Raw genomic sequence first — 115,343 nt, 5'->3', positions numbered from 1 at the left:
GTTAAGCTTACACCAGAAGAAATTTCATTATTAGAAGAACCATATGTGCCACATGCAGTAACCTTTGTCAAATAAATTGTATTGATGGTGCTATAGAAATGTTTTTATAGCACCTCTTTATTTTAAAATATTTATGGAAAAAATATACGGAGATTTTAATATGGAAATAAGGGTATTAAAGTATTTTTTGACAGTAGCAAGGGTAGAGAATATTACTAAAGCAGCAGAGTTATTGCATATTACTCAGCCAACATTATCACGTCAATTAATGCAATTAGAAGAAGAGCTAAGAACGCAGTTGTTTTTAAGAGGGAAGAATAAGATAACTCTTACTGAAGATGGAATGCTCCTTAAGAGAAGGGCAGAAGAGATTATTGATTTAGCTGATAAAACAGAAAGAGAGTTTAATGAACAAGATGATTTAATTGGCGGCGAGGTATTTATAGGTGCTGCTGAAATAAATTCAATGCATATATTTGCAGAAATGATTCAAGGATTCAGAGCGAAATATCCAAGGGTTAAATATAATCTTCATAGTGGTAATGCTGATGATGTAAAAGAACGAATTGATAAAGGCTTAATTGATATAGGTCTGCTTCTAGAGCCTGTAAATATTGAAAAATATGATTTTATAAGGCTTCCTCAGAAAGAAACTTGGGGACTTTTGATGAGTAAAGATAGTACTTTAGCACAAAAAGAATATATAGAAAAACAAGATTTGATTGGAATACCAATAATAAATACAAAACGTGTAATTGTTCAAAATGAGATAGAAAACTGGTTAGGAGTAGATTTTGAAAAACTAGATATAGTTGCCACATATAATCTTGTTTATAATGCAGCTATTTTGGTGGAAAAGGGGTTTGGGTATGCAATATGTCTAAAAAAATTAGTGAATATGAACGATGAAACAAAAACTTGCTTTAAACCTTTCTATCCTGAATTACAAACGGGCTGCGTTATAGCATGGAAAAAACATCAGGTTTTTTCTAAATCTACAACTAAATTTATAGAATATATTAAGAATGCTTTTAAGGCATAATTAGCAAAAGAATATATTGGTAATTCAATTAATGATAAAAGCTGTACGTGTATTTATGTACAGCTTTTATCATGCCTTTTAAGCATTGAGGGTGATGAGATATAAGCATTAGACCCTAAGCAAATAAGATGTTAAATTGTAAATTAGATATATAATTAAAAAGTTTGGGGGGAGATTTATGTTTTCAAATAAAGATCTTAAAAATTTGGTTATTCCTCTATTTATGGATCAGATTTTAATCATAACTGTTGGGATAATTGGGACTATGATGGTTTCTTATGCTGGTGTAGCAGCAGTTTCAGGTGTTTCACTAGTTGATATGATAAATATGCTATTAATTAATGTACTTGCTGCTTTAGCGACAGGTGGAGCTGTGATTGTTTCTCAGTATATTGGCAAAAAAGAAAAAGATAATGCACGTAACGCTGCTAGTCAGTTAATTACTATTACTGTAGTTATTTCTACAGGAATAATGTTATTAGTAGTTTTGTTTAATAAACCATTACTAAGCGTTCTTTTTGGAAATATAGAAGCTGATGTTATGGAGGCTGCAATTATATATTTTATTATTTCTGGATTATCCTATCCGTTTCTAGCAATTTATAATTCATGTGCTGCTTTATTTAGATCTATGGGGAATTCTCGTGTTCCTATGATTGTTTCTATAATAATGAATGTAATTAATGTTATTGGAAATGCTGTTGGAATATTTGTGTTTCATGGTGGAGTTATTGCTATAGCAGTTGCAGCATTAATTGCTCGTGGAATTGCAGCATCAATTATGATGTACAAGTCTCTAAATAAGAAAAATGATATATTTGTAAGTTTTCCTGAGATTTTTTCATGGCAAGGAAGTATGATAAAAAGAATTTTAAATATTGCAGTTCCGAATGGATTAGAGAATGGGATTGTTCAATTAGGGCGTGTTCTTTTAGTTAGTATTATTTCATTATTTGGTACAGCTCAGATTGCAGCAAATGGAATTACTAATAGTTTAGTTGGAATTTCTATAAGTTTTGCAAGTGCTATGAATTTAGCTATAGTTACAGTAGTTGGACAATGTGTTGGTGCAGGGGATTATAATCAGGCTAGTTATTATACTAAGAAACTTACAAAGGTTACTTATATTGCAACCTTAATTATAAGTTTAGCAGAGATTGCTTTACTTCCATGGATATTAAACTTATATACTTTATCCGATGAAGTAAGCAGACTGACCTATATACTTGTAATAATTCATAATGTATTTGCTATATTCTTATGGCCTCTTTCATTTACTTTTTCAAATTCTTTACGTGCAGCAGGGGATGTTCGTTACACCATGATGGTTTCAATTGGCTCTATGTTTATATTGCGTATAGCTCTTGGGTATATATTAGGAGTTGTATTTAGTATGGGGGTTATTGGTATATGGGTTGCTATGGGATTTGACTGGATGCTTCGTGCAATCATTTATATTGTGAGATATAAGAGTGGAAAATGGAAGAATTTTAAAGTAATATAAAAATAATTGTTTTTAGCTAATTGTTTTGGAGTAGATAGTGAAAATTAGATTTTGTGTACTTTGGAATCTGATTTTACTATTAAATATATAGCTTGACTTAGAGTTACTCTAAAGTGATAACTTTATTATAACGAGTTATTGTCGTAGCAATAAAATTATATTTAAAGGAGTATATGATTCATAATGGAAAAAACAATTAAAAGTACAATAAATAGCAGTTCTAAAATCTATATGTTAACATTTATAAGTTTTTTAGTTGGAATAGCACAGTTTGTTTTTGGAGGTATTCTTGATAAGGTTGCAGAATCCGTAGGAGTTTATGTATCAACAGCAGGACAACTTACCACTGCATTTTCTTTAGCTGCGGCTATCGGTACACCTATTTTTATGATGTCAACAGCAAAGATGGATAGGCGTAAGCAGCTTTTGATAGCATTAACTATTATATTTTTTGGAATGTTTTTTACTTTTTCTCTTCAAGGATTTCAGTTTTTAATGCTTTCTAGAGTATTGCTTGGTATTGGAGGAGGCGTTTATGGAGTATGTGCATTTTCTATAGTTGCAAGTATAGCTCCAGAAGGACGTAAAGCTAGATCGCTTTCTAACCTAGCAATGGGATCTAGTGCAGCTTTAGTATTTGGTGTGCCAATTGGGCGAGTTATTGCTTCACAATATGATTGGAGAATAATTTTTGGAATAACTAGTTTTTTAACTTTGATTTCTATATTCTGTGTAATGAGATTAATTCCAACAGTGGAAGGAGAAGCTCCTATTCCATTAGGAAAACAGTTGTCAATTTTAAAGAGAATCGATATATCTATGGCTTTAGGGGTAACTTTTTTAATGTTTGTTAGTTATTCTGTGGTTAATACATACATCACTCCTTTTATGAAGTCTGTGATACCTAGTATTGAGGAAAGTATAAGTATAGTTCTTTTTGCATTAGGCTTAGCAAGCTTAGTTGGGTCTAAACTTGGTGGTTTTCTAGCAGATAGGATAGGAGCAGCTCGCACATTAATTGGAGGTATTATTGTACAAGTTATTTCACTTACAATAGTTTCTCTTTTCTCTACATCAGAAATGGTTGTAGTTTTATTTTTAATAATTTGGGCAACAGCAGCTTGGACATGCGGACCTATGTTGAATTATAACTTAGTTTCAAAAGCTCCAGAGGCATCAGGAATATTACTTAGTTTAAATAGTACCTTTGTACAACTTGGTTTTGCAGTAGGAGCAGTAGTAGGTGGAATAGTTGTAGAAGGAGCTTCAATAATGGCGATTAGCTGGACTGGGATGGTTACAGTAACTATAGCAGCCTGTGTTGGGATATTTTCCTTTGGATTTATTAGGTTAGGTTCAAGTCTAGAAAAACAAGGTTCTTAATAAAATTATTTTTATAAAAGTTATTGACTTAGAGTTAACTCCAAATAGTAGACTAAATTTAAAGGGAATAACAAAAATTTGATTTTTGGAGGATTATTTAATGAGTAACGAAGAAATGATAGTTATGGATATAATAATGACTGCTGGAGAAGCTAAAGCATATATGTATGAAGCACTTTCTAAAGCAAAAGAAGGAAAGTTTGAAGAGATAGGTAATCTGATTGAAAAAGCTGAAGATGAGTTAGAAAAGGCACATAATGTACAAACTTCTTTGTTAACCAAAGAAGCGAGTGGAGAAAACGTAAATCTTTCAATGTTATTTATACATTCACAAGATCATTTAATGACTTGTATATCAGAAAAGAATTTGATAGAAGAAATAATTGAACTTAGAAGAGAAATGCAATAAGTAATAAAAACCATCTGAAAGAGAGGAACAAAAAATGGAATATGTTAAATTTGGAAACACAGGTTTAGATGTATCAAGACTTTGCCTTGGATGTATGAGTTTTGGAGTTTCAGAGCGTGGGATTGCACCTTGGTCACTTGATGAGGAGAAAAGCCGTCCTATTATTAAAAGAGCTATTGAGCTTGGGATTAACTTTTTTGATACTGCAAATGTGTACTCAGATGGGACGAGTGAAGAAATCCTTGGACGTGCACTAAAGGATTATGCAAATAGAGATGAAGTAGTTATAGCTACAAAAGTTTACTTTGAGATGCATAAAGGACCAAATGGTTCTGGGCTTTCTAGAAAAGCTATTATGAGTGAAGTTGATAAAAGTTTAAAAAGACTTGGAACTGATTATATTGATTTATATCAGATTCATAGATGGGATTACAAAACTCCGATAGAAGAGACGTTAGAAGCTTTAAATGACTTAGTTAAGTCTGGAAAAGTTAGATATATAGGGGCTTGTTCTATGAACTCATGGCAGTTTATGAAGGCTTTAAATATATCTGATAAAAATGGATGGGCTAAATTTATAAGCATGCAGAATCTTGTAAATCTTATATATAGAGAAGAAGAAAGAGAAATGCTGCCACTTTGTAAAGAAGAGAAAATTGCAGTAATGCCTTGGAGCCCACTTGCAAAGGGAAGATTGACTCGTGAATGGAATACTACAACAGAGAGATCATCTATAGACGAAGCAGGTAAAAACTTTTTCCCAGAATCTTTAGAAGCTGATAAAAAAGTGGTTGAAAGGGTTACAGAAATAGCAGTAAAAAGAGGGGTTCCAAAAGCTCAAGTAGCACTTAGCTGGGTTCTACAAAAGGAAGCTGTTGTTTCACCTATTATTGGTTCCACAAAAGTTTCTCATATTGAGGATGGAGTAGCTGCACTTTCAATTAAATTAACACAAGAAGAAATCGAGTATCTTGAAGAACCATATGTACCTCATTCAGTAGTAGGATTTAAATAATAACTTAAGGGGGAAAGGAAAATGACTATTGCAGAAGTTAGTAGAATGTTTGATCTTTCACAAGACACAATACGTTATTATGAGCGTATTGGATTGCTTCCAAGTGTAAATCGTAAGAAAAATGGGATAAGAGATTTTACTGAAGAGGATTGTAAATGGGTAGAGTTTATAAAATGTATGAGAAGGTCAGGACTTCCAATAGAAGCTTTAATTGAATATGTTAGACTATTTGGACAAGGCGATGAAACTGTTGAAGCTAGAAAAGAACTTTTAATTGAACAACGAGATTTACTTAAGTTAAAGATGGAAGAAATGAAAAGAACAGTAGAAAGATTAAGTGGTAAAATCGAAAGATATGATCAAGGCCTATATAAAAAAGAAAAATCATTAAAGAAGACAGAAAACTAAAAGAACCTCTATACAATAGTATAGGGGTTCTAAGCATTAGAGGAGATGGTATTTTTATTATAAACTTTAGTTTTAATATATTATATGTGAATAAATGGATGACGTTACCATTAAAATAAAATATAAATGCCGAAGATTAATGGATGACAGTAATTTGCATAGATGAAGGATATCATATACTTGAATTAATAGTATAATATACTTAAATAGATTAGCTGATATTTAATTATGTGGAGGATTATAAGTGATTAGTACAATAATAACTGCTCTAGTTTCATTTTTTAGCACTAATATTGATGATATTTTTATTTTAATGCTGTTTTTCTCTCAAGTTAATAAAGATATAAAAGTTAAGCATATTGTCATTGGTCAATATTTAGGAATTGGTGCTTTAACAGCAATAAGTATTGCGGGGGCATTAGGAATATCGATAATTCCACAGGAGTATGTTGGGTTACTCGGTTTAGTACCTATATATCTAGGGATAAAGGAATATATTGAGTATAAAAAAGAAATCAAGAATAACGTTGAAGAAGAGGTTCAAGATGCTGAGGAGAATATACAAGAACAAGTAGTTTTGAATCAAGAAAATAAAACCTTAGTATCTATTAGAAAGTTTATTAGTCCAAATATACTAAAGGTAGCAGGAGTAACCATTGCAAATGGTGGAGACAACATTGGTATTTATATACCTCTCTTTTCCAGTATGAAATTATATTCAATATTAATAACAGTTATAGTTTTTTTATTACTTACAGGAGTATGGTGTTTTATTGGTTTTAAATTAGCTGAACATCCTTTTGTTAATAAGAATATTGAAAAGTATAAGCATATTTTTGTTCCAATAATATTTGTAGCGTTAGGAGTTTTTATTATATTGGAAAGTGGTGCTTTAGGTTTATTTATTAAATAAATCTCATTTTTATTTAGAGAAGATTTAAAATGGTATCATTAGCTTGTATGGGAAAAGTAAATAAATTATTGTATAGAGTTTGTAATCAATATATTTGAATTAAATGATATAATTACCAGTAATAAATCTTGAGTATCTTACTTAACAAAAAGGTGGAGGGTTTTATGAGCTATATTGAGAGGAAGCCTATTAAGAGATCAAAACTTAGATTATTTTTAGGGAAATTATACTATTCGATGAAAAGGTACAAGCAATGGTATTTTAGTGGGAAAAAGTATTCAAAAAATATTGTTAGTGAGAAATCACAGTATGTTATTTTTGAACATAAAACACCATTATTAAGAAAACTTAAGAATGTAGATATGAAACTTCAACATAATAAGATAACAAATCTTAGGCTTGCGATTGAGAAACTTAATGGAATAGTAATAAAACCTGGAGAGACATTTTCTTATTGGAAGCTTATAGGAAAGGCATCTTATAAAAAGGGATATTTAGATGGACTCATGCTATGTGCAGATGGTAGCTTTAAAGCTGGAGTTGGTGGGGGGCTTTGTCAGCTTTCAAATCTAATATATTGGATGACATTACATACGTCACTAACAGTAACTGAAAGATATAGACATAGTCATGATGTATTTCCAGATAGTAATAGAACTCAGCCTTTTGGTACCGGGGCAACCTGCGCTTATAATTTTTTAGATTTACAAATATACAATAATACAGAACAGGAGTATCAATTAGTAGTTTATTTGACTGATGAACATCTAGTTGGTGAATGGAGGAGCACTGTACAATCAATTAATAAATATGAAGTGTATGAAAAGGAACATTCAATAACAGCAGGATTATTTGGAGGATATATTAGAAACAACATAATATATAGAAAAATGTATGATAATATTGGATTGGTAAAAGATGAGTATATAACTGAAAATCACGCATATATGGTGTACAATCCTTATTTGAGTGAAGGAATAAAATAATAACAATGAAAAACGCTTTAAGATTCCTAGGTGAGTAGTAAGGCGTTTTTTTTATTGCTTACTATTCACCTAGGAAGTAAAATTCTTAAGAACCAAAGAACCAAAGAACCAAAGAACCAAAGAACCAAAGAACCAAAGAACCAAAGAACCAAAGAACCAAAGAACTTTAAAACTTTGGTGGTTATGAACTTTGAAATATTAGAACTAAAATTCTAAAGTTCCTATTAATAGTTTAGGGGGATGGATAATGGCGTTTGTTAGATAAGTTTCGGGTTTTGGCTATATAAATGAAGAATTTTACTTTTGTTTAATAAGATGGTGTTAAAGTGAAATACGAAATAAATATGAAGTGAAACTTGCATTTTTCAAATTTTCATAGTAAAAAGCCTTCAATAAAAATATATTTATTTTACTTGTAGAATAGCAGTATTAAAAGAATTATGATATAATAATTAAAATAAAGATGTACTTAAGTTGAAAACAATGAGAGAATATATATTATAATAATGAATTTTATTAAGTGTGTATATTGCATTGTAGATTGAATTTATAATAAAAAGAGCAAAGGTGGCTTTTATAGAGTAATATAGAAAATAAGAAAGAAGCCTTAATATATATTGTTAAATGTTCGTTAAGGTTTGTTTTTTTGTGGTTACAAGTTTATTATTAGCCATTAAACCAATTCTAGCTATAGGCAAAAATTTTAGGAGAGAAAAGGGGCATTTTTATGAAGAAATTTAAAAGAGTTTTGGTAGCAAATAGGGGCGAAATTGCTATAAGAGTCTTTAGAGCTTGTAGTGAGCTTGGAATTAGAACAGTTGCTATTTATTCTAATGAGGATAAGTATTCCTTGTTTAAAACTAAAGCAGATGAAGCTTATCTAATTGGTGAGAATAAAAGTCCTGTTGAAGCGTATTTGAATATTGAAGAAATTATAAGCCTTGCGCTTAAAAAGGGTGTTGATGCTATTCATCCTGGCTATGGATTTTTATCTGAGAACCCTGAGTTTGCAAAGAGATGTGAAGAGTCGGGTATTGAGTTTATAGGACCAACAGCCGATATGATGGATTCTCTTGGGGATAAGATTAAATCAAAAATAGTTGCAAAGGCAGTTGGGGTTCCAACTATTCCAGGGCATGAAGATGGAGTTAACACTGTTCATGATGCAAGTGTATTTGCAAAAGAGTGTGGATATCCTATCATGATAAAAGCTGCTGCAGGTGGTGGTGGTAGAGGTATGAGAATAGTTCATAGTGAAGATGAACTTGAGTATGCTTTTAGCAGTGCTAAAAATGAAGCTAAAAAAGCTTTTGGTAATGATCTTATGTTTATTGAAAAATATCTTGAAAAGCCTAAACACATTGAGGTTCAAGTATTAGGAGATAAGTTTGGTAATATAGTTCACTTATATGAAAGAGATTGTTCTATACAAAGAAGACATCAAAAGGTTGTAGAATTTACTCCTGCATTTTCTCTTTCAGAAGAAAAAAGAAATGAAATTTGTGAAGATGCTATAAAGATAGCTAAACATGTTAATTATAGAGGTGCAGGTACTTTAGAGTTTTTAGTAGATATGCACGGAGATCACTATTTTATAGAAATGAATCCAAGAATTCAAGTTGAACACACTGTATCAGAAATGGTAACTGGTATAGATTTAGTTCAAAGTCAGATTTTAATTGCAGAAGGTTTTCCTTTAAACTCTGAAGAAATAGGTTTATATTCTCAAGATGATGTAAAACCAAGAGGATATTCTATTCAATGTAGAATTACTACAGAAGATCCATCTAACAGTTTTGCTCCTGATACAGGAAAAATAGATGTTTATAGAACAAGTTCTGGGTTTGGTATAAGACTAGATGGTGGTAATGGATTTACAGGTGCTGTTATTAGTCCTTATTATGATAGTTTACTTGTAAAAAATATATCTTGGTCTAGAACCTTCCAAGATGCAATAAAAAAGAGTATTCGTGCTATAGAAGAAACAACAATTTCGGGAGTTAAAACTAACATTGGTTTCTTAATAAATGTGTTAAATCATCCTACCTTCTTAAAAGGAGAATGTCATACTGGCTTTATTGAAGAAAATCCTGAACTTATTTCTATAGAAGCTAAGACAGATGAAGAAAGTAAGATATTAAGATACATTGGGGAAAAGGTAGTTAATGAAACTAATGGAGTTAAAAAAGACTTTGATGTTCCAGTAGTTCCTAAGATTGAAATTCCTGAAAATTTAAGTGGAACTAAGCAAATCCTAAATAATGAAGGTACTGATGGACTTATTAAATGGATTAAAAATCAAAATAAGTTACTTTTAACTGATACAACTATGAGAGATGCTCATCAATCTTTAATGGCTACAAGAGTAAGAACTAGAGATATGTTAAAGATAGCAGATGCAACTTCTGTATATGGCAATGACTTGTTCTCTCTTGAAATGTGGGGCGGAGCAACTTATGATGTTGCCTATAGATTCTTACATGAGTCACCATGGGAAAGATTAACTGAACTTAGAAAGAAGATTCCTAATGTATTATTCCAAATGCTTATAAGAGGAGCAAATGCTGTAGGATATAAGAACTATCCTGATAATGTAATTCGTGAATTTATAAGAGAAGCTGCAAAAAATGGTATGGACGTATTTAGAATATTCGATTCTCTTAACTGGCTTAAGGGCATGGAGGTATCTATAGAAGAAGTTCTAAAAACAGGAAAAGTAGCAGAAGCTGCTATATGTTACACAGGTGATATCTTAAATGATGAGAAGAGTAAATATAACTTAGATTATTATATAAAACTTGCAAAAGAAATTGAGAAAACTGGTGCTCATATACTAGGAATTAAGGATATGGCAGCACTTTTAAAACCTCATGCTGCTTTTAAATTAGTAAGTGCATTAAAGCAAGAAATTAGTATTCCAATACATCTTCATACTCATGACACTACAGGAAATGGAGTAGCTACAGTAATTATGGCAGCAGAGGCTGGTGTTGATATTGTTGATACAGCGTTTAATAGTATGTCAGGACTTACAAGTCAGCCTGCACTAAATTCAGTAGTTGCTGCACTTAAAAATACTAGAAGAGATACTGGAATTAACCTTAAAGGAATTCAGCTTGTTTCAGATTATTGGGATGCAGTAAGACCAGTTTATCAAGCTTTTGAGTCTGATTTAAAATCTGGATCCGCTGAAATATATAAGTATGAAATACCAGGTGGACAATATTCAAACTTAAAACCACAGGTTGAAAGCTTTGGGCTTGGACACAAGTTCCATGAAGTTAAAGAAAACTATAAGGTTGTAAATGATATGGTTGGAGATATTGTAAAAGTAACACCATCTTCAAAAATGGTTGGAGACTTTGCTATATTTATGGTTCAAAACAATCTTACTCCAGAAAATATTCAAGAAAAAGCAGCACATTTAGCTTTCCCAGATTCAGTAGTTTCTTACTTTAAAGGAATGATGGGTCAACCAAGTGGAGGTTTCCCAGAAGAACTTCAAAAGATAGTACTAAAGGGAGAAGAACCTATAACTTGTAGACCAGGAGAACTACTTCCTCCAGAAGACTTTGATAAGATAGAGAAATATTTAAAAGAAGAACTAGAAATTGAACCAGACAAGAGAGACATATTAAGTTATGCTCTTTACCCAGATGTATTTGAGGAATATGTAAAATACAGAAAAGAGGTTGGAGACTTTACGAGAATGGGAAGTGATGTATTCTTCCACGGACTTTATGAAGGTGAAACTTGTGAAGTAGAAGTAGCTGAAGGAAAAGCTTATATGATAAGACTTCTAAGCGTAAGTAATCCTGATAATGAAGGAAATAAAATTCTTGTTTTTGAAGTTGATGGTAACCGCAGAGAGGTTAAGATTAAAGATAAAAACAACAAGTTTATTCAAGACTTTAACACAATTGAAATGGCAGATCCTTCTGATAGAAAACAGATAGGAGCACCTATTCCAGGAACTATTTTATCAATTCTTGTAGAAGAAGGTGAAACAGTTGCTAAAAATCAAGCAGTTATTATTGTAGAAGCTATGAAGATGGAAGCTAAGGTTACAGCTGCTGTTGAAGGTGTTGTTGGATCAATTATTGCAAAAGAAGGTCAACAAGTTAAAGCAGGTCAATTATTAGTAAACTTAAAATAAAACTAAACTCCTCAGAAAATAGGGATTTTCTGAGGAGTTTTTATTATAGTAGTACTAAATTAATTTATAAAGGAATAGAAATTAATATAAAAATTTATGTTGAGGTCATTATGGATATAAAACTTTTATTATTTATTTTTATTCCCATAGTTTTTTTCATTATGTATATGTTTTTGGCTCATTTTAAACAAGGGTTTGAGGAGGACATGAAACTAACTAGAAGAGGATACTATGTAGCAGTTCTTATATGGACTTCCTTATTTTCAATTTCTTTTTATGAAAAGATTAAAGAGTTTACTATTATAGAAGTTAGCTGGTCGCCACAGCATAGATTCAATTTTATATTTTTCTTAGCAGTTATGTCTTTATTAGCTATAATATGGGACTTTGTTTTTATATCCTGTAGAACTTTAATAAATATAAAATTAAAAAACACAGAATTTACTTTAGATGAGATAAAAAGTGTTAAGTATGTTGAGATGCTTCAAGAAAATGAAATAGATACTCTATATGCTGTGCTTAATAGCAAGATTAAAGTACTCAAGTATATTGATACTCGTTTAGAAAATGGATTAGATGTTGATATAAATGAATTATATGAAAGTGTAATAAAAGAATATGCAAAAATTAGAAAACAAATCAAAGTATATACATATTATGATAGTGAAGAGGACATTAGCAGAATGCAGAAAGACATTAAGCTTACATTAGAATCACTAAGTTCTATAATGTATTCTATTAATTTATTTGGTTTTTGTAAACCTCAAGAGTTTAGGAAAAGTAAATATATATTTGCAAAGCTTAATACCAAATATCTCAATGAGAATATAATTTTTGTTTTAAAAGGAAATTTATTAATAGATAAGGAGCATATAATTATTATTGAAGTAATAAGTTACTTAGAACAAAAATTAGAAATAGAGGTTCTAAAAATGGAGCTTTTTACTAGTCAACATGAGGAGTGATGAATATGGAAAAAGACCGCATAGATATTCTAAAGAAGATTAAAGAAATAGCTGAAAAAAAATCTTCTTATGGAATAAAACAAGTTGAAGCAGAATTTTCAGCTAAAAATAATATAAAAACAGATGAAAAGGCTAGAATAGGCAAAAGAATACTGAAGAACAAAATATATTCTCGTGTTGAATTAATGGAGTAATATATAAAGGGAGTGAACGCAAGTTTACTCCTTTTTATTTGGTCAAAATTAAATTTTTGTTAAAAATAATTACAATAATTATAATAATAGTATATAAATACAAAATATCTACAAAATACATATTTTGTACATAATCATTATAACATAATCTTCATATAAAGCCAAATATTAATAAAATAATGTATTATTTTGGGGTATTATGAAATGATTTACCGAGATATATATAATTAATTTAAAAATATATATAAATTTTTATAGTTTTATACAGAATTAATCAGTATTTAGTCATAAATAAATGCACAAAATATGTATTTTGTTTAAAAGATAAAATATATGTAATAGTAAGGGATGTTCTTGGGGGTGAATCATGGGGAAAAAGGAAGAAATTGAGGTTATGAGGGAGATTTTAAATAAATTAATTATAAATATTAATTTCTTAAATAAATCAGATAGAGATATTCTTCAAGAGATAAGCGAAAAGATGGATAAACTTATAGTAGACTATCTCCAGGAAAGTAAAATAGAGTAATTTCATGTGGAGTGAAGATTATGAAACTTTGTTATAAAAAAGTCGAAGAAAGATATTTAAAAGGGTTAAATAAAGGACGAATAGCAGTATGGGAATGGGATATAGAGAAAGACAAATTTTACTTTTCAAAAAACCTTGAGAATATAGTACAAAAAAAGTTAGAAAACACTAAGAATTTATTTGATTTCATTAATAAAATAATTATAAAAGAAAATAAAATGGACCCTATAAATGAACTAGAATCATTGATAGATGGAGCTAGTGATTTATATAAAAAAGAATTTAAAATTCAAAACGAAAATAGTAAAGAAATATGGATTTTAATTGAAGGTGATTTAATTAAAAACCATGAAAACAAGATAAAGTTACTAGCAGGGTATATAGAAGATATAACTGATAAGAAAAAATTAAAAGATGATATTGAATATCTATATTACTATGATTCTTTGACAAAACTTCCGAATAGAGCATTATTTAAAGAGAATTTTAAATTATATTTAAATAGATGGAAGCTTAAAAATCAAAAAGGATCTATTATTTATATGGATATAAATGATTTCAAATTGATAAATGATATATATGGACCTAGCTATGGAGATTTGGTCCTAAAAGAAGTTTCTAGAATATTGTGTGAGTCTATTTACGGTAGTGGAAAAATTCACCGTTTGAGTGCAGATGAATTTATAATATTAGTAGAAAACTTCCATGAAGTTGAAGACATAAATAAGTTGTGTAAAAGAATATTAGAAAGATTAAAGTTACCTTTAAAGATTAAGGAAAAAGATTTATACATAACTGTAAGTTTTGGAGTATCCTTATTTCCAAAGGATGGGACCAGCATGCTAGAATTATACAGGTATTCAGACTTAGCTTTGGCTCAATCCAAAATGAAGGGGAAAAATTTCATAACATTTTTTGAAAAATCAATGTCAAATAAATATGATAGAAAATTTCTAATAGAGCAAGAACTTAAAAGTGCTATAAGTAATGATGAATTATATATAATGTATCAGCCTCAAGTTAATAGTTTCAATAATAAAACTACAGGTTTTGAAGCTTTATTAAGATGGAAGAGCAAGGAGCTTGGGTTAATTGCCCCAAGTGAGTTTATCCCTATAGCAGAGTCTTCAGGGAGTATTGTAGAAATAGGTGAGTGGGTAATTGATAATGTATGTAAACAGATAAATTTATTAAATAAGTCAGGTTATAACTTCGAGAATATATCTATAAATATATCTCCTATGCAGCTCAATAAAGATTTTATAGATAAACTTATAGATATATGTCAGAAAAATAATACGTCTCCTTCTTCAATCGAGATCGAAATTACAGAAGGAATGCTTATAGATCTTCATAATAATAAAATTGAAATTTTAAATGAGATTATTAAAAGAGGTATTAAGATAGCTGTAGATGATTTTGGAAAAGGATATTCCTCATTAACTTATCTTACGGCACTTCCTATAAACACACTTAAAATAGACAAGTCTTTTATTGATAACATACATATTAATAAGTATAAGGCTGTAGTAAAATGTATTATTGATTTATGCAAATCCCTTGAGTACAGAATAGTAGCAGAGGGAGTAGAAGAGAAAAAACAATTGGATATACTTAATGAGCTTGGATGCAATGTCATTCAAGGTTATTATTACAGTAAGCCTTTATTTGAACATGAAATGGAAGGCTTTAATTTAGATGGGATAGCTAAATAGTTATGATATATATTGTAAAAAGGCTTAAAATAGGCGGTACAAGAATGATTAAAAAAATATTCTTGTACCGCCTTTATTACATAATTGGGGAGAATATACGAAGTATCAAACGAAGAACTGTTCTATACCATTTTATATTGTTTGTTTCTTCAAGAGTTATTTGTTTACATCTTTCCAATGTTGCCATAAAGTCTGAATATATATCTTTAATACTTAAACAGTTATACATCCAAACACCACATTCAAAGTGCAAATACAGACTTCTATAATCCATATTAATAGTTCCAACTACTGCATATTCATCATCAACAATATAAGACTTTGAGTGAATAAATCCAGGAAGATATTCATAGATTTTTACTCCGCTATTAATTAAGGTTTTATAATATGATCTACTTACTTCATGAACTGTTCTTTTATCTGGAATATGTGGTGTTATTATTCTAACATCAATTCCTCCTTTTGCAGCAGAAGTTAAAGCTGTGACCATTTCATTACCAATAATTAAATAAGGGGTAGTTATGTACACATATTTTTTTGCTTTGTTAATTAAATTAAGATAAACAATTTCTCCCACAGGCTCTTCATCTAAAGGGCTATCAGTAAAGGGTTGGACATATTCATTTTTATTGAATAGTAGCTCTGAAATTAAAGGGTTCTTAAATTTACTGAAATCTTCATCAATTCCTTTTTGAAAATCCCATATAGTTAAAAACATTACAGTAAGACTCCAGACTCCATCACCTTTAAGCATTATGGCAGTGTCTTTCCAATGTCCATATTTTTCATATTCATTTATGTACTCATCAGCTAAATTAAAGCCCCCTGTAAAACCTGTAATTCCATCAATAACAGCAATTTTTCTATGGTTTCTATTATTTAATCTAAAAGATATAAAAGGTTTTAAAGGGTTAAAAACTGAGCATTTTATCCCAAGCTTCTCTAATTTTTTGTCATACCCTTCTGGTAGAGTTAAAAGACAGCCAACATCATCATACATTACTCTAACATCTAGACCCTCTTTAGCTTTTTCTATAAGTATATCTAAAATGCTGTTCCACATAAATCCTTCAGTTATAATGAAATATTCTAGGAAAATATAATGTTTTGCCTTTTTTAGTTCTTCAATGAGGACTTTATAGGCATCTTCGCCAAGAGGAAAATATTCCACATAAGTATTATCATAAGGTGGACAAAAAGCGTAATCTTTTATGTATGTAGATTGTATTCCTGCAATAGGATTTTTGTCTTTAATATCAGCTAAGATATCATCCTTTGAGGATAGTGCCTCAGAGGATTTAAGAGCTATGTATTTCATTTTTTTTCTTGTTCGTCTGTTTAGTTTGCTTCCGCCAAAAAACACATAAAATAGACCGCCCAAAACAGGAAGAGATAATATAGGAATTATCCATGCAATTTTATAAGCTGGATTACTATTACTGTTGGTAATTGCTAATACGGATAACATACTTATGAATACACTTATTCCATAAAAATAAACAAAGTATTCATCTAACTTAAATACAGCCCATACCAAGACAACAATTTGAACTAAAATAGAGACAAATACAAAAGTAATCCTATGAAGTAATAGTTTCTTTAAAAAATTCACTTTGTTACCTCCTCAAGTGTTCATATCAAAACATATTTCAACCATTTTCTACATTATAATAGATAATTAACAAGTTGTCCAAAATCTAAAAAATAACTCACTTATTTATATGATAATGAATAAAATATAGTGAAAAAATATATATGGAGGCATTTTAGTGGGATACTACGTTAGAGTTGAAAAAAATGTGAAAATATATGTAGAGGACCTTAATCCAGAAGGAAAAAGAACTATATTGTTTTTACATGGTTGGCCAGGAAGCACTAAGTTATTTGAGTATCAGTTTGATGAACTACCAAAGATGGGATATAGATGTATAGGAATAGATACTAGAGGATTTGGTAATTCAGATAGACCGTGGAGTGGATATGATTATGATCGTTTAGCTGATGATGTTCGCTGTGTAATTGATGCTCTTGAATTAAAGGATATAACACTTTTAGGACATTCAACTGGGGGAGCTATTGCAGTTAGATATATGGCTAGACATGATGGATATGGAGTATCAAAGTTAGCTTTAGTTGCAGCAGCTGCACCAAGTCTTATACAAAGAGACAACTTTCCATATGGACAAAAAAAAGAAGTAGTAGATAATATTATTGACGGAACATATACTGATAGACCAAAGATGCTAAAGGGATTTGGAGACTTATTTTTCTTTCAATATATTAGTCAAGGAATGTCAGAATGGTTTTTTAACATAGGATTAGAAGCATCAGGATGGGGAACAGCAATGGTTGCAAAAACTTGGTTAGGAGATGAAGAATTATTTTCTGACCTTAAGAAAATTAAAGTTCCAACTGTAATTCTTCATGGAATTCATGATAAGGTTTGTTTCTTTGAATTAGGAGAAGCACAAAAGAAAGCTATTAAAAACTCTAAATTGATACCATTTGAATATAGTGGACATGCGGTCTTCTATGATGAGAAGGACAGATTTAATAAAGAACTTACTAAATTTATAGAAAAGTAAAATAGTTAAAGAGGTACCATAGTATTTGGAAAAGTATTATGGTACTTTCATATATAAAGCACAATAAATAGCAACAAAATACAATAAAAACTTGACAAATAGCAATAAAATCATTAATATCTAAATATAGAGTAACTTTGAAAGAAGGTATTAAGTTGGAAGAAAAGTTTTATACTATTGACCAAATAGCAGATTTATTAGGTATGCACCATAAAACTATAAGAAAGTTTATAAATGAAGGAAAACTTGGAGCTCGTAAGGTAGGAAAGCAATGGAGAATATCAGGACATGATTTAAGTACATTCATGGAGAAAAATGATTTTTCTGTTAGTAAAGAAGATAAAAAGGAAGAGAATGAATTTGAATTCACTTCAAGTGGTGAAGTTTCTGAACATAATATAAATGTATCTACAGTAGTTGATATTAATAACATATCTCCAGATGAATATATGAGAATATCAAATACATTAGTTGCTATTACAAATAGTAGAGACTCTAAGATTGGAAAAGCTGCAATTAATGCGAAATATTATACTGAAGACAGAAAACTTAAAGTGGTTCTATGGGGTAGTATAGATTTTACTCAGGAAATGTTAAGTACAATAGCACTTCTTACTGAAAATACATAAAAGGATGGAGAGAATTTAAATGAAATACAATGTAGTTGAGAAATTAAATAAAAAATACTTAGAATTTGATGGAGCTTCTAACGAGCAAATTAAATCTGAACAAGACAGCTTAGATATTATATCTAGTTGCTGGGAAGCAGATGTATATAACGTATTACTACATGAGGAAATATTATCAGATGATTTTTTTAATTTAAGAACAAAATTAGCTGGAATGATACTTCAGAAATTTATAAATTATCGTATAAAAATGGTAATTGTTTTAAACAATGAGGATAGAGTAAATGATAGATTTAGAGAAATGATGTTAGAAAGCAATAAAGGTAAGGCATTAGGAGTATTTATGGATAAATCTGAAGCAGAAAATTGGCTTTTAGATATTAAATAGATATTTAAAAAACCCCGTATACTAGTTGACTAGTTTGCGGGGTTTAAATTTTATAAAAAAAGATTCAAAAAAATTACCAAAAAGTAGTAGTTGTGATACAATTAACTTATGTAATTGATTTTAATGTAAAAACAAGGTATATTTAATATTAAAATATTATTTAATATGGGGCGGTTAAGGTGACTTTAAAAACATTGGATGCTAATACAGTATCTCTTATAATTTTAGTGTTTATATTTTTAAATATAAGAAGCAGTTCAGAGAATATTTCAATGCAATATAAATTGTTTAAAGCTATGATTTTAGCCAATATAGTGATGATAATTATAGATGCTTTTGCTTGGAAATTTAATGGACTTAAAGGATCTATGAATTTAACTTTGAATACTGGTTTTAATTTTTTACTTTATGTGCTAGAACCCATTCCACCATCTTTAAGTGTTCTTTATACTAGTTATCATGTTTTTTCTAGTGATGTTAAGGTTAAAGAAAAACAAAAGGCTTTGATGGCATTTTTCCTATTAAATTTAATGATATGCATTATAAGCTTATTTACTGGAAGCTTTTTTTATGTTGACCAAAATAATATATATCATAGAGGTCCTTATTTTGCTTTACATGTAGCATATTGTTATGGCCTTCTTATATATTCCTTAATGTATTTAATTAAACATAAACAGTACATTGAAAAACGCAAGTATATTTCTATGATTGTCTATTTTATTCCAATGGCAATTGGGACAACTATCCAAGTACTTTTTTATGGGTACTCCTTAAATTGGGTTGGAATGATGTTATCTTTATTAATTATATATTTTAACATACAAAATAGGGGAATAAATACTGATTACCTAACTGGAATATATAATAGAAGACAACTTGATGAGTATATAAGAGAAAGAATTAGGAATTCAACTGAAAACAAATCATTTTCAGCAATACTATTGGATTTGAATGAATTTAAATCTATAAATGATAGGTTTGGACATAAAATTGGAGATGAGGCATTAAAAGATTCAGTTGAGATTATAAGAAGAAGTTTAAATACAGATGATTTTATAGCAAGATTTGGAGGAGATGAGTTTGTGATTATAACAGACATATATAATGGACAAACTCTTGATAAGGTAGTAAATAGAATAAGAAAAAATGTTGAGAATTTTAATGTAAGTAATTTAAAACCATACAACCTTAACTTTTCAATAGGGTACGATATCTATAGTTGTAATTCTAAAATGGAAGCAGATGAATTCTTTAAACATATAGACATGCTTATGTATGAAAATAAGAAAATTTCATATATAGAAAATCATGACTGAGAATGAATCTCTTAATAAAGGGTAGGTGGGATATGAGGAATAAAAAAAAGCTTAGTTTATTAACAGTTGTTTTTATAATTATTAGTGTGTTTGCTGGGTGTAGAAATAACGAAGCAGCAAAAATTAACAAGAATATGGATGAAATTATAGAGGAGATTAAAAAAAGTGAGTACGGAGGTTCATTTACAGATTTAATTTATTTTTCTAAAGATAAAGCAATTCTTCGTGGTGCTGTTGGAATTATGGTTTATGATTTAGAAAAACAAGAAATCTCTAGGGCTTTAGACCTAAAAGATATAGATATGAATAATATCCAAGGATTAGAGACCACTTTTTATGGAGTAGATAATACTGGTTCAAAAATTATAATGTTTAACACTGCTGATAGTGGGGCTGAAATAAAAAACAAGAATACATATTTATATGATATTGAAAAAGATAAGTTGGATATAGTTGATAATAGGGAATTTGAAGATAGATATGTAGGTATTAAAGAAGGGGACTATGATGTTTATAGAAAATATAGCGAAAAGTATAGTCCTATGGAGTTTGGAAGTTATTATGGAGAAATTGATGATAACACATTATGTTTTTTAGGTCATGACAGGAGTGATAAAAAATCTCCTCTTAAGTTACTTATAGTTAATAAAGTCAATAATGAAGAGAAACTCTATGATATATTTTAATAGACTATTGACTATGATATGTTTAAGTGTATAATTTATTTAAATGCAAGGAAAAGGAAAGTACTTTTAAAAATACTTTTACAGAGAGTTTCTATTTGGTGAGAAGAAGCGAAGGATATTAAAAGGAAAATGGCCTTGGAGTAGTGCACCGAGATTTCTTTAAGAATTTAAGGCTGCAACGGGTTCACCCGTTATAGTGATAGAGTATAATCAAGCTTAATTGACGTACTTGAGAAGATTTATAAGGTGACTTATAAATGAAATAGGATGGTAACACGAAGTTTTTACTCTCGTTCCTAAGAATTAAATTCTTGGGAACGGGAGTTTTTTATTTTGTAATTTAAAGGAGGAGTTAAAGATGAAAAATATTTTTATTGGAGGAGCATGGCCATACGCTAATGGATCTTTGCATATAGGACATATTGCGGCACTATTACCAGGAGATGTTTTAGCAAGGTACTATAGAGCGAAGGGAGATAAGGTTTTATATGTTTCAGGTAGCGATTGCCATGGAACACCTATAGCAATTAGAGCCAAAGAAGAAGGTGTAGAGGGACGTGATATAGCAGACAGATATCATGAGGAATTTAAAAATTGTTTTGATAAGCTGAAATTCTCTTATGACTATTATTCAAGAACTGATGATAAATTTCACAAAAATGAGGTTCAGAATATTATAAAGGTACTCTATAATAAGGGGTATATATATGAAAAAAACGTGGAGCAAATATATTGTGAAAAGTGTGATCAATTTTTGCCAGATAGATATGTGGAAGGAATATGCCCTAAATGTGGAAATAAGGCAAGAGGAGATCAGTGTGATAGTTGTGGAAGTTTATTAGAGCCTATTGAATTATTAAATAGAAAATGTAAGTTATGCTCTAATGAACCTATAATTAAAAATACAAAACAGCTATATTTTGCTTTGTCAAAGTTTCAAGATGATATTAAAACTAATCTAGAAAATACAAAAGAAAACTGGAGATTAAACGCAATAAATAACACATTGAGATATTTAAAGGAAGGATTAAAAGATAGAGCAATTTCAAGAGATTTATCATTGGGAATAGATATTCCTATAGAAGGATATGAAGATAAAAAAGTTTATGTATGGATTGATGCAGTGCTGGGGTATTTTACGGCAAGTAAAAAATGGGGGAAAGAAGGCGGGGAAGACTGGGATAAATTCTGGAATGATGAAGCACTTGCCTACTATATCCATGGGAAAGACAATATTCCTTTTCATTCTATTATATTACCTGCATTAATAAAAGGTATAGGTTATGAGAAACTTCCAGATAGGATAATTTCTAGTGAATACATGACATTAGAAGGTAAAAAGATTTCTACAAGCAATAATTGGGCGGTATGGGTACCTGATATAATTGATAGATATAAGTCAGATACTTTAAGATATTTTTTCTTTATAAATTCACCTGAAAAAAGAGATTCTGATTTTTCTTGTAGAGAATTTGTAAACAGTAATAATAGTGAACTTTTAGGAGCTTATGGAAATCTAGTAAATAGAACCTTAGTATTTGTTAAAAAGTATTTAGAGAATAAAATACCTAATGGAAAACTAAATGACTCCATAGAAACTAAAATAAAAAATCTATACAAAAATATAGGTGATAGTATAGAAAAAGGAGAAATAAAAGTTGCCATAGGGAGAATTTTTGACTTTATAAGAAGTATTAATAAGTACTTTGATGAGGAAACCCCTTGGATAACTATAGATGAAGATAAAGAAAAGTGTGAAGAAAGTATATATAATTGTTTGTTTTCAATAATAAATATAGCTAATTTACTTCATCCATTTTTACCAGAGTCTTCTGAGAAGATAAAGAGTTGGTTTTCAACAGAAGAGCTTCAATCATCTTGGAATATATTAAATATTGAAGGTGGAAAAGAAATTGGTGAGTTTGAAATTTTATTTCCGAGAATAGACAAAAAAGTAATTGAAGAAGAGAAACTTTGTTTATTATAAACCTTAAATGTTAAGAAAATTAATAATACCTATAAAAGCCCCGTAATTGTTATTTAAAGAATAAAGACATATATGCTATAATATATAAAATAATAAAATTGGGGGGCTTTTTATGAACTATCAAATTGCAGGAATAATATTTGTATTAGTAGCTTTTTTAGGCGGGATTTTTGTTTTTAAGAATAGGAAGAACATGCCTAAAGCTATAAATGGACTTAGAAGAGAAAAATATGAGATTATAGATGAAGTAAAGCTTAATAATGTTATGATTTGGCAAAGTATTTCAGCCAGCTTATGCAGTCTTCTTATTGGAGTAGCTTGCATCTTTATATCAAATAGAATAGTTATTATGATGGCTACTTGGATTTTGATAGGAAGTATTTTATTTTTTAATTATAGAGCAAGAAAACATATTAAAATAATAAAATAGGAATATAGAAATATATTATGTAATATGTATATAAAGAAAAAAGTAAAAGGAGATGGTTTTAGTGAAAAGGGCAATAAGATATTTAGTTATGACGTTTATGATTTTTTGCTTATCCTTTTTAATATTAAAACCAACTAATGAGGAATCTAAAATCAAATCAAGAATAACTTATAAGTCTTACGAAACTCAAGATGAAGGAAAAGATAATAACATTTCAGAAGTTATAGATAATACAGATGGAAGAGTAAAAGATATACCAGTACCAAGTCCAAACCAATCATTAGGGGCTCAGACCTTGCCTATACCAAATCCAAATGAAGAAATAGTAATAAGTGAGCTGAAATTTACAGATAATTAAAAGTAATCTCTATAACCTAATTTGTTATAGAGATTATTTGCTACTAAGTTGTTTTTAATATGCCTTTTTTACGTTTTATTTCAATAAAGATGATTGTAATAATAGGTATAATTATTTGAAAAGGAATTACGTAAAATTTATATACTACAGTAGCCCAATTAAGCATTTCCATTGTGCTATCAAAAATAAAATATGCAAAATAGCTCATTAATAAACTGGTTGGAATAACTATGGATTTATAGCTTTTAGTATTAAAAAGTTTACTTATCCCTTTACAGGTAGCTATTAAGCATACACTTATTTTAACAAATATTGAAGCAACTAAAACAATAGATACTGTTACTTCCATTCGCTCAAAAAAGTCCCCTATATGAATTCTTCCTACAGCAATATAAGAAGGGAAATATAGTGAGGATAATACGTTATTACCTATAAGAACTATATTTCTTATCTGGACTATAGAAATTATAACACCACCTATTAATAAAGCTGAGAATAGTATTTTGTAAGGGGAATTTTTTTTCTTTAAAGAACTAAAAACTCCTAAAAAAACTATAGATTCTGCAAATGGAAAGGTGAAAGCTGAAAAAGCACCTTTAAGCACAGGAAGTAATCCATTACCTAAGATTGGTTTAATATAATTAAAATGTGATTGTGGGATGGATAAAACTTGAATGATTAACAATACAATTACACATATGATTAAAAGAACTTTAGAACTTCTGCCAAGGACTTCAATACCATATTTGGCACTTAATATACATAATACATTTATGAACAAGATAGAAACTATAGATGGAGTTTCTGGAAAGGCAAGAGTATTCATAAAGTCTCCAAAGTTACGTAAAACTAAAGTTCCCAAATGAAAGAAGTACCAAGTGTATATTATACAAAAAAAGTTTCCTATCCATTTACCAAACACTATAGTTAATATATCAAAAAAATCTTTTCCTGGGAAAAGAGATAAAATTCTAGCATAAATAAATATTACAGGAATAGAGAGTACAATAGCAATTAATATAGAAATCCAACTGTCATTTTTCGCCTCGCTAGCAGTTCCTAATATTGCAATACTCCCCAAGAAAAATAAGGTTACTATACTAAACCCTTGGCTATCAGAAATTGTTTCTTTATTCATTATTAAATCCTTTCAACAATTAATTTAACTAGTTGTTCTAATGGTCTAGATGGACTAGGAATTTTTATTCTTAGGGTTATTAAAACCGATATAATTAAGGATAAGGTTAATATAACTGTGCTAAGATAAAAGTCTTTTTTAAGTCCTTGCTTATAAAGAGGAATTTGATCATTTAAAAATATCAGTATATAAGCTGAAAAAATTACTATTAACACTTAATCACCTACTTTTATTGGTTTAGATGTAACTGCACTATTTTTTATATTAACTTTTGAATTAACTGATATAGTCAACGTTTTAAATGTTTTATCCCAATCATCTTTTACATCATTCCAAGTAGCTGGATTATTTTCATATAGTTTTGCACCAAAACCTAAAATATCAGCACCATATTCAGATTGAATTCTTTTTATTGAAGAATAGATAGACTTTTGAAGCATATCAGATAATTCATTTTCCAATTCACTTTTACCCTCTTCAGTATAAAATTCATAATCGGATTGTATTTCATCCAAACTTACAGTTGTATCGGTATATATATTAAACTGTAAATTTCCCTTCTCAACACTTGGTTTTATTGTAGTTTTATTTTTGAATATCTCAAAAGTAACAGGAGATTCACTTTCTTTATCTAAAATCAGCAATCCTCCCTTAACCTTATCTTTAGCAAACAATATGTTTTTTGTAGAATTCTCATCAATACAGCCTATAAGTTTATCTTTAGAAAAAATTGCAGAACCATCTACTTGAAGTATATTATCATCATTGTTTTTATTGATTTTTACTGTTGGAAGCCATGTGCTCAAACCATCTTGAGCCAATGTATCAAGTATATCCCATAAGTCTACTACAGGAACATTGGATAAGGTATCTTCGTTTTTTAGAAGCTTTGATAATTCAAAAGATGTATAATTTTCTGTTACTGGTTTTGATTTTAAAACTTCTTTAGCTGTATTTTCTTTTGAGACTAATATATAAGCATCTGTTCTTGTTTCAGCATCTCTACTATACAAATCAAGTATTGCAGAAATACCATCTCGTGCGATATCTTCACTTATAATTATGCTTTTTGAGTGACTCCAATATAATTTTTTTCCAATAAGAGATATCATGTTTCTACTAATTTCGAACATGGTATCACCAGAAAGGGTTATATATTTGGAGTGCATATTTATGTCCTTTCCTTGTTGTATGTCAATTAGTTCAACTGTAACTTCATATTTTCCATCAGCACCACCTTTATCAATAGCAACACCAGAAACTATGGACATATCGTTTATTTCTCTGTAATTCCAGCAACTACTTAAGTTAGTAGAAATAAAAATAAAGAGTAACAAAATATAGGTTTTTTTATTTATCTTCATCGCCATAACCTGTTTTCCTTTTATTTTTCATACTTAATTTTGAACCAATAATATATTGTTTTACGCCCATATACCACCAGGGAGCTCTAACAACTGAATCTCTTATGTTTTGAAATTTTATTGAACCAACCCTAGTCATATAAGGAACTCCAAAAGAATATATACTCATTAAGTATATAAGCGTAGATATAAGTCCAATTATATATCCATACATGCCAAATAATGATGCTAATATTAAATAAAAGAATCTTAAAAAGATAGCAGCTCCTTTTACTCTAATATTTAAAAGTCCACATATACCGGTTAATCCTACAACAATAACCATAGGAGCGCTAACTATTCTAGCTTCTACAGCTGCTTGACCAAGAACAAGACCACCAACTATGCTAACTGCCTGACCCATGTTATTAGGTATTCTTTCGCCAGCTTCTCTGAGGATTTCAAAAACTATCAGCATAACAAAAGACTCAACAACTGTTGGGAAAGGTACTCCTAATCTTGCAGCAGAAATACTTATTAATAAAGGAGTAGGTATCATTTCTTGATTGTAAGTTACAAAAGATAAATAGATTGCAGGAATACTTATGGATAGAATAAAACCTAAAATTCTTAACAATCTATTGAAAGACATAAATACAAAGTTGTTATAATAATCCTCATCAACTTGAAAATATTCAATAAATAAAAAAGGTAATGTTAAAACAAAAGGACTACCATCTACAAAAACAGCAATTCTTCCCTCAAGTAACTTTCCTGCAACTGCATCAGGTCTTTCAGTGCTGTTTATAGTTTCAAAGGGCGATAATGGCAGGTCATCTATGATTTCTTGGATATATTGAGAATCTAACACGCTATTAATTAATATAGAATCAAGTCGTTTTATAAGTTCATTTAAAATTTTATTTGAGGCTATTCCTTCTATGTGACATATGCAAACCCTAGTATTGGTTTCTTCACCAATTTCCCTAAATTGAAACTTTAAATTTGGATTCTTAATCTTTCTTCTTATTAAAGATATATTAGTAAGAAGGCACTCAGTGAATCCCTCTCTTGGACCTCTTAAAACTTTTTCAGAAGTTGGCTCCGTTACTGATCTTGTTTGAAAATTTTTAGAACCTATGATTAAAGCATATTTAGAATTATTTAATAGAAATACAGTATCGCCTTCTAAAATAGAATCTACTATAGAATCAAGACTAGTACATTCTTCTAATTCATTTGAAGTAACAATTTGATTTTTAAATATTTTAAATATATCAGAACCACTGTAATTTGAGAAATCTGATTTTAAAAAAGGACTTATTACATTCTCACTTACAAATTTGTTGTCTACCATTCCATCTATATGAATGATACATCCCTCTATATATCCTAAAGATTCATTTTGAAATATTCTTATTTTTAGAGTACTATCATTTTTAAATAGGTCTTTAATAACTTGTAAATTAGTATGAAGATTTTTAGATAAAGTGTTATTTTGCATAAATTTATCATATCCTTACATCGATTATTATTTGAATTATGGACAAATATAGGAAAAATATTCTTATGTCTTATATATTTAGTAAAATTAAGAAGTTAGTAATTATTATTAATTCAAATATATGGTATAGTTTTATAAAAGAGTAAGAAGGATGGCTGGAGTTGATTTGAAATGTTAGATTTTATATTTGAGTTTCTCTTTGAAATTGTATTTGAAGGAGTGGGGTACTTCATATCAAAACTATTTAAATATAGAATAGTGAAAATTCTATTACTTTCCACGGCAATAGTTCTGTTAAGTGTAGCAATTATTTATCTAATAAATAAATTCATTCTATAAAATGGAATAGGTTAATTGCAACCTAGAGTTGACAGGATGTAAAGTGAAATGTATAGAGATAAAAACTGTAGTGGGGTAGTCTTTAGTTGAGGTGATAATATGAGTTTTGCAGAAAAATTACAAAGTTTAAGAAAAAGTAGTAGTTGAGAAATTTGAGAAGTGGTAGAGAAATAGTAGAGTATTTTGAGAAGTAGTGAAGAACTTTTAAGCTTCTTCACTACTTCTCTATTTTGACATTCCAATAATCATTCCTGATATAAAAGGTATTAACCAAATTATCCAAACAATTATACTGAATTTATGAAAATTGACTTTAGCTTTAACATCATTTTTTACTAATACAAATGTAGCCCAAAGAGCATGGAATAACATTAAAACAATTGCAATTAATCCTGTGATTCCATGAAAATTAAGTTGAAATCCATCTCCAGCTATATTACTCATGAGAGTTGTACCAAGAGTATCAAAACATAGACCTATCCAAAAAACAACTAAGTGCCATTTCTTTAACTCACCTTGAATTTTTTCACTCCATACTCCAATGGTATAAAAAATAAGCGCTGACGTAATAGAAATTATAGCGTAAAGTAACATGATAATCCTCCTTATTTAATCGATATTCATGAAATTATTAGTATTGCACAAGTGAATTGTATACTACTAAATTTATAAAATCAATATAAAAATAGAAAGTTAATATAATATAAACAAATCTACAACCTAACTGTAAAAATATAGTATAATTTAGGTGTTAGCAATTTTAAAAAATATGTGTAAATATTATTTTAAAAGATATATAACTAAAAGGAGGATACCTATGGAACCAAGATGGCTTGATTGGGCTAAAAGGCTTCAGTCTATAGCTCAAGCTGGATTAGAATATTCGAAGGATAAGTATGATGTAGAGAGATTTTATCAAATAAGAGATATTTCAGTTGAGATCTTAGAGGAATATACAGAAACAAGCAGTGAGAAGATTAAGGAATTGTTTTGTAATGAAACTGGATATCAAACTCCTAAAGTTGATATAAGAGCAGCTATTTTTGTTGGGAATGAAATTTTGTTAGTTAAGGAGAGTATTGATGGACGTTGGTCTATGCCTGGAGGATGGGCTGAATCAAATTTATCAGTTAAAGAAAATGCTGTTAAAGAAGTGAAAGAAGAGGCAGGCTTAAACGTAATTGCAGAAAGATTAATTGCAGTATTAGATAGAAGTAAACATATAGATGAAGTTAGTCCTTATGGAATCTATAAGATATTTGTACTTTGTAAGTTAGTAGGGGGAGAATTTGTCCCTAACATAGAAACAGAGGAAAGTGGGCTTTTTAAAGTAGATGACTTACCAGAGTTGTCTACTGGAAGAAATACAAAAGAGCAGATTGAAATGTGTTATAAGGCATATATTGATCCTAACTCTTTTACAATATTTGATTAGTAATTAGAGGTGTTAACATGAATATTAAATTAAGGTTACTTGAAGAATCACATTCAGATAAACTTTATAAATTTGAAGTTGAGAACAGAGACTTTTTTGAAAAGATTCTTCCATCAAGAGGAAATGAATATTATGATATAAACAATTTTAGAAAGATACAAAAGGAGCTAGTTGAGGAGCAAAAAGATGAGTTAGTGTACATGTACTTAATATTTGATGAGTTTGAGAATCTTATTGGCAGAATAAATCTTGTATCGGTAGCAAGAGGAGATATCAATAAAGCTGAACTCGGGTATAGGATAGCTGAAAAATATCAAGGAAAAGGATATGGGAAAAAAGCTGTAGAACTTATTTTGGAATATGCGTATAAAGTACACGATCTACATATGATAGAAGCTGGAACAGCAATAGACAATATTGGTTCTCAAATAGTATTAATAAAAAATGGGTTTGAGTTTTTAGATAGAGTGAAAAATGTAGTAGAGATAAATGGTCAGTGGAAAGATGGTATAAATTTTGTGAAGAGGCTAAGATAGGTGATGGAAGATTTAAGAGCTATAGAAGATATTCCTATGTACAAGGATTGGGTAAAAATTGAACCTGTATTAAAAGGTTTTTCAGAAGATAAAAAGTTTTTTATAGAGGATAAAAATGGAGATAAGTTTTTACTTAAGCTGTTTGAGTATTCAAGTTATGAGAATAAACTTAAAGAATTTAATTTCATGAAGTTGGTTGAAACTACTGGAATAAATATGCAAAGACCAATAGAATTTGGAGTTTGTAATGAAAATAGAAATTCATATATGCTTCTTAGCTGGGTTTCAGGAAGTGATTGTGTAGATGTAATTAATGGCTTTAGTGAGAAATCTCAGTATGAACTTGGAGTAAAAGCAGGGGAAATCTTAAGTAAGATTCATTCTATTCCTTTTAATGAAGATGTAGAAGATTGGGCTTTAAGGTATGGGCTTAAAATAAGAAAAAAGATAGAAGGTTATAGGAATTGCTCAATAAATATACCCGAGGATTTTAAATACATAAAAATTCTAGAAGAAAGTATATGCTATTTAAAAAATAGACCACAAACCTTTCATCATGGAGACTTTCATTTAGGTAATTTAGTGATATCAGAAGAAGGAGAGCTTGGAGTTATTGATTTTAACAGAAGTGACTACGGTGATCCCTGGGAGGAATTTAATAGGAGCATATTTACTTGGCAAGTTAGTATTCCTTTTATGATAGGGCAGATACATGGATATTTTAATAATGATGTTCCAGATGAATTTTTTAGATTGCTTCTTGTTTATATGGTTACAAATGCAATAGGATCAATATATTGGGCCATTCCTTTGGGAGAAGATGAAGTTAATTACATGATAAAAAATGCAGAGGAACTTTATGATGTTTATGATGGATTTAAAAGTTTTAAGCCTAATTGGTATCAAGAAAAAGTAGAATATTAAGTACAATCATGAGCATAATAACCTTATCAAAATATAAAGGAGGTTATTAACATGGTTAAGGGAAGAAAAGCTGATAAAAGCAGAGCGTCAGAGGAACTAGTTTCTATGGAGATAACAGATGATGTTATTCAAACTCATACATCACATACAACTAATAAACCAAAACCTAAATTCCAGAAAAAATCATAAGATTACTATGTGTAGAAGCTATTGTTAAGTAAACAATGGCTTTTTTATTTGACAAATTGTTATAAAATGACAGCCGTGTTATACTTTTTATATTAGGAAGTTAAAGTTAGAAATGGGGGAAGTAAATTGAAATCTTTAGAAACCGATAGATTGATATTGAGACAGTGGAAAGAAAGTGATAGTAAAGATTTATATGAATATGCTAAAAGTCCATTAGTTGGACCTAATGCTGGATGGGCACTACATAAAAGTGAAGAAGAAAGTAAAGAGATAATTAAAATCTTTATTGAAAGTGGAGAAAACTATGCTATTGTTTTAAAAGAAGAAAATAAGGTTATAGGTGGAATTGGACTTCATGATAGAAAGCCAGATGAAAGTTTGATGTACTTAAATCAAAGAGAAGTAGGATATGTTCTTAATCCTAAGTACTGGGGAAAAGGAATTGTTCCAGAAGCTGTTAAGTGTCTTATTGAGTATGGATTTAATGAACTAGAGTTAGATTTAATATGGTGTGGACACTTTGACTATAATACTAACTCAAGACGAGTTAACGAAAAGTGTGGATTTAAATATAGATTTAAGGTTGATGAAACTATGGAGGCACTTAATAAAGAAGTTACTATTTGGTATTATTGCATATTTAAATTAGATTACGAGTTAGGGAAAAGGTGATTGTAATATGGATAAAAACTTAGTAGGAAGATGTGGTACATACTGTGGAGTATGTGATTGGAAAGAGAAAACTAATTGTCCAGGTTGTCAAAGATGTAATGGAAAACCATTTTGGGGTAACTGTTCAGTTGCAGAATGTTCAATTGATAAGAACTATAATCATTGTGGAGAGTGCTCTAATTTGCCATGTGATAAATTAGTTGGAGCCTATAATAGTAAAGATCACGGTGATAATGGAGAGAGATTAATAAATCTAAAAAATTGGACAAAAGGGAATACTACTTATTTAAAAGTAAGGACATTAAATACAGAAGAAAGTTAGGAAGAAAAATACATGAAGAAAACAATAGGAATATTAGCCCATGTCGATGCTGGAAAGACTACTTTTTCTGAGCAGATACTTTTTCACGCAAAGAGCATAAAAAATAGAGGAAGAGTTGATCATAAAAGCTCCTTTTTAGATAGCCACAATATAGAAAAAGATAGAGGAATAACAATTTTTTCAGATCAAGCTGTTTTTAATTACAATGAATCTACCTATTATCTTATAGATACTCCAGGACATATCGATATTTCCCAGGAAATGGAGAGAGCCATAAAGGTTATAGATTATGCCATATTAATTATTAGTGGAGTTGATGGAATACAAGCTCATACTGAAACTGTTTGGGAGCTTCTTAGAAAAAATAAAGTACCAGTTTTCTTTTTTATAAATAAAATGGACAGAGAAGCTGCAGATATTGATAGAGTGTTAAATGAAATCAAAACTAATCTAACTAAAGATGTATGTTTAATATCAAAAGAGTTTGAAGATAACAGTATAAGTGAAGAGTTAGCAGAGTTTGTAGCAGAAAGAGATGAGAAGCTATTAGAAAAGTATCTAGATGGTGAATATGATGAGAAGTTGTGGTTAAGTTCTTTAAAGAAACTTATAAAAGAGAACAAAGTTTACCCATGTTTAACTGGGTCTGCCCTACAAGATGTAGGAGTTGAAGAGTTCTTAGCTAAGTTTGACTTACTAACTTATACAGAGTTTGACAAAGATGAAGAGTTAAGTGCACTAGTTTACAAGATTAAGTATGATGAACAAGGTAGTAGAGTAACTTTCTTAAAAGTTTTAAGTGGAACTTTAAAGGTGAGAGACGAGTTTAAAACTAAAGATGGAGAAACTTACGAAAAAGTAAGCCAGATAAGAGTTTATAGTGGAAGTAAGTTTAAAACTGTTGATGAAGTTCATGCTGGAGATATCTTTGGAGTAACTGGTCTTAGTAGTTTTAAAACCGGTGAGGGAATTGGGACTTTAGTAGATAATGCTTATTATGAGATGGTACCCACATTAAAGTCTAAAGTTATATTTGATAAAAAGTTAAACATTAAAGAAGTTTTAAATAAGTTTAAAATCTTAGAAGCAGAAGATCCATCACTTAATGTAGTTTGGGATGAAAAACTACAAGAAATTCAACTTCATATAATGGGTGTAATTCAACTAGAAATATTGAAACAAGTTTTGGAAGAGAGATTTGATTTAAAGGTTGAGTTTGGACCATGTGAAATTCTTTATAAAGAAACAATAGTAGAAGAAACTATAGGATATGGGCACTTTGAACCATTAAAACATTATGCAGAAGTACACTTAAAATTAGAACCTTTAAAAAGAAATGAGGGAATAAGGTTTGAGAATAAATGTCATGCAGATGATATGACAGTAGGAAATCAAAACTTAGTAAAGGTACATATATTTGAAAAAGAGCATAGGGGGATACTGACAGGTTCACCTATAACTGATATAAAAGTAACTTTACTTACTGGAAGAGCACACAATAAACATACAGAAGGTGGAGATTTTAGAGAAGCTACCTTAAGAGCATTAAGACAAGGATTAGAAAGTACAAAAAATATAATACTAGAGCCTTATTATAGATTTAAAATAGAAGCACATTTAGATTATATGGGGAAAATATTATCAGATATACAAAGATTAAATGGTACTTTTGAAGCTCCTGATATAAACCTTGATAAAGTGATAATACTAGGAAGAGGACCAGTAGCAACTTTTATGAACTATAACATTGAGTTTGTTGCAATTACAAAAGGAAAAGGTAAGCTTAACTTAATATTTGATGGATATGATGTATGTCATAATGAAGAAGAGGTAATTGAAAAAATAGGGTATAACAAAAATGCTGATATTGAGTATACATCAACCTCAGTATTTTGTTCAAAAGGTCAAAGCTTTTTAGTGGAAGGTAAGGATGCTAAAGAGTATATGCACATATTAAAATAGATGTTACCTTTAGAAAAAGAATCAAGTCAATATATGCATAAAGTTTTTAATGAAAAAATGTGTAACTGGGATTTTGATAATATTATAAAGTAATGGACATAAAACCACTAAAAGTCAAATTGATTTTTAGTGGTTTTTATTGTTAAATTAAACTTTATATTCAATTTTTTTAATGAATTTAGATAAAAATTTTAATTAATATTATTTGATTGTGTAATAATTTGTCGTATGCTAAAATATCTTTGATACAGAATAAAAATAATTTGATTTAGGAGAATTATATGTTCTTAAAGAATTTTAAAATTGCTCAAAAATTATCATTTGCGCTTGGCTTAGTAGTCATATTTGTACTTGGATTACTAAGTTATATTTACATTAATTTTAATGGACAAAGTAAGGCAATTGATTCAAATGTTGAGAGTTACAATATAATAAGAAAATCGGATCAGATTTTAATTAGTTTATTAAATATGGAAACTGGAGCAAGAGGTTTTGCTTTTACTGGTAGGGAGGAATTTTTAGAACCTTTTAATACAGGAAAGAGTAGTGTCTATAATGAGATTGAAGAGTTAAGTAGTTATACAAGTGATAATACATTACAGCAAACAAGAATAGGTAAATTAAGAAGTGATTTAGACTTATGGATTGACTATCAAAATGGCAACATAATTGAAGCAAGAAAACAAGTTAATACTGGAAACTTAAAACTTGAAGAATTAGTTAAAGAAGCTCAAAAAGGTGTTGGTAAGAACTATATGGACGACATGAGGAGTTCTTTAAAGGAGATTGCTGACAAAGAAGTTAGTGTATTGGAAACTAGAAAAAGCAATCTTGAAGCTACTCAAAAGTTAACCGTATATGTAATTCTAGTTGGAGCTGTTGCAGTAATTTTTGTTTCAGTTTTTATAGGTTTCTTCTTGGCAAGAATGGTTGTAGAACCTGTAACTACAGTAACAGAAACTTTTAAAAGAATATCTGAAGGAGATGCAGATTTAAATGTTAGATTAAATGCAGATTCAAAAGATGAACTTGGGGCTATGGCTAAGTATTTTAATACTTTTATGTTTAAACTAACGGAAATAATGACAGAAAATAGAAATCAAAATTGGATTAAGTCAGGACATGCAGAGCTTACCGAAAATATAAATGGAGAGGTTAATATACCAGTATTAGCCAACAAAGTTATTAATTATATAAGTAAATATGTTGATGCAAAAATAGGAGCTATATATGTTAAAACAGAAGATGGCAACTTTAAGTTAGTTGGAAGTTATGCATATAAGAAACGTAAAAATCTTTCTAACATAGTTAAACTTGGAGAAGGTATAATAGGTCAAGCTGCTTTAGAAAAGCAAAGTATGACAATTAGCAATATACCAGAGGACTATGTATACATAAATACTGGACTAGGTGAAGCAGTCCCTAAAAACATTTTAGTTGTTCCTTGTTTAGACAATAATGAAGTAGTTTGTATAATTGAACTCGGAACTTTTAATGAGTTTAGTGATAAACAGTTAGAGTTTATCGAACAAGTAAGTAATGGAGTTGCAATAGCTGTAAACTCTGCAGAAGCTCAAAACAAACTGAAAGAGCTTTTAAGAAAAACGTTAGAACAGTCAGAAGAACTACAAACTCAGCAAGAAGAGTTAAGACAAAATAATGAAGAGTTAGAACAACAAACTAAGGCTTTAAAAGAGTCCGAAGCTTACATGCAAAGGCAGCAAGAAGAACTTAGAGTTTTAAATGAAGAACTTGAGGAGAGAACTAAGGGATTAGAACTTCAGAAAAAAGATATAACAGCTAAAAATGAAAATTTAACAAAAGCACAAAAGGAAATAGAGGAAAAAGCTAATGCTTTAGAACTTGCAAGTAAATATAAGTCAGAGTTTTTAGCTAATATGTCCCATGAACTTAGAACTCCATTAAATAGTATAATAGTACTTTCACAAATGATAGCAGAAAATAAAGAAAATGGTACATTATCTGAAAAACAACTTGAGTTTGCAAACACTATAAACTCATCTGGTGAAGACTTGTTAAAACTTATAAATGATATATTAGATATTTCTAAAGTTGAAGCAGGTAAGTTAGAGTTGAACTTAGAAGTCATCAGTTTAGCAGACTTAGTGAAATATGTAAAACAATCTTTTGCTCCATTTGCAGAGAAAAAAGGATTATTTTTTGATGTTGAAGTTGAAGATGGATTAGAGTTAGAAATAATGGCAGACTATCAAAGACTTCAGCAGATATCTAACAATCTTTTATCTAATGCATTTAAGTTTACTCATAAAGGTGGAGTTACTTACTCTATAACTTCAAGCAAAACTAAAAAGTCTGATGAGCATAATTACTATATAGATATAGCAGTAAAAGATACAGGAATAGGAGTTGCATCTGATAAAACAGAACTTATATTTGAGGCATTTAAACAATCAGATGGAAGTACAAGCAGGAAATATGGTGGAACTGGACTAGGATTATCTATATCAAGAGAGTTTGCAAAACTTATGAATGGAGAAATAACTGTAAAGAGTTATGAAGGCATTGGAAGTACCTTTACCTTGACTTTTGAGGCAAAGAGAGTTAAAACTCATAGTGAAACTAGTACACAAGTAAGTAAACTTAGAGAAGAAAAAGAAGTGAAAATCTTAAAAGATGAGTTTAAAAAACTTTTGATTGTAGAGTCAGAAAAAAACTCGAATATAGAACAAATATTAGAAGGTAAAGAGATACTTATAACAACTGTAAAAAGTGGGGTAAAGTCATTAGAACTATTGGAAAATGAAAACTTTGACTGCATGATATTAGATTATGAAGTAAAGGATATGAACCCTTTGAATTTCCTGATGGAACTAAAGCAAAGAGAACTTATAAACTTCCCTATAATAATTTATACAGGAAAACAATTAACAAGAGATGAAGAAGAGAAGCTACAAAGGTATACTGAAAGTATTATTATAAAGGGTGCCCGTTCTAGCGAAAGATTAGTTTCAGAAGTTAGTTTATTCCTTCAAGAAACTGATATAGAAATGAAAAATATAGAAATAGATGAAATGCAATCAGCTGCAGAAGAAGATGGTTTTAAGAATAAAAAAATTCTAATAGTAGATGATGATATGAGAAATGTATTTGTACTTACTAGCGTATTAGAAGAAAAAGGTCTTAAGGTAGTAGTTGGAAGAAGCGGAAGTGAAGGAATAAAAAAACTTAATGAAGAAGGTAATATTGATTTAATTTTAATGGATATAATGATGCCTGACATGGACGGATATTTGGCAATTAAAGAAATTAGAAAAGATTTAAAATTCACAAGAACACCTATAATAGCAGTTACAGCAAAATCAATGAAAGAAGATAGGCAAAAGTGTATTGAAGTAGGAGCAGATGACTATTTAACTAAACCTATAGATGTTCCTAGACTTATTTCTCTATTAAGGGTGTGGCTGTATAAATGAGTAATGAGGAATTAAAAGAAAAAATTGATAATGAAGATTTGGAGATAGCTTTATTATTAGAAACAATATATAAGAAATACGGTTATGATTTTAGGGGTTATTCTCCAGCCCATATAAAACGAAGAATTGTTCATAGAATGACTATGGAAGATTTAAAAAATATAAGTGAACTTCAACACAAAGTTATATATGATAAAAAGTTTATAAGCACAATATTAAGTGATTTCTCTATAAATGTAACTGAAATGTATCGTGATCCAAGCTTTTTTAAAAGTTTTAGAGACAAGATTATACCAGTACTTAAGACTTATCCTTTTATTAGAATTTGGCATGCTGGATGTTCAACTGGAGAAGAGGTTTATTCTATGGCTATTCTTCTAAAAGAAGAGGGTTTATATGATAGAGCTCAAATATATGCAACAGATTTTAATAAGGTTGTTTTAAAAAAGGCAAAAGAAGGTATCTATCCACTTGAGAGAATAAAGGAGTATAGCTATAATTATCAAAAAGCTGGAGGGTCATCAACTCTTTCAAACTATTATTTGGCAAGCAATGATTTTGTTGTGTTTGATAAAAGTTTGAGAGAGAAGGTTACTTTTGCAGACCATAATCTTGTTACAGATGGAGTTTTTGGAGAAATGCACGTTATAGTCTGCAGAAACGTATTAATATATTTTAGTAAAGACTTACAGGACAAGGTTACTAAACTTTTTGCAGACAGCTTAATAAGTGGTGGTTTTTTATGTTTGGGTTCTAAGGAAAATATAAAGTTTTCTAAAAATGCAGAAATGTTTAATGATTTTGTAATGAAAGAAAAGATATTTCAAAAAAGATATAGAAGAACAATTTTAGGTTTATAATTTTATAAAATTACTATTAGAGGAGTTTAATGTGAGCAGAAAAAATTACATAGATATATTAATTGTGGATGATAGGCCAGAAAACTTATTGGTATTAGAGAGCATACTTTATAATATGGAATGCAATATTATAAAAGCTACTTCAGGAAATGAAGCACTAAGCTTGATGTTTGATTATAATTTTGCTTTAGTTTTATTAGATGTTCAGATGCCTGAAATGGATGGATTTGAAATAGCTGAACTAATGAGAAGTAATTCAAGAACTCGATTTACTCCTATAATTTTTGTAACTGCAATCAGTAAAGAAAAGAAGTGTATATTTAAGGGGTATGAGGTTGGAGCTGTTGATTATCTCTTTAAGCCTATTGAACCAGTGGTATTACAAAGTAAAGTGAAGTTTTTTATAGAACTTTATAATCAAAACAAAATAATTGAGCAACAAAAGACCTTGCTAGAGATTAAGATAAAAGAATTATCTGAACTTAAGGCAGCAAATTTTAATTTAGAAAATTTATCTTACACAGATGGATTAACAGGAATATCAAACAGAAGAAATTTTGATTCATACATAGAAATGAGCTGGAATAATTGTTTAAACTCCAGTAAACCATTGTCATTAATAATGATGGACATTGATTACTTTAAACTATATAACGATAACTATGGACATATTAAAGGTGATGATTGTTTAAAGGCAGTTGCAAAAGAACTATCCAAAAGTGCAAAAAGGACTTTGGATCTTTCAGCTAGGTATGGTGGAGAAGAGTTTGTTATAATATTACCTGAAACCCATAAGGATGGGGCAGAAATTATAGCTGAAGAGATAAGAAAAAATATAATAAATCTAGATATTCTCCATGAGTCTTCTCCTATATCTAAAAATGTAACCTTAAGCTTAGGAGTAACAACGATGGTTCCTAATAATCAACATACTATATCAGAATTTATAAATGATGCAGATAAGGCTTTGTATGAAGCAAAAAATTTAGGAAGAAATAGGACATGTTTTGTGGATAATTTAAATTAAAAAATAAAGTCTAGAATAACTAGGCTTTATTTTTTTCTATATATGAATCTATTATTTTTCTTGCTATACTCACTCTAGTTGGAAGCTCAGGTAGGTTATCAATATCAAACCAGTCTGCTGAAAGAATCTCAGTTCCATCTTCAACTATTTCGCCACTTTCATATTCGGCAGTAAACCCAACCATTAATGAATTAGGGAACGGCCAAGGTTGACTTCCCCAGTATTTCACGTTTTTAACCTGTATTCCAACCTCTTCTTGGATTTCTCTTTTGGCTGCTTCTTCAAGAGTTTCTCCAGGTTCTACAAAGCCTGCTATAAGGCTGTGCATATTTCCTTTAAAAGATTTGTTGTGAGCTAAAAGGATTTTACCATCTTTTAATACAGCTGTTATTACTGCAGGTGATATTCTTGGATAGTTTATAAATCCGCAGTTTGTACACTTTTTTGCATATTCTTCTTTGATCGTTATAGTAGTACTTCCGCAACAACCACAATATTGATGAGTTTTATCCCAAGTAACAATTTGATAAGCTTTCCCAGCTAAAAGAAAGATATCTTCATATAAGTCATTATATAAAGATCGTAGTTCCTTAAAGTGCATGTTTTCTTTAGGGGATTCTTCTAAATCAACTTCTACTGAATAAGAAGGTTTTCCCAAAAGAGTTCCAAGATATTGTTTTCTAACAATATAAAGATTTAATTCTTCTAGGGTTTTGGTAGAGGGAATACTTACTTTATCGTTAATGAGTTCTACTAAGAGCTTGTTATTGAAAAATATAAACCAATATTTATTAACTTCATCTTCATTTTCAAGTTTAGCTAGTGGTGAATAATTTTTATAAATACTTTCCATATTTGCTACTCCTTAAGTCAAATTTGTATATTATTTTTAAGAATACCACATCGAATTTTAATAATCAAATGTAATAAGATCATGGTATTCTATAGTAGTAAGATTAAAAGGAATCTAATGAAGTTCTATGAACTTTTATTGGAGTAAGGGGGACAAATGGAGAAAATTGAGAAAATTGAGATTAGAAAAATTGAAAATAAAAAGGAAATTCCTTATGATTTACTTTTGTTAGCAGATCCGTCTATGGAAGTAATAGAGGAATATACAACTAGAGGTGATGTTTATGGTGGTTTTATTGGTAACAGTATTATAGGTGCGTATGTACTTATTAAAACTAGACCATCTACCTTGGAGCTTGTAAATATTTCGATTTGCGATGAGTATCAAGGAAAAGGAATAGGTAAATTGTTAATATATGATGCAATTGATAAAGCAAAAATGCAAGGAGTAAAGACCTTGGAAGTTGGCACAGGAAATTCAAGTATAACTCAACTAGCTTTTTATCAAAAATGTGGTTTTAGAATAACTGGAGTTGATAAAGATTTTTTCAAAAAGCATTATGAAGAAAAAATCATAGAAAATGGTATAGAGTGTGTTGATATGATTAGAATGAGTATGGAACTATAAGGAGAAGCAAAAGTGATAATAAAAAGTATCTAGATTAATATTCTGGATACTTTTTTGTTGACAAAAAATAATTATAAGAATATTATTAAGTTATAACTCAATGAGTAAACACTCAATTAAATTAAAGGAAGAAACATATGAAAGAAAATAAAAGAAATGTGCAGAAAGAATTAACTAGAAAGAAATTAATAGAGGTAGCCATAAAACTATTTGGTGATAATGGAATATTAAATACTAAAACCATAGATATATCAAAAGAAGCAGGGGTATCCCACGGAACAGTTTTTTCTCACTTTAAAACTCAAGAGGAGTTATTAGTGACTGTTATTGAAGAGGTTGGGGATAGGATTGTTTCAAAACTTCAAGAGCTCATTGATGTAAATAGCAGCTTAGAAGAGATTCTAAAAGCCCACATAAATGGACTTATGGAATTTGAAAAGTTTTATACAAGGCTCATAATAGAAAGAAGATTGCTGCCTGAAAGTGCTAGTAATATATATATAATAATTCAATCCAGTATATCTTTCCATATTGGGGAAGTATTAAAGAGAGAAATAGCTAAAGGAAAGATAATAGATACACCTATACATTTGTTATTTAATTCATGGGTAGGATTAATCCATTATTATTTAACTAATGGGGATTTATTTACTAAAGATGGATCTATTTTAAATAATTATGGTCAGGATTTAATTAATCATTATATAAAACTAATAAATGTAAAGAAGGGATAAGCATGTATGAGGAGATACTAGATAGAGTAAAAACAGTTGAAAATGGGTTTAAGGAAATTGAAAAAGAAGCTCTTGTTTTAGTTAAGAACAATACTATTGAAGAGAGTTTTAACCTTGGAAAAGAGTTTTATTTATCAGAAATTTATCAAGTTAGGGAACTTGGAGTTTTTATTTTTGGAGAAATTGCTTGGAAGAAAAATGAGGCCTTGGTATTACTAAAAGAGGAAGTAAGCTTAGATGAAAACTGGAGAGTTCAAGAGATATTAGCAAAGGCCTTTGATAAATATTGCTCTTGTGTAGGATATGAAAAAATATTACCTGTAATTAAAGATTGGCTTAAAAGTGATAGAGCAAATGTTAGAAGGGCTGTTACTGAAGGATTAAGGATATGGACAGGAAGAGATTATTTTAGGGACCATCCAAAGGTAGCAGTAGATTTACTTTCAGAACTTAAAGAAGATGAAAGTGAATATGTTAGAAAATCTGTAGGAAATGCCTTAAGAGATATAAGTAAAAAACATACTTCTCTCATAATAGAAGAACTTAAAACTTGGGATATTTCTAATAAACATATAAATCAAGTTTATAAACTTGCAAATAAATATATAAAAGATAGGGGACTTTAACATGAATAATTATGATAATTTTTTTCTAGGTGTAAAAGATCTTAAGGAAGCAAAAAAGTACTATGGAGAAACTTTGAGATTAAAACTTAAGTTTGATTTCTCTAATAAAGGAATGATGGCTTTTAATGTAGGTGATGAAGAACCTGCAATTATACTAAAAGATGAAAACATATTTAAAAACATTAAACCTACTATATGGTTTGAAGTTGATAATATTCAAGATATTTATAAAGAACTTAAGGAAAAAGGGGTTAAATTTTTATCAGAACCCTTTGAAATAGGTACTGGAGTAGCAGTCGAGTTTGAAGATCCTTTTGGAAACAGATTAGGAATAACCGATTATGTAAAAATGAATAAATAAGAGGTGAAAATATGAAAAAATGTATTGCTTGTGGAATGCCATTAAAACATAAAGAGGACTTTCCAAATGAAGATGAAACTAAAGATTATTGTAAATACTGCTCAAAAGAAGATGGCTCTATGCAGTCTTATGATGAAAAGTTAGAGTCTTTAACAAAATTTATAGTTAATACTCAAGGGTTAATGGAAGAAGTCGCAACCTCAGCAGCAAAATCCATGATGGAGAAACTTCCAGCTTGGGCAAATAGATAAATAAAAAATGATGCTAGTATAAATAGCATCATTTTTCATATTAGAATTTATTATAAAAAACTATTTCAGAAAGTTCTTTCCTAGTTGTATGCATAGGGCTAGGTTTTGAATCCTGACTTGGATATCCTACTGGAAGTATACTTATTGCTTCTAAATTATCAGGAATATTATAGGCTTCTTTTATTGCAACAGGGTCAAAGAAACCAACCCAAGTACTTCCAAGACCAAGTTCATGAAGTTGAAGCATCATGTGGGTTGTTATAATACTTGCATCAATATCACTTGAGGATTTACCATCAAACTTAACACGCTTCCAAGAAGTTTCTGTATCAACACACACAACTAATGCAAGTGGTGAATTGAAATGATAAGTAGTGCAGGATTTTAATTTCTCTAAAGCCTCATCACTTTCAAGTACTAGAATTCTCTGTGGCTGGCGATTTGCAGCAGTTGGAGCTAATCTAGCTGATTCAAGTATTAAATCTAGCTTTTCTTTTTCAACCTTTTTTGAATCAAAACTTCTAACAGAATATCTTTCTTTTACTAACTCTACAAAATCCATAGAAATACCTCCCTTTTTTATTTTATTATAAATTATAGAAAGCTTATTTCCAAGTTATGCTTGCAGATTTTCTTGGTACAGTTCTCTTATAAGTGACACTTGGATATCCTATAATCATACATGTAACAACTTGTTTACCTGGTTCTATATTAAGAAAATCTAAAATTTCTTTGCTGTTTTGAGAAGCTCTTACAAAAAATCCGCTAAAGAAGGTTCCAAGACCTAAAGCATTTGTCATTAATTCCATATTTGAAGATGCTAAAGCACCGCTAACATCTGAATTAGCTGTAACAACTATTACTGATGGTGCATTAAAGAATATTTTATCATTTTTAGGATCTTGTTTGTAATTAGCATACATGTCTAACCACATCTGAGCATATCTCTTATATCTTGACATCTCAGGTGATGGATCATTTAGCATGTTTTCACCTATTACTTTTAAGCTTTCAAAAGTCATATCTTTAAGTGTTTTTAGGTTTTCACCTCTTATAACAGTATAAGAAACATCTTGAAGATTGCTTCCAGTTTGAGTAAATCTTCCAGCTTCAATTATCTTTATAAGCTTGTCTTCTTCAACTTCTTTATCTTTAAATTGTCTTATAGTTCTTCTATATTTAATAAAATTCAATAAGTTATCAGAACTTAAAGAAAAATCCTCAGAAGAAAATTCTTTTACTTCATCCATATCATAGTCATCGGTAGATACAGCTGCCTTTGGGCATACAGCTATACAATGTCCACATTTCATACAAGTTACATTATTAATTTTAGCTTTTCCATCCACCATTTCTATATCTCTTGGAAAACAGTCTTTAACACATAGACCACAGCCTATACATTTTTCAGCATTTACACTAAACATATAATTCACTCCTCTTAATGGTTTTTAACAAAATGATTATAGCACTAAAATATAAGTTGTGTCCAATTTAATGTGAAGAAACAAAGCAATATTATACAAGAAACCATATAATTTTTATGATAAACTTAGGCCATGAAATTGAGAAAGGAAGTTTTAAAAAGTGAAAAATGAAATAAGAACCATAAAATACGATACAGAACTTAATATAGAGGCTTATAGCTTTAAAGGTATAATGCAGAAGTTTCCGAATCACTTTCATGATTGTTATGTTATAGGATTTATAGATAGCGGTAGGAGAAGCTTAGAGTGTAAAAATAAAGAATATATAGTCGAGCCAGGAGATATAGTTGTGTTTAACCCAAAAGATAATCATGACTGTGAGCAGATTGATAATAAAACCTTAGATTATAGGTGCATTAATATCAAAATTGAAGTTATGAGAAAAGTTGCTTTTGATATTACTGGGAAAGAATATACCCCTTATTTCAATAAAACAGTTCTATTTCATAGTGAACTATCGTCATCCTTAAAGGAACTCCATTCTATGATTTTTAGTGAAGAGAAGGATTTTAAAAAGGAAGAACTTTTTTATTTTTTAATTGAGCAATTAATTGAGGAGTTTACAGAGCCAGTACCTGTATTCAAGCTTGACAATATAAGTCGCGAAATTGAAATGGTTTGTGAGTTTTTAGAAAATAATTATACAAGGAATATAACTTTAAATGAATTAAGTGATTTAGTTAAATTAAGTAAATACTATCTTCTACGTTCTTTTACTAAACAAAAAGGAATTTCTCCTTATAGTTATTTAGAAACAATAAGAATAAACAAAGCAAAACTATTGTTAGAGAGCGGAACATCAATAATTGAAACTGCTATGGAGACAGGCTTTGTAGATCAAAGTCATTTTTCAAAGTTCTTTAAAAATTTTATAGGTCTTACTCCAAGGCAATATATGAAGATATTTACTCAAAATGATAATGAAGGAGCAAGGTATGATAAAAAATGAAAATACAAGAGGGCATTTACTTGCACTTATTACAATAATAATTTGGGGGACTACATTCATTTCTACTAAGGTACTTTTAGAAGAATTTTCACCTGTAGAAATATTATTTTTTAGATTTATTATAGGCTATTTTGTTCTCTTAGTGGCATATCCTAAAAAACTTAAGCTAATTGATAGAAAACAAGAGTGGTATTTTATATTTGCAGGAATAACTGGAGTTACCTTGTACTTCTTACTAGAGAACATAGCATTAACCTATACACTTGCTTCTAATGTGGGGGTTATAGTTTCTATAAATTCATTTTTTACAGCTTTACTTGCACACTTTTTCTTGAAAAAAGAAAAATTAGAACCGAGATTTTTTAAAGGATTTGCAGTTGCTATGATAGGAATATTATTAATAAATTTCAATAGTAGTAAAGTTCTTATGCTAAATCCTCTAGGTGATATATTAGCTGTTTTTGCAGCAATTGTTTGGGCTGTATATTCTACATTAATAAAGAAAATAAGTGAATTTAAATATAATATTATATTAGTTACGAGAAAAGTGTTCTTCTATGGAATAATATTTATGATGCCTGCTTTGTTTATTTATGACTTAAAAATTAATTTAAATAGGTTCTCTGAACTTAATAACTTGCTTAATATTCTATTTTTAGGAATAGGGGCATCAGCTTTATGTTTTGGAACATGGAACTATTGCGTAAAAGTGTTAGGAGTAGTTAAGACAAGTGTCTACATTTATCTAGTTCATATAGTAACTCTCCTGACTTCAGCCATAATATTAAAGGAAAAAATAACGTTTTTATCTCTTTTAGGTACAATTATTACTTTAGGAGGATTGGTTATTTTAGAGAAAAAGGATAGAAATATGCCTTTAGATGAGAAAGTAAGTGAGGCGTAAAAATCTATTTCTACAAATTTTAACAAACCCCATGAGATTATAAGTGTAGTTGTGATATTATAAAAAGAGTATCATAAATTACAGGAGGTAGGATATGGAGTTTGATATTTATAAGCTTGCTGATAATTATAAATTAACTGAAGTTGAGAGGCAACTACTCGAATATATATTAAAAAATATAGATAAGGTATTAAATATGGGAGTAAGAGAAGTGGCGAATATTAATTATACTTCTACTGCCACCATAATTAAATTATCAAAAAAATTAGGATATACGGGCTACACTGATATGGTGTATAGGCTCAATTTTATTATTAAAAACCAAAAAAAGAATCAGGATAGAACTTCAGATATTACCAGTTTCATAGATGAGATTGAGAAGGAAAAGATAGATGGCTTTATAAAGATGCTTGTAAAACATAGAAATAATATAATTCTTATAACAGCTACTGGTTTTTCAGATCCTGTTGCAGAATTTTTTTGGAGAAAGCTTTTGGTTTTAGGATTTAAATGTATAAAGACTAATGCTTATGGCGTATATGACAGCAATCAGATTGGAGGTTCTTTAGTTATAGGTATATCTAAAAGTGGTGAAACAGAGAGTGTAACAAAGGTTATAGATTATGCAGTTCATAATAATTTGGAGGTAATAACTTTTACAGGAAGACCTATTGACTATATGGCTAAAAAATCAACTCTCCATTTTTCAGTATTAGATGATAAACAACTGGATGATAGAAATATTACTGCAAACTATTTTTATGCAAGGGTGATGATAATAATAGAATATTTACTAGATAAAGTGATGAAAGCTTTATAATGTAAGTAAAATAGCCGTTTGAGAAGGGATTTCTTAGACGGCTATTTTTAATCTGAAAAGGTAAACATGTTTACTTTTTGGTCAACATGTTACTGAAAGGGTGAAAACTATTAACAAGCTAATTTAATAATGTTATTCTAGGTTCAAGGTAATTACCAGAGATAAAACTTAATAAGTAGATAGAGGAGAAGATTTAAATGAAGGATAAGATTCTTAACAGTATGCAAAAGTTTGCCAAAGCTATGATTGGCCCGGTCTTATTTTTACCAATAGTGGGAATGTCTATCGCATTAACTGCTGTTTTTACTAATACAACCTTTGTTACTGAAAAGGGAGTAATTTGGACAATAGGAAAATTCTTTAATGGAATGCTAAATCCTATTATGGGGAACTTAAGTATTCTATTCTGTGTAGGAATAGCTATGGGAATGGCTAAAAAGAAGAAAGCAGAAGCTGCTTTTGTAGCGCTTATGTCTTATATATTATTTTTAGGTGCAAATAGTAAATGGTTAGAGTTATCAGGAAAATTAATCAAAGGAGATACAGCAGGTGCTTTATATGGAACAGGTCAAACTATTCAACTTGGTTTCCATGTGACGGATATGGGCGTCTTCTTAGGAATGATTTTAGGTGTACTTATTGCATTAGTCCACAACAAATATGGTAGCAAAGAGTTTAAGGGTGCTATGGCTCCTTATGGTAACAGCAAACTTGTATTTGTTGGAATGATTCCAGTAGTTGCAGTATTTAGTATATTGGCTACTTATGTTTGGCCAACTATTGCAAATGGAATAACAGCTTTAACAGGTTTTATGAGTTCAGCAGGTTCTTTAGGGGTGTTTGTATACGGATTCTTAAATAGATTCTTAGTTCCAACAGGATTACATCACTTAATTTGGTCACCATTCCTTTATTCAGCAGTGGGAGATCAGATGATAATAAATGGTGAAAATGTAATAGGTGCAAAACCAGTATTCTTAGCATTACTTAATGATCCAACAATAACTATGATGCCTGATTCAGCAAGATTTTTAACTTACGGTTTAGTTAAAACCTTTGGAGTTATTGGAGTAGCTTTAGCATTCTACTTTACAGCTAAAAAAGTTAAACGTAGCAACTTAAAGGCTCAATTAATTCCATCAACTTTAACAGCAGTAATTGCAGGTATTACAGAACCACTTGAATTTACATTCATATTTGCTGCACCATTATTATGGTTTGTATATTCAGTTATTGATGGATTATTCCAAATGTTTGTTTATATATTCAATGTAAGAGTTTGTGCAACAAATGGTATTTTGGACTTCTTAGTTATAAACTTGCCAGCAGGGGTAGGAAAAACACATTGGCCTATATATGTACTGATAGGACTTGTTGAAATAGTTGTAATATTCTTTGTATTCAAGTTTATGATTGAAAAAATGAATCTAAAAACTCCAGGAAGAGAAGAAGATGATTCTGATGATATTATAGATTTAAATGAAAATGCAGCAGCAGTAAAAAACCAAATGAAGTCAACTTTAGCTCAAGATGAAGCTAAAGAAGATAGAGAAAAAGCTCTTACAATAATAAAAGCTTTAGGTGGAAAAGAAAACATATTAACTGTTGAGAATTGTTTTTCAAGATTAAGAGTAGAAGTTGTTGATAACAGCGTAATAGATGAAAAAACTTTAAAAACTACAGGGGCATCTGGAGTTGTAAGAAAAGGAAATAACATTCAAGTAGTCTACGGTCTTACAATAAATAAAATTAGAACAATTGTTGATGAGGCATTAGAAATAAAAGAATAAAAGTTTAGGAGGAAGTTGAAATGAAAACATTCAAACTAGTAATTGTAGGCGGCGGAAGCACATATACACCAGGTATCGTAAAAAGTTTACTTTCAAGAAAAGACGAATTTAAAATATCCGAGTTAAGATTATACGATATAAATGAGGAACGTCAAAACAAGGTAGGGGTAATAGTAAAAAAAGTTGTTGAGATGTTTGACCCAGAAGTAAAACTTATATTTACTACTAATCCAGAAGAAGGATTTAAAGACGCAGATTTTGTATTTGCCCAAATGCGTGTAGGTTTATATAAATTAAGAGAAGCAGATGAAAAGATTCCACTAAAATATGATGTAGTTGGACAAGAAACCTGTGGACCAGGAGGATTAGCATATGGTTTAAGAACTATATATCCAATGGTTGAGATGATAGATTTCTGTGAAAAATATGCAAGTCCTAACTACTGGATTGTAAACTACTCAAACCCAGCAGCAATAGTTGCAAAAGCTATGCATAAATTAAGACCAAATGCTAGAATTCTTAATATATGTGATATGCCAGTAGCTATTATGAGAAATATGTCTAATATATTAGACTGTGATAGACATGATATTGAGGCAGATTATTTTGGATTAAATCACTTCGGTTGGTTTACTAAAGTAAGAGTAAAAGGTGAAGATAAAACTGAAGAATTAAAAGCTTATGTAAGAGAGCATGGTTATATTCCACCAGACTCCAGAAGTGAAGTTAGACACAATGATGCATCGTGGCTTCATACTTTTGATAATGCTAAGTATATAGCAAGAATGTTCCCTAAATATCTTCCTAATACTTATATGCAATATTATCTATTAAGCGACAGTATAGTTAAGGATGCCGATAAGAATCACACAAGAGCCAACGAAGTTATGGAAGGAAGAGAAAAGAAAATATTTGATGCAGTAGATGAATACAATGCTACTGGAGAAATAGATCTTTCACAGTTCTTTACAGGGGTTCATGGTGAGTTTATTGTTGAAGTAGCTATGAGTTTAGCTTTCGATTTAAGAAAGAGACATTTAGTTATGGTAGAGAACAATGGTGCCGTTAAAAATGTGCCAGATGATGCAATGGTAGAAGTACCAGCATATATAACTAAAGATGGTCCAGAACCAATAAGAGTAGGTGAAATCCCAACTTTCTATAAAGGGCTTATTGAGCAACAAGAGGCTTGTGAAAAGTTAGTAGTAGAGGCAGCTGTAGAAAATTCCTACGAAAAAGCTCTTATGGCATTCACTATGAATAAACCAGTTCCATCTGCTTTTGTAGCTAAACAAATCTTAGACGATATGATAGAAGCAAACAAAGGCTACTGGCCAGAACTTAAATAGAAGGTGTAAATATATGTTTAAAAATTTATTTAAGAAGAAAGATGAAAATGTAATGTATGCTTTTTGTGATGGAGAAAGTTTAGACTTAAGCACGGTTAACGACGAAGTCTTTTCTCAAAAAATGATGGGAGATGGAATCGCAATAAAACCAAGTGACACTAAGGTATATGCTCCTTGTGACTCAGAAATAGTTACAATCATGATGGAAAGTAAACATGCAGTAGGACTTAGAACTAAAGAGGGAATTGAGTTACTAATACATGTAGGAATAGATACAGTAAACCTAAAGGGTGAAGGCTTTAATATTCACTGCAAAGAGGGACAACAAGTTAAAAGAGGAGATTTACTTCTAAGCTTTGATATAAATGTACTTAGAAGAGAAGGTTTAGATGAAACAATAATGCTAATACTTGCAGAACCTAACGGTCATGAAATAAAAAAATACAATGTTGGGGAAACTATGAAGGCAAGTGAAAGTATTTTATTGGAAATAAAATGATATAATAAAGGAAAGAAAAAGAATAAGCTTCACTTCAGGTGAGGCTTGTTCCTTTAGGAGGAGTTTTGAATGAGCGTAGTTGATAGCATACTTGACAACAAAATAGTTGCTGTAATAAGAGGAGATGACAAGGAAGAAGCACTAAACATAATAGAGGGAGCAATAGAAGGTGGGATAAAACTTATAGAGGTAACTTACACAAACAAGGATGCCTCAGAAATCATAAAAAGCCTAGTAGGAAAGTATAAAGATGTAGTTATAGGTGCAGGAAGTGTTTTAAATGTAGACACAGCTAGAGAAGCCATAAAAGCAGGATCAGAATTTGTAGTAGGACCTAACTTCGACGAACTTATAAGTGAGTACTGTACAGAAAAAAATGTAGAATATATTCCGGGTTGTTTCACACCAACAGAAATAGTAAATGCCTTAAACTCAGGTGTTAAGGTTATTAAATTATTTCCTGGGGAAGCACTAGGACCTAGTTATATAAAAGCAATAAAGGCACCAATTAAGAATGTTAAGATAATGGTAACAGGCGGAGTTAATCTTGAGAACTTAAATGAATGGTTAAATAGTGGAGCAGATTCAGTAGGAATAGGCAGTATATTAAATTCCGGAACTAACAATGATAGAACTAAGATAGCTGAAAATGCAAGAAGATTTATGGAGAAGGTAGGGAAATAATATGGGAAAATTTCTTTCAATAGGTGAAATACTTATAAGATTTACTCCAAAGAACTTTGATGTATATGGAAACTCTAACGAATTTGAGTGTTTTTATGGTGGATCAGAAGCCAATATATCTTCAATGCTTTCAGCTTGGGATATAGAAACTTCTATCCTATCAGCTCTTCCAGATAACGATATAGCTAAGAATGTAAAAAGATATTTTAGAGGAGTTGGAGTAGACATAAAGAACATTCTAACTAAGGGAGAGAAGATAGGGTATTACTTCTTAGAGCGAAGTTCAGGAGTTAGAAACAGCAGTGTTATATACGATAGAAAACACAGCAGTTTTTCAGAGTTATCTATAGATGATATAGATATAAATAAAGTGTTAGAAGGGGTAACCTGGCTTCACTTTAGCGGAATAACCTTAGCAGTTGGAGAAAAATCTAGAGAAATAGTAAAAGAAGTAGTAAAGGAAGCTAAAAAGAGAAACATATTTATAAGCATGGATTTAAACTTTAGAAGCAAGATGGCAACCTTTATAGAAGCAAAAAACTATGCAACTGAATTAGCTCCTTTTGCAGATATATGTTTTGGAATAGAGCCAATAATGTTAGATGATAAAGATATAACCATGTTTAATAGAGAAAATGCTACAAAGGAAGATGTGCACAAAAGAATGGAAAAACTTAAAGAAAAGTTTGGTTTTAAGTATATTTTCCATACAGAAAGACAAAACGATAAAGAAGATAATAACACCTACTACGCTTACGCCTTAGGCGGGGAAGAAAAAGCAGAGTCAGTTAAACTTAAAACTAAAATGGTTGAAAGAGTAGGAAGTGGAGATGCCTTTGTATCAGGAGCAATCTATTCAATTATTAAAGAGAAAACTTTAAAAGAAGCCATAGACTTTGGAGTGGCTGCTGCAACTTTAAAATGCACTATTAAAGGTGATAGTATGCTAGTAGATCCAAGGGATGTAGGAAAGATAATATCAGAAAAAAATGCTATAGAGAGGTAAGGTGAAAACTATGTTATATTCTCAAAAGGTAAGAAAGATAGCTCCAGAGATGGATTCTCTAAAAAGAGGAATGGGATGGACTACAGAAGATTTAGAAAAAATGCAGGTAATAGTAGAGAGCACCTATGGTAAAAGCCATCCAGGAAGCGTTCATTTAGATGTAGTGGTAAATGAAGCGATGGAAGAGTTAACAAGCCTAAACATAAAGGCAGCAGACTATTATGCAACAGATATATGTGATGGTCAAGCTCAAGGACATGATGGCATGAACTATTCTCTAGTATCTAGAGAAATAATAGCAGATATGATAGAAATCCATGCAAATACTACAGGCTTTGATGGAGGACTATTTGTAGCAAGCTGCGATAAAGGAATGCCAGGAAACCTAGTAGCGATGTGTAGAGTAAATATACCTTCAGTAGTAATACCCGGTGGAATTATGAATGCAGGGCCTAATCTTTTAACCCTAAACCAAGTAGGAACCTACAGTGCTATGCATAAAAGAGGAGAAATAACTACAGAGCAGTATGATTTCTATAAGGAAAATGCATGCCCAAGCTGTGGAGCTTGCTCTTTTATGGGAACTGCTGCAACTATGCAGGTATTAGGTGAAGCTTTAGGACTTGCTCTACCGGGGGCAGCGCTCTTACCGTCAACTTCAGAAATATTAAAAGAATACACAAGAAAAGCCTCAAGAGCAGTAAAGAACTTAGTAGAAAAAGGAATAAAGGTATCAGATATAGTAAACAGAAAATCCATAGAAAATGCAATAATGGTACATGCAGCTATAGGAGGATCAACTAATGCACTTCTTCATATACCAGCTATAGCAAAAGAACTTGATATAGAAATACGTCCAGAGGACTTTGATAAAATCCATCGAAATATACCATTTATACTAAATGTAAGACCAAGTGGACATTGGCCAGCAAACTATGTATTTTACGCAGGAGGAGTACCTGCGATAATGAATAAAATAAAGAAATATCTTAATCTAGATGTTATGACAGTTACAGGTAAAACCCTAGGAGAAAACTTAGAAGAATTCAATAAAGAAGAAGCCTATGGAAAGTACTTAAACTCAGCTCCTAAAATGGATTATAAGGAAGTCATCTACGATGCTGAAAGTCCAATAAGTGAAATAGGAGCGGTATCAGTACTTAAAGGAAACCTAGCACCAGAAGGATGCGTAGTTAAACACTCAAGTTTACCTAAAGGAATGAGAGATATAAAACTAAGTGCAAGAGCCTTTGACTCAGAAGAAGAAGCCTTTGAAGCAACTATAAATGGAAGCATAAAACCAGGAGATGCAATAATAATAAGATACGAAGGACCTAGAGGTTCTGGAATGCCAGAAATGTTCTACACAACAGAAGCCATAGCTTCAGATGAAAGATTAAACTCAACAGTAGCTTTAATAACCGATGGAAGATTCTCAGGAGCAACCAGAGGACCTGCTATAGGACATGTATCTCCAGAAGCAAGTAATGGAGGAACAATAGCCTTAGTTAAAGATGGGGATATAATCCACATAGATATAGAAAACAGAGGAATAAACATAGTGGGAATAAATGGACAAGAAAAGACAAAAGAAGAAATAGAGAAAATACTAAAAGAAAGAAAACAAGAGTGGACACCAAAACCTCCTAAATATACTAAAGGAGTACTTGGCATGTATACAAGTTTAGCTACCTCTGGTATGGAGGGTGGAGTAATTAAAATAAGATAGAGAACGATTAAAAGGGTTTAGCGAAGTGCTAAGCTCTTTTTGCTATCTTAGAGGAGTCTAATGAGACTCTACGAGTCTCTACAGGGTATAAGTACATCGTTACGTAAAAGCATAAAAACATAGGAGCAGCGGAACATTGGAAAAGCGGCAAGGCGGACTGCTGGAACATAGGAAATTTTCAAAAGTGAAGCATAAGAGCAGTGCAAAGGAGGCACATTGGACTGTTAGAACATAGGAAAAGTGCAAAAGTGGAATGTTGAAAAATAGGAGCATTAGAAAAGAGGAACAGCGGAATGCTGATATGAAGGATACTAATAAAGCTCCTTGAGCTTCTACAATACATAGATTAGAGTTAAAAAGAGAAATTATATTCTAAAATTTTTATAAGTATTGTGTAAATAAAAAAAATGTGATATTATACTTTTATTAAATAAAATAAGATAGCGTATTTCTAAAAGGGAGTAGCTGAGGCTAAGCCTATAAATAAAATCAACATACTGGAGAAATCCTGGTTTTATTTGCTTTAAAAAGATTAAAGTAGCGAGACTTTTAGATTAGTAGACCTTACTATAGGGTTTATTAATCTAAATATCTCGCTTTTCTTTTGTCTAAAAAACTAAGTAAATTAAAAAAGTACAAATATAAATGCCCAACGTTAAAGTTTGTACTTTTTATTTAAATATTGATATTAAGAGGTGGCCCAATGGTTCAAGAATTGTTAAAAGCATTTATACTTATTTTTATTGCAGAAATGGGAGATAAAACACAGATACTTGCAATGGCATTTGCAACAAAATTTCCAGTTAAAAAAGTTATAGCTGGGATATTTCTAGGATCTTTTCTAAATCATGGACTAGGTATATTGTTAGGACATTATATCTCTAACTTTATTCCAATAAATACAATACAGATAGTTGCTGGTTTTGCTTTTGTAGGATTTTCTCTGTGGACTTTAAAGTCTGATGATGAAGACGAGGAGGAAGAAGCTGAAAAATCTAAGTTTGGCGCTGTTATAACAGTAGCATTAGCTTTTTTTATAGGAGAGTTAGGAGATAAAACACAATTAACAGCAATAACTTTATCTATAGATGCTGTATATCCTTTAGTTATATTAGCGGGATCAGTTTCAGGTATGATAGCTACAGGTGTATTAGGAATTATTGTAGGCAAAAAGCTTGGAGACAAGATACCAGAGTTTACTATGAAAATAATAGCAGCTTCTATATTTATGTTCTTTGGATTAACTAAGTTATATGAAACCTTACCAGATAGTTATTTGACCCCATTAAATATTATTTTATTTTTAGCTGTATTAGTTGTAGCTGTAGTATTTTTATTAAGACCAGAAATTATAAGACGAAGACAAGGAAGACAAACCTTGTTTAAGAAGACTTCAAAAGATCTATATGACTATTACAACAAAATACAAAGTGATATAGGTGAGATATGCCTTGGAACAGAAAGCTGTGGAAGTTGTAGAGGTAACAGCTGTGTAGTAGGACATACTAAAATACTTATACAAAAAGGATTAAATGAAGAAGAGTTGTTGCTTGATGAGAGTGTAGATATTAATGAAAAAACTTTAGAAAAAAAATATGATAAAAATAAGGTTATAGAGAGTTTAATAACAACTTTAGAAGTAATAAAGGATGATCCATCTAATCCAAAGTATGAAAATTTACATAAAATAAGAAAAAATCTTGAAAAAATACTCTTCGGAAAAAGCATAGAAAACATTGAAGTTTGGAGTGATTACTCAAGTAAGTTTACAAAAATGGATTCTGAAATAGCTGATAAAGTTTTTAGTGTCTTAAATAATTAAACAAATAATAATTTAATACTATTATGTTTGAATTAAAGGGGTTGTTGCTCCTCTAGAAATCTAGATTTGCAGCAACTCCTTTTTATCATTTTTAACTAAAAAACAGATATTAAAGAATCTTTTAATTTTTTAACATCACTTATAGGAGGGAGTCCAAATAATCTAGCATATTCACGACTAAATTGTGAAGGACTTTCATAACCAACTTTAAATCCCGCATCAGCGGCCTCAGTAGTTTCAGAAAGAAGTAAACGACGAGCCTCTTGAAGTCTTATTAATTTTTGATATTGAAGTGGGCTCATTGCAGTTACCTTTTTGAAATGAGTGTGTAATGAAGAAACGCTCATTGAGACCTCTTTGGCTAACGCTTCAATAGTTAAAGATTTATAGTAATCACGATTTATTATCTTAATAACTTTAGATATTGCTTGTGCATGGCTTCCTAGCATAGCAAATTGTTTAATTAAATAACCACTTTCATCTTGTAAAACTCTGTAAAGAATTTCACGCGTAATTAGTGGATATAAAATAGGAATATCATTAGGCGTATCTAAAAGTTTTATAAGTCTTAATACAGGTTCTAAAATAGATGATTTAAGTGTATTTACTACAAGACCTCTTCCTATTTCATCATTATGTTTCCACATATCAGGACAATCCTTTACTATGTTTAGAATATCGTCAGGAGAAAAACTAAGTTTAAGTGATAGATATGGAGAATCTTTGGAAGCATCAACTATTTCACCACATATAGGCAGATGAACAGAGGCTACCAAATAGGTTGCAGGATCATATCTGTAACTTTCTTGAGCTAAAGTTACAATTTTTGCTCCTTGAGCAATAATACATATTGATGGGTCATATATTGAGTGAAGAGATTTAAATGGGTTTGTTGAACGAATAAGTTTTAATGCTGGAATTTCAGTATCTTGAATACCTTCTGAGTGAGTATGCAAGTCTATAAATTCGGCTAATGATTTTTTTGATTCAGTACTTATTTGAGTTTTATTAATTTCTTTAAACATAACACTCATCCTTTTGTGATTAATATAATAATTATAATTTATTTTGTAGGATTAGGCAATAATACTATAGGAACTGTATACCACTTTAATCTACTTGAATTGTATAATTATTTCAAGAATACTGTTTAAAGGAGAGGTAGTTATGAAAAATATAGAAGAGAGAGTTGCTATAGTAACAGGAGCGTCAAGAGGAATAGGAAAGACTATAGCTAAACAAATAGCTAGTTTAGGAATAAAGGTAGTAGTTAATTATTCTAGTAGCGAAGAAAAGGCATTAGAAGTAATAGAAGAGATTAATAAAAATGGCGGAGAAGGTATTGCAATAAAAGCAGATATAAGTAAAGTCAGTGAATTAGAAGATTTGTTTAAAAAGACTCTAGAGTCTTTTGGGAGAATAGATATCCTAATTAATAATGCAGGTATAATGAGAACAAAACCTTTATTAGAAATAAGTGAAAAGGACTTCGATGATCATTTTTCTATAAATGTAAAAGGAACATATTTTGCATGTAAAGAGGCTATGAAGCATATGGCTTATAACGGAAGAATTATTAATTTTTCAACTTCTGTCTTAGGTCAAATGTTCCCTGGATATAGTCTTTACGCGGCAACTAAAGGAGCGGTTGAACAAATAACACGTCAATTGGCAAAAGAATTTGGAGCAAAGAAAATAACAATTAATGCAGTTGCACCAGGGCCAGTAAATACAGAACTTTTTACTACTGGAAAAACAGTAGAACAAATAGAAGGAATGAAAAAGATGAATGCATTTGGACGTCTTGGTGAAACAGAGGATATTGCAAAAGTAATTGAGTTCTTAATAAGTGATAATTCCAATTGGATAACAGGTCAGACTATACGTGTTAATGGTGGATTTGTTTAATAGGCAAAAAGATAGATGTTATAGATGGATACTATAAACTGTTGGATTATAGAGGTAACTATCTAAAATTATTTCCACAGTAAAACTAAGAGGTAATAAAAAGTATGAAGCTTTTTATTACCTCTTTTAAATTATTGTTTTATAAGAACTTTTTGAACCTCTGCGATATACATTGTATGGTAGTCTTTATCTTGATAAAATTTGTCATCAAAACCATCTACAGAAAAACTTTCAGGTGATAATTCTTGAGCATAAAGTTTCTTACATATAACAGTAAGTTTTGCTTCTTCAAAGTAAGGAGTAGAACCTTCATGTGTTATTGTTAGGTTAGATTTTGATATTTTATCTTCATCTCTTCCAGAGGTGCTGCCTAAATAACCTAACTGTTTTTTAAAGCTGTTATCAAAAAATGTTAATGAAAAAGTATCTGAAGCATCTACAAATTCTTTAGTGTAACGATGAGGTCTTATAAAAATATAAGCTGCAGGTTTACCCCACATAATACCAAGTCCACCCCATGAGGCAGTCATAGTATTTACTTTTCCTTCTTTTTCAGCAGTAATTAAAGTCCAATCACTGCCTATAAGTTTAAATGGATTTTCAGTTAATTCTTCTGGTTTGATTTCTACGAATGTACTCATAATATATCTCCCTTCATATTTTAAGTAATTTAATAACATTTTACCATAATATGTTCGGTGAAGAGATATTTATTTAACTAATAATCGATGTAATACACGAACTTTGTGTGATTGCTAAATCATAAATATATAGGAGAAGCAATAAAATATACAATGCTATAGAATGGTTGCGAAATAATAAGCAAATTTAAGCTAGAGGTAACTATACCTCCCTAGGGCATAATAATTAAGAATATCTATTGATAATAATTATTGATTAAAAAGAATTATCATTTATAATAGAATTAAGAACTGAATTTTATTAAGTTTTTAAGATAGATTGACACCTAATTATCAAGGAGGTAACTAGAAGTGAATTATAATGTTTTAATTGGCGGCGCTGCTGGCCAAGGTATGGATACTATTAGTAATTTTTTAGAGAAAATACTAAAGAAAAAAGGTTTTTATGTTTTTACAAACAAAGATTATATGTCAAGAGTAAGGGGAGGTCATAACTTCCTTCAAGTGAGATTTTCAGATGAACCTATATATACTCATACGTCTAATGTTGATGTTATTTTTGCATTAGATCAAAACACAATAGATCTTCATATGGAAAGATTAAGTGAACATGGAGTTGCTATAGGAGATGATGCATTAGTTTCAGAAGATAGCAGATTTAAAAAACTTCCACTAAAAAAGACTGCATTGGAATTAAAGCTTTCTAAAGCATTAGGAATGGTGGGATTAGGAGCTGTTATTAAGTTTTTCGGAATTTCATTAGAGGGTGTAGAAGAAATATTTCCAAAGAAATTTGCACCTCAAATAAGAGAAACAAATATACAAGCTTTAAATAGAGGATATGATTTAATAGATACAAAATTTCAATTAAAGGGTGGAAACTTAGAAGATCATCTTTTACTTGATGGAAATACAGCTATTGCTTTAGGGGCACTGGCAGCAGGGGTTAACTTTTACTGTGGTTATCCTATGACTCCAGCTACTTCTGTAATGACTTATCTTTCTAAAAAACAAGTTGAAGCAGGAATAGTAGTAGAACAGGTTGAGGATGAAGTTGCAGCTTTAAATATGGCAATAGGTGCATCTTATGCAGGAGCTAAAGCCATGACTGGTTCTTCAGGTGGAGGAGTATCTTTAATGGTTGAAGCTTTTGGGCTTGCAGGTATTATGGAAACACCAGTAGTTGTTGTGGATTCTCAAAGACCAGGACCAGCTACAGGATTACCTACAAGAACAGAGCAAAGTGATTTAAGTTTCTTATTAACAGCATCTCATGGTGAATTCCCAAGAGCTGTATTATCAGTAAGAAATGCTGAAGATGCATTTTATCAATCTTTTAGAGCATTAAATCTAGCAACTAAGTACCAAACACTTGTTATCTTGTTAACTGATCAATACTTAGCAGATAGTAAGGTTACAGTAGCACCATATAAGTTAGATGATTTAACTATTGAAAAAGGTAAGTGGGTAGATGGACCTTTTAAAGAAGGTGAAGAATATAAGAGATATGAACTTACAGAGGATGGAATATCTCCAATGTTAGTTCCAGGTAAAGTTCCAGGTCAAACTGTGTTAGTTGATTCAGATGAACATACTGATGAAGGTCATATAACTGAGTCAGGAGAAGTTAGAAATTCTATGATGGAAAAAAGAATGAAAAAGCAAGTTCTTATGGAAGCTGATATAGAAGAACCAGTTTATTTTGGAGTTGAAGAACCTGATACAGTATTAGTTGGATGGGGTTCTACTTATGGAGCGCTAAAGGAAGCTACAGATTTATTAAATAAAGAAGGACTTAAGGTTGCAGCATTAAGTTTTGGAGATATATTCCCATTACCTAAAAAGACTTTAGACAAGTTAAAAGGTAAAGTTAAGTTTATAAATGTTGAACAAAACTACAATGGTCAACTAGGTAAGTTTATAGCTAGCGAAACTGGAATTTTAATGGACGGAAGCATATTAAAATATGATGGACGCCAAATAAACGGAGTTGAGCTTTATGAAAGAGTAAAGAGTGAGGTGAACAAGTAATGCTTGATTTAAAAATATATGATTCAAAAGATGAAATTGCATGGTGTCCAGGTTGTGGTCACTTCTCAATATTAGATGGTATTAAACAAACCTTAGCTGAACTTGAGATTAAACCTCATGAGGCTGTTATAGTTTCAGGTATAGGCCAAGCTGCTAAAATGCCACACTATTTAAAAATAAATGGATTTAATGGACTTCATGGTAGAGCACTTCCACCAGCTCAAGGTATTAAAATAGTAAATAAAGATCTTAAAGTAATTGTAGTAGGTGGAGATGGAGATGCTTATGGCGAGGGTGGTAATCACTTCCTTCATGCTATAAGAAGAAACCTAGATATAACTCAAATAGTAGGAGATAACCAAATCTATGGTTTAACTAAAGGGCAAGGTTCACCAACTACATTTTTAGGACAGGTAACTTCAATGCAGTTTGAAGGAGTTATGCAAAATCCTTTAAATCCTTTAGCAATAGCAATATCAGCTGGGGCAACATTTGTTGGTAGAGCTTTCTCAGGAGATAAGGAAACCATGGTTAAGGTATTAAAAGAAGCAGTAAATCATAAAGGTTATGCATTAGTAGATATAGTTGAACCTTGTGTAAGCTTTAATAAGGTTAACACTTTCAAGTGGTATAAAGATAGGGTGTATAGATTACCAGAGGAATATGATCCAACAGATAGAGCAAAAGCTATGGAAAAAGCTTTAGAATTTGGAGATAAAATTCCTACAGGAATTATCTATAAAGAAGAAGGAAAACCTGTGTTTGAGGATTTACATCCAATTGTTAAGGATAACCCACCAGTAGTGGACAGGGAATGGAATGTTAAAAACGTAGAAAAATTCCTTAATGAGTTTAAGTAATAGGAAATATATAAGATGCTGCAAACTTAATGTAGCATCTTTTTTATTTTTGTAGTTACATAATTGATATTTGTGATATAATATATAAAAATTTGTTAGGAGGAGATTATGGAAGCATTATTCGTTAATTATCCTAAATGCACTACCTGCATAAAGGCTAAAAAATTTCTAAAAGAAAACAACATAGACTTTATAGATAGACACATTGTTGAAGATAATCCTACTAAAGAAGAGTTAAAAAAATGGTTAGACAAAAGTGGGCTAACAATAAATAAATTTTTTAATACAAGTGGGAAGTTATATAAAGAAATGAATTTAAAAGACAGAGTAAAAAGTGATTCAGAGGAATCTTTATTAGAACTACTTGCTACTAATGGAATGCTTGTAAAAAGACCTATATTAGTAACAGAAGACAAGGTTTTAGTAGGATTTAAAGAGTGGGGAAAAGATTTATTATAATCATAAGTTGTAAGTAGGGGGCTATAAATTGACAAGAATGTTAGAGGCTAAAGAGTATCTTAAAAGATTGCTTAAGGGAAATGAAAATTTTTATAACAAGGACAACTATGAAGAGGTAGATATATCAAATAATAAAATAGAAAGCTTAAGAGAAAATCAATACCCTTTTGGAGTAGTTGTATCCTGCTCTGATTCTAGAATTACACCAACTATAGTATTTAATCAAGGACTTGGTGACTTGTTTGAAATTAGGATAGCAGGAAATGTTATGAATGAAGATTCTTTAGGATCAATAGAATATGGAGTTGAAGTTGGTGGAGCATCTATAGTTATGGTTTTGGGGCACGAAAACTGTGGGGCAGTTAAGGGTGCAATAGATCAATTTGAGGAAAAAGCAGAGTTTAATGGAAATATAAAATATGTGTTAAAGAAGATAGAACCATCAGTTAAATATGTGAAAACACATTTTAAAGAGGATATCTATCTAAACACCATAAAAGTAAATATTAAAAATACATTAGATAGTATATATGAAAGTCCTATAATAAAGGAATTTATAGAAAAAAAAGAAATAATTCTAGTAAGTGCAATATATAAATCAGATGGAAAAGTGGAAGTATTAGAAGTTATTGAAAATAATATAGATAATCAGCTTATTAATTCATTAAAAGCTATATAGACAAGTATATTAAGAAGTTATAAAGTGGTTAAACTAACTAATATGTAAATAAATTAAATTGGAAGGTGCTTTCATGAGAAAAAGCTACAAAAACTATTATTCTGAAAATAAGTTGTTTTCAAAATTAAAGAAGTATGCTACAAAAGCAGGAACTAAGGTTGTATATGCTATTCTGATTTTATTTTATGCTATGAAAAAACCTGAGATATCTATGAAAGAAAAGCTTATAGTTATAGGAGCTTTAGGGTATTTTATAGCACCAATAGACAGTATACCTGATTTTATACCACTTGCAGGATTTACAGATGATTTTGGAGCTTTGATGTTTGCATTAATAAAAATAGCAAGGCATATTGATGATGAGGTAAAGGAAAAGGCTAAAAATAAATTAGATAGTTGGTTTAAAAATATTAATGAAGATGATTTGATAGTTGTTGAAAGAAGATTATTTACTTAAAAGCGGTTATACCGCTTTTATTTTTGTCATAGCTATACATGTGTTAATTGGTAAAGGTAGTATTAGAAAAGTTTAGGTTTTTATTGAGGGGGAGAGTAATGGATTTTATTAAGACTTTAGATTTAAATACTTTTGATTTTATCCAGAAGTATTTATCAAACACATTCTTAGATAGGATATTGCCTATCATAACCAATTTAGGTCAAGGGGGTGCTATTTGGATTGTAATTTCATTAGCCCTAATAATAAGTAGAAAATATAGAAAAGCTGGAATACTTACATTAGCCGTACTTTTAATAAACTATTTAATAGGAGATGTAGCATTAAAAAACATAATCGAAAGGGAGAGGCCCTTTATAAGCATAGAGGGAATTGAGCTTATAGTTAAGCCACCAAGCTCTTTTTCTTTTCCATCAGGACATACTTCAAGTGCTTTTGCTGCAGCTACTATCTTAAGTTTACACATTAAGAAGTATTCTTTTTTATTTATTACATTAGCATGTATCATAGGTTTTTCTAGAATTTATTTATATGTACATTATTTGAGTGATGTCATAGCAGGAATGTGTTTAGGAATTGTAGTTGCAATGATATGTAATATAATTTGGGAGAATTTTTTAGAAAAAAAGTTTGCAAAAGTATAGAAAATCGATAAATTCTGATATCAATCTACTTTTTTTATTCATATATTGGATAAGGAAAGGAGATTGATATAGATGGAAAACTATAATCCTATCTTACTTGCTCTTATAGCGACTTTATTCACTTGGGGTATAACTGCTCTTGGAGCAGCAGTAGTTTTTTTCTTTAAAGACATAAATAAAAAAGTTTTAAATGCCATGTTAGGTTTTGCTGCGGGAATTATGATAGCAGCGAGCTTTTGGTCATTATTAAAACCTTCTATAGAGATGGCAGAGGAAATGGGAATTGTTCCTTGGATACCTGCTGTTATAGGATTTTTATTAGGTGGATTTTTTCTAAGAGTTGTAGATAAATTTTTACCTCACTTACACCTTGATAAAGGTGAAGGAGAGGAAGAAGGGGTTAAAACCTCCCTTAAAAGAAGTATACTTTTGGTTTTGGCTATAACCCTTCATAATATACCAGAAGGGTTAGCAGTTGGAGTTGCATTTGGAGCTTTAGCTGATGGTGGTTCTGGAGCTACTTTAGCATCGGCAATAGCTTTAGCATTAGGTATAGGACTTCAAAACTTTCCAGAAGGCGCCGCCGTATCCGTTCCATTAAGAAGAGAAGGGTTATCTAGATGGAAAAGTTTTATGTTTGGACAGCTTTCAGGAGTAGTAGAACCTATATCGGGAGTTATAGGAGCAGTGCTCGTACTGACTATGAAAGGAATATTACCTTATGCCTTAGCCTTTGCAGCAGGAGCTATGATATTTGTTGTAGTTGAAGAACTAATACCAGAGTCGCAAGCAGATTCAGGATCTGATATTGCAACTATGGGAACAATTTTAGGATTTGCTGTTATGATGCTTCTTGATGTTGCTCTAGGCTAACAAAATACGGTGAAATAAAGGCCTATGAGTTGATAACAACTTATAGGCCTATTTAATTAAATATAGATAACTTTTTTATAACTTAGAATAAATCTCCTGTTATGTAATATAGATATATTAGAAGATATTCATAATTAGGGGGTGAGGAGTAAAGCATGGGAAGTGGTATAATTATAAAATGTAATAAATGTGAGTTTTCAAAGGAATTACTTTTAGGGTATGGAATGTATAAACCTACTTTTGAGAAGACAATGGAAACTATAGATGAAAGAAATATTAATGTTGTAGAAAGGTTACTAGAAAATTACTGTGTAGAAGATTTTCATGTAACTAGACAAATATACTATTGTGAAGAATGCTCTGAAATTGTAGATAAGAGTGCTTTGAAAATTGATTTTCAAGATGGAGTAAAGTTTGAAGAGCAAATGTACTGTAACAAGTGTAATAATAAAATGGCGAAGATTAATAATTTAAAAGAAATTGATAATATACACTGCCCTAATTGCAGAGAAGCTGCTTTAACCTATATAGAAAACTATATATCTTGGGATTAATTTTAGATATATTTGGAGAAAATAAAAGTATGGATAATATTAATAATTCTGACGAAAAAGTCTTTGAGGTACGTTTAAAAAGATATTGTGAAGATATTGATACTCTTATAGGAGAAAGTCTAAAAATGCTAAAAAATATGGGAAGGGAAGTTAAGTTTCTAGGTTTTGATAAATATAACTCTCTTATTTCATTGATAGATGGAGAGAAATATAGATGCGTTAGAGGGACACAGAAATCAGGTTGTGTGAGGTTTTTCAAAACAAACTGTGAAATTTTAGATTTAAAAAACAGAGATAGGGTTTTGAATATAAGAAAGCTTATAAATTAAGATGAAAAAAGATGTAATCATAATAATATGGTTACATTTTTTTGTATAGGATTTAATTTAAATTTTTTGCATAGGGCATAAAGTCAATTATTTTGTCTAAATATAGAATTGGAGTAGTTCATATAGTATAATAATACATAAAATGTATAAAGAAATACAAATAAACTAGAAATTTAAGGAGGCAACTAATGAGGGGGCATTTATTTAAAGATACATTATTAATAAAGGAACTTGAAAAGAAAATACTGGTTCTTGATGGGGCAATGGGAACTTGTATTCAAGTATATAAACTTAAAGAAGATGATTTTAGGGGAGAATTATTAAAGGATTTTAATAAAGATCAAAAAGGTAATAATGATTTATTAAGTTTAACAAAGCCAGAGGTTATTAAAGAAATACAAAAAGCGTATTTAGAGGCAGGAGCCCATATAATAGAAACTAATACTTTTAACAGTAACGTGATATCACAAGAAGATTATGGATTAACAGATTTAGTTTATGATTTAAATTTTCAAGGAGCAAAAATAGCTAAAGAAGTAGCTAATGAGTTTTCGACTCCAGAAAATCCAAGGTTTGTTGCAGGTTCTATAGGGCCTACAAATAAAACTTTATCCATGTCTCCAGAGGTTGAAAACCCAGCATATAGAAGCGTAAGTTTCAAAGAAGTTTTAGATTCTTATAAAGTTCAGATAAGAGGCTTAATAGATGGTGGAGTAGATGTACTTTTAATTGAGACTATATTCGATTCCTTAAATGCTAGAGCAGCTATTATTGCAGCTGAAGAGGTCTATGAAGAAAAAGGTAAGATTCTTCCTATAATGATTTCTGGAACAATAAATGATAAAGGTGGAAGAATTCTATCAGGTCAGACCTTAGAAGCTTTTGCTGTATCTATGAAAAGTGACTATGTAATATCTATAGGTTTAAACTGCTCTTTTGGAGTTAAGGAATTAGTTCCATTTGTAAAAGAACTATCTAAAAAACAGGACTTATATATATCAGTATATCCTAATGCAGGGTTACCTAACTTATTAGGAGAATATGATGAGATACCAGAAATAACTGTTAAGAATTTAAAAGAATTATTAAATGAAAATCATTTAAATATTGTAGGTGGTTGCTGTGGAACAACTCCTGCACACATTAAAGCTATATATGAACTTACACAAGAGTATTCCCCAAGAGTTATACCAGAAGTAGAAAGAGTAAGTTCTTATGCAGGATTAGAGCTACTAGAAGTTAAAGAGGAAAATAACTTTATAAATATAGGTGAAAGATTAAATGTTGCAGGTTCAGCTAAGTTTGCAAGACTTATAAGAGAGAAAAAGTATGAAGAAGCTTTAGCAATAGCTAGGGAACAGGTTGAAAATGGAGCGCAGGTTTTAGATGTAAACTTTGATGATGGACTTTTAGAAGGAAAAGAAGAGATGGATTACTTCTTAAAGCTTTTAGCATCTGAACCTGAAGTTGCAAGAAAGCCTATTATGATAGATTCTTCAAGATGGGAAGTGATTTTAGCAGGACTTCAAGCAATAGGAGGAAAACCTATAGTTAACTCTATATCTCTAAAAGAAGGTGAAGAAGAATTCTTAAAGAAAGCAAAAGTCATTAAGAGTTTTGGAGCTGCAACAGTTGTAATGGCCTTTGATGAAAAAGGTCAGGCTGATAATTATGAAAGAAGATTAGAGATATGCAAAAGAGCCTATGATTTATTAGTAAATAAGATTAACTTTCCACCAGAAGATATAATATTTGACCCTAATATACTAGCAATAGCTACTGGGATGGATGAGCATGATAATTATGGAGTAGATTTTATAAGGGCAACGAAGTGGATAAAAGAAAATCTACCTTATGCAAAAATATCAGGAGGAGTTTCTAATCTTAGCTTTTCTTTTAGAGGAAATAATGTGATAAGAGAAGCTATGCATTCTGTGTTTTTATATCATGCAATAAAAGCTGGAATGGATATGGGTATAGTTAATCCCGGTATGATAAGAATTTATGATGATATTCCAAAAGAGCTATTAGAGTTAGTTGAAAATGTAGTATTGAATAAGAAATTAGGTGCTAGAGAAGAACTTCTTGAACTTGCTGAAAAATATAGAGAACAGGGTGGAAAGCAGGAAGAAAAAGTAGAGCTTTGGAGAAGCGAAGTAGTCGAAAAAAGGCTTAGTCATGCTATAGTTAAAGGAATTAGTGATTATCTTGAAGAAGATTTAGAAGAAGCAAGAAAAGAATATGATAAAGCATTAAATATAATTGAAGGTCCTCTAATGGATGGAATGAAAATTGTTGGAGATTTATTTGGAGAAGGTAAGATGTTTCTTCCTCAAGTAGTTAAGTCTGCAAGGGTTATGAAAAAGGCAGTAGAGATATTGATGCCTTATATTAAAACTGAAAATTCAAAAGGTGGCTCTAAAGCTGGCAAAATACTTTTGGCAACAGTAAAAGGTGATGTTCACGATATAGGTAAAAATATAGTTGGAGTTGTATTAGCCTGCAATAACTTTGAAGTTATAGATTTAGGCGTTATGGTTCCTTGTGAGGAAATATTAAAAAGAGCAAAAGAGGAAAATGTAGATGCTATAGGTTTAAGTGGACTTATTACACCATCTTTAGATGAGATGGCTCATGTAGCTTCAGAAATGGAAAAGCAAGGGTTTGATGTTCCATTACTAATAGGTGGGGCAACGACCTCTAAAACTCATACAGCTCTAAAGATAGCACCTAATTACTCTAATGGAGTAATTTATGGAGGAGATGCTTCAAAGACTGTAGAGATTCTTAAGGAGCTAATGAAAGATAAAAAAGGATATTTAGAAAAGGTAAAAGAAGAGTATGAAAAAGCAAGAGAAAATTATAAAGCTATTTCTATAAAAAATGTTTCTATAGAAGAGGCTAAAGGGAAAGCTTTAAAACTTGATTGGAATACTGAAGTAATAGATAAACCTGAGTTTATAGGAATAAAAGAAATTAAGTATTCAGTTAGAGAACTTAGAGAATATATAGATTGGACTTTCTTCTTTATAGCTTGGGAAATGAAAAAAACTTATCCAGAAATTTTAGAAGATGAGAAGTATGCGCAAGAAGCTAAAAAGCTATTTAAGGAAGCAAATGAAATGTTAGATGAATTAGAGAAAAATAACAAAGTGTGCCCAAAGGGTGTATTTGGTATTTTTCCATGTAATTCTACAGGAGAAGATATTGTTATTCACGATGAGAAGGGTGGAGTTTTAGAAACTTTCAATTTCTTGCGTCAACAAAGAGAGAAATCAGAAGGTTCTTATTTATCCTTAGCTGACTTTATAGCACCTTTAGATAGGAATAGAGTGGACTATATAGGCGGATTTTTAGTGACAGCTGGTACTGAAGTAAATGAGTACGAAAGAGAACTTAAAAATAGCGGAGAAGACTATAAAGCTATTATGCTTAAACTTTTATGTGATAGATTAGCTGAAGCTTCTGCTGAGAAATTACATGAAGAAATAAGAAAAGTATATTGGGGTTACTCAAAAGAAGAAAATATAACTAAAAAGGAACTATTCCAAAGCAAATATAGAGGAATAAGACCAGCCTTTGGTTATCCATCTTTAAAAGATCCTAAACAAATGGAGAAACTATTTAAGTTATTAAATGGAACTGAGGTAACTTCTGTAACTTTAACTGAAAGCTATATGATGAACCCAGTATCATCTGTATGTGGATTATACTTTGGGGCTCCAAAATCAAGATATTTTGATCTTCTTAAACTTTCTAAGGATCAAATAGAGGATTATAGCAGAAGAACAGGTGAAAAGATTGAAGTAGTTGAGAAGAGACTTAATAACTACTTATTATAATAAGATATAGAAGGAATTTTAGGAGGAAGAGTATTCATGAGAAAAATTGTGATATTAGATGGAATAAGTATGGGGAATGTAGATTTTAGCTTATTAAATTCTTTGGGAGAAGTAACTTATTATGATTTAACAGAGGATAATGAAGTTGCTTCAAGAATTCAGGATGCAAATGTAATTTTAACTAATAAAGTTGAATTGAATAAAGATAATTTGTCAAACGCAAAAAATCTTGAGCTAATCTGCGAAATGGCAACAGGTTTTAATAATATAGATATTGAGTATGCTAAGGAAAAGGGGATAGCAGTAACTAATGTTGCAGGTTATTCTACAAACTCAGTAGCTCAGCATACTTTTGCAACTCTTCTACATTTGTACAATGAAATTGCTTATTATGATGACTATGTGAAAAGTGGAAATTATGCTAAAAGCCCTATTTTCACTCATATAGATAGAGAGTTTAATGATATCTCAGGTAAAACTTGGGGAATAATAGGTCTTGGAGCAATAGGAAGAAAGGTTGCGGCTATTGCTGCTGCCTTTGGTGCAGAAGTTCAATATTACTCCGCATCAGGAAATAACAACAATGCTGACTACACTAAGGTGGAGCTTGATGAACTTCTATCAACTTCAGATATAATATCGATACATGCTCCACTTAATGATAAAACTTTAGGACTTATTAATTATGAAAACTTAAAAAAGATGAAGAAGAGTTCAGTTTTAGTAAATATGGGTAGAGGACCGATAGTAAAAGAAGAGGATTTAGCAAAAGCTTTAGATGAGGGTTTAATAAAAGGTGCAGCTTTAGATGTATTTGTTTCAGAACCAATAGGAAAAGATAGTCCTTTATTACAGATTAAAAACAAGGATAGACTTGTTGCAACTCCTCATATAGCTTGGGCAAGTGTAGAAGCTAGAGAAAAGTTATTTGGGTATTTAATTGAGAATATAGAAGCCTTTTATAAGGGAGAAAAGAAAAATAGAATAGTTTAACAACTTATGGTTGAGAACTGAAAGTTGAGAACTAATAGAGAAATATAAAATGCAACTTTTATGAATTTTAGAAATAGGGACTTGTAATGAGATTTTTATAATCTTTATGGCAAGTCCTTCTTTTTTATTGATATTATCATAGAAAAAAATTACAATAAAAGGGGGACTATATCAAGTTTCACTTGCTTCTAGGGATGGAGGAATGCTATATGGCTAGAGGTAAATTTCAGATATTAATTAATGAAGGAATTAGGCTTAAAAAAGAAAATAAATTTAAAGATGCTATAGATATGTTTACAAAAGCAAAAGAAGAAGCTTTAGAAAAGGATGAGGAACTAACTTGTTTAGTTTCTATGATAGATTGTTCAGTTAACTTAGAAGACTATGAATTAGCTGAAAAATTATGCTTAAAGGTACTTCTTAAGTTTGGTGAAATAGAAGATGCATACCTTAATCTAGCGTATATTAAGGAGAAGCAGAGACAATATATAGATTCATATAGAAATCTACAAAATGCTTATATAATATCCAAAAAAGAAGTTTATAAGGAAAACTTAGATTCTAGGTGTTTAACTTGGGAAAAAGAGCTTTGGATGGAGTACAAGTACAATATAAGTAGTTTAGAATTTAAAAAAGCATCAGAAAACTTAGAGGATTTATTTTGTTTAATTGCTATACAAGGGCAGGGAGAAATAACTAAAGAAGAAGCATATACTAAGTATATATCTTTATTAATTCAAACTAAGGAATATTCTAGGATCTATAATCTGAGAAACAGACTTAGATCATTAAGGATATCGGAAGAAGATATAGAAGAACTAATAGATGAAGAGTACTTTTTTAAAAAAATTAAAGCCTCACTTAATGATAAAAGCATATATTTTATGTTTATTGACTTTTTATTAATAAAGGAAAAGAAAAGCCTATATTATCTTGAAAAATTAAAATTATCAATGGAATTTTTAGATAAAGAATATTTCAAGTGTTTAGTGGAAAAATACTTACATAGAACAAAAGATGAAAAAATTAAAAATAGAGAAAAAGAATACAAAGTTGAGATGGAAATATACGACTTAGCCTATAATTATTTGTTAAATGATTATGAGGAATTAGCTAAGGCTATACAAGAGGAATTAAGTGAACTAAGAAAAGTTAAATAGTATAAATATAGTAATTATGCTATAATATTCTCAAAACAAAAATAGGGAAGTGGCTATTTTAAATAGTCACTTTTATACTCTATCTTAGATATTCAGCGAGAGACTTAATAGTATAGGAAGTGATAATATGAATAATATAACGGTAAATGATGTGTTAGATCAGACACCACCTGGTGCCGCAGTACCTTTAGTGGTTAATTTTAATGGGAAAGATGTGCCTTTTATATTTATAAAAGACTACAAAGATCTATTAGACTATATTAGCCAAGAGGTAGATATAAGAATAAAAACTGCCTATATTGAGAATAAAAAAGTTACCATACTTTTAATTTTAATTAAGATAGGGGAGGTTGAAGAAAGTATCTATGATATGTGGTTTGATTATGGAAATAAGGTTCAAAGAGATTTTCTTCAAAAACTTTTACATGAAGAAGAGATAGTTCTTGATGTAAGGGATGAAACTAACGAAAGGTTATGCTGTCTTAGTATTAACAACGAATTAATTTTGCCTATTGAAGAATATGTTCATAGAGTTAACAAAATAAAATTAGTAAAAGGTGAAACTGATGGTAATGTGATTTTCCTTCAAAATGTTGAAAAATATAATTATTGGAATGAAGATGATGTAGCTGACCTTTTGGAAAATGTATTTATGGATTATGAAGATTTAGAAGAACTTTGGGATAATTTTTAACCAATATATATAGGAAATTATAAATAATAAAAGAAAATGTGAGTAAATTAAGATTAGTTTAGTATAAAGTAAGCTGATCTTATTTTTTCGCCTAATTTTGGATTATATATTAACATTTAAAATATGATATAGTATTTATTGGTTAATATATATAAAACATCAAGTTTAGTAAAAGTAAACAAATGAAAAAAGTTTAATAAATTAAACTTGAAATTTAATATTAGTAAACAAAATATATATAAATTTATATAAAAGTTTATATAAATAGTATTTAAGGAGGTTTTTATGTTATTCGCTGTGTTACTACAAAAATATTTATGTAACATATAGGACATATTAAATATTAATGGAGGGATTAAAATGAAACTAGAACAATTGGGAAGACACATTTTAGTTGAATATTATAATTGCGATAAGGACTTACTAAAGGATCATAAAATAATCGAAGAATATATGAGAGAGGCAGCTATACGATCAAAGGCTACGATAGTGACTAGTTGTTTTCACAGGTTTAATCCCTGGGGAGTTAGTGGTGCAGTAATAATACAAGAATCTCATTTAACAATTCATACATGGCCAGAATATGGTTATGCGTCTGTAGATTTATATACCTGTGGAGATACAATAAATCCATGGGATGCATTTGATTACTTAGAAGATGTACTAAAAGCAGAAAGAAGTGAATCTACGGAAATTGCTAGAGGAATGGTTGAGAAAATAAGAAATTATTCTAAGGTTCAAGATGAAGTTATAACTTTTAAACCTATGGATGTTAAATAGTTGGAGGAACAAAGATGGAATTGTGGTATACAGAAAATCAAACTGAAAATGTTAAATTTTCAATGAAGGTAAAGGAACATATATTTACAGGACAAAGCGATTTTCAAAAAATAGATATTATAGATACTTATGAATTTGGAAGAGTTTTAGTTATTGATGGATGGACAATGGTTACTGAAAAGGATGAGTTTATTTATCATGAAATGATAACTCATGTTGCCTTAGGAGTTAATCCTAATATAAAAAGAGCTTTAGTAATAGGTGGAGGAGATGGAGGTACAGTTAGAGAACTTACATCTTTTAAAAATATTGAAGAAATTCACATGGTTGAAATAGATCCAGTTGTTGTAGAGGCATCTATAAAATACCTACCTTTTACTTCAAGCAAACTTTCTGATGAAAGAGTTAAAGTCTTTTATCAAGATGGATTAGAGTATGTTAAAGATAAGGAAGATTATTATGATATAATAATTGTAGACTCTACAGATCCTATAGGGCCTGGAGAAGGACTATTTACAGAGTCATTTTATAAAGACTGCTTTAAGGCTTTAACAAAGGATGGAATTATGGTTAACCAATGTGAAAGTCCATATTATCCTAATAACGCTAGAGAAATGAAGCGATCATATAGTAAGATTAAAAATATTTTCCCTATATGTGAAGTTTATCAATACAACATGCCTACATATGCATCAGGACATTGGTTATTTGGATTTGCATCTAAAAAATATCATCCTTTAAAGGACTTTAAAGGGTTTGAATTTAAAGAAAAATTAAACTATACTAAATATTATAATGAGGATATTCATAGAGGTTCATTTGCTCTTCCTAATTACGTTAAAAATAATTTGGAAAAATAGGGTTGACATTTATATGGAATTAGTATAATATTTTACTAAAATATCAAAGGCGATGAATGAGAGTAGTAAGAAGAAGAGTTTTTTAGAGAGCAGTCGGTTGGTGTAAGTCTGCAGATGAATTTTCTGAACTCGCTCAAAGAGCTGTGAATTGAAATTAAGTAGATTCAACCGGTTAATAACCGTTATTTTAATTAAGTTATAAGTTTGGATGGTACCGCGCCCTTGCGCTCCAATATGGAGTGTTAGGGCGCTTTTTATGCTTTAGGAGTTTGTAATAATTTCGTATATATTTATAAAGTTAAAAAGAAGCTGAGAACTCTACCGTCCAATTTCAAATAAAAAAGGGGGCTAAACTATGAAAAGAGAAGGATTTAAAAAGTATAAGCAGTATCAAAATGTAGAATTAAAAGAAAGAAAGTGGCCGAGTAATCTAATAACTAAAGCACCAATATGGTGTAGTGTAGATTTAAGAGATGGTAATCAAGCGCTTAGAAATCCTATGAGCTTAGAGAAAAAGATGGAGTTTTTTAATCTCCTTGTTGAAATGGGGTACAAGGAAATTGAAATAGGTTTTCCAGCAGCTTCGCAAATAGAATTTGATTTTACTAGACATCTTATAGAAAATAATTTAATACCAGAAGATGTTACTATACAAATATTAACTCAGGCAAGAAGAGAACTTATAGAAAAGTCCTTTGAAGCTCTTAAAGGAGCAAAGAAGGCAGTAGTACATTTATATAACTCTACATCAGTTGCACAAAGAAGAGTTGTGTTTAATAAATCTAAACAAGAAGTTATAGATTTAGCAGTAGATGGTACTAAAATTATAAAGGAACTAACAAGAGAATATCCAGAAACTAAATTTACCTTAGAATATTCTCCAGAAAGCTTTAGTGGAACAGAATTAGATTATGCATTAGAGATATGTGATGCAGTGGTTAAGGAATGGAAACCTACTATAGAAGATAAGGTAATTTTAAATCTTCCTACAACAGTAGAGATGTATACACCTAATATATATGCAGATCAAATAGAGTGGTTCTCAAATAATATAGAAAATAGAGAATGTATAATACTTAGTTCTCATCCTCATAACGATAGAGGAACAGCAGTTGCAACTGCAGAACTTGCTATGCTTGCTGGGATAGATCGTATAGAAGGAACTCTATTTGGTAATGGAGAGAGAACTGGGAATGTAGATTTAGTTACTTTAGGATTAAATCTATATACACAAGGGATAGATCCAGAGATAGATTTTGGTAAGATAGATAATATAGTAGATATATATGAAGATTGTACCGAGATGATTATTCCAGAAAGGCAACCTTATGCTGGGGAACTTGTGTACACTGCATATTCAGGTTCTCATCAAGACGCTATCAATAAAGGACTTGTTGATTACAAAGAGGGCGGATACTGGGAGGTGCCATATCTACCTATAGATCCTAAAGATGTTGGCAGAAATTATGAAGCTTTAATTAGAATTAACGCTCAATCAGGAAAAGGTGGAATAGCCTTTATCATGCAAAACTATTATGGATTTACTATACCTAAATTCATGCAAAAGGATTTAAGTTTAGTTATTCAAAACATTGCAGATAAAAGTGCAAAAGAAGTTAATGCTGAAACTATATTAGAAGCCTTTAAAGATAACTATTTAAATATATCATCCCCACTAGTCTTAGAGAGCTTTGAAATCAGTAGTAAGGAGTTTTCAAGTCAAGACATATGTATAAAGGCTGAGATGAAAAATAATGGTGAGAAGGTTAATATAACAGGTTCAGGTAATGGACCTATAGATGCCTTTGTTCATGCCTTAAATGGACTATTTGGAGGATGTAAGGTAACATCATATACTCAGCACTCTTTAGGAAGTGACTCAAATGCAGAATCAGTTGCATATATTGAAATAACAGATGACAAAAATGAAAGTTATTATGGAGTAGGTACAGATAGTAATATCATATTAGCTTCCATAAAAGGAATAATAAGTGCAGTAAATAAAAGGATAATAACGTTAAGTTAAGAATTTGTAACATATTTTTAATAAAAACACCAGAAATTTTCTGGTGTTTTTTATATTCAAACTAAAGGGATTTATGATATTATGTTAAAGTGAGGTGGTTTAATGAAAAAAGGAAGAGGGCTTAAAATTTTAGCTACACTTATGGTTATAATGCTAATTGGGGCTTTAGGGTCAGTATATGCTCTTAAAAAGTACAACAGATACAAGTTAGAGCAAGCAAGACTTAAAAACATAGCAATAACTAAGGACATAATTAGATTGTATGTAGATGAAGCAGATAAAATGGGTGTAGAAAAGATTCAGTTAAATTGGAAAGAGCTTGCAGCAATTAGTGCTGTAAAAGCAAATAATTACATAGTAAACGTTGATGAAAATGAAATAGAAAACATAGCTGAAAGTTTTATAATAGAAAAACAGTCAGGTGGTAAAACATATTACGGCTCAAAAGATATGCTAGAGGTAGCGGCGGACTTAAAATTTGATGATAAACAAACATCAAGAGTAACATCATATTATGAACAATTAGATGACCTGGGACTATATTCAGAGAATTTAAAGAAAGACTCGCCTCAAAGAAAGTTTGTTGAAAGTGTTAAACCTTATGCAATAGAGGTTTATGAAAAGTATGGTATATTACCTTCTATAGTAGTTGCACAAGCTTTTTATGAAAGTCACTGGGGAGAATCAGTATTAAGCCAACAGGCAAAGAACTACTTTGGCATAAAGGCTGATACTAGTTGGAAGGGAAAAACCGTAACTATGGAAACCACAGAGTTTCATAATGAAAAAATAAAAGATAAATTTAGGTTATATGACACCGTATCAGAGTCTTTTGATGATTATGGTAACTTCTTAACTACTCATCCTAGATATAGACAGGCGGGGGTTTTTGAGGCTAAAGATTACGAAGCTATGGCAAAGGCTTTAGAAAAAGGTGGATACTCAACAGCACAAAATGCAAAAGGTGAAAAGGTATATGCAATAGATATATACTCTATCGTAAGGGCAAACGATCTTATGATATTAGATAGCCTTGTATTAAAAAATAAATTTAATAAACAATTTGGGAATAGTTAAGGGTTCGAGTTGAACACTTAACTATTTTTTTAGTAGATTAGTTTAAAAGATTTTTCTTTATTTTCTAAAGGAGCTTCCTTTGAACTTATGTCATCAACAGAAGAAAAGCCATTTCCTTTATAAAGCTCGCTTATTAGTTTAAGGATATGCTCTTCGTCTCCTTGAGCAAAAATTTCAACATTTCCATTGGATTGATTTCTAACTGTTCCAGTTAAATTAAGGGTGTTGGCCTTAAGAAGTACAAAATATCTAAAACCAACTCCCTGAACTCTACCAGAAGCAATAATATGGTATCTCTTCATAATTACCTCCAACCTTTAATAATAAAATTATATCAAAAAGTTTCATAAAAGGAAAAATAAAAGAGAAATATTTTAATATTTGAAATTTACAGAATATTTGGTATAATATTAAGTAGACTGGAATATGGAGGAATTTATGACTATGATTGAGAAAAGTTTTGTTCTAATTAAACCTGATGCAGTTGAAAGAAATTTAATAGGAAAGATATTGGATTGTTATGAAAGTAATAATCTAAAAATAGTAGCTATGAAGCTTTTTAAAGTTGATAAAAGTTTAGCTGAAAAACACTATGAAGAACATAAAGAAAAAGTATTTTATGACAACCTTATAAAATATATAACAAGAAGTCCTTTATGTGCTGTGATTTTAGAAGGTGAAAATGCAGTAGAGGAAGTAAGAAGGATAAATGGAGCAACAGATCCAGAAAAGGCAGAAGAGGGAACTATAAGAAAGCTTTTTGCAGTTAATAAAACTGAAAACTCAGTACACTCATCTGATTCTAAATCTAGTGCTGAAAGGGAAATAGCACTTTGGTTTTAAGTTGTTTAATAACATATAAAAAACGGATTCTTTTAAGGAATCCGTTTTTGTTTTAATGACTTTTTATTTCAAGCCATGCATCATCATAAAGTTTTATCTTATCTCCTAAATCTATAAACACTTCACATTTGTCTAAGATATCTTCAGGAGGATATGCAGCTTCATCTTCTTGAGTTTCTTCATCTAGAAGCTCATAAGCAGCAGCATTAGGTGTAGAGTATCCAATATACTCAACGTTTTGTTTTGCATTTTCTGGGTCAAGTAAGAAGTTTATAAAGGCTTCAGCTTCTTCTTTGTGTTTTGAACCTTTAGGAATTACCATAGTATCAAACCACTTATTACTACCTTCCTCAGGAACCACATAAGCTAAGTCAGGGTTCTCTTCCATCATATAGATAGCGTCTCCAGACCAAACTGTAGCTAAAGCAGCTTCTCCACCTATCATTCTATCCTTAACTTCATCAACCACATATGCTTTAACTAAAGGTTTTTGTTTTATTAACTCATCTTTAGCTTTAGCTATTTCTTGTGGATTAGTAGAATTTAAAGAATATCCTAATCTCTTAAGAGAAATAGCTAGAGTATCTCTTATAGAGTCAAACATCATTATCTCCTTAGTATATTTAGGATTCCAAAGAATGTTCCAAGAATCTACAGGGTCATCAACCATAGTTGTGTTGTAGATTATACCAACAGTTCCCCACATATATGGTACAGAATATTCATTGTTAGGGTCATATGAAAGTCCTTTATAATCTTCATCTATATATTCATAGTTAGGAAGATTGTCAAAGTTAAGTTTCTCAACCATATCTTCTTTAATCATTTTCTCTAACATGTAATCAGATGGTACAACTATGTCATAGTCGGAATTACCACCCTTTAGTTTTTGATACATTATTTCGTTTGTATCATATTCTTCATAGTTTACCTTGATGCCTGTCTCTTGTTCAAACTTGTCAAGTAAATCTCTATCTATGTAATCACCTACGTTAAATACATTTAGGGTTTTGGTAGTAGAGTTACTCTTTCCAACAAATACTAAAGTAGAAACAAGTACAACAATAGCAAGAGCAAAAGCTAAGGCTTTGTTGTTATTTTTGTTAGTTACTTTCTTAGTTTTCTTTTCGGAAGTTAACTCTTTCTTATTTACAAGAAGTAAAAGAGAAAGTACTGTAATAAACATCAAAGTTGAAAGTGCATTTATTTCTGGTTTAATTCCTCTTCTAGCCATTGAGAAAATCTCTATAGAAAGATTTGAAACTCCTGAACCTGTAGTAAAGAAGGAAATTACAAAGTCATCTATACTCATGGTAAAAGCCATCAAGAAACCTGCTAAAATACCTGGTTGTATTTGAGGAATTATTATCTTTCTTAAAGTATAACTAGGTGTTGCACCTAAATCTAAAGCTGCATCTGTTATATTAACAGGCATCTGTTTAAGTTTAGGTAAAACAGATAATATTACATAGGGTATATTAAAGGTAATATGGGCTAAAAGCATTGTTTTATATCCAAAAGTAAGACTAAAGAAAACAAATAAACTCATCAAAGCTATACCTGTAACTATGTCTGGATTAAGAACAGGTAAATAGTTTATGTTTAATAGAATGTTCTTAAGTTTACCTTTCATATTAAATATACCGATAGCTGCAATAGTACCTATAATAGTTGCAATAGTTGCTGATGATAAAGCTATAAGTATGGTGTTATATAAGGCTCTTAGAATCTTATCGTTGTGAAGAAGCTCTATATACCACTTGAAGGTAAATCCTTGCCAAGATGCCATGGATTTAGAATCATTAAAGGAAAACACTAATAAAGCAAGTATAGGTGCATATAGAAATAAGAAAATTAAAAACATATATACCTTTGAGCTTATACTTTCTAATTTTTTCATTATAAAATAGCACCGCCTTCCTTACTGTTGTCACCTTCATATCTAGACAGTATAGCCATAGATATAAGAATTATTATCATCATAAAAATTGAAATAGCAGATCCAAAATTCCAATCCCCTATATTCGTAAATTGCTGTTCTATAAGGTTACCAACTAACATGTATTGTCCACCACCTAGAAGGCTTGAAATTATAAAAGTTGATACAGCAGGCATAAATACCATTGTTATACCAGACATTACCCCTGGGATTGATAGTGGGAAAATAACCTTTTTAAATACGATTGATCTATCTGCACCTAAATCTGCAGCAGCATTTAATAAATCAGAATCAATCTTTATTAGTACTGTATAAATAGGAATAATCATAAAAGGTAAAAAGTTGTATATCATTCCTAAAATAACAGCAGTATCTGTATAAAGTATATCTATAGGACCTAAACCTATCTTCATTAAAAGCGTATTTATGATACCATTTTTGCCTAAGATAGAAAGCCAAGAATAGGTTCTAAGTAAAAAGTTCATCCACATAGGAAGAATAATGAGCATTATAAGCATATTTCTACTACTAGCAGCTTTTTTAGAGATTATATAAGCAATAGGGTAGCCTAAAACTAAACAAGCTAAAGTTGAGATTAAAGCTAAGCTTAAACTTCTTCCAAAAACCTTTAGGTATTGAGTTGAAAATAGTTTTTGATAGTTCTCTAAGCTGAAAACATAAGAATCATCAACTTTTACAGTGAAGCTGAAAAATAACACTATAAGTAGTGGAATAACTATAAATAGAATACTCCAAACTAGGTAAGGGTAAGCTGCAAGTCCTTTTCTCTTATTCATTTTCACTCACCTTTCTCATTATGTGAATATCCTCTGGGAATATATTCATTCCTAGAACATCTCCAACTGAAGCGTTTTTAGTATTATGTATTATCCATCTTCTATCAGCTTCCATAAGTTCTATCTCATAATGAACACCTTTAAAAATTACTGAAGTTACAGTTCCAAATAACATTCCTTCTTCTTTGGAAGTTATCTTAATATCTTCAGGACGAATTACCACTTCAATTTCTTCATTTTCTAAGAAGCCCTTATCCACACATTCGAAATCTTTATTACAGAAGTTTACGTTAAAATCTTCTTTCATAATTCCAGGTAATATGTTACTTTCTCCTATAAATCTAGCTACAAAAGAGTTTGCAGGTTCGTTATAGATATCTTCTGGCGTTCCCATTTGTTGAATTTTACCGTTATTCATAACTATGATTTTATCAGACATAGTTAAGGCTTCTTCTTGATCGTGAGTTACAAATATAAAGGTTATACCTAACTTTTGTTGAATCTTTTTAAGCTCAAGTTGCATTTCTTTTCTAAGAATTAAATCTAAAGCACCTAAAGGCTCATCTAGAAGCAAAACTTTAGGTTCGTTTACTAAAGCTCTAGCTATAGCAACTCTTTGTTGTTGACCACCTGATAAGGAGTCAATACTACGATTTTCAAACCCATCAAGAGAAACTAATTTAAGAATATTTTTAACTTTTTCATCTATTTCATCTTTGGAAAGCTTTTTTATTTTTAAACCAAAAGATACATTATCATATACATCCATGTGTGGGAATAATGCATACTTTTGGAACACAGTATTAAGAGCTCTCTTATAAGGAGGAATATTATTAATAACTTTCTCTTCAAAAATAATGTCGCCTTTATCAGCTGATTCAAAACCTGCTAATATCTTTAAGGTTGTTGTTTTTCCACAACCACTAGGACCTAAAAGAGTCAAAAACTCATTTTTCTTTACACTAATACATAAGTCATCTAATACCTTATGCTCATCATAATTTTTTGATACATTTTTAATTTCAATAATGTTTTCTGACAAAACAAACACCTCTTTCTAAAATGATGGGGGAGTACTAATCCATATAACCTTTGCTGAAGTTTTACCAGGATTAGAAATAAAGTGATTTTCCCTAGGTTTAAAATAAAAGCTTTCGCCTTTTCTAACTTTGTATTTTCTGTCGCCTAAATGAAGAGTTATTATACCAGATAAGACATATCCAAATTCCTCACCTTCATGAGGTTCTTCTTCTACATATCTTCCATCTGGATCAAGAGTTATCATAATAGGTTCCATTTCATTTTTTTGAGCATTAGGTATTAACCACATAAGGGAATACTTAAGCTCAGAGTCTTCTTTTTCAAACATGTCATCTTTAGTGAAAGTAACTCTTTCTTGATTGTCTTCACTAAAAAACTCTGTAAGGTTAGTACCTAAGATTTCTAATATATCTATTAAAGTAGCTATAGATGGAGAAGTTAGATCATTTTCTAGTTGAGAAATAAATCCTTTAGAGAGTTCACATCTATTAGCTAATTCTTCTTGAGTTAATTGTTTCTCGATTCTTAATCGTCGTATTTTATCACCTATTTGCATATAAACACTCCTTTTAAGTTGTGAAATGTAAGTTTTACTAAACTGAAAGTTTAAGATTACTAAACAAACAAATATTATTATATAGTCAATAAATAAGTAAATCAAGATTTTTTTACCTCATAAGTTACAAATAACTATCAAAAATAAAATGCAATTGATAAAAAAGTTAAAATATGAGATATTATTAGTATCAAAGGAAATTATGGGTGATTATATGAAAAATAATTTATATAGGCGTGATGGGAAATTAATATACATTAAACAGCCGGAATTCAATGAATTAGAATATACCCAGAGATTGTGGAATGATGAAAAGACAATGGAGGATATAGGGGGCGTTTTTAATTTCCCTAAAGAAAAGTGGCAGCTATTTTATCAAAAAATGATTTATCCTTCTGATGGTAAGAACTTTTATTGCTTGATTTATAATATAGATAATGTACCTATTGGAGAAGTCAGTTTTCATGGATATGACTCTGCAACTAAGATAGCTAGGTTTAATATTAAGATAGAAGATAAATACAGAAGACAAGGATATGGAAAAGAAGCTATTAGATTGTTATTAGAGTATTATTTTTTAGAATTTGGTGGACAAATTATGATGGAAAAGGTATTAAATAGATATCCTGAAAGTATAGAGGATACCTTTGGTTTTGAAGTCATAAGGCAGCAAAAAGGAGAATTTACTTATAGAATTTCTAAAAGTTCTTTTTTAACTATATCTAAAAGCGAAAAGAAAAATGTATGTTGTGTAGTTTATGATGGTGTAGATTTTATGGAAATTGCATCAACCTTTGAACTATTTAATCTCTTAAATAAAGTAGCTGATAAAGAAATATTCGATTTATATACAGTAGGAGAGCGGACTGTTAAAGCCTCAAATGGAGTAGATATAATTCCAAGAAGAGGTATAGAAAATGAACTTTCTTCCGATATACTTATAATACCAGGGGGAAGCAGCTTCAATAATGTATTAAATGATTCAAAACTTTGCAATTTCGTAAAAAATGAGTACAAGTCTTCGGATTTTATAATTGCTACTGGAGAGGGAATCTTACTATTAGCTCAATGTGGATTAATTAAGGATCACACTATTGCAGCTCCTAATTTTATAGTTGATAAAGTTCAAGTATTATCGCCTTCAACTACTATAAGTGGAAAAAACTTTGTAGATAATGGGAGAATAGTTACAGCTAGAGGTGGGAAGAGCTCAATGGAAGGAACTTTTAAAATTATTAATGCTATAGTAGGAGAAGAGTTAACAGAAAAGTTATTAGAATATATAGAATAAAAAAAGCGACATAGTCGCTTTTTTATTTTTTAAATGTAGTTAAAATTATTGATAAGATGTCTTTAAAAATAACCATATTGTTTATAAGGCTATCTTTAGCAACGATAACATCAGCAGTAACATCAGTTGCTGCATCACTGATATCTTTAACATTGCCAGTTATATCAGCAATGTTAGTTGTTGTTTTATTTATGTTTTCCTTATTAGAAGTTAGGGTAGAGTTAATATTGTCTAATAAACTTGATAGTTTTTTAAAAGTTAGGGCTAAGTAACCTAAGGTTATAACAAGAGCTATTCCTATAATACCCCAAAATATATATCTTATATCAACGTACATCTTATTCCTCCAAGTTATCAGCTATTTCTTCAACTGCTTCTTTAACTTCTTCAATCTCCTTATTAACTACATCAGCATTTTTCTTAGATTCTAGGTATGAAGCAATTTTTTCTTTAGCTTCTTTTACATTAGAAATAGTTTCTTCTTTTTTGTCTTTAGCTAAAGCAATTGTATCATTTACAGTGTTTTTTATATTTTCATTAGTTTTTTTATAAGCATCCTTAATGTCTTCTCTTGTTTCTTTACCAGACTTAGGAGCTAAAAGTAATCCACCTAGAACTCCAAGAGCTATACCAGCAGTAGCACCTGCACTAATTTTTTTTGCTGATTCTATCTTTTTTCTCTTTAATTGTTCTCTTTTCTTTTTTTCTACTAAATCTCTTAATCCCATGTTTAGTACCTCCATTTTCTGAATTTATAGAATAATTATACTACATAGTATAAAAATGGACAAGTTAAATATGGATAGAGAAGAAGTTATATGTTTAATTAGTAAAAATAAGTGAATAATTGAAATAAATTTGTAGAAGTATTATTACAATGTTATAATGTTGGAACATTACAATATTATAATATTATAACATTTTACAAATAGGAGAAGAGTAATGAAGTTTGAATTAACCACACCTGCCTTATTATTTACAGCTATTTCATTGTTGATATCTGCATATACAACAAGATTTTTAAATTTAGCTCAGTTATTAAGAAGTTTAGATATTCAGTATAGAAAAGAAAAGGAGCCTAGATTTTTAAAGCAGATTAGAAATTTAAATAAGAGAATACAAATTATAAGATATACTCAAATTGCTGCTGCAATAAGTTTCTTTTTATGCGTATTATCAATGTTTAGTATATTTTTAGATAGATATTTACTGGGAGAAATAACCTTTGGAATGTCACTTATAGCTTTGCTTATTTCTTTAGGATTATCTATTTATGAAGTGCAGATATCTGTTAAAGCAATAAGTGTACAAATTGAAGATTTAGAAGATTGTTAATCTAGAGCTTAACTTATGATAAAGAATAGGAGAAAAATATGAAGTTAAAGGTAAATAAAAATAAAAGAGGTCTCCTATTTTTAGAATTGTATATAAAAGAAGAGGAAAAAGATACCTTTATAAAGAGGCTTATTTTGGAAGGGAAGAAAAAAGATAAAAATAAATATGTACTTCCTCTCAAATACTTATATCCCTTGTTCAAAAATTCTAAAAATAGTGATGTAGAACTAGAAATGTCCTCAATTAAAGAATTTTTAGAGTTTAGTGATGAATATGAGGAAAATTATTATTATAAAGAGAAAGCTGATGCAATTTATATGAGGCTTTGGAGAGAAAATAATTGCCCATACATATATAAATATACCCTTGATGTAAGCAATAATCAGATTCATAAGCAAATTTGTTTTCAAAAGTTAACTTAAAATATTCAACATTATTCGACTGGAAGAATATACTAAAATAGGAAGTTAAAAGGGGGTAATTATATGATACACTCAGGTACTAAGTTATCTCCACCATGGGTAACTCAAAGAAACAAAATTGCTTATACCATTGGATTAGACCCTCAAGTGGAAGTTGGAGAACTTGAGGAAAGATCTTGTGAGAAATATGTTGTTAGGATTTTAGTTAATGATAATAAAAAAGCTAAAGCTATTGCCACTATGCTTGTTCCAGAGTACGTATACGGCGAAAGTAGATTAAAAATAAAGGTTTATGCACCTTGTGAGATACGAGTATATCCTCGTATTCATAAATTAAATGGGGAAGAGCTGTCAAAGCTTTTAACGGATGCATTAGGTGGAAACCCATTATATAGAGGATTTGTAATTACAGATGGTATAATTCCAACTGCTGTTGCAGAAACTGTCGGGCAAGTAGTAGGTATTATAAAAAAAGAGATAGTACAGTTTTTTAATGATGATATAACTGATTTGTGCGGTAATTATAATGAGGTTGCGTCAAAGGTTTTTAATAGCATAATAAGAAGAGATTATAACCCTGCTACACTATCTTTTACAACAGAAGATAGGGAATGTTTGATTGGACTTAGTTCAAGGAAATAAACAAGGAGACTGAATTTTAATCAGTCTCCTTGTTTATTATTTTTAATGAGTTGCAGGTTTTGTTGGATCGGTATTAGATGGTGTATCATTTTTTTCTGTATCATCATCTTTTTTGTCATTGTCTTTTTTAGGATCATCTTTTTTGTCATCAGATGGTTTGTAATCATCAAGTTCTGTAGGAGGAGCGTATTTAGCATCTGGACCTGTAGCTCCTTTAATAAATACTCTTTCCTCAATTAAGTTTGCAGGAGTACTTGCAGTTGCAAGCTTTCCATTAAGCTTATTAACTTTAGCAATAACATAAGAATCATCAGTTTCTGTAGGTTCAGAACCATCTATAACCCAGTCATTAACAACCTTACTTCCTCTAGGATCACGAGCTGTGCCTTCGCTTGGAAGTTTCCCAGATAAAGAAGATAGAGGCATTTTATGAATTCCTGAAGGTTGAGGTATATCCTTAACTTCTAAACCTTCATGGGCCTTAGCCATTATTAACCCCCATAATCTAGCAGCCTCACCGCTACCACCACTTAATGGGTCTTCTCCTTTATCATAACCTACCCATACAGCCCCAGATAAGTATGGAGTTAAACCTGCAAACCATAAATCTTTACTGCTTGAAGTAGTACCTGTTTTACCTTGTACTGGCATAGCACCAAATTTAGCCTTACCTGAAGAATAGTTTTCAACTGGTTCCTTAAGTAAGTCATAAGTTATATATGCTGCCTGAGCAGAAAGTATTGTTTTAGTTTTTGGAGTTTTTGTTAATATGGTTTTTCCAGTAGCATCTACAACCTTAGTGTAAAGTGCACCTTCTGTATAAATACCACTATTACCAAAGGTTCCATAAGCTTGAGCTAATATAAATGGATTACCGCCATCTGGATTTTTTGGGTCACTATCAAATTCACCTAGAGCTACTGCAGCAATATTTTTAGAGGCATCCGCATAAGTAAGTCCAAATTGTTCACCATAAGCTATTCCATTTTTCAAACCTATTTTATCTTCAACCTGCACTGCAACAACATTTTTAGATTCTCTTAAAGCCACTCTTATAGGAATAATACCACTATATTGATTAGGCGAATTTTTAGGATTATAAGGCGCTCCGTTACCTTTATATTTGTTTTGGAATTCTGTAGGTAGAGGAGCATCATTAAAGCCTGTAGCTGGATTAACCATTTTTAAATCTATAGCAGGAGCGTATACAGTTAAAGGTTTAGTAGAAGAACCTATAGGTTTTAGTATGCTGTAAGCTCTATTTAAAGAATTAGCATCCTGTTCACCACGTCCACCTATCATAGCTTTAACTTGACCACTTCTATAGTCCATAACAACGGCAGAAGCCTGAAGAGTATAAACACCTTTATCATTTTTTTCAGCGGATCTACCAAAGATATTTAAGTTGTTTTCATTATCTAAAACACTTTGAGCATGATCTTGAAGTGATCTATCCATGGTAGTGTATATTTTTAAACCACCATTTACTAACATCTTTGATATTTCAGCATCACTTAGTTTTAATTGTTCTTTTAAGTCCTTTTTAACTTGAGAAATGGCTGGATTAACAAACCATTCGTAGTTTAATTTATAAGATATCTTTTGAGTTTTAAATTCGTAAGCATCTCTTTTCTTTTCATCTAGAGTACTAATAGCTTGGTTATATTCTTCATCTGATATTTTACCTAGATCCTTCATTTTTGATAAAACGGTTTTAGTTCTATTTATGAAAGGAGTAGGGTCATTTTGCATTTTTTCTGTGTATGCGCTGTAATAAGATGGAGCTTGAGTAATTCCAGCTATATAAGCACTTTGTATTAAATTAAGATCTTTAGCTGGTTTTCCAAAGTAGTACATTGAAGCAGCTTCAACTCCGTATAACTTACCACCTAAAGGAATGGTATTAAGGTATGCTTCTAAGATTTGATCTTTTTGAAGTATCTTTTCTAACTTAGTAGCAAGGTACATTTCTGTTAATTTTCTTTCCATAGTAACATCGTTAGTTAAGATAGTATTTTTTAAAAGCTGCTGGGTTAAAGTGGATGCACCATGTAATCCAGATTTTCCAGTTAGCTTATTTTTAACATCAGTAAAAGCAGCCCCTGCAATTCTTCTTAAATCTATACCTATATGGTCATAAAATCTCTCATCTTCTATAGACACATAGGCATTTTTCAAATAATCAGACATATTATTAAGTGAGACCACGTAACGCTCTTCTTCGGTGTGTACAGTATCGATTAGCTGTTCATTGCTATCATATATGGCAGAAGGTTCACTTAAACTTAAAACTGAATTAACGTCTAGTTCTGGAGCACTTTTAATTATTGCATAAGCATATCCACAGGCGACTATAATTCCAGTCAATATAATAAATCCAATAGATAATGCAATGGTTTTAAATACTTTTCGGGATTTCTTTTTTTTCTTGGATTTATTTTTAGGTTTTTTATTTTCTTTATTGTTATTGTTCATTCTTTCCTCCTAAAACACATGAAAATGAATTAATCATCATTTAGTAATCATTATAACATAAAAAATGTTAATAATAAAATTGAGAGGTTGCATATGAAATATTATACTAAAAAAACATCAACTAATAAACGAATATTAGTATTTTTATCTATAATTATTAGCTTGTTAATATTATTTATATACATGTTAGATAAAATAATATTGTCAACCCTCATGGTTGTAGCAGATGGAGAGATGAGAACAAGGGCTATTGAAGTCATAGATCGAAACATTTTAGACTTATATGATAAAGAATTTAATTATGATGATATTATGAAAATAGAAAAGGATGGGCAAGGAAATATTACCATGATTAGAGCGGATACTATAAAACTAAACTCTTTAGCAGCTAAGGTTTCTTTAGAATCTCAAAATAAGTTAAGAGAGATGGGTGCTGTTGGGATAAAGATACCTATAGGATATATAAGTAAAAATGTTATATTATCTAATTTAGGACCATCAGTTAAAGTTAGAATGTTGCCTATAGGAAGTGTAAAGACAAATTATATATCTGAGTTTGAGTCAGCTGGAATTAACCAAACGCGGCATAAGATTTACCTTGAGGTTGAAACTTCAATAAAAGTTATAATTGCAACAAAAAGTGATGAAGTACAGATAAAAAACACCATACCAGTTGCTGAAACTATAATAGTTGGAAAAGTTCCTACTACTAATTTGGACTTTGGAAAATAAAATTAAGGTTGAAGATATATATGGTTATCTTCAACCTTAATAAGTTTAACTAGATTTTTACAATGTTATGCAAGGAGGTTAATTTTATAAATTAAATATAGGATTAATTATGAAGTGTATAAATATCACTAAACTTTATATACCCACTATTTATGAGAACCTCGTTTACGTTATTTTTATCAACAGTGACTGGTGTTAGAAGTATTGAGGGGACATTTTTTTCACCATTATATACAGTGGGATATATGTTAAGAATTTTATTGCTAGCTAAATTTATAGCTATGTCAATAGCAGTTTGCGCTTCTTTTCTAAAATCAGTGAAAACTGTCATAGCTTGTGTTCCATTGAGTATCCTTTTTACAGTATCAAGCTCTGCATCATGTCCAGTTACTAAAACCTTACCAGCAAGACCTTCTTCCTCTAAGGCTTTAATTGAAGCTCCAGCCATGGCGTCATTTGGAGCTAAAATAGCAACAATATTATTGTTTTCAAGAAGAGAATTTTTCACGACATTATAAGTAACTTCAGTATTATAGGCATTAATTGATGCGTCAGTAACAATTTTTATATTACCTATAGCCTGCAAAGGACGAATATAAACCATTGCCCCCTCTTTTAATAATATTGAATTAGCATCATCATTTCCTCCAGATAAAAAAATGTAATTACCGCGAGGAGCCCTAGTTGTAAGATATCTACCTTGAAGCTCACCTATGCTAAGAGAACTATAGGTTACAAAAAAATCAACATCACTATTTAAAATCATTCTGTCATATGCAACTACTTTAACACCTGCCTTTTTAACTTTTTCAACAATAGTAGAAGCTTCTTCTGAATTCACGGGAGCAATGATTAAAACATCTATGTTTTTTAATAAAAGTGCGTCAACTTCTATGCTTTGCTGACTTGTAGAGCTGGAGGTTTCACAGTAAGTTAATATTGCATTTTGTTTTCTTGCATAATCTTCAAGTAGCCTACCATCTTCAGGCCATCTAATTTCTCCGCCACCTACAGGCAAAGATATGCCAATATTTATTACTTTTCTATCTATTAATAAATTGTTATCATATTGAAACTTCATATAAAAATTTTCTGGCATCTGTATATACATTTATATCACCTCAGTTTTGCAAGGAGTAAATATCGTGTAGAGTAATATAACCGCTATTTAGAAGAACCTCTTGTATATTATTTCTATCAACAGTTACGGGGGCTAATAATAGTGAAGGAACTTCCTTTTTTCCATTATTTATTTCTATATATATATTTAATGGAAGGTTGTTAGCTAAGTTTATTGCAATATCAATTGCAGCTTCTGCCTCTTTTCTGAAGTCAGTGAAAATAGTCATAGATTGTGTTCCATCAAGAATTCTTTTTATGGCAGAAGGTTCTGCATCTAGTCCAGTAACAAGAACCTTTCCAGCAAGATTTTGTTCCTTTAGTGCCTTTATTGATGCACCTGCAAAAGCATCGTTTGGAGATAATATTGCCACAATATTATTGTTGTTTGCTGCAAGGGATTTTTTCACAACATCATAAGCTATATTAGGGTTCCAATCTTTAATAAATTCATCAGTAACTATTTTTATTCTCCTAATAGCTTCTAAAGGTTTAATATAAATCATAGCTCCATCTTTATATAGTATAGAATTAGAATCAGTCAGATCACCAGCGAGTACAATATAGTTTCCAGTAGGCGCTCTTTGAGTTAGATATCTCCCTTGTAGTTCCCCTATATTAAGTGAGTTAAATGCTACAAAGAAGTCAATATCAGCATTAAAAATAAATCTATCATAAGCAACAACAGGAATATTATACTCTTTAACTTTATCAATTATTATTGAAGCTTCATCTGAATTCACTGGAGCTATTATTAACACATCTATTCCTTGTGTTATAAGTTTTTCAACTTCTGCTAACTGGTCCGAGGTAGTTATAGTAAGCTCAGAAAATTTTAATAAGGCATTTCTTCTTCTTGCATAATCTTTAAGAAAGTTACTGTCAGATGGCCATCTCTCTTCACCACCACCTAAAGGCAGGGATATACCTATAATTGTCTCTTTTCTATTAAAAACTGAGTTTTCATCATATTTAACTTGAACATTAAATGACTCTGGCATGGATATAAACATTAAATCACCTAAAAAAATAATATATATTTATAATATTCATATAAATAGAAAAGGTATCACAAACTAAGTTTGTGATACCTAAATATGTATTATTCCCAGTTAAATACGTAAGGAACATTTCTATAGTAATTGCCATAATCTAATCCGAAGCCAACTACAAAAACATCTTCGATTTCAAAACATCTATAGTCAGGGTTTATATCAACCTTTCTTCTTGAAGGTTTATCTAATAAAACACAAGATTTTACTGATTTTGCTCCTAATGATTTAACATGGTTAACTATAAACTCCATTGTGTATCCTGTATCTACTATATCATCAACTATTAAAACATCATATCCTTCAATGTTATCAGGAATATCGTTAATAACCTTTACTTTACCTGTAGATTCTTCTGCGTGACCATAGCTTGATGTAGTCATAAAACCAACTTTAGTTTTAACATCTAAAGCTCTCACTAAATCAGCTGAAAATATAAAGCTTCCTCTCAAAAGTGATAGAACATATAGATTTTTATCTTTATATTCTTCTGAAAGCTCTTTTCCTAATTCCTTAATTCTTACGGAAATTTGTTCCTCCGAAATAAGTATATTTCTTTTTTTATCTTCCATGGTATCCTCCAACAATTAATATAGAATATTTAAAAATACTAAAATCATAATATCCATATTAACAATTTTTTTGCTATATTTCAACACCTACTATAATTTCATTCAAAATAGACAAACTAATATAGTTTACATCTACTATTATATAGTTTAAAATTACATTGAAAGTTTTAGCAATTAAAGAAAATGAGGTGAAATTTTATGATTTATGGAAATATTGAAGGAATTAAAAACTCTTATTTAAAAGAGTTAGAAGAAATATATAAATTAAAAGTTTTAAAGTATGAATATTGCTCTATGGAAATAATTGATACAATCTCAAGATTGACATCATTAGTTGAAAGAGAAATATCTGTAGGAATAGATAGAAGAGGAAACATAGTTTCAGTTGCAGTAGGTGACTCAAACTCGGTAGAACTTCCTATTATAGATATAAGTGAGAAGAAGTTAGCAGGAGTTAGAATAGTTCATACTCATCCTAATGGAAACTCGCACTTGTCTGCACTTGATGTAACTGCACTTTTAAAACTTAAACTAGATGCACTAGTTGCTGTAGGTGTAGTTGATGGTACGCCTAAAGAGGTATCTATAGGCTTTTGTGCAGTAGAGAATGATATTTTAATAGTTGAAACCATGTTAGGGTTAAACTTAAACGAAAGTTTTGACTTTAATATAGGAGAGAAAATTCAGAACTTAGAAACTGCTCTAAAGAGAAGTAATGTTGAAGAAGACTTAGCAGAAAGAGCTATACTTGTTGGTACAGATACAGAAGAAAGTTTAGATGAACTTGGTGAACTTGCTAAAGCTTGTGATATAACTGTCTTAAACAAGGTATTTCAAAATAGAGCTAAGATAGATGCAGCTTTGTTTATAGGAAGTGGAAAAGTTTCAGAGATTGCGAGTCTTAAACAAACTTTAAGAGCAAACTTGATAATCTTTGATGAAGAACTGTCTGGTTCTCAAGTTAGAAACTTAGAAGAAGCTATAGGAACTAAAGTTATAGATAGAACTACTTTAATACTTGAGATATTTGCAAGAAGAGCTAAAACTAGAGAAGCAAGAATTCAAGTAGAACTTGCACAACTTAAGTATAGAGCATCTAGACTATCAGGACTTGGAACTATACTATCTAGAACAGGTGGTGGAATAGGTACTAGGGGACCTGGAGAAAAGAAACTTGAAACTGATAGAAGACATATAAAAGAAAGAATCTATGACTTAGGTGATGAACTTAAAAAGATTAAGAAAAATAGAGAAGTTCAAAGAGAAAGAAGAGGAAAACAAAGTATACCTCAAGTTTCTCTAGTTGGTTATACTAATGCAGGGAAGTCAACACTTAGAAACACTTTGTGTGACATGGTATCAATAGGTGAAGGAAATAAAAAAGAAAAAGTATTTGAAGCTAATATGTTGTTTGCAACTTTAGATACTACAACTAGAGCTATAAACCTACTTGATAACAGACTAATAACTTTAACTGACACAGTTGGGTTTGTAAGAAAGCTTCCTCATGAACTAGTTGAAGCTTTTAAGTCAACCTTAGAAGAAGTTATATACTCTGACATGTTACTTCACGTAGTTGATGCAGCTTCAGATACAGCTAGAGAACAGATTAAAGCAGTTGAAGAAGTTTTAGCTGAACTTGGTGCAAGAGATAAAGATGGTTTCTTGGTACTAAACAAGATAGACTTAGCAAGTGAAGAAGCTCTTTCTGAACTAAGAGATGAGTTCTCAAACTATGAAATCATTGAGATATCTGCAAAACAAAAGATAAACTTAGATAAACTTCTATTAAAAATAGCTGATAAGTTACCTAACAAACTCAAACTTGCAGAGTTTATCATACCTTACGACCAAGGTGGTATAGTTTCATATCTTCACAATAACAGCAATGTACTTGAAGAAGATTATAAAGAAGAAGGAACTTACATCAAAGCAGAAGTAGATGATGAAGCTTACAACAAATATAGCGATCTTATCTTAAAATAATTAAATTATCCTTCCTGTATAAATGGTTTAATTTAGAATAAACTATGAAGCAGGAGGGATTTTTTATGGAGAAAATATGTCCTATATGTAACAAGATAATAAGTAGTACGATAAAGTGTGGGAAATGTGGAGGTTTAATGAATGACATTGGGAGAGAGCAGGAATATAGAGATCCCTATGGAAATAAGCAAGAGATAGAGTATATAAACTCTTGTTGTGTACACATATTTCACTGCGATAATTGTGGAGAAGAAGCAGAAAAAAGTATACAAGATTTGTACATATGATATATAATAAGCTTAAAATATTGGGGTGAGTTATATGAATACAAAGATTGTGGAATACCAGAAGGCTTTTTCAAGTATAAAAGAAGATTTAGAAAAAAATAAACATGTATTAGCAGTGTTAGCCTATGGCTCAATGGTAAGCGGCGATCTATGGGAAGGGTCTAATATAGATTTATTAGTAGTTATTGATAACTTAATCGATGATATAAAGGATATTAATTTAACTTTAAATGAAGTGCCTATTCATTTAAAACTTATATCTAAAAATACCTTAATAAATAATTCTAATAAAAAGATAGATGAGATATTAATAACTTCAAGACTTATAATATGTAATGATTTATCTATAAGAAAAATACATGATGAACTTAGATATGTACCAGATATAGAAAAAGAAAAAATGAATCTGGTTTATCTAGGAGAAACATTAAAAGCTATAAATGTACTTAATAAGTATTTATATAATAATAGAAGATATACAGCCTTTGAACTGTCTTTAAAGGCTATGGAGTCCTTTGCCAAGCTGTACATAAACAATAATGGATATTTAGTAAGTAAAGACTCTATAAACATGGCAATAAGTTTAAATGATTCTTTTAAAGAAATAGTAGACAAGATTTTCTTTGAGCAGGTTAATAAGGAAGAAGCAATTAAAGAAATGATTACGTACATAAAAAACTATTTAAATGTGAATTTAAAACAGTCTTCAAGGATTTTAATAGATTATATAAAAGATAAGGATAACTGGGTTACGCCTCAGCTTTTAAAGGAAGAAGAGTTATTCAAAGGTCTATATATAAACATGGAAGTTATATTAAATGAGTTATATAAAAACAAGATTTTAAATAGAAGAATTTTAGAACAAAGTTTAAATGGTTTTAGATATAAGGAAAATGTATATTATTATAACAACATTTAGTTAGTTGAGAACTGAAAATTGAGAGTTGAGAATTGATTGAGAAATTCAGCTTTGCTGGATTTTTTCACTGTAATTTATAGAGTATTAACTCTCAACTAAAAAATGGAGGAGAAATGAAAAAGTTCTTAGTTGAGTTTGATGAAGATATCTCTAAGTATATACAAATCTCTGAACATATAAAAAAGTTAATAGAGTTTGGGAAGATAAAAGATGGAACTAAACTGCCTACCATAAGAGAACTTTCTAATTTTCTTGAAGTGAATAATGTAACTATAGTAAGTGCTTATAAAAAACTTCAAGCTGATGGATACGCTATTATGAAAATAGGAAGTGGAACCTATGCTAGAAAAAAAGAGGCAATTAAGAGTTTTCAAAAAGAATATAATAAAACTTTCAAACTGTTAAATGCAGGTTCATTAAGAGAGTATATAGATTTTACAGGGGAGACTACATCATCTTCCTTTTTTCCAGTTAAGGATTTACAAATGGTTATAAATGAGGTTTTTGATAGAGATGGAGCGGAGGCTTTATTATATCAAGATGTTTTGGGTTATGATAAACTTAGAGAAGAAATAAGTAAAAACTTTTGGAATGGCAGGGTTAAAAAAGAAGACATACTTATAGTTTCTGGAGCCCAGCAAGGAATAGATATAGCTTCAAAGGCCATCTTAAATGTAAATGACAAGGTAGTTGTTGAGAACCCAACCTATGGAGGAGCTCTTTCTGTATTTAGATGGAAAAGAGCAGAAGTTATAGAAGTTCCAATTGAGAAAGATGGAATGGATTTAGAGAAACTAGAAAAGATACTGAAAAAAGAAAAAATAAAATTCATGTATATAATGAGTTATTTTCAGAATCCAACAGGAATTAGTTACTCAAATGAAAAAAAACTAAAACTTATAGAATTGTCTAATATTTATGACTTTTACATATTAGAGGATGACTATTTATCAGAACTAATTTATGATGATAATTTGCAATATAAACCATTAAAGGCGTATGATATTTATGATAGAGTAATATATATTAAGAGTTTCTCAAAGATTTTTATGCCAGGAATAAGAATAGGGTATGTAATAGCACCAGAAAAGTTTAAAGAAAGTATGTATATCTCTAAAATAAATACAGATATATCTACCTCATCTTTAATGCAAAGGGCCTTGGAGCGTTACATAGTGCATAACTATTGGAAAAGGCATATAGAATATTTAAATGGAGAGTATAAGTCTAGATATTTACATATGAAAAGTATATTAGATGAGAAATTCAAAGATATAGTTGAGTACATAGATCCAAAAGGGGGATTAAACTTTTTCTTAAAGGTTTTAGAAAAAGATTCTCCAAGTTCACGAAAGCTTTTTTCTATACTTAAGAAAGAAAAGATACTAATATCGCCAGGAGCCTTATTTTATAAAAAAGAAGTAGATGGGGACGATTTTTTTAGAATAGGTTTCTCTCAAACAACCCACGATAAAATAGATGAGGGAATGGAGAAAATATTAAAAGAATTACAGCAATAGGGGGAAAAGCATGTCTTATTTAACAATTAAAAGACAATCAAAGGATGATTTTGAAGAAAAGAAATCTCAATTTATAGGTCACATAAAAAGAGTTGAAACAGAAGAAGAAGCAAAAGCATTTGTGCAGGAAATAAAGGGTCAGCACAAAATGGCTACACATAACTGCTGGGCTTATGTAATAGGAGAAAATATGAATATTCAAAGATATTCTGATGATGGTGAACCTCAAGGAACAGCAGGAATACCTATTTTAGAGGTAATTAAAAAAACAGGCATAGTAGATTGTGCTATAGTGGTTACTAGGTATTTTGGAGGTGTATTATTAGGGGCTGGAGGATTAACAAGAGCCTATACTAAAGGTGCTTCCATAGCAATAAAGGCTGGAGGAATGGTAGAAAAAGTTAAGGGTGTTCCCTTAACTATAGATATAAATTATGATTTAATAGGTAAAATTCAATATATATGTGGAGAAAATAACTGGAATATAGAAGATTCAGAGTATGGAGAAAATGTAAAAGTTCATCTGCTATTAGAATTAGAGGAAGCAGAAAAAGCAATACAAGAAATAACTGAAGCAACTAATGGAAAAGCAGTTATCAAAAAGAGTGATGAAGGAATATTCTTTAAAGAAGAATATAGACTTTTGAAAAGTTTAGAATAGATATATGGCTAAATTACCCACTTCAAGTTGCAGATGGAATTTATGCTATGTTATAATGGTTTAGGATATTGACCTTAAGGGTTAACATATAAGGGAACAAAGTTAGGAGGAAATATAATGTCAGGACATTCAAAGTGGCATAATATACAAGCTAAAAAAGGCAAAACAGATGCTAAAAGAGGAAAAATATTCACAAAGATAGGTAAAGAAATAGCTGTTAGCGTTAAAAATGGTGGAGCTAATCCAGAAACTAATGCTAGACTAAGAGATGCTGTAGCAAAAGCAAAAGCAGAGAATATGCCTAGTGATAATATACAAAGAGCTATTAAAAAAGCTTCAGGAGAACTTGGTTCAGTAAACTATGAAACAATAGTTTATGAAGGATATGGTCCATCAGGAGTAGCTGTTATAGTTGAAACTCTAACAGATAACAAAAATAGATCTGCTGGTAATGTAAGAAGTGCCTTCACAAAAGGTGGCGGAAACATGGGAGCAAGCGGATGTGTTGGATTCATGTTCCAAGAAAAAGGTGAAATAGTTATAGAAAAAGAAGACAAAGATGAAGATGAAATCATGATGTTAGCTTTAGACTCAGGTGCTGAAGATTTTTCATCAGAAGAGGAAGTTTTTGTAATAACAACTGCACCAGATGACTTTAGTACAGTTAGAGAAGCCTTAGAAGCAGAAGGTTTAGAATTCTTAGAAGCAGCTGTAAAAATGATACCAGATACATATACAGCAATTAATGAAGATGATGCTAAGAAGTTCCAAAAGATGCTTGACTTACTTGAAGATGACGATGATGTTCAAGAAGTTTACCACAATGCTGAGTTCCCAGATGGATGGGAAGGGTAGGCTAGTATTTTCAAGGGTTTAGAAGGAATACAGATTGATAGTGAAATGAGTTTTGACTACGGTATACGTACGAAAAAACTATTTGACTATGATAAATGAAAAATAATCAAGTTCCTACACTATGATATACGTAAAATCACTCTAAAGGTTGTATAAAACAACTGGAGGAGTGATTTTTTTATTAAATACAGAAATAATTTAATAAAAAAAATAGGAAGGCATTAGTGTGGACGGTGATAAAAATGGAATAGGATGCCTTCCTTTAAAGTATTTGATGATAAATTAATTATAATTTGATTTAGTTAAATAATGAAGTTAAGTTTTGTAAAAACCATGTAAACTAACAAAGTTAGAATAGTATTTATGAAGTTGAAAACACTAGCTATATATAGTGAAAATAAAGGAGACTTTTATGTTATATATAGGGCCACATATGACAACAGCTAAAGGTTATGCAAGGGCTGCCAAGGATATTATAGAAATGGAGGCTAATGTTTTTCAGTTTTTCAGCAGAAATCCTAGGGGATCAAATTTCAGAGCTTATAATGAAAAAGATGTTAATGAATTTCAGAAATTAAGAGAAGAGTATAAGTTTGGACCACTACAAGCACATGCACCTTATACTATGAATCTTGGTAGTAGTGATGAAGGCGTGTATGAGTTTGGTAGGACTGTTATTAAAGAAGATATACACAGAATGAATGACCTAGGAATTGAATTTTTTGTTTTTCATCCAGGTAGTCATACAGGTTTAGGAATTGAAGCTTCAATAAATAAAATAGCTAATGCTCTTAATGAATCAATAAAAGGTAATGAAAAAATCAAGATTTTACTTGAAACTATGCCTGGAAAAGGAACTGAAGTTGGCTTTAGATTTGAACATTTAAAGAGCATAATAGATAAAATAATTTATAAGGAAAAGATAGGGGTATGTATGGACTTATGCCATGTATTTTCTGCTGGATATGATATAAAAAACAATATCTATGAAGTTATGGAAGAGTTTGACAAGATAATAGGAATAGATAGACTAAAAACAATTCATCTAAATGACAGTTTAATGCCTTTTGGTGATAGAAAAGACAGACATGTACCTGTTGGTGAAGGAAATATAGGACTAGATTCAATAATAAAAATAATGGAGCATCCATATATAAAAACTTTACCTTTTTATGCTGAAACACCATTAGATAATGAAGGTCACAAAAGAGAAATAAAAATGATAAAAGAAAAATTAAATTATTTTTAAAAATATGTAATCGATTAAAGGATTTTCTAATAGTTTATAGAATATAATATATATAACTAAAAATTATGTGTTGAGGTGTTGTGATGATGAATCTAATAGAAGCAGTTGAAAGTGGTCACGAGCAAGGGTTTAAAGTTGTTTTTAATGCTAATTTTATTAATTCTAGTAACAATGACGTACAAAATGTTAAAGTAAGATATTATGAAGGAAGAAGTAAAAAAGAAGATTTTGTAATTCAAGACACAATGGAAAATATAATAAGTCAACAAATTTATTTAATAAGCAAAAAAAATAGTTAATATTTAAGGTTATTTCTTAAGGGTTTTAAGAAATAACCTTTTTAGTTACTTTTTATTTATTAAAAAATATACTTGTAAATAAATTGTTAATAATTTATACTATAATGGTTGTGTGTGCAACTATTATTTTTTTAAAGGTGGATAAAATGCAAAAAAATATTGATAGCATTGGAAGATATATTTCTATATTGTATAGATCAGGAGCTATGTATTTTAATAAAAATTTTAATAGTGGAAATATAGGTAGTGGACAATATACATTTTTACTTTTTCTTGAAAACAATGAAGGTGTAACTCAGGAAGAAATGACTTGTAAATTAATTATAGATAAAGGAACAACCGCTAAAGCCTTAAAAAAGCTTGAAGAAGAAGGTTTAGTAAAAAGATCTGTAGATGAAAATGATAAACGAGCTTACAGAGTTTATTTAACTGCTGATGGGAAAGATATTATTAAGGATATAAGAAATGTTTTACTAGAGTGGAATGATATATTAACATCAGATTTTACTGAAGAGGAAAAGAAAATGGCATTAGATCTTCTCCAGAGAATGGTGGAGAACAAAAAGAAAAAAAGATCAAAGGAGATTACAAATGATAGATAGAGAAAAACGACTGGCAAATGAAAATATATTAAAATTACTTATAAGCTTCTCTATACCAGCTATTATAGGAATGCTTGTAAATGCATTATATAATGTAGTGGATAGAATCTATATTGGGCAGATGGAGGGTGTAGGACAACTTGCTTTAACAGGAGTTGGATTAAGCTTCCCTATTATGACTGTAGTTATAGCTTTCGCTATGCTTACAGGAGTTGGTGCATCAGCAAATATATCAATTAAATTAGGGCAAAGAAAAAAAGATGAAGCAGAACATATATTAGGGAATGCACTTTCCCTTTCAATAATATTTTCTATTTTAATAACTATAGTAGGACTTTTATATAAAGATAAACTTTTAATGATGTTTGGTGCAAGCGAAAGTACTTTTGGTTACGCTAGTGATTATCTTGGAATAATTTTACTTGGAACAATATTCAGTCTTACGTCCTTTAGTTTAAATCACTGCATTAGAGCTGAGGGAAATCCTAAAAGAGCAGCTTCCACAATGTTAGTTGGAGCAGTACTTAACACTATTTTAGATCCTATATTTATTTTTACTTTTGGCATGGGAGTAAAAGGAGCGGCATTAGCAACAATAATATCCCAAGCCGTCTCAACTATTTGGGTTTTAAGTTATTTTTTAAAAGGGCAAAGTAGTTTAAAATTAAAAGTAAGTAACTTAAAACTAGATATGAATATAGTTAAAACAATTTTTGCTATAGGAGTTTCTCCTTTTTCAATGCAAATGGCAGCAAGTGTGGTATCAATAACTGCAAATACAGCACTTAAGACTTACGGTGGAGATGTAGCAATAGGTGCCATGACAGTAGTAAACAGTGTAGTTACTTTAATTGTTATGCCTTTGTTTGGAATAAATCAAGGATATCAGCCGATAATTGGATTTAATTATGGAGCGAAAGCTTATAAAAGAGTACTAGATACATTAAAGTATGCTATTATAGGAGCTACAATAATTGTTGTTATGGGCTTTATAGGAGTTCAAGCATTTGCACCACAAATTATTAAACTCTTCAATAAAGATCCAGAACTTGTTGCAGTAGCATCACATGGTATAAGAATATTCTTATCAATGCTTCCTATAATAGGATTCCAAATTATAAGCGGTAACTATTTTCAAAGCGTTGGTAAAGCAAAAATATCTATGTTTTTAAGTTTGCTTAGACAAGTTATTCTTTTAATACCTTTATATTTAATACTTCCAAGAATGTTAAATAGCATAACTGGAGTTTGGCTTGCAGGACCAATAGCAGATGGTACATCCTCAATTATAACTGCGATATTCCTATTTAGAGAGTTAAGACTTTTAACTAAAGCACATGAAAAAGTTGAACTAGAAGCAGAGGCGGAAGTTGTATAACTAGTTGGTGAGAATTAGATTATGTCACACAATATTCACATATTTTTACCATAATATCTTGATTTTTTTATTTTATTATTAAAATAAGAGGTTGCATAAAATAACAAGGGGTGGTCAAAAAAATGAATGTTGGTTCGATTTCTAATGCTTCAACTAGTACATATAAAGCTTCAGATAGCAGTTTAGAAGCATTAAAAAAGCAAAGAGAAAGTCTTCAGCAACAGCTTTTACAAGTGAATTCAAGTAAGTTAGATGATAAAACAAAACAAGAAAAAGTTGAGCAGCTACAACAACAAATAGAGCAGATTGATGCTCAAATACAGCAAAAGGAAGCTCAAAGCAGTAGCAACAGTAATGCTACTCAAAAAGTATCAGAAGTTTCTTCTCAAGGTAAAAATAATGTTTCCACATTAAAAAGTAATGAGGAAGAATCTTCTTATGAAAAAACACAAGGAACATTAATAGACGCCTTTGCATAAAATTATCTATAGAAAAATCATTTTGAAACCTCGGTTTTGAAATGATTTTTTGTTATTGAGGTTTAAAAAACTTCCATAAATGATATAATAATAGTAATTATAGTTGATGGAGGAAAAAGTGTGAAGAATAAGAAATGGATTTTATTAGTAATATTATTATCTATAGTTACAATATTAACTGTAGTTTTTGGCATGTATAGTTTTAACAAAAAAACAAAGATAGTGCCAGTAGCATCTAACATACCAGTAAAGGAAGAGCCTAAAGAAGAAGTAATAACTAAATCTATAAAAGGTGCTAAGGTTGTTGCTTTAGGCGATAATATTACATATGGAGAGAATTTTCAAGCAGGAAATAAGTTATGGACTGATTTATTAAAGGAAAGATTTAGTTTAGAACTTACAAATGCAGGGGTTAATGGGAATACATCTACCCAAGGTTTAGAAAGATTAAATAAAGATGTTTTAGAAAAAAATCCTGACTTTGTAGTAATTAATTTTGGATTAAATGATCATTATTTTGTAGATAAGAATAAAGAAAATGTTCCTTTAGATAAATTTAAAAGTAATCTGGAGTCTATGGTTAAACAAATAAAAGAAAAGAAAGCTATTCCTATTTTAGTTGCTCCTAACAAAGTTATTGAAGGAAATAAAGGCAATGGTAACATGGGTGGAAATGCAAATTACTATTACAAAAAACATCCTGCTAATTGGTATAATGAAGTTGGTGGAGCAAATGCTCAGCTAAAAAAATATTGTGATGCAATTAAAGAAGTTGCAGAAAAGAATAAAGTCGGATATGTGGACATGTATGCTGAAAGTGAAAAACAAGAACTTTATACAATGTTAAGAAGTAAGATGAACTCTAACTTAGAAGATGGTGTTAACTTAAGCACTGAAGGGGCCAAGCTATACGCTCAAGTTATTGGGGATTATTTAGACGCTAATTATTAAGTGAAACTTGATTTAGATGAGGGTTTATCCTTATCTAAATCTTAGTTGAACTTATCTAGGGTCTAGCCACTGTTATATCCCATCCTTTGTTAGGCTTGTATATAACAGTGGCTAGACATCAGATAAATAAGTATAAAAGGGGTATTTTTATGAGGGACAAGTTATTAGCAATTTCAATAATAGTTTTATCATTTTCTTTAATAATTGCAGCTTCAATTATAGGAAGAGCTATAAAAACCGCACCAGTAAGTTATTTCCCAAATAGTTTGAATGTTGCTTTACAACAGCAACAACATCAAAATACAGAAGAAAAAGCCTATAATTTAAAAACAGCGTCGGAGTATTTAGGTATAGTAGAGTTTCAACTTAAACAGATTATAGAAGATGAAAATAATGATTTACCATATAAGAAAATTGGAGAGACTTATATATTTAGTAAAAATGCTTTAGATAAGTGGCTTGAGTCAGGATCAACAAAAATAAACTACTCAGGTTCTTAAAGAATTTAGTTAAAAATAAAAATGGCTGTGGAGCTAGATTAGCTCCACAGCCATTTTAACGATATTATATTTAGAAACATAGCTTATTAAGCTGTATGATAATTCGATTGATTAATGACATCATTTAAACTTACACAAACATTCTTATTACCTATTTTATCTACAAATCCGTATTTCTTTAGTGTATTTAAAGGTTGAGGTTGGACATTAAGTAATAGAAGTTTTGTATTTTGTTTATTACATATATCTAAGAGCATTTCAAAAGAATGATATGCTGTAGAATCCATAATAGGAACTTTGTCCATTTTAATTATAAGTATTTTTGGCATGGAGGAAATATCTCTAATAGCTGATATGAATTTATCTGTCGCACCAAAGAAAAATGGTCCATTTATTTCATACATAGCAACATCCTCAGGATATTTTAGAGTGTTTTTTATTTCTAATAAGTCAACACTATCTATATCATCTATAATAGACTTTACACTAGTAAATTCAGCCATTTTTCTCATGAATAATAAGGATGAGAGAACTACTCCAACACCTATAGCAAATACTAGGTCAAAGAAAACCGTCAATAAAAATGTAACTATAAAGATTAAGCTATCACTTTTAGGGGCTTTTAGTAAGTTTTTAAATGCGTCCCATTCACCCATGTTGTATGATACCATAACTAATATTGCTGCTAGAGATGCCATAGGAATTAACTTAACATAGGGCATAAATAAAAACATTATTAGTAAAAGTATAACTGAATGAACCATTCCAGCAACAGGAGTTCTGCCGCCATTTTTTATATTAGCAGCTGTTCTTGCTATAGCTCCAGTTACAGGTATTCCTCCAAATAATCCAGAAAAGATATTTGCAAAACCTTGAGCAACCAATTCCATATTAGATCTATGACGCCCATCTATCATGTTATCAGCAACAACTGCAGAAAGTAGAGACTCGACAGCAGCAAGGATAGCTATTGTTAGTGCTGGGAAAACCAAGTTGAGTATAGTAGACAAATTTACACTTGGAATAGAAAGTGATGGTAGAGAAGAGGATAAATTACCAAAAACACTACCTATGGTTGGTGTATCTAAATTAAAAGTTAATGTTATTACTGTTGTTAATATAATTGCTAAAAAAGCAGAGGGTATTTTTTTGTTAATTTTAGGCCAAAAAATTATACAACCCAAGGTTAATAATGATATTAATAAACTTTGAGGATTAAAGGTGTTGAGATTTTTAAAATATGCTCCCCACTTATGTATAAACTCTGAAGGAACTGATTTTATAGATAGTCCTAAGAAATCCTTTATTTGAGTTGAGAATATTACTACTGCAATTCCACTTGTGAAACCTGAAGTTATAGATGCCGGTATAAATCTAATAAGACTTCCTAACTTAAGAAATCCCATAATAGTTAAGAAAAGTCCTGCCATAATGGTTGATATTATAAGACCATCTAATCCATACTTCTCAATTATTCCATAGACTATTATTACAAAGGCTCCAGTTGGACCTCCAATTTGTACTTTACTTCCACCTAAAAAGGAAACAATAAATCCACCAATAATTGCAGTGTATAAGCCTTTTTCAGGTGATACACCAGAGGCTATAGCTAGGGCTATAGAAAGAGGAAGTGCTATTATTGCTACTATAATTCCAGAGGATAAATCCTTTAGGAATTGTTGTTTATTATAATTTTTTATACAGGTAAATAATTTTGGTACTAACAAGATATCATCTCCATTTATTATTAGCATTCGAATGTTGAAATTTCAAAACAGATTTATAATAGCATTTTTCTTTTAAAATAACAAGGGAAAAAAGTTTAAATTAATGATAAAATTACATTGAGAAACTTTAAAAGAAAAGGAAATAAAAATGAGAAGTAATAAGAAAAGTATAAAAAATACTCAATTAAAAAATCACTTGTTACATGTGCATAAATTTTATAACTTATCAAGATATCTATTTTTAAATATAGAGTGGAATTATAACAAATACGTAGAAAAAAATAATATTACACTACCACAACTTAGAGTGCTTTGGATTACAGCTCTTTTTCCTGGAGTATCCTTAGTAGAAATAGCAGAAATAGCTGGATGGGCACCTCCTACAGTAAGTAAAATACTTAGAAATCTTATAAAAAAAGAGCTTATAACTAATAAAGAAAATCAAAATAAAAAGAGCTATAACCTCTATGTAACGGAAAAAGGATATAAGTGTATAGAAGATAATCAAATATATAAAGGTGAAGAATTTCCTATATTTGAATTACAGAACCATATGAGTAACTTGGAGTTGGATTTCTTAAATTCACTATTTGAAGAAGTTGTTATAAATATGAACAAGAAGTTGGTTCTCAAATACATAGAAAGGATGAATTTGAGAAATTACAAAATACATATTGAGGATTTTGATAAGGAAGATAGAGATTTAATTCATAAATTAATCTATTTTTATAACTGTTTAAGAATAATTGTTTTGAATATAGAGAGTATTCATAGAGATATGCTTAAGCCTTTAGATTTAACCTATCCTCAACTTAGATGTTTATGGATTATAGAAGCATTTCCAGGAATAACATCTGTTGAACTAAGCAAAATAGCATACGTTTCCCCATCGACAGCTAATGTGATAGTTAAAAATATCTATAAAAAAGGATTAATAAGAAAAGAAAAATCTGTATATAAAAACTCCTTGTTTTTATACATAACTGAAGAGGGAGAGCAGTTAATAAAAGAAGATTTTAATGTTTCACAAGTTTATTTAAATATTTATAAATCTATAGAGATTATTGATGAAAATAAAATGATTAAAGCAAATGAGATATTAGAGAAAATGAATCAGATATTAAAAAACCAAATTGTAGATGAGTATCTTGAGAAAACATCTTTAATAATTAGTAAGCTTTTAATGTAAGTACTTAATGTAAGGAGGAATATGTCCTCCTTTTTATAATGTAAATTTTTAGAGAGAGCTATAACAATAAGAAGAGGGATATCTTATTGTTATAGCTTTGTTTTTAACAAAAGGTTATCTGTGTTTATAATTGATGGTATAATAAGTATATGAAATAAGTTATTGGAGGCGATGAGAATGAATGAGAAAGTATTAGAATTTACTATTTTCTGTATTGAAGGATTAGCGGAGAAGTTACAGATGGATGCTAAGAAGGTATATAAATTATTAAATATTGAATCTGATATTCTAAAAAATTATATTATCCCATGTTATGAGCCATTACATTCTCAAAGCAAAACATATATTGTTAATGACATAATAGAAGTTTTAAGAGAAAGGGGAATGATAAAGTGAGAGTATATCATGGATCCTATTGTATAGTTGATAAACCTGATATTTCTTTTTCAAGAGATTCACTGGACTTTGGAAAAGGATTTTATGTAACAAATATAGAAAAACAAGCGATTAGCTGGACAGATAGATTTAAAAAAAGAGGGAAAAAGGGATATATAAATATATATGAATTAAAATTAGAAAAACTAAAAGAAAAATTTAAGGTAAAAGAATTTTTAGTTTATAATATTGAATGGTTAGATTTCATATTAGACTGTAGAGATGGAAAAGATGGATATTTAAACTATGATATTATTATAGGTGGAATTGCTGATGATAGAGTATATAATACAATAGAATTATATAGGGATAATTTAATTGAAAAAGAAGAGGCCTTAAGAAGGCTACAATATTTCAAGCCTAATAACCAAATTTGTATAATTAATCAGAAGATTATAGAAAAATATTTGAAATATGAAGGAAGTAAGGAAGTGTAGTTATGGAAGCAAATAAAACTTTACTCCAGTCTTTATATAAGGAAATAATACTTGAGTTTTCAAAGGAGACAGGTAAGGATTTAGATGAAAGTATGGATTATTTTTATAAGTCTGAGACTTACGAATTGATTAGTCAAGGAGTGTCTGATTTACATTGTAGAGGATATAAATATTTAGCTCAAGAGTTAATGTTAGAGTATGGAATTATTAAACATAAAAGTTACCCAAATGATTTAGTTCATTAGAAATAAATGCACCGCAGGAGAATTAAAGGCTTCTAAGGTGCTTTTTGTTATTAAGAGGTGCTATTGTGTTGTAAATTGTATTATAATGGTATTAAGAGGAAAGAGAGAGATTTTATGTTTTTTGATGATTATGCTAAAAAGTGGGATACAGATAGAAGAATTAATAGAGCTAAGATAATAGCAGAAGAAATAGTCAATTCAATTGAGATAAATAAAGGATGCTCTGCTATGGAGTTTGGTTGTGGAACAGGACTTATAAGTTTTAATTTAGTTGAGAAATTTGAGAACATTACTCTAATTGATTCTTCAAAAGGTATGATTGATGTAGTGAAAGAGAAGATTGAGAAATATGAAGTGGATAATATGAAACCATATGCTATAGATCTATTTAATGAAGAGATAATAGAGAAGTTTGATCTTATATATACTTCAATGGTTTTGCATCATATTCAAGATATTGCTGGACTTGCAAATAAGTTTTATACTTTACTGAATGATGGTGGACAGGTTATCATAGTAGATTTAGATAAGGAAGATGGAAGTTTTCATAAAAATGAGCCAGGATTTAATGGACACAATGGCTTTGAACAAGAAAAATTAAAAGAAATTTTTATTGAAGTTGGTTTTAGAGATGCGGAATCTACTACATTCTTTTATGATGAGAAAAAAATAGAGGAAAAAAATATTAAATATTCTTTATTTATAATGAAAGCACAAAAAACACTTAGATAGTGAAAATTAGAGATATTTAAGGAGTTAAGGATATGAGAAACTTAGATAAACTTAATAAGATAATAGATGAGAAAGAAGAGAAACAAGAATTTTCAGGAGTTGTTTTAATAAACGAAAAAGGGGAAAAGATATTCAGAAAAGCTTGTGGATATGCAAATAGAGGTTGGAGTATAAAAAACACTTTAGATACTAGATTCAGGATAGCATCAGTATCAAAGATGTTTACTTCAGTTGCAATTCTTCAATTAATTGAAAAGGGACAGTTGGATTTTGAAACAAAAGTGGTAGAGTACTTAGATTTAAGAGATACAAAAATCTCAAATGAAGTTACAGTTGAGAACTTACTTACTCATACTTCTGGAATAGGCGATTACTTTGATGAAAGTTTAGGTGATGAAGAATGGGAAAAAATGTGGAGAGATTTTCCTATATATAAGATGAGAAGTAATTTAGATTATCTTCCTTTATTTATAAACAAGGATCAAATCAATAAACCAGGTGAAAAGTATCACTATAATGGGGCCGGATATATACTACTAGGACTAATAATTGAGAAAGCTTCAGGCATATCCTATTTTGATTATATAAGAAAAAATATTTTTGAGAAAGCAGATATGAAAGACTCGGATTTTTTATCATTGGACAAGGTTTGTGATAGAGTTGCTGAAGGATACGAAGTCATTAGAGATTCAAATAAAAATGTAATAGGATTAGAGAAGAATATCTACACCTCAACTCCAGATGGTGCAGCAGATGGAGGAGCAACTTCAACAGCTTATGATTTAGTGAAGTTTATACAAGCTTTAAGAAACAATACTCTACTAGGTGAAAAGATGAATAAAGAGATATTTACACCTAAGGTCATTGATGAAGAAGCGAATGGTGCTAGAGGGTATACTTGGATGTATGGATATGGCAACTCTTTTGTGTTAGACATAGAAGGAAAGAATATAATAAGATGTGGACATACTGGGGAAGAATACGGGGTTAGTTGTAGACTTTACTACTATCCAGAGAATGATATGACTGTGGTTATTTTGGCAAATCAAGGTTGGTGTGCAGGGACACTTGGATGGGATATTCATAATGCTTTGAGTGAAACTTATTAAAAGTTATAGGGGGAATTAGTTTTATGAAAATAAATAAGACTATAATTCTATTAGCAACATTAGGAGTGCTTTTTCTGATTTTGATTGGAAAGATTGATATCGGTGTATTATCGAAAGATAATTTAGAAAAAGATGCGCGTAAATCACATAAAATACAAGAGGATTGGATTACTGCTAGTAGTATTAATAAAGATATTGGGGCTTTTCTCTTTTATGATAAAGATTTAAGTAATTATACTTTTTCAATATACACAAAGAGAGAGGGGCTTTCTTTCGGATACTTTTTTCGTTATGGTGGAGCCTTACCAGAAGTTTCAGAGGGGATAGACAGATTTGATTATCCTGGGAAAGGTAGTGTTTTATTATCATTAAATAAGAGGAGCATATCAAAAATAGAATTAGGAAATGGATTAGAGCCAAAAGATGTAATAGATGTTGATTCAAGCAAGCCTTTTTCAATAATAATCCCAGATAATGTTGGGCAAATTAGAATTTATGATACTAATGGAGAGTTGATCCCTAAGAAAGATATATAGTAGAAAGTGGCTTTGTTAAAGGTTTTAGAATACAAGACAGAGGTGATTAAAGTGATTGAAGGAATTAGTCATATTACTTTTATAGTTAAAGATTTAGAACTTGCATCTACATTCTTTAGAGTAATATTTGATGCAGAGGAAGTATATTCAAGTGGAGATAAAACTTTTTCATTATCACAAGAAAAGTTTTTTAAAATAAGCAATCAGTGGATTGTAATAATGGAAGGGGAACCTTTGCAAGAACGTACATATAACCACACTGCATTTAAAATACCAGATGAAGAGTTCGATATTTATGAAAAAAGAGTACGTTCATTAGGGGTTGATTTAAGAACACCTAGAGCAAGAGTTGAAGGAGAAGGTCGTTCGTTGTATTTTTATGATTTTGATAACCATTTATTTGAACTACATACTGGAACTTTATCAGAAAGATTGTTTAAGTACAATAAATGAAGTTAAATGGAGGGTATTATGAAAGATAAACTTGATATTGTAAAAAGATATTTTAACTGTTGGATAAAAAATGACTCTTCAGTATTGGAAGAAGTTTTTGATAAAGAGATATTTTATAGTGAGTGTTATGGACCAGCTTACAAAGGTTTAGATCAAGTAGAAAAATGGTTTAAGGACTGGAATGAAAAAGGAACAGTACTTGTTTGGGATATCAAAGAACATGTAGTTTATGATGACATATTAGTGTGTCAGTGGTATTTTGAATGTGAGTATAAAGGAACAGTTGATGGATTCAACGGAGTATCATGGATTACTTTTAGTGAAGAGGATAAGATAATGGAACTTAAGGAGTATCAATCAAAGGTTCCGATATATTTTCCATATAATTAAATCAAAGAGGTTTTGAGATGTTAGCAGAGAAAAATGATAAAATAAAAAAAGCTTATAGTATACTTGAGGTTATAAGTAAAGATGATATAAAAAGAGCGGCTTATGAGGCTAGAGAAGCAGAACTTCACGATCAAATGACTAGGTTAAAGTCAGCTAGAGAAGAAGGAATAAAAGAAGGAATAAAAGAAGGAATAAAAGAAGCCTCAATAAAAAATGCGAGAAACTTCTTGCTGATGGGATTGGATTTAGATATTGTTGCTAAAGGTACGGGGTTAACTATTGAAGAAGTCAAAGCTATTAAAAATGAACTAAGTTAAAGCAAATAGTATTATAAGACTGCCATTTGGTGGTCTTATTTTTATGTTATAATAGAAGTGTTATTTTCAACAAGGAGGGGCAAATGGTGGAAAGAACTTATGAAGTTAAAAGTAGTTTTAAAGATGGAGTTATAACTTCAATACCTGTGGTAGTTGGATATTTTCCAGTGGCAATGGCTTTTGGATTGTTATCTAAGTCAACAGACATATCACTTTTAGATAGTTTTCTGTTTTCTGTGTTTGTTTATGCAGGTGCAAGTCAGTTTATGGCTTTAGACTTAATTAAAGCTAGTATTGGGACAGGTAGTATAATACTATCAACATTTTTACTTAATTTGAGACATGGAATGATGAGTGCATCTTTAGCCTTAAGGCTTAAGAATGTAAAAAGAAAGTGGATCTACTTTATTGCTTTTGGGGTAACAGATGAGACTTTTTCTATTTCATCACTTAAAGAGGGAGAACTTAATGTTCCATTTTTATTAGGAATGCAGGGAATGTCCTATGTATCATGGATATGTGGAACAATAGCTGGGTATTTAGTCGGAACTATACTTCCAGAATCTCTTCAAAGTAGTTTGGGAATTGGTCTTTATGCAATGTTTATGGCAATACTTATGCCAGAGATTAAAAAATCTAGTGGAGTTTTATTTATATCACTTATTTCCGGGGGAATATATTTTTTAATATCTTATTTTAAGATAATTCCAAGTGAATGGAGTCTTGTATTTACTATAATCGTTGCAACTCTTATTGGTGTGGTTTTAATAAAAGAGCCAGAGGAGGAAGCAAAATGAAAAGTTATTTAGTTCTTATACTTGGAATGATGTTAGTAACTTATATACCTAGATTAGTTCCATTAGTTGTTTTATCTGATAAACCTATTAATCCAATGGTTGAGAGATTTTTAAAATACATACCCTATACTGCATTAAGTGCACTTATAGTTAGAGGGGTTATGGAGTCAAAAGGAGAACTTTTAGTACCAACATTTGTTGGACTAGCTGCATCAGCAATATGTTCATGGATAAAAGGAAGTTTGATATTATCAGTTGCAGTTGGAATAGTTACTTCTTTAGTTGTTATAAGTTTGAGATAATTTTTTTGATAACTTGATGGGCCTTTTCATGGCTTGATGAAGTGAGTATTTAGTTTCATGTTTGATATCAAATATTAAGAGTAATTTAAGGGGGAGTTTTAATGGAATTTAGAGAAAAAGAAATAAAACTAAAAGATGGTACAACTTGTTTTTTAAGAAGTCCTAATGAAAATGATGCAGAAGAAATGATTGAATATCTAAAGATATCATCAGATGAAACACATTTTATGGTTAGATATTCTGAAGAAATTGATATTACAATTGATAAGGAAATAGAAATTCTTAAAGAAAATCTAAATAGTAAAACAAATATGATGATTGCAGCATTTATAGATAATCAAGTTGCAGGTAGTGTAGGAATAAACTGTGTAGGTAATCGTATTAAACAAAAACATAGAGCAGTGTTTGGGATTTCTATAAAGAAAAAGTATTGGAATAATGGAATTGGAAATGAGCTTATTAAAGAAGTAATTAATCAAGCAAAGGAAATTGGGTATGAGCAGATTGAACTTGGAGTGTTTTCTGATAATGACAAGGCAATTGCATTATATAAAAAACATGGTTTTGAAGTTTGGGGTAATGTAAAAAATGCTTTTAAACTTAAAGATGGGACATATCATGATGAAATCATAATGGGGAAAATGATATAGAGATTTGTGGGATTTGGTTGAGTTTAATGAAAATCATCCTATGTTTAAAAGAGTTAAATAAAATATTGAATGATAAAAAAGTATCCACTATATCACCAGACTTTATTATAGTTATATTATAATTATAGAATGGTGGTGATAAAATGAATACTTATAAAACATCAGAGGTTGCACATACTATTGGAATTCATCCAAATACAGTAAGGCTTTATGAAAAACTTGGACTTATTCCCAAAGCGGAACGAAAAGTAAATGGGTATCGTGTTTTTACAGATTTTCATATAGAACAGATTAAGCTCGCAAGAATTGCTTTAGAGGTTGAAGTTCTGCAAAAGGGTCTCAGAAAACAAGCTATTTCTATTATTAAAACTTCTGCACTTGGTAAGTTTAATGAGGCATTTTATTTAACTGAAGACTATATAGAGAAAATTAAAAATGAACAGAAAAATGCGGAAGAAGCAATAGAAATTACTCAAAAATTATTATCAAGTAAAGTTCAAGAAATTGGTACAAAATATTTTACTAGAAAAGAGGCTGCTGATTATCTTAATGTTTCAATAGACGCATTGAGAAATTGGGAAATGAACGGTTTGCTTAAGGTAAAACGAAAAGAAAATGGATACAGAGTGTATAGAGATGAAGATCTTAAATTGTTAAAGATAATACGTTCTTTGCGCTGTGCAAATTATTCTCTTTCAGCTATTTTAAGAATGTTAAATGTTCTAGACAGAAATCCAGAAGCTGATATTCGTAAAGTTATTGATACTCCAAAAGAAGATGAAGATATAATTTCTGTATGTGATAAGCTACTTACATCACTAAATTTTGCTGAAAAAAATGCAAAAATTATGCTGATTCAGCTTGATAAAATGAAAAAGCAATTTTATATAAACCATACACTTTGACACCAGACTTTGTTCTGGTGTTATTCTTTTTATGAAAGAAAAGAAGAGGAGGTATTAATCGTATGGAAGCAACAATTGAAGTTAAGGAACTATACAAGTCTTATGGAGATATTAAAGCAGTAGAGAATGTTAATTTATCTATTTACCATGGAGAAGTATTTGGATTATTAGGTGCAAATGGTGCAGGTAAAAGCACAACAATTGAATGTATTTTAGGAACAAAAAAGCAGGACAGTGGAAAAGTATCTGTTTTAGGAATGAACCCTGAAGTTCATAGGAAAAAGTTATTTGAAAGGGTAGGAGTTCAATTTCAAGAGGCTAACTATCAAGATAAAATAAAGGTTGGTGAGCTTTGTGAAGTTACAGCCTCTCTTTATAAAACAACACAGGATTATGGAGTTCTTTTAAAACAATTTGGACTTTTTGATAAGCAGAAAAACATGGTTAGTGAACTTTCCGGGGGACAGAAGCAAAGACTTTTTATAATTCTAGCTTTGATTCCTAATCCTGAGGTTGTATTTTTAGATGAATTAACTACTGGATTGGATGCTAAGGCACGCAGAGAGGTATGGAAGAGTCTATCAGAGCTAAAGAAGAAAGGGATTACTATCTTATTAACCTCTCATTTTATGGATGAGGTTGAAGTTTTATGTGATAGAATCATGATTTTGAAAAATGGAAAAAGTGTTTTTCATGGTACAGTAAGTGAGGCAATCAACAGAAGTCCATATGAAAAACTTGAAGATACTTACCTTTGGTATACAGATGAGGAGGAAGAAAATGAAAGCATTTAAAGCCTTATTTAAAACAGAATTAAAATTATCCCTAAGGGGAATGGATATGCTTATCTTTGCTATATTTATGCCTGTTGTTGTTATTGCTATATTGGGTTTAGTGTTTGGAAATAAACCTGCTTTTGAGGGGGCAGAATATACTTTGTTGGCTCAATCTTTTAGCGGGATATCAACTATAGCTATTTGTGCAGGGGGAGTTATGGGGCTGCCTTTAGTAGTATCTGATTATAGAAATAGAAAGATATTAAAACGCTTTAAAGTTACACCTATAAGCCCCGCACTTATACTAACAGTCCAACTTGTTATTTATGCACTTTATTCAATTACTTCTCTTGTTCTTATTTATATAGTAGGAGCAATGTTTTTTGATTATCAGCTTCAAGGTTCCTGGACTCATTTTTTAGGGGCATATTTTCTAGTAATGTTGTCTATGTTCAGCATAGGAGTGCTAGTAGGAGGAATTGCTCCAAACATGAAAGTAGCGAGTGCGACGGCAAGTTTATTGTACTTTCCAATGCTTATATTTTCTGGAGCTACTCTTCCTTATGAAGTAATGCCTGTAGCCCTTCAAAAGGTAGCGGATATATTACCTTTAACCCAAGGAATAAAACTTCTTAAAGCAACTTCTCTTGGATTGGCAGCAGATAGCGTTTTAATCCCAGCAACTTTGATGATTATTATCGCAGTTATATGTGTAAGCATTTCTATAAAATTTTTCAGGTGGGAGTAATTAATTTGATGGGCCCCTCATGGTTTGACAAACTGTGATGGGCCTTTTTGATGTTTTGATGAACCTGTTAGTTTGATAAGAGGATTATTGTTATGATTTGCAAGTAAAAAATGATATGATTATAGATAAGGATATAGGAAATAGTAATGGAGTAGCATAGTACTGTTACATGTGCATATAACTATGTTTTAAAGAAGTGTTGATAAAATAATAAGGAATAAATTAATAAGGGAGGGAATTAATATGGACGAGGTAGAAGTGATAACTAAGAAATCTACAATTGAAACATTAGGAATATTGATTGGAAAATATAAATTTAATATTGACGTACTATCAAAACTATTAAATGTAAAGAAAGAAGTTATTTTAGATAAAGATGAGAAAAAGCTATTTGAGAATTTTGAGGATTACGTTAGGATAACTAATTT

At 30.2% G+C, this 115,343-nt stretch carries 124 protein-coding genes and 2 other annotated features (2 of these 126 cut by a window edge); of the genes, 101 read left to right on the top strand and 23 right to left on the bottom strand.

What is annotated here, in order from left to right; all coding sequences use genetic code 11:
- The 14 genes from L1S49_RS02675 to L1S49_RS02610 all read left to right on the top strand — a co-directional run.
- Positions 1-75 carry the end of an aldo/keto reductase gene (locus L1S49_RS02675; protein ID WP_238902449.1) on the top strand. 906 nt of this gene lie to the left of the window's left edge, so the window shows 75 of its 981 coding nt (coding positions 907-981); the start codon falls outside the window, past its left edge; it ends in the stop codon at positions 73-75.
- 85 nt (positions 76-160) lie between these two features.
- The gene (locus tag L1S49_RS02670; protein ID WP_238902448.1) at positions 161-1,042 is read left to right on the top strand and encodes a LysR family transcriptional regulator; all 882 of its coding nucleotides are present in this window, start codon (positions 161-163) and stop codon (positions 1,040-1,042) included.
- A gap of 178 nt (positions 1,043-1,220) precedes the next feature.
- Positions 1,221-2,546, top strand: a complete 1,326-nt coding sequence (locus tag L1S49_RS02665; protein ID WP_238902447.1) for an MATE family efflux transporter — start codon at positions 1,221-1,223, stop codon at positions 2,544-2,546.
- A 183-nt stretch (positions 2,547-2,729) separates the two neighbouring features.
- On the top strand, positions 2,730-3,929 hold the full coding sequence (locus tag L1S49_RS02660) for an MFS transporter (RefSeq protein ID WP_238902446.1): 1,200 nt from the start codon (positions 2,730-2,732) through the stop codon (positions 3,927-3,929).
- A gap of 100 nt (positions 3,930-4,029) precedes the next feature.
- The gene (locus tag L1S49_RS02655; protein WP_238902445.1) at positions 4,030-4,338 is read left to right on the top strand and encodes a PTS lactose/cellobiose transporter subunit IIA; all 309 of its coding nucleotides are present in this window, start codon (positions 4,030-4,032) and stop codon (positions 4,336-4,338) included.
- 34 nt (positions 4,339-4,372) lie between these two features.
- The gene (locus tag L1S49_RS02650; RefSeq protein WP_238902444.1) at positions 4,373-5,353 is read left to right on the top strand and encodes an aldo/keto reductase; all 981 of its coding nucleotides are present in this window, start codon (positions 4,373-4,375) and stop codon (positions 5,351-5,353) included.
- Between the two features lie 21 nt (positions 5,354-5,374).
- Entirely contained in the window at positions 5,375-5,761 is a 387-nt protein-coding gene (locus L1S49_RS02645; RefSeq protein ID WP_238902443.1) for a MerR family transcriptional regulator, read from the top strand.
- A gap of 244 nt (positions 5,762-6,005) precedes the next feature.
- Entirely contained in the window at positions 6,006-6,674 is a 669-nt protein-coding gene (locus L1S49_RS02640) for a cadmium resistance transporter (protein WP_238902442.1), read from the top strand.
- Between the two features lie 164 nt (positions 6,675-6,838).
- Positions 6,839-7,660 carry a VanW family protein gene (locus L1S49_RS02635; RefSeq protein WP_238902441.1) on the top strand — a complete coding sequence of 274 codons (822 nt, stop codon included), beginning with the start codon at positions 6,839-6,841 and terminating at the stop codon, positions 7,658-7,660.
- Between the two features lie 727 nt (positions 7,661-8,387).
- Positions 8,388-11,816 (top strand): pyruvate carboxylase, encoded by a 3,429-nt coding sequence (locus L1S49_RS02630; RefSeq protein WP_238902440.1) that lies wholly within the window; start codon positions 8,388-8,390, stop codon positions 11,814-11,816.
- A gap of 206 nt (positions 11,817-12,022) precedes the next feature.
- Positions 12,023-12,781, top strand: coding sequence for a hypothetical protein (locus L1S49_RS02625; RefSeq protein WP_238902439.1), 759 nt, complete (start codon positions 12,023-12,025; stop codon positions 12,779-12,781).
- A 5-nt stretch (positions 12,782-12,786) separates the two neighbouring features.
- Positions 12,787-12,975 carry a hypothetical protein gene (locus L1S49_RS02620; protein WP_021801192.1) on the top strand — a complete coding sequence of 63 codons (189 nt, stop codon included), beginning with the start codon at positions 12,787-12,789 and terminating at the stop codon, positions 12,973-12,975.
- Positions 12,976-13,342: 367 nt separating this feature from the next.
- Complete coding sequence (locus L1S49_RS02615) at positions 13,343-13,504, top strand: hypothetical protein (RefSeq protein ID WP_156337821.1); 162 nt, start codon at positions 13,343-13,345, stop codon at positions 13,502-13,504.
- 20 nt (positions 13,505-13,524) lie between these two features.
- Entirely contained in the window at positions 13,525-15,219 is a 1,695-nt protein-coding gene (locus tag L1S49_RS02610) for a bifunctional diguanylate cyclase/phosphodiesterase (RefSeq protein WP_238902438.1), read from the top strand.
- A gap of 76 nt (positions 15,220-15,295) precedes the next feature.
- Here L1S49_RS02610 and cls read toward each other — a convergent pair whose 3' ends face one another.
- Positions 15,296-16,831, bottom strand: coding sequence for a cardiolipin synthase (cls, locus tag L1S49_RS02605; protein WP_238902437.1), 1,536 nt, complete (start codon positions 16,829-16,831; stop codon positions 15,296-15,298).
- A 157-nt stretch (positions 16,832-16,988) separates the two neighbouring features.
- On the opposite strand from cls, the gene L1S49_RS02600 reads away from it, so the two are divergent.
- From L1S49_RS02600 to L1S49_RS02565, 8 genes are all read left to right on the top strand, one after another.
- The gene (locus L1S49_RS02600; RefSeq protein WP_238902436.1) at positions 16,989-17,804 is read left to right on the top strand and encodes an alpha/beta hydrolase; all 816 of its coding nucleotides are present in this window, start codon (positions 16,989-16,991) and stop codon (positions 17,802-17,804) included.
- 155 nt (positions 17,805-17,959) lie between these two features.
- Entirely contained in the window at positions 17,960-18,433 is a 474-nt protein-coding gene (locus L1S49_RS02595; RefSeq protein WP_238902435.1) for a helix-turn-helix domain-containing protein, read from the top strand.
- A 19-nt stretch (positions 18,434-18,452) separates the two neighbouring features.
- On the top strand, positions 18,453-18,821 hold the full coding sequence (locus tag L1S49_RS02590; RefSeq protein WP_073022443.1) for a DUF4180 domain-containing protein: 369 nt from the start codon (positions 18,453-18,455) through the stop codon (positions 18,819-18,821).
- A gap of 179 nt (positions 18,822-19,000) precedes the next feature.
- A complete protein-coding gene (locus tag L1S49_RS23365; RefSeq protein ID WP_238902434.1) occupies positions 19,001-20,140 on the top strand; it encodes a diguanylate cyclase in 1,140 nt (379 codons plus the stop codon).
- A gap of 32 nt (positions 20,141-20,172) precedes the next feature.
- Positions 20,173-20,826 (top strand): hypothetical protein, encoded by a 654-nt coding sequence (locus L1S49_RS02580; RefSeq protein ID WP_238902433.1) that lies wholly within the window; start codon positions 20,173-20,175, stop codon positions 20,824-20,826.
- A gap of 39 nt (positions 20,827-20,865) precedes the next feature.
- Positions 20,866-21,127 (top strand) — a binding site (T-box leader).
- Between the two features lie 57 nt (positions 21,128-21,184).
- Positions 21,185-22,813 carry a methionine--tRNA ligase gene (metG, locus tag L1S49_RS02575; RefSeq protein ID WP_238902432.1) on the top strand — a complete coding sequence of 543 codons (1,629 nt, stop codon included), beginning with the start codon at positions 21,185-21,187 and terminating at the stop codon, positions 22,811-22,813.
- 112 nt (positions 22,814-22,925) lie between these two features.
- Positions 22,926-23,243, top strand: coding sequence for a hypothetical protein (locus L1S49_RS02570; RefSeq protein ID WP_238902431.1), 318 nt, complete (start codon positions 22,926-22,928; stop codon positions 23,241-23,243).
- Between the two features lie 61 nt (positions 23,244-23,304).
- A complete protein-coding gene (locus L1S49_RS02565) occupies positions 23,305-23,601 on the top strand; it encodes a hypothetical protein (RefSeq protein ID WP_238902430.1) in 297 nt (98 codons plus the stop codon).
- 43 nt (positions 23,602-23,644) lie between these two features.
- Here the strand turns inward: L1S49_RS02565 and L1S49_RS02560 are convergent, their stop codons facing one another.
- The 5 genes from L1S49_RS02560 to L1S49_RS02540 form a co-directional block, all read right to left on the bottom strand.
- Entirely contained in the window at positions 23,645-24,739 is a 1,095-nt protein-coding gene (locus L1S49_RS02560; protein WP_238902429.1) for an endospore germination permease, read from the bottom strand.
- A 2-nt stretch (positions 24,740-24,741) separates the two neighbouring features.
- Positions 24,742-24,954, bottom strand: coding sequence for a hypothetical protein (locus L1S49_RS02555; RefSeq protein WP_073022437.1), 213 nt, complete (start codon positions 24,952-24,954; stop codon positions 24,742-24,744).
- On the bottom strand, positions 24,955-26,109 hold the full coding sequence (locus tag L1S49_RS02550) for a Ger(x)C family spore germination protein (protein WP_238902428.1): 1,155 nt from the start codon (positions 26,107-26,109) through the stop codon (positions 24,955-24,957).
- Positions 26,090-27,586 carry a spore germination protein gene (locus tag L1S49_RS02545; RefSeq protein ID WP_238902427.1) on the bottom strand — a complete coding sequence of 499 codons (1,497 nt, stop codon included), beginning with the start codon at positions 27,584-27,586 and terminating at the stop codon, positions 26,090-26,092. The genes L1S49_RS02550 and L1S49_RS02545 overlap by 20 nt, the downstream gene beginning before the upstream one ends.
- Before the next feature lie 564 nt (positions 27,587-28,150).
- On the bottom strand, positions 28,151-28,519 hold the full coding sequence (locus L1S49_RS02540; protein WP_238902426.1) for an HsmA family protein: 369 nt from the start codon (positions 28,517-28,519) through the stop codon (positions 28,151-28,153).
- 223 nt (positions 28,520-28,742) lie between these two features.
- On the opposite strand from L1S49_RS02540, the gene L1S49_RS02535 reads away from it, so the two are divergent.
- The 10 genes from L1S49_RS02535 to L1S49_RS23360 all read left to right on the top strand — a co-directional run bounded on the left by L1S49_RS02535 (position 28,743) and on the right by L1S49_RS23360 (position 39,307).
- Complete coding sequence (locus L1S49_RS02535) at positions 28,743-29,360, top strand: NUDIX hydrolase (protein WP_238902425.1); 618 nt, start codon at positions 28,743-28,745, stop codon at positions 29,358-29,360.
- 17 nt (positions 29,361-29,377) lie between these two features.
- Complete coding sequence (locus L1S49_RS02530) at positions 29,378-29,896, top strand: GNAT family N-acetyltransferase (protein ID WP_238902424.1); 519 nt, start codon at positions 29,378-29,380, stop codon at positions 29,894-29,896.
- Between the two features lie 3 nt (positions 29,897-29,899).
- Complete coding sequence (locus L1S49_RS02525) at positions 29,900-30,820, top strand: phosphotransferase (protein ID WP_238902423.1); 921 nt, start codon at positions 29,900-29,902, stop codon at positions 30,818-30,820.
- 51 nt (positions 30,821-30,871) lie between these two features.
- Positions 30,872-31,009: a hypothetical protein gene (locus L1S49_RS02520; RefSeq protein WP_238902422.1), complete on the top strand. Its 138-nt coding sequence runs from the start codon at positions 30,872-30,874 to the stop codon at positions 31,007-31,009.
- 126 nt (positions 31,010-31,135) lie between these two features.
- Positions 31,136-31,681 (top strand): GNAT family N-acetyltransferase, encoded by a 546-nt coding sequence (locus L1S49_RS02515; protein ID WP_238902421.1) that lies wholly within the window; start codon positions 31,136-31,138, stop codon positions 31,679-31,681.
- 7 nt (positions 31,682-31,688) lie between these two features.
- Positions 31,689-32,003 (top strand): DUF3795 domain-containing protein, encoded by a 315-nt coding sequence (locus L1S49_RS02510; protein ID WP_021801215.1) that lies wholly within the window; start codon positions 31,689-31,691, stop codon positions 32,001-32,003.
- A gap of 12 nt (positions 32,004-32,015) precedes the next feature.
- Positions 32,016-33,965, top strand: a complete 1,950-nt coding sequence (locus L1S49_RS02505) for a TetM/TetW/TetO/TetS family tetracycline resistance ribosomal protection protein (RefSeq protein WP_238902420.1) — start codon at positions 32,016-32,018, stop codon at positions 33,963-33,965.
- Between the two features lie 281 nt (positions 33,966-34,246).
- Complete coding sequence (locus tag L1S49_RS02500; RefSeq protein WP_238902419.1) at positions 34,247-37,420, top strand: response regulator; 3,174 nt, start codon at positions 34,247-34,249, stop codon at positions 37,418-37,420.
- Positions 37,417-38,280 carry a protein-glutamate O-methyltransferase CheR gene (locus tag L1S49_RS02495; protein ID WP_238902418.1) on the top strand — a complete coding sequence of 288 codons (864 nt, stop codon included), beginning with the start codon at positions 37,417-37,419 and terminating at the stop codon, positions 38,278-38,280. The genes L1S49_RS02500 and L1S49_RS02495 overlap by 4 nt, the downstream gene beginning before the upstream one ends.
- A 31-nt stretch (positions 38,281-38,311) precedes the next feature.
- Positions 38,312-39,307: a diguanylate cyclase gene (locus L1S49_RS23360; protein ID WP_238902417.1), complete on the top strand. Its 996-nt coding sequence runs from the start codon at positions 38,312-38,314 to the stop codon at positions 39,305-39,307.
- A 19-nt stretch (positions 39,308-39,326) separates the two neighbouring features.
- On the opposite strand, the gene nudC is transcribed toward L1S49_RS23360, so the two are convergent.
- Positions 39,327-40,160 (bottom strand): NAD(+) diphosphatase, encoded by an 834-nt coding sequence (gene nudC / locus L1S49_RS02485; RefSeq protein ID WP_238902416.1) that lies wholly within the window; start codon positions 40,158-40,160, stop codon positions 39,327-39,329.
- A 156-nt stretch (positions 40,161-40,316) separates the two neighbouring features.
- On the opposite strand from nudC, the gene L1S49_RS02480 reads away from it, so the two are divergent.
- The 5 genes from L1S49_RS02480 to L1S49_RS02460 all read left to right on the top strand — a co-directional run bounded on the left by L1S49_RS02480 (position 40,317) and on the right by L1S49_RS02460 (position 42,759).
- A complete protein-coding gene (locus tag L1S49_RS02480) occupies positions 40,317-40,787 on the top strand; it encodes a GNAT family N-acetyltransferase (RefSeq protein ID WP_238902415.1) in 471 nt (156 codons plus the stop codon).
- A 137-nt stretch (positions 40,788-40,924) separates the two neighbouring features.
- Positions 40,925-41,521: a TetR/AcrR family transcriptional regulator gene (locus L1S49_RS02475; RefSeq protein ID WP_238902414.1), complete on the top strand. Its 597-nt coding sequence runs from the start codon at positions 40,925-40,927 to the stop codon at positions 41,519-41,521.
- Between the two features lie 2 nt (positions 41,522-41,523).
- Complete coding sequence (locus tag L1S49_RS02470; RefSeq protein ID WP_238902413.1) at positions 41,524-42,147, top strand: DNA alkylation repair protein; 624 nt, start codon at positions 41,524-41,526, stop codon at positions 42,145-42,147.
- A gap of 1 nt (position 42,148) precedes the next feature.
- A complete protein-coding gene (locus L1S49_RS02465) occupies positions 42,149-42,508 on the top strand; it encodes a VOC family protein (RefSeq protein ID WP_238902412.1) in 360 nt (119 codons plus the stop codon).
- An 11-nt stretch (positions 42,509-42,519) separates the two neighbouring features.
- A complete protein-coding gene (locus tag L1S49_RS02460) occupies positions 42,520-42,759 on the top strand; it encodes a zinc ribbon domain-containing protein (RefSeq protein ID WP_238902411.1) in 240 nt (79 codons plus the stop codon).
- A 40-nt stretch (positions 42,760-42,799) separates the two neighbouring features.
- Here the strand turns inward: L1S49_RS02460 and L1S49_RS02455 are convergent, their stop codons facing one another.
- Positions 42,800-43,321, bottom strand: a complete 522-nt coding sequence (locus L1S49_RS02455; RefSeq protein WP_238902410.1) for a nitroreductase family protein — start codon at positions 43,319-43,321, stop codon at positions 42,800-42,802.
- Between the two features lie 43 nt (positions 43,322-43,364).
- On the bottom strand, positions 43,365-44,186 hold the full coding sequence (locus L1S49_RS02450; RefSeq protein ID WP_238902409.1) for a nitroreductase family protein: 822 nt from the start codon (positions 44,184-44,186) through the stop codon (positions 43,365-43,367).
- A 160-nt stretch (positions 44,187-44,346) separates the two neighbouring features.
- Between L1S49_RS02450 and L1S49_RS02445 the strand changes: the two genes are divergently transcribed.
- The 10 genes from L1S49_RS02445 to L1S49_RS02400 all read left to right on the top strand — a co-directional run bounded on the left by L1S49_RS02445 (position 44,347) and on the right by L1S49_RS02400 (position 55,798).
- Entirely contained in the window at positions 44,347-45,195 is an 849-nt protein-coding gene (locus L1S49_RS02445; RefSeq protein WP_238902408.1) for an AraC family transcriptional regulator, read from the top strand.
- Positions 45,182-46,099: a DMT family transporter gene (locus L1S49_RS02440; RefSeq protein WP_238902407.1), complete on the top strand. Its 918-nt coding sequence runs from the start codon at positions 45,182-45,184 to the stop codon at positions 46,097-46,099. Before L1S49_RS02445 ends, L1S49_RS02440 begins: the two co-directional genes overlap by 14 nt.
- A gap of 94 nt (positions 46,100-46,193) precedes the next feature.
- Positions 46,194-46,919, top strand: a complete 726-nt coding sequence (locus L1S49_RS02435; protein ID WP_238902406.1) for a MurR/RpiR family transcriptional regulator — start codon at positions 46,194-46,196, stop codon at positions 46,917-46,919.
- 197 nt (positions 46,920-47,116) lie between these two features.
- Positions 47,117-48,709, top strand: coding sequence for a PTS transporter subunit EIIC (locus L1S49_RS02430; RefSeq protein WP_238902405.1), 1,593 nt, complete (start codon positions 47,117-47,119; stop codon positions 48,707-48,709).
- Positions 48,710-48,729: 20 nt separating this feature from the next.
- A complete protein-coding gene (locus tag L1S49_RS02425) occupies positions 48,730-50,058 on the top strand; it encodes a 6-phospho-alpha-glucosidase (protein WP_238902404.1) in 1,329 nt (442 codons plus the stop codon).
- 13 nt (positions 50,059-50,071) lie between these two features.
- The gene (locus L1S49_RS02420; RefSeq protein ID WP_238902403.1) at positions 50,072-50,557 is read left to right on the top strand and encodes a PTS glucose transporter subunit IIA; all 486 of its coding nucleotides are present in this window, start codon (positions 50,072-50,074) and stop codon (positions 50,555-50,557) included.
- 69 nt (positions 50,558-50,626) lie between these two features.
- Positions 50,627-51,241 (top strand): bifunctional 2-keto-4-hydroxyglutarate aldolase/2-keto-3-deoxy-6-phosphogluconate aldolase, encoded by a 615-nt coding sequence (locus tag L1S49_RS02415; RefSeq protein ID WP_238902402.1) that lies wholly within the window; start codon positions 50,627-50,629, stop codon positions 51,239-51,241.
- Position 51,242: 1 nt separating this feature from the next.
- Positions 51,243-52,247 carry a sugar kinase gene (locus L1S49_RS02410; RefSeq protein WP_238902401.1) on the top strand — a complete coding sequence of 335 codons (1,005 nt, stop codon included), beginning with the start codon at positions 51,243-51,245 and terminating at the stop codon, positions 52,245-52,247.
- A gap of 10 nt (positions 52,248-52,257) precedes the next feature.
- Positions 52,258-53,976, top strand: coding sequence for a dihydroxy-acid dehydratase (ilvD, locus tag L1S49_RS02405; protein WP_238902400.1), 1,719 nt, complete (start codon positions 52,258-52,260; stop codon positions 53,974-53,976).
- Positions 53,977-54,679: 703 nt separating this feature from the next.
- Positions 54,680-55,798, top strand: coding sequence for a TMEM165/GDT1 family protein (locus tag L1S49_RS02400; RefSeq protein ID WP_238902399.1), 1,119 nt, complete (start codon positions 54,680-54,682; stop codon positions 55,796-55,798).
- A 95-nt stretch (positions 55,799-55,893) separates the two neighbouring features.
- Here L1S49_RS02400 and L1S49_RS02395 read toward each other — a convergent pair whose 3' ends face one another.
- Entirely contained in the window at positions 55,894-56,823 is a 930-nt protein-coding gene (locus L1S49_RS02395) for an AraC family transcriptional regulator (protein WP_238902398.1), read from the bottom strand.
- Between the two features lie 142 nt (positions 56,824-56,965).
- On the opposite strand from L1S49_RS02395, the gene L1S49_RS02390 reads away from it, so the two are divergent.
- On the top strand, positions 56,966-57,706 hold the full coding sequence (locus L1S49_RS02390; RefSeq protein WP_238902397.1) for an SDR family oxidoreductase: 741 nt from the start codon (positions 56,966-56,968) through the stop codon (positions 57,704-57,706).
- Between the two features lie 131 nt (positions 57,707-57,837).
- Here the strand turns inward: L1S49_RS02390 and L1S49_RS02385 are convergent, their stop codons facing one another.
- Positions 57,838-58,347: a flavin reductase gene (locus L1S49_RS02385; protein WP_238902396.1), complete on the bottom strand. Its 510-nt coding sequence runs from the start codon at positions 58,345-58,347 to the stop codon at positions 57,838-57,840.
- Between the two features lie 351 nt (positions 58,348-58,698).
- Here L1S49_RS02385 and L1S49_RS02380 point away from each other — a divergent pair, with 351 nt between their 5' ends.
- The 17 genes from L1S49_RS02380 (at position 58,699) to L1S49_RS02300 (ending at position 76,665) form a co-directional block, all read left to right on the top strand.
- Positions 58,699-60,378, top strand: coding sequence for a 2-oxoacid:acceptor oxidoreductase subunit alpha (locus L1S49_RS02380; protein WP_238902395.1), 1,680 nt, complete (start codon positions 58,699-58,701; stop codon positions 60,376-60,378).
- On the top strand, positions 60,378-61,238 hold the full coding sequence (locus L1S49_RS02375; RefSeq protein WP_238902394.1) for a 2-oxoacid:ferredoxin oxidoreductase subunit beta: 861 nt from the start codon (positions 60,378-60,380) through the stop codon (positions 61,236-61,238). The genes L1S49_RS02380 and L1S49_RS02375 overlap by 1 nt, the downstream gene beginning before the upstream one ends.
- Before the next feature lie 108 nt (positions 61,239-61,346).
- Entirely contained in the window at positions 61,347-61,697 is a 351-nt protein-coding gene (locus L1S49_RS02370) for an arsenate reductase family protein (protein ID WP_073020041.1), read from the top strand.
- A gap of 37 nt (positions 61,698-61,734) precedes the next feature.
- Positions 61,735-62,376: a carbonic anhydrase gene (locus L1S49_RS02365; protein ID WP_238902617.1), complete on the top strand. Its 642-nt coding sequence runs from the start codon at positions 61,735-61,737 to the stop codon at positions 62,374-62,376.
- 73 nt (positions 62,377-62,449) lie between these two features.
- Positions 62,450-62,833 (top strand): YkvA family protein, encoded by a 384-nt coding sequence (locus tag L1S49_RS02360; protein WP_238902393.1) that lies wholly within the window; start codon positions 62,450-62,452, stop codon positions 62,831-62,833.
- 98 nt (positions 62,834-62,931) lie between these two features.
- On the top strand, positions 62,932-63,477 hold the full coding sequence (locus L1S49_RS02355) for a phosphatase PAP2 family protein (protein ID WP_238902392.1): 546 nt from the start codon (positions 62,932-62,934) through the stop codon (positions 63,475-63,477).
- A gap of 72 nt (positions 63,478-63,549) precedes the next feature.
- On the top strand, positions 63,550-64,350 hold the full coding sequence (locus L1S49_RS02350; RefSeq protein ID WP_073020038.1) for a ZIP family metal transporter: 801 nt from the start codon (positions 63,550-63,552) through the stop codon (positions 64,348-64,350).
- A 155-nt stretch (positions 64,351-64,505) separates the two neighbouring features.
- Positions 64,506-64,904: a hypothetical protein gene (locus L1S49_RS02345; protein ID WP_021801247.1), complete on the top strand. Its 399-nt coding sequence runs from the start codon at positions 64,506-64,508 to the stop codon at positions 64,902-64,904.
- Positions 64,905-64,933: 29 nt separating this feature from the next.
- Positions 64,934-65,233, top strand: coding sequence for a hypothetical protein (locus L1S49_RS02340; RefSeq protein ID WP_073020037.1), 300 nt, complete (start codon positions 64,934-64,936; stop codon positions 65,231-65,233).
- Between the two features lie 188 nt (positions 65,234-65,421).
- Positions 65,422-69,075 (top strand): methionine synthase, encoded by a 3,654-nt coding sequence (gene metH / locus L1S49_RS02335; RefSeq protein ID WP_238902391.1) that lies wholly within the window; start codon positions 65,422-65,424, stop codon positions 69,073-69,075.
- A gap of 36 nt (positions 69,076-69,111) precedes the next feature.
- Positions 69,112-70,068 (top strand): D-2-hydroxyacid dehydrogenase, encoded by a 957-nt coding sequence (locus tag L1S49_RS02330; protein WP_238902390.1) that lies wholly within the window; start codon positions 69,112-69,114, stop codon positions 70,066-70,068.
- Between the two features lie 209 nt (positions 70,069-70,277).
- The gene (locus L1S49_RS02325) at positions 70,278-71,228 is read left to right on the top strand and encodes a hypothetical protein (RefSeq protein ID WP_238902389.1); all 951 of its coding nucleotides are present in this window, start codon (positions 70,278-70,280) and stop codon (positions 71,226-71,228) included.
- Between the two features lie 127 nt (positions 71,229-71,355).
- Entirely contained in the window at positions 71,356-71,922 is a 567-nt protein-coding gene (locus tag L1S49_RS02320) for a hypothetical protein (RefSeq protein WP_238902388.1), read from the top strand.
- Positions 71,923-72,282: 360 nt separating this feature from the next.
- The gene (speD, locus tag L1S49_RS02315) at positions 72,283-72,702 is read left to right on the top strand and encodes an adenosylmethionine decarboxylase (protein ID WP_021801253.1); all 420 of its coding nucleotides are present in this window, start codon (positions 72,283-72,285) and stop codon (positions 72,700-72,702) included.
- Positions 72,703-72,716: 14 nt separating this feature from the next.
- On the top strand, positions 72,717-73,562 hold the full coding sequence (gene speE, locus L1S49_RS02310; protein ID WP_238902387.1) for a polyamine aminopropyltransferase: 846 nt from the start codon (positions 72,717-72,719) through the stop codon (positions 73,560-73,562).
- Between the two features lie 43 nt (positions 73,563-73,605).
- Positions 73,606-73,797 (top strand) — a binding site (T-box leader).
- A 120-nt stretch (positions 73,798-73,917) separates the two neighbouring features.
- The gene (gene leuA / locus L1S49_RS02305) at positions 73,918-75,588 is read left to right on the top strand and encodes a 2-isopropylmalate synthase (RefSeq protein WP_238902386.1); all 1,671 of its coding nucleotides are present in this window, start codon (positions 73,918-73,920) and stop codon (positions 75,586-75,588) included.
- A 102-nt stretch (positions 75,589-75,690) separates the two neighbouring features.
- Positions 75,691-76,665, top strand: coding sequence for a glucosaminidase domain-containing protein (locus tag L1S49_RS02300; protein WP_238902385.1), 975 nt, complete (start codon positions 75,691-75,693; stop codon positions 76,663-76,665).
- A 29-nt stretch (positions 76,666-76,694) separates the two neighbouring features.
- Here the strand turns inward: L1S49_RS02300 and L1S49_RS02295 are convergent, their stop codons facing one another.
- Positions 76,695-76,967 carry an acylphosphatase gene (locus L1S49_RS02295; RefSeq protein ID WP_238902384.1) on the bottom strand — a complete coding sequence of 91 codons (273 nt, stop codon included), beginning with the start codon at positions 76,965-76,967 and terminating at the stop codon, positions 76,695-76,697.
- 142 nt (positions 76,968-77,109) lie between these two features.
- Here L1S49_RS02295 and ndk point away from each other — a divergent pair, with 142 nt between their 5' ends.
- A complete protein-coding gene (ndk, locus tag L1S49_RS02290) occupies positions 77,110-77,508 on the top strand; it encodes a nucleoside-diphosphate kinase (RefSeq protein ID WP_073020069.1) in 399 nt (132 codons plus the stop codon).
- A 52-nt stretch (positions 77,509-77,560) separates the two neighbouring features.
- Here ndk and L1S49_RS02285 read toward each other — a convergent pair whose 3' ends face one another.
- Genes L1S49_RS02285 through L1S49_RS02270 form a run of 4 tightly spaced genes read right to left on the bottom strand, consistent with a single transcriptional unit; the run spans position 77,561 to position 81,841 of the window.
- Positions 77,561-79,408: an extracellular solute-binding protein gene (locus tag L1S49_RS02285; RefSeq protein ID WP_238902383.1), complete on the bottom strand. Its 1,848-nt coding sequence runs from the start codon at positions 79,406-79,408 to the stop codon at positions 77,561-77,563.
- Positions 79,408-80,244, bottom strand: a complete 837-nt coding sequence (locus tag L1S49_RS02280; protein WP_238902382.1) for an ABC transporter permease — start codon at positions 80,242-80,244, stop codon at positions 79,408-79,410. Before L1S49_RS02280 ends, L1S49_RS02285 begins: the two co-directional genes overlap by 1 nt.
- On the bottom strand, positions 80,237-81,286 hold the full coding sequence (gene potA, locus L1S49_RS02275) for a spermidine/putrescine ABC transporter ATP-binding protein (RefSeq protein WP_238902381.1): 1,050 nt from the start codon (positions 81,284-81,286) through the stop codon (positions 80,237-80,239). The genes L1S49_RS02280 and potA overlap by 8 nt, the downstream gene beginning before the upstream one ends.
- A 15-nt stretch (positions 81,287-81,301) precedes the next feature.
- Complete coding sequence (locus L1S49_RS02270) at positions 81,302-81,841, bottom strand: XRE family transcriptional regulator (RefSeq protein WP_021801263.1); 540 nt, start codon at positions 81,839-81,841, stop codon at positions 81,302-81,304.
- A 214-nt stretch (positions 81,842-82,055) separates the two neighbouring features.
- Here L1S49_RS02270 and L1S49_RS02265 point away from each other — a divergent pair, with 214 nt between their 5' ends.
- The gene (locus L1S49_RS02265) at positions 82,056-83,132 is read left to right on the top strand and encodes a GNAT family N-acetyltransferase (protein WP_073020026.1); all 1,077 of its coding nucleotides are present in this window, start codon (positions 82,056-82,058) and stop codon (positions 83,130-83,132) included.
- Positions 83,133-83,154: 22 nt separating this feature from the next.
- Here L1S49_RS02265 and L1S49_RS02260 read toward each other — a convergent pair whose 3' ends face one another.
- Together L1S49_RS02260 and L1S49_RS02255 are read right to left on the bottom strand one after the other, a co-directional pair.
- Entirely contained in the window at positions 83,155-83,469 is a 315-nt protein-coding gene (locus L1S49_RS02260; RefSeq protein WP_238902380.1) for a DUF948 domain-containing protein, read from the bottom strand.
- Position 83,470: 1 nt separating this feature from the next.
- Positions 83,471-83,860 (bottom strand): YtxH domain-containing protein, encoded by a 390-nt coding sequence (locus L1S49_RS02255; RefSeq protein WP_238902379.1) that lies wholly within the window; start codon positions 83,858-83,860, stop codon positions 83,471-83,473.
- A 214-nt stretch (positions 83,861-84,074) separates the two neighbouring features.
- Between L1S49_RS02255 and L1S49_RS02250 the strand changes: the two genes are divergently transcribed.
- The 3 genes from L1S49_RS02250 (at position 84,075) to L1S49_RS02240 (ending at position 85,531) form a co-directional block, all read left to right on the top strand.
- On the top strand, positions 84,075-84,467 hold the full coding sequence (locus L1S49_RS02250; RefSeq protein ID WP_021801267.1) for a DUF2721 domain-containing protein: 393 nt from the start codon (positions 84,075-84,077) through the stop codon (positions 84,465-84,467).
- 38 nt (positions 84,468-84,505) lie between these two features.
- Entirely contained in the window at positions 84,506-84,889 is a 384-nt protein-coding gene (locus L1S49_RS02245; RefSeq protein ID WP_238902378.1) for a hypothetical protein, read from the top strand.
- A 63-nt stretch (positions 84,890-84,952) separates the two neighbouring features.
- Positions 84,953-85,531, top strand: a complete 579-nt coding sequence (locus L1S49_RS02240) for a hypothetical protein (RefSeq protein ID WP_238902377.1) — start codon at positions 84,953-84,955, stop codon at positions 85,529-85,531.
- A 42-nt stretch (positions 85,532-85,573) separates the two neighbouring features.
- Here L1S49_RS02240 and L1S49_RS02235 read toward each other — a convergent pair whose 3' ends face one another.
- Complete coding sequence (locus L1S49_RS02235; protein WP_238902376.1) at positions 85,574-88,006, bottom strand: PBP1A family penicillin-binding protein; 2,433 nt, start codon at positions 88,004-88,006, stop codon at positions 85,574-85,576.
- 93 nt (positions 88,007-88,099) lie between these two features.
- Between L1S49_RS02235 and yunB the strand changes: the two genes are divergently transcribed.
- The gene (gene yunB, locus L1S49_RS02230) at positions 88,100-88,738 is read left to right on the top strand and encodes a sporulation protein YunB (protein WP_073020019.1); all 639 of its coding nucleotides are present in this window, start codon (positions 88,100-88,102) and stop codon (positions 88,736-88,738) included.
- 103 nt (positions 88,739-88,841) lie between these two features.
- Here the strand turns inward: yunB and L1S49_RS02225 are convergent, their stop codons facing one another.
- The 3 genes from L1S49_RS02225 to hpt all read right to left on the bottom strand — a co-directional run bounded on the left by L1S49_RS02225 (position 88,842) and on the right by hpt (position 91,481).
- The gene (locus L1S49_RS02225; protein WP_238902375.1) at positions 88,842-89,849 is read right to left on the bottom strand and encodes a substrate-binding domain-containing protein; all 1,008 of its coding nucleotides are present in this window, start codon (positions 89,847-89,849) and stop codon (positions 88,842-88,844) included.
- 10 nt (positions 89,850-89,859) lie between these two features.
- Positions 89,860-90,870: a substrate-binding domain-containing protein gene (locus L1S49_RS02220; protein ID WP_238902374.1), complete on the bottom strand. Its 1,011-nt coding sequence runs from the start codon at positions 90,868-90,870 to the stop codon at positions 89,860-89,862.
- Positions 90,871-90,959: 89 nt separating this feature from the next.
- Entirely contained in the window at positions 90,960-91,481 is a 522-nt protein-coding gene (gene hpt / locus L1S49_RS02215) for a hypoxanthine phosphoribosyltransferase (protein ID WP_021801272.1), read from the bottom strand.
- 198 nt (positions 91,482-91,679) lie between these two features.
- Here hpt and hflX point away from each other — a divergent pair, with 198 nt between their 5' ends.
- The 13 genes from hflX (at position 91,680) to L1S49_RS02150 (ending at position 103,167) form a co-directional block, all read left to right on the top strand.
- Entirely contained in the window at positions 91,680-93,467 is a 1,788-nt protein-coding gene (gene hflX, locus L1S49_RS02210) for a GTPase HflX (protein ID WP_238902373.1), read from the top strand.
- Between the two features lie 65 nt (positions 93,468-93,532).
- Positions 93,533-93,754 (top strand): hypothetical protein, encoded by a 222-nt coding sequence (locus L1S49_RS02205; protein WP_073020015.1) that lies wholly within the window; start codon positions 93,533-93,535, stop codon positions 93,752-93,754.
- Positions 93,755-93,788: 34 nt separating this feature from the next.
- Positions 93,789-94,673, top strand: coding sequence for a nucleotidyltransferase domain-containing protein (locus tag L1S49_RS02200; RefSeq protein WP_238902372.1), 885 nt, complete (start codon positions 93,789-93,791; stop codon positions 94,671-94,673).
- Positions 94,674-94,786: 113 nt separating this feature from the next.
- A complete protein-coding gene (locus tag L1S49_RS02195) occupies positions 94,787-96,193 on the top strand; it encodes a PLP-dependent aminotransferase family protein (protein WP_073020068.1) in 1,407 nt (468 codons plus the stop codon).
- A 10-nt stretch (positions 96,194-96,203) separates the two neighbouring features.
- Positions 96,204-96,854 (top strand): YigZ family protein, encoded by a 651-nt coding sequence (locus L1S49_RS02190; RefSeq protein WP_238902371.1) that lies wholly within the window; start codon positions 96,204-96,206, stop codon positions 96,852-96,854.
- A 117-nt stretch (positions 96,855-96,971) separates the two neighbouring features.
- Positions 96,972-97,709: a YebC/PmpR family DNA-binding transcriptional regulator gene (locus L1S49_RS02185; protein WP_073020012.1), complete on the top strand. Its 738-nt coding sequence runs from the start codon at positions 96,972-96,974 to the stop codon at positions 97,707-97,709.
- A 412-nt stretch (positions 97,710-98,121) separates the two neighbouring features.
- Positions 98,122-98,958, top strand: a complete 837-nt coding sequence (locus L1S49_RS02180) for a deoxyribonuclease IV (RefSeq protein WP_238902370.1) — start codon at positions 98,122-98,124, stop codon at positions 98,956-98,958.
- Between the two features lie 86 nt (positions 98,959-99,044).
- The gene (locus L1S49_RS02175) at positions 99,045-99,257 is read left to right on the top strand and encodes a hypothetical protein (protein WP_073020010.1); all 213 of its coding nucleotides are present in this window, start codon (positions 99,045-99,047) and stop codon (positions 99,255-99,257) included.
- A gap of 146 nt (positions 99,258-99,403) precedes the next feature.
- Positions 99,404-99,859 (top strand): MarR family transcriptional regulator, encoded by a 456-nt coding sequence (locus L1S49_RS02170; RefSeq protein WP_238902369.1) that lies wholly within the window; start codon positions 99,404-99,406, stop codon positions 99,857-99,859.
- Positions 99,852-101,237 (top strand): MATE family efflux transporter, encoded by a 1,386-nt coding sequence (locus tag L1S49_RS02165; protein WP_238902616.1) that lies wholly within the window; start codon positions 99,852-99,854, stop codon positions 101,235-101,237. Before L1S49_RS02170 ends, L1S49_RS02165 begins: the two co-directional genes overlap by 8 nt.
- A 122-nt stretch (positions 101,238-101,359) precedes the next feature.
- Positions 101,360-101,716, top strand: coding sequence for a FlxA-like family protein (locus tag L1S49_RS02160; protein WP_238902368.1), 357 nt, complete (start codon positions 101,360-101,362; stop codon positions 101,714-101,716).
- Positions 101,717-101,836: 120 nt separating this feature from the next.
- A complete protein-coding gene (locus tag L1S49_RS02155) occupies positions 101,837-102,667 on the top strand; it encodes a GDSL-type esterase/lipase family protein (RefSeq protein ID WP_238902367.1) in 831 nt (276 codons plus the stop codon).
- A gap of 149 nt (positions 102,668-102,816) precedes the next feature.
- On the top strand, positions 102,817-103,167 hold the full coding sequence (locus L1S49_RS02150; protein WP_238902366.1) for a helix-turn-helix domain-containing protein: 351 nt from the start codon (positions 102,817-102,819) through the stop codon (positions 103,165-103,167).
- An 86-nt stretch (positions 103,168-103,253) separates the two neighbouring features.
- Here L1S49_RS02150 and sulP read toward each other — a convergent pair whose 3' ends face one another.
- Entirely contained in the window at positions 103,254-104,894 is a 1,641-nt protein-coding gene (sulP, locus tag L1S49_RS02145; RefSeq protein ID WP_238902365.1) for a sulfate permease, read from the bottom strand.
- Positions 104,895-105,042: 148 nt separating this feature from the next.
- Here sulP and L1S49_RS02140 point away from each other — a divergent pair, with 148 nt between their 5' ends.
- The 17 genes from L1S49_RS02140 to L1S49_RS02060 form a co-directional block, all read left to right on the top strand.
- Positions 105,043-106,083 (top strand): MarR family transcriptional regulator, encoded by a 1,041-nt coding sequence (locus tag L1S49_RS02140; RefSeq protein ID WP_238902364.1) that lies wholly within the window; start codon positions 105,043-105,045, stop codon positions 106,081-106,083.
- A gap of 177 nt (positions 106,084-106,260) precedes the next feature.
- Positions 106,261-106,479: a DUF3791 domain-containing protein gene (locus L1S49_RS02135; RefSeq protein ID WP_238902363.1), complete on the top strand. Its 219-nt coding sequence runs from the start codon at positions 106,261-106,263 to the stop codon at positions 106,477-106,479.
- Positions 106,476-106,955, top strand: coding sequence for a DUF3990 domain-containing protein (locus tag L1S49_RS02130; protein ID WP_238902362.1), 480 nt, complete (start codon positions 106,476-106,478; stop codon positions 106,953-106,955). Before L1S49_RS02135 ends, L1S49_RS02130 begins: the two co-directional genes overlap by 4 nt.
- Before the next feature lie 2 nt (positions 106,956-106,957).
- Positions 106,958-107,200 (top strand): hypothetical protein, encoded by a 243-nt coding sequence (locus L1S49_RS02125; protein WP_238902361.1) that lies wholly within the window; start codon positions 106,958-106,960, stop codon positions 107,198-107,200.
- A gap of 114 nt (positions 107,201-107,314) precedes the next feature.
- Positions 107,315-107,932 carry a class I SAM-dependent methyltransferase gene (locus L1S49_RS02120; protein WP_238902360.1) on the top strand — a complete coding sequence of 206 codons (618 nt, stop codon included), beginning with the start codon at positions 107,315-107,317 and terminating at the stop codon, positions 107,930-107,932.
- 32 nt (positions 107,933-107,964) lie between these two features.
- Positions 107,965-109,041 (top strand): serine hydrolase domain-containing protein, encoded by a 1,077-nt coding sequence (locus L1S49_RS02115; protein ID WP_238902359.1) that lies wholly within the window; start codon positions 107,965-107,967, stop codon positions 109,039-109,041.
- A gap of 23 nt (positions 109,042-109,064) precedes the next feature.
- Positions 109,065-109,577, top strand: a complete 513-nt coding sequence (locus L1S49_RS02110; RefSeq protein ID WP_238902358.1) for a hypothetical protein — start codon at positions 109,065-109,067, stop codon at positions 109,575-109,577.
- A gap of 6 nt (positions 109,578-109,583) precedes the next feature.
- Positions 109,584-110,030 carry a FosX/FosE/FosI family fosfomycin resistance hydrolase gene (gene fosX, locus L1S49_RS02105; protein WP_343073967.1) on the top strand — a complete coding sequence of 149 codons (447 nt, stop codon included), beginning with the start codon at positions 109,584-109,586 and terminating at the stop codon, positions 110,028-110,030.
- 18 nt (positions 110,031-110,048) lie between these two features.
- A complete protein-coding gene (locus L1S49_RS02100) occupies positions 110,049-110,420 on the top strand; it encodes a nuclear transport factor 2 family protein (RefSeq protein WP_238902357.1) in 372 nt (123 codons plus the stop codon).
- A 17-nt stretch (positions 110,421-110,437) separates the two neighbouring features.
- A complete protein-coding gene (locus L1S49_RS02095; RefSeq protein ID WP_238902356.1) occupies positions 110,438-110,737 on the top strand; it encodes a hypothetical protein in 300 nt (99 codons plus the stop codon).
- An 83-nt stretch (positions 110,738-110,820) separates the two neighbouring features.
- Complete coding sequence (locus tag L1S49_RS02090; protein WP_238902355.1) at positions 110,821-111,534, top strand: AzlC family ABC transporter permease; 714 nt, start codon at positions 110,821-110,823, stop codon at positions 111,532-111,534.
- Positions 111,531-111,836, top strand: a complete 306-nt coding sequence (locus L1S49_RS02085) for an AzlD domain-containing protein (RefSeq protein ID WP_073019988.1) — start codon at positions 111,531-111,533, stop codon at positions 111,834-111,836. Before L1S49_RS02090 ends, L1S49_RS02085 begins: the two co-directional genes overlap by 4 nt.
- 101 nt (positions 111,837-111,937) lie before the next feature.
- Positions 111,938-112,486 (top strand): GNAT family N-acetyltransferase, encoded by a 549-nt coding sequence (locus L1S49_RS02080; RefSeq protein ID WP_238902354.1) that lies wholly within the window; start codon positions 111,938-111,940, stop codon positions 112,484-112,486.
- A 143-nt stretch (positions 112,487-112,629) separates the two neighbouring features.
- Positions 112,630-113,391 (top strand): MerR family transcriptional regulator, encoded by a 762-nt coding sequence (locus L1S49_RS02075; RefSeq protein ID WP_238902353.1) that lies wholly within the window; start codon positions 112,630-112,632, stop codon positions 113,389-113,391.
- Positions 113,392-113,453: 62 nt separating this feature from the next.
- Positions 113,454-114,185, top strand: a complete 732-nt coding sequence (locus tag L1S49_RS02070; RefSeq protein ID WP_238902352.1) for an ABC transporter ATP-binding protein — start codon at positions 113,454-113,456, stop codon at positions 114,183-114,185.
- Entirely contained in the window at positions 114,172-114,915 is a 744-nt protein-coding gene (locus tag L1S49_RS02065) for an ABC transporter permease (RefSeq protein WP_238902351.1), read from the top strand. Before L1S49_RS02070 ends, L1S49_RS02065 begins: the two co-directional genes overlap by 14 nt.
- 243 nt (positions 114,916-115,158) lie before the next feature.
- Positions 115,159-115,343 carry the beginning of an HTH domain-containing protein gene (locus L1S49_RS02060; protein ID WP_238902350.1) on the top strand. It continues 241 nt past the right edge of the window, so the window shows 185 of its 426 coding nt (coding positions 1-185); the start codon lies at positions 115,159-115,161; its stop codon lies off the right edge, out of view.

It is taken from the genome of Clostridium sp. YIM B02506 (assembly GCF_022324845.1).
Lineage (GTDB): Bacteria > Bacillota > Clostridia > Clostridiales > Clostridiaceae > Clostridium_T > Clostridium_T intestinale.
The sequence above is the reverse complement of the archived record's forward strand: the minus strand, read 5'-3'. Positions and strand labels throughout refer to the sequence as shown.

Excerpts from the sequence above, each read along its gene's own strand:
- L1S49_RS02200 (WP_238902372.1), top strand. The coding sequence starts at position 93,789 with ATGAATACAAAGATTGTGGAATACCAGAAGGCTTTTTCAAGTATAAAA.
- L1S49_RS02090 (WP_238902355.1), top strand. The coding sequence starts at position 110,821 with ATGGTGGAAAGAACTTATGAAGTTAAAAGTAGTTTTAAAGATGGAGTT.
- speD (WP_021801253.1), top strand. The coding sequence starts at position 72,283 with ATGAAACTAGAACAATTGGGAAGACACATTTTAGTTGAATATTATAAT.
- L1S49_RS02180 (WP_238902370.1), top strand. The coding sequence starts at position 98,122 with ATGTTATATATAGGGCCACATATGACAACAGCTAAAGGTTATGCAAGG.
- L1S49_RS02110 (WP_238902358.1), top strand. The coding sequence starts at position 109,065 with ATGAAAATAAATAAGACTATAATTCTATTAGCAACATTAGGAGTGCTT.
- L1S49_RS02470 (WP_238902413.1), top strand. The coding sequence starts at position 41,524 with ATGTATGAGGAGATACTAGATAGAGTAAAAACAGTTGAAAATGGGTTT.
- L1S49_RS02460 (WP_238902411.1), top strand. The coding sequence starts at position 42,520 with ATGAAAAAATGTATTGCTTGTGGAATGCCATTAAAACATAAAGAGGAC.
- L1S49_RS02420 (WP_238902403.1), top strand. The coding sequence starts at position 50,072 with ATGTTTAAAAATTTATTTAAGAAGAAAGATGAAAATGTAATGTATGCT.
- L1S49_RS02070 (WP_238902352.1), top strand. The coding sequence starts at position 113,454 with ATGGAAGCAACAATTGAAGTTAAGGAACTATACAAGTCTTATGGAGAT.
- L1S49_RS02340 (WP_073020037.1), top strand. The coding sequence starts at position 64,934 with ATGGATAATATTAATAATTCTGACGAAAAAGTCTTTGAGGTACGTTTA.
- L1S49_RS02620 (WP_021801192.1), top strand. The coding sequence starts at position 12,787 with ATGGAAAAAGACCGCATAGATATTCTAAAGAAGATTAAAGAAATAGCT.
- L1S49_RS02465 (WP_238902412.1), top strand. The coding sequence starts at position 42,149 with ATGAATAATTATGATAATTTTTTTCTAGGTGTAAAAGATCTTAAGGAA.
- L1S49_RS02365 (WP_238902617.1), top strand. The coding sequence starts at position 61,735 with ATGTTAGAGGCTAAAGAGTATCTTAAAAGATTGCTTAAGGGAAATGAA.
- L1S49_RS02135 (WP_238902363.1), top strand. The coding sequence starts at position 106,261 with ATGAATGAGAAAGTATTAGAATTTACTATTTTCTGTATTGAAGGATTA.
- L1S49_RS02645 (WP_238902443.1), top strand. The coding sequence starts at position 5,375 with ATGACTATTGCAGAAGTTAGTAGAATGTTTGATCTTTCACAAGACACA.
- L1S49_RS02530 (WP_238902424.1), top strand. The coding sequence starts at position 29,378 with ATGAATATTAAATTAAGGTTACTTGAAGAATCACATTCAGATAAACTT.
- L1S49_RS02510 (WP_021801215.1), top strand. The coding sequence starts at position 31,689 with ATGGATAAAAACTTAGTAGGAAGATGTGGTACATACTGTGGAGTATGT.
- L1S49_RS02260 (WP_238902380.1), bottom strand. The coding sequence starts at position 83,469 with ATGTACGTTGATATAAGATATATATTTTGGGGTATTATAGGAATAGCT.
- L1S49_RS02160 (WP_238902368.1), top strand. The coding sequence starts at position 101,360 with ATGAATGTTGGTTCGATTTCTAATGCTTCAACTAGTACATATAAAGCT.
- L1S49_RS02580 (WP_238902433.1), top strand. The coding sequence starts at position 20,173 with ATGAGGAATAAAAAAAAGCTTAGTTTATTAACAGTTGTTTTTATAATT.
- L1S49_RS02560 (WP_238902429.1), bottom strand. The coding sequence starts at position 24,739 with ATGAATAAAGAAACAATTTCTGATAGCCAAGGGTTTAGTATAGTAACC.
- L1S49_RS02205 (WP_073020015.1), top strand. The coding sequence starts at position 93,533 with ATGGAGAAAATATGTCCTATATGTAACAAGATAATAAGTAGTACGATA.
- L1S49_RS02650 (WP_238902444.1), top strand. The coding sequence starts at position 4,373 with ATGGAATATGTTAAATTTGGAAACACAGGTTTAGATGTATCAAGACTT.
- L1S49_RS02540 (WP_238902426.1), bottom strand. The coding sequence starts at position 28,519 with ATGTTACTTTACGCTATAATTTCTATTACGTCAGCGCTTATTTTTTAT.
- ndk (WP_073020069.1), top strand. The coding sequence starts at position 77,110 with ATGATTGAGAAAAGTTTTGTTCTAATTAAACCTGATGCAGTTGAAAGA.
- hpt (WP_021801272.1), bottom strand. The coding sequence starts at position 91,481 with ATGGAAGATAAAAAAAGAAATATACTTATTTCGGAGGAACAAATTTCC.
- L1S49_RS02195 (WP_073020068.1), top strand. The coding sequence starts at position 94,787 with ATGAAAAAGTTCTTAGTTGAGTTTGATGAAGATATCTCTAAGTATATA.
- L1S49_RS02255 (WP_238902379.1), bottom strand. The coding sequence starts at position 83,860 with ATGGGATTAAGAGATTTAGTAGAAAAAAAGAAAAGAGAACAATTAAAG.
- L1S49_RS02235 (WP_238902376.1), bottom strand. The coding sequence starts at position 88,006 with ATGAACAATAACAATAAAGAAAATAAAAAACCTAAAAATAAATCCAAG.
- L1S49_RS02370 (WP_073020041.1), top strand. The coding sequence starts at position 61,347 with ATGGAAGCATTATTCGTTAATTATCCTAAATGCACTACCTGCATAAAG.
- L1S49_RS02085 (WP_073019988.1), top strand. The coding sequence starts at position 111,531 with ATGAAAAGTTATTTAGTTCTTATACTTGGAATGATGTTAGTAACTTAT.
- L1S49_RS02385 (WP_238902396.1), bottom strand. The coding sequence starts at position 58,347 with ATGAGTACATTCGTAGAAATCAAACCAGAAGAATTAACTGAAAATCCA.
- hflX (WP_238902373.1), top strand. The coding sequence starts at position 91,680 with ATGATTTATGGAAATATTGAAGGAATTAAAAACTCTTATTTAAAAGAG.
- L1S49_RS02185 (WP_073020012.1), top strand. The coding sequence starts at position 96,972 with ATGTCAGGACATTCAAAGTGGCATAATATACAAGCTAAAAAAGGCAAA.
- L1S49_RS02395 (WP_238902398.1), bottom strand. The coding sequence starts at position 56,823 with ATGTTTAAAGAAATTAATAAAACTCAAATAAGTACTGAATCAAAAAAA.
- L1S49_RS02615 (WP_156337821.1), top strand. The coding sequence starts at position 13,343 with ATGGGGAAAAAGGAAGAAATTGAGGTTATGAGGGAGATTTTAAATAAA.
- speE (WP_238902387.1), top strand. The coding sequence starts at position 72,717 with ATGGAATTGTGGTATACAGAAAATCAAACTGAAAATGTTAAATTTTCA.
- L1S49_RS02410 (WP_238902401.1), top strand. The coding sequence starts at position 51,243 with ATGGGAAAATTTCTTTCAATAGGTGAAATACTTATAAGATTTACTCCA.
- L1S49_RS02430 (WP_238902405.1), top strand. The coding sequence starts at position 47,117 with ATGAAGGATAAGATTCTTAACAGTATGCAAAAGTTTGCCAAAGCTATG.
- L1S49_RS02415 (WP_238902402.1), top strand. The coding sequence starts at position 50,627 with ATGAGCGTAGTTGATAGCATACTTGACAACAAAATAGTTGCTGTAATA.
- L1S49_RS02440 (WP_238902407.1), top strand. The coding sequence starts at position 45,182 with ATGATAAAAAATGAAAATACAAGAGGGCATTTACTTGCACTTATTACA.
- L1S49_RS02635 (WP_238902441.1), top strand. The coding sequence starts at position 6,839 with ATGAGCTATATTGAGAGGAAGCCTATTAAGAGATCAAAACTTAGATTA.
- L1S49_RS02125 (WP_238902361.1), top strand. The coding sequence starts at position 106,958 with ATGGAAGCAAATAAAACTTTACTCCAGTCTTTATATAAGGAAATAATA.
- L1S49_RS02455 (WP_238902410.1), bottom strand. The coding sequence starts at position 43,321 with ATGGATTTTGTAGAGTTAGTAAAAGAAAGATATTCTGTTAGAAGTTTT.
- L1S49_RS02265 (WP_073020026.1), top strand. The coding sequence starts at position 82,056 with ATGAAAAATAATTTATATAGGCGTGATGGGAAATTAATATACATTAAA.
- L1S49_RS02240 (WP_238902377.1), top strand. The coding sequence starts at position 84,953 with ATGATACACTCAGGTACTAAGTTATCTCCACCATGGGTAACTCAAAGA.
- L1S49_RS02330 (WP_238902390.1), top strand. The coding sequence starts at position 69,112 with ATGAGAAAAATTGTGATATTAGATGGAATAAGTATGGGGAATGTAGAT.
- L1S49_RS02670 (WP_238902448.1), top strand. The coding sequence starts at position 161 with ATGGAAATAAGGGTATTAAAGTATTTTTTGACAGTAGCAAGGGTAGAG.
- L1S49_RS02505 (WP_238902420.1), top strand. The coding sequence starts at position 32,016 with ATGAAGAAAACAATAGGAATATTAGCCCATGTCGATGCTGGAAAGACT.
- yunB (WP_073020019.1), top strand. The coding sequence starts at position 88,100 with ATGAAATATTATACTAAAAAAACATCAACTAATAAACGAATATTAGTA.
- L1S49_RS02115 (WP_238902359.1), top strand. The coding sequence starts at position 107,965 with ATGAGAAACTTAGATAAACTTAATAAGATAATAGATGAGAAAGAAGAG.
- L1S49_RS02665 (WP_238902447.1), top strand. The coding sequence starts at position 1,221 with ATGTTTTCAAATAAAGATCTTAAAAATTTGGTTATTCCTCTATTTATG.
- L1S49_RS02280 (WP_238902382.1), bottom strand. The coding sequence starts at position 80,244 with ATGAATAAGAGAAAAGGACTTGCAGCTTACCCTTACCTAGTTTGGAGT.
- L1S49_RS02450 (WP_238902409.1), bottom strand. The coding sequence starts at position 44,186 with ATGTTTAGTGTAAATGCTGAAAAATGTATAGGCTGTGGTCTATGTGTT.
- L1S49_RS02655 (WP_238902445.1), top strand. The coding sequence starts at position 4,030 with ATGAGTAACGAAGAAATGATAGTTATGGATATAATAATGACTGCTGGA.
- L1S49_RS02285 (WP_238902383.1), bottom strand. The coding sequence starts at position 79,408 with ATGAAAAAATTAGAAAGTATAAGCTCAAAGGTATATATGTTTTTAATT.
- L1S49_RS02355 (WP_238902392.1), top strand. The coding sequence starts at position 62,932 with ATGGATTTTATTAAGACTTTAGATTTAAATACTTTTGATTTTATCCAG.
- L1S49_RS02590 (WP_073022443.1), top strand. The coding sequence starts at position 18,453 with ATGAAATACAATGTAGTTGAGAAATTAAATAAAAAATACTTAGAATTT.
- L1S49_RS02610 (WP_238902438.1), top strand. The coding sequence starts at position 13,525 with ATGAAACTTTGTTATAAAAAAGTCGAAGAAAGATATTTAAAAGGGTTA.
- L1S49_RS02350 (WP_073020038.1), top strand. The coding sequence starts at position 63,550 with ATGGAAAACTATAATCCTATCTTACTTGCTCTTATAGCGACTTTATTC.
- L1S49_RS02360 (WP_238902393.1), top strand. The coding sequence starts at position 62,450 with ATGAGAAAAAGCTACAAAAACTATTATTCTGAAAATAAGTTGTTTTCA.
- L1S49_RS02345 (WP_021801247.1), top strand. The coding sequence starts at position 64,506 with ATGGGAAGTGGTATAATTATAAAATGTAATAAATGTGAGTTTTCAAAG.
- L1S49_RS02250 (WP_021801267.1), top strand. The coding sequence starts at position 84,075 with ATGAAGTTTGAATTAACCACACCTGCCTTATTATTTACAGCTATTTCA.
- L1S49_RS02220 (WP_238902374.1), bottom strand. The coding sequence starts at position 90,870 with ATGTTTATATCCATGCCAGAGTCATTTAATGTTCAAGTTAAATATGAT.
- L1S49_RS02100 (WP_238902357.1), top strand. The coding sequence starts at position 110,049 with ATGAAAGATAAACTTGATATTGTAAAAAGATATTTTAACTGTTGGATA.
- L1S49_RS02660 (WP_238902446.1), top strand. The coding sequence starts at position 2,730 with ATGGAAAAAACAATTAAAAGTACAATAAATAGCAGTTCTAAAATCTAT.
- L1S49_RS02295 (WP_238902384.1), bottom strand. The coding sequence starts at position 76,967 with ATGAAGAGATACCATATTATTGCTTCTGGTAGAGTTCAGGGAGTTGGT.
- leuA (WP_238902386.1), top strand. The coding sequence starts at position 73,918 with ATGAAAAGAGAAGGATTTAAAAAGTATAAGCAGTATCAAAATGTAGAA.
- L1S49_RS02630 (WP_238902440.1), top strand. The coding sequence starts at position 8,388 with ATGAAGAAATTTAAAAGAGTTTTGGTAGCAAATAGGGGCGAAATTGCT.
- L1S49_RS02480 (WP_238902415.1), top strand. The coding sequence starts at position 40,317 with ATGGAGAAAATTGAGAAAATTGAGATTAGAAAAATTGAAAATAAAAAG.
- L1S49_RS02170 (WP_238902369.1), top strand. The coding sequence starts at position 99,404 with ATGCAAAAAAATATTGATAGCATTGGAAGATATATTTCTATATTGTAT.
- L1S49_RS02475 (WP_238902414.1), top strand. The coding sequence starts at position 40,925 with ATGAAAGAAAATAAAAGAAATGTGCAGAAAGAATTAACTAGAAAGAAA.
- L1S49_RS02150 (WP_238902366.1), top strand. The coding sequence starts at position 102,817 with ATGAGGGACAAGTTATTAGCAATTTCAATAATAGTTTTATCATTTTCT.
- L1S49_RS02245 (WP_238902378.1), top strand. The coding sequence starts at position 84,506 with ATGAAGTTAAAGGTAAATAAAAATAAAAGAGGTCTCCTATTTTTAGAA.
- L1S49_RS02625 (WP_238902439.1), top strand. The coding sequence starts at position 12,023 with ATGAAACTAACTAGAAGAGGATACTATGTAGCAGTTCTTATATGGACT.
- metG (WP_238902432.1), top strand. The coding sequence starts at position 21,185 with ATGAAAAATATTTTTATTGGAGGAGCATGGCCATACGCTAATGGATCT.
- L1S49_RS02390 (WP_238902397.1), top strand. The coding sequence starts at position 56,966 with ATGAAAAATATAGAAGAGAGAGTTGCTATAGTAACAGGAGCGTCAAGA.
- L1S49_RS02495 (WP_238902418.1), top strand. The coding sequence starts at position 37,417 with ATGAGTAATGAGGAATTAAAAGAAAAAATTGATAATGAAGATTTGGAG.
- L1S49_RS02080 (WP_238902354.1), top strand. The coding sequence starts at position 111,938 with ATGGAATTTAGAGAAAAAGAAATAAAACTAAAAGATGGTACAACTTGT.
- L1S49_RS02120 (WP_238902360.1), top strand. The coding sequence starts at position 107,315 with ATGTTTTTTGATGATTATGCTAAAAAGTGGGATACAGATAGAAGAATT.
- L1S49_RS02550 (WP_238902428.1), bottom strand. The coding sequence starts at position 26,109 with ATGGCGATGAAGATAAATAAAAAAACCTATATTTTGTTACTCTTTATT.
- L1S49_RS02570 (WP_238902431.1), top strand. The coding sequence starts at position 22,926 with ATGAACTATCAAATTGCAGGAATAATATTTGTATTAGTAGCTTTTTTA.
- L1S49_RS02190 (WP_238902371.1), top strand. The coding sequence starts at position 96,204 with ATGTCTTATTTAACAATTAAAAGACAATCAAAGGATGATTTTGAAGAA.
- L1S49_RS02300 (WP_238902385.1), top strand. The coding sequence starts at position 75,691 with ATGAAAAAAGGAAGAGGGCTTAAAATTTTAGCTACACTTATGGTTATA.
- L1S49_RS02140 (WP_238902364.1), top strand. The coding sequence starts at position 105,043 with ATGAGAAGTAATAAGAAAAGTATAAAAAATACTCAATTAAAAAATCAC.
- L1S49_RS02075 (WP_238902353.1), top strand. The coding sequence starts at position 112,630 with ATGAATACTTATAAAACATCAGAGGTTGCACATACTATTGGAATTCAT.
- L1S49_RS02400 (WP_238902399.1), top strand. The coding sequence starts at position 54,680 with ATGGTTCAAGAATTGTTAAAAGCATTTATACTTATTTTTATTGCAGAA.
- L1S49_RS02520 (WP_238902422.1), top strand. The coding sequence starts at position 30,872 with ATGGTTAAGGGAAGAAAAGCTGATAAAAGCAGAGCGTCAGAGGAACTA.
- L1S49_RS02545 (WP_238902427.1), bottom strand. The coding sequence starts at position 27,586 with ATGCAAAATAACACTTTATCTAAAAATCTTCATACTAATTTACAAGTT.
- L1S49_RS02225 (WP_238902375.1), bottom strand. The coding sequence starts at position 89,849 with ATGTATATACAGATGCCAGAAAATTTTTATATGAAGTTTCAATATGAT.
- L1S49_RS02435 (WP_238902406.1), top strand. The coding sequence starts at position 46,194 with ATGGAGTTTGATATTTATAAGCTTGCTGATAATTATAAATTAACTGAA.
- nudC (WP_238902416.1), bottom strand. The coding sequence starts at position 40,160 with ATGGAAAGTATTTATAAAAATTATTCACCACTAGCTAAACTTGAAAAT.
- L1S49_RS02270 (WP_021801263.1), bottom strand. The coding sequence starts at position 81,841 with ATGCAAATAGGTGATAAAATACGACGATTAAGAATCGAGAAACAATTA.
- L1S49_RS02425 (WP_238902404.1), top strand. The coding sequence starts at position 48,730 with ATGAAAACATTCAAACTAGTAATTGTAGGCGGCGGAAGCACATATACA.
- L1S49_RS02500 (WP_238902419.1), top strand. The coding sequence starts at position 34,247 with ATGTTCTTAAAGAATTTTAAAATTGCTCAAAAATTATCATTTGCGCTT.
- L1S49_RS02175 (WP_073020010.1), top strand. The coding sequence starts at position 99,045 with ATGAATCTAATAGAAGCAGTTGAAAGTGGTCACGAGCAAGGGTTTAAA.
- L1S49_RS02095 (WP_238902356.1), top strand. The coding sequence starts at position 110,438 with ATGTTAGCAGAGAAAAATGATAAAATAAAAAAAGCTTATAGTATACTT.
- L1S49_RS02325 (WP_238902389.1), top strand. The coding sequence starts at position 70,278 with ATGGCTAGAGGTAAATTTCAGATATTAATTAATGAAGGAATTAGGCTT.
- L1S49_RS02320 (WP_238902388.1), top strand. The coding sequence starts at position 71,356 with ATGAATAATATAACGGTAAATGATGTGTTAGATCAGACACCACCTGGT.
- ilvD (WP_238902400.1), top strand. The coding sequence starts at position 52,258 with ATGTTATATTCTCAAAAGGTAAGAAAGATAGCTCCAGAGATGGATTCT.
- metH (WP_238902391.1), top strand. The coding sequence starts at position 65,422 with ATGAGGGGGCATTTATTTAAAGATACATTATTAATAAAGGAACTTGAA.
- L1S49_RS02065 (WP_238902351.1), top strand. The coding sequence starts at position 114,172 with ATGAAAGCATTTAAAGCCTTATTTAAAACAGAATTAAAATTATCCCTA.
- L1S49_RS02525 (WP_238902423.1), top strand. The coding sequence starts at position 29,900 with ATGGAAGATTTAAGAGCTATAGAAGATATTCCTATGTACAAGGATTGG.
- L1S49_RS02375 (WP_238902394.1), top strand. The coding sequence starts at position 60,378 with ATGCTTGATTTAAAAATATATGATTCAAAAGATGAAATTGCATGGTGT.
- L1S49_RS02535 (WP_238902425.1), top strand. The coding sequence starts at position 28,743 with ATGGAACCAAGATGGCTTGATTGGGCTAAAAGGCTTCAGTCTATAGCT.